Origin of the sequence: Bacillus solitudinis (assembly GCF_002797395.1) — a bacterium.
Lineage (GTDB): Bacteria > Bacillota > Bacilli > Bacillales > Bacillaceae_D > Halalkalibacter_A > Halalkalibacter_A solitudinis.
The window spans coordinates 2,486,211-2,601,553 of the sequence record NZ_KZ454943.1 but is presented as its reverse complement, the minus strand read 5'-3'; the positions used below and the strand labels follow the sequence as shown (position 1 = coordinate 2,601,553).

Sequence of the window (115,343 nt, the reverse complement as noted above, 5' to 3'; positions counted from 1 at the left end):
CTTAAAAAAGGAGATAGATTCCTGTGGTACACACATCTTTACCGAAAATGACCCCCTTTAATGACCCGTGGGAAGCATACGAAGATATTCACACATATGGAGAGTCCCGTTTAACAAATATTGAGTTAACGACTACAACTCTATGTAATATGCGTTGTGAACATTGTGCAGTGGGTTATACACTACAAGTGAAGGATCCCACACCCTTACCTCTTGATATGATTATAAAACGTCTTGATGAGATTCCACACCTTCGTGCATTTAGCATAACCGGTGGGGAACCAATGCTCTCACTTAAGTCAGTTAATAATTATGTGGTCCCGTTGCTTGAGTATGCTCATGGACGTGGAGCAAGGACACAAATTAATTCAAACCTCACACTAGAACTTAATCGATATGAGAAAATTATTCCTTATCTTGATGTTCTCCATATCTCTCATAATTATGGAACTCCTGAAGACTTTGCTGAAATCGGATTTGCGGTAATGGATAGAAAGCCTACTTATGAAAGACGAATACAATTGTTTAAGCAAATGGTTGAAAATGCAAAGGAATTGACAAGTCAGGGAGTAATGATTTCCGCTGAAACGATGATTAATAAACGAACCCTTCCTCATCTTGAACAAATCCATGAGCAAATTATTCAAATGGGCTGTCAGCGACATGAGGTTCATCCTATGTATCCAAGTGACTTTGCAAGCCACATAGAAGTAGCAAGCCTTCCTGAAATCCGAAAGGGAATTCACCGGCTACTTGATAATAGAAATAAAGATGTATGGATGCTTTTTGGTACATTACCTTTTTATCCATGCAGCATGAATGATGAAGATTTATTGCTACAAAGGCGTTTACAATCCGAAAGAAATGTCACTGTTCGAAATGATCCTGATGGTCGTTCACGATTAAACGTTAATATTTTTGATGGTAATATTATTGTGACTGATTTTGGAGATACTCCGCCTTTAGGAAATATTCAAACGACAAAACTCCAAGATGCTTATGATTCTTGGAAGGAAAGTGCCATTGCAAAATCATTGTCTTGCCATTGTGAAAGTGTTAAATGCTTAGGTCCGAATGTTCTTGTTAAAGACATGTACTACCCAGATATTGACTTTTCAAAACGAAAGAGTAATATTTAAGAAGGCGCGCAACAGCCTTTCCTAAGCGATGCGTAGAGCCGCTCTTCATTAATCACTCAAAAAAGTGTACCAGAAGGTTTTATTTTAATCTTCTGGTACACCTTTTTTTTATCTAGGTTGATTAGCTGCAAAAAAGGAAAATGATAAATTGTCTTGAACAGGAATCCAAGCACTAATGCCTTGCTGAGTTACATTTTTCACTTCAAGCTTACGTTTACTACCCTTAAATGTCAGATATACCTCTCCGTAAGTAACCTTTCCTTTCTCATTTGCTGCTGGAACATAACTATGCAAATACCCCAGCTGTTTAGCGGGAATATTGTACGTCTGCCCTTTTTTTGTCCCTTGCCCAATAACCGTTTCAAAGGCTAACGGTAAGTTTGTATACTCTACTGCTTTAATCATCATCATTTTCTTCACGGCTTCACTATTTGGGATTTTTGCCGTTAGACCCCCATTCACCTTTTTTTGTTGTTCCTGGGAATACGTAAGAATTTGGGGAGTTCGTCCACCTCGATTATCTACATAATTCGTATTCACTTTTTTAAATTGCCAATTTACTTCTGTTCCATCTGACTTATAAGCAAGTGGCCATTCGCCCAAATAAATTGAAGCTCGAAATCCAAGTGCCAACTTACTACTATTAATTGTCGACTCGTTTAAAATTCTAATTAAGTCTGGATTTTCAATTTCAACCTCTGTTGAATCTAATAACTCTTGAGCTAGTTGACTTGGTTGTAAGTAAGGTAAGTCCTGAGTGGGATTCGTATAGGTGTTTTCTTTGGAAATGTTTAATACTGAGTCCGGTATTGTAAATTTCTTTTTCTCCTCTTTTTTTCCTCCGTCTTCAGCAAAAGCTGAGAACGACATGCTCATTACCATTAGCATAACTACCACTGCGATCATTCGTTTCAACGAAAATTCCCCCTTGGAAACATTATGGTTATTTATATTTTTCGCTGAAACAAAAAAAATATCCACTACGGTCACAAATAAAGGTTTTAATTAGGACCCTATTGAAATATAGGTAAAACATAGTACCTTTTTCAGTGCCCTCTTTTAATTGATATTGGCTAATGCTGTTTACGACATTCATCGTCTTCATTTGTCGTAGCTATTTCTCCAATTGAGTTCCCTCTTGTCATTTCGTCAACTTTCTCACTAACATTCCGCCAATTTCCGAGGAAATAATATCCCATCGCTACAATACTGCTTATAACAAAACTCGCACCCATTCCTAACGAGATGCCCACTTCCCCAAACCAATTTGAGAAAAGATATGTAAGTGGAAATCTTAAAATCCAAAAAGAAATAATATTAAGTATTAGCACTGGAACCATTGCTCCTGAAGCTCTTACAATACCGTTTAGCACAAAGTTAATTCCTAAAAACGGATAGAAAAAAGCAATTGTTCTTACATAAGTTGTCCCAAATTCCACCGTTGATTGATCTTGTATAAACATTCGAACAAGTGGTTCTGCCCAGATGAATATTAGAGTACTGATGGTTAAGGAAATAGTTATAATTAGAATGATGCCCTGTTTTGCTATATCGTGAACTCGCTGCCAAAGATTAGCACCAATATTCTGACCAGCCATACTGTTTACAGCTGATCCTAAGGTCAAGGCAGGTAGCATAATGAGACTATCTAATCGCTGGACAGCTCCGAAACCTGCTACAACCTCTTCCCCGAACCCTGTGACTACAGACATAATTGCTAAAACCCCAGCTGATATTGCCATCATCGATAATCCAGATGGCAAACCCAACTTCAATAAGACAAGAAAATATTTCTTCTCTGGAAGTTTCGGTATGGTAAATGGGACACCAGCCTTGTAAATAGAAAAAAATAAGCCATAAAAAAACGCTGTTGCTTGAGAAATAATTGTTGCATAAGCTGCACCATTAATCCCTAAATCAAACACACTAATAAAAATCGGGTTCAGGATGATATTTAAAACAACGGCTACCGAAATAAAACGAATTGGTGTTTTACTATCCCCTAATGCACGTAAAACAGTGCCGATAAAATTATAACCAAACAAAAATAGAATTCCAACAAAGTTAATTTGTAAATAGGTTTGCGCTAATGGCAGAATTGTTTCTGGGGTTCCTAACAACTCTAAAATTTTCCCCGAAAATAATAAACCAATGATGCCCAAAGCTATCGCTAAACCACCAAGAACAAATACAAAGGAATTCAAAGAATCCTGTAAACCTTGCTTATCATTAGCCCCCCGACGTTGTGATAAAACCGTAAGTGTAGCTCCATTCACACCAATAATAAACGATAATATCGTAAATATAACGGATCCTGAAATTGCAATAGCTCCCAAACCATTTGGACCTATTAAATTACCTACCCATAAAGAATCAATGAGTTGATAGGAGGTTTGTAATAAATTACTTAAAAATATCGGCCAAGAATATATAACCATTTTTTTAGCGATTTTCCCATCTGTAAAATCAATTTGATTGGCGTACGTTTTCATCTTACTCCTCTTCTTTCTCTAAGAACCTCATCCATTCTAAGCTTAAATCCTCTAATTCCTCTTCTATTCTAACTGAAAATCTTCACGTAGTCATAAAAAAAGAGGTGACCAACACAATGTGGTCACCTCTTCATCACCAAAGCCTTCAAATGTATTAGTATTCAATAGTCAATCTGGGGTAGAAACGATTTTTCTCTTTCAGAAACACCTCATCTCATTCATGTTCATCACATTCTTGAAATTACCTGTGCACTGTCCAATGTAATCACCTCAATAGCCCTATTGCTGTTTGAACATCAAACTCGAAGTTATTGGTGAATGAGAAGTTATTAACTCCTCGCTCATTATTATGGTTAGGTCTTTATAAATATATACCTGTTATTTTACTTTTTTAATTGCTTTACTTCTTCTGCCGCTTCTTTTGTTGCTTTTACAATTTCCTCAGATCTCTCTTTAAGGTGTTTTACAGTGGAAGTAAGCTTTTTAATATCTTCTGTTATGTCTTGAACCACATTCGAAACCTCTCTGGCAGTTGTCTTTACCTGATTGAAAATACCTTGTCTATTCTCTCTTATAAAAGAAACCATTTCAGATGACTGCTGTTTAATGTCTTCTGCTTCCTCAAAGACCTTAGAGCGCCACTCTTTTTTTAGTAACACTACAGATAAGGCTACAACTCCACCAACCCATAAGCCCGTGCAAACGGACTGACATTTTTTCTTCTCCAATTGTAAATCCCCCTTCCCGATATCATACCTTCATTTTACCAATATTCACATAAAAAAAGAAAGAGATGCTAACCGAAGTTACCATCTCAAATCATCTTAATTATATACCTGTATGAGAAAATCATTAGTTTCGTCTTTTTCGAAACCATTATGATTTACTTTTTTTAGTTCATTTAATTCTACTGTTAATTTCTCTATTTTCTTTTGCATAGCATCAATCATTTTCTTTTCTGATACTGTCATCACGAATCTCCTCCTAAAAGATGATTATAAATCTAAAGCACCCACTGAACAACCGCTCAATTTTATTATAAAAATAACATATTTAATTTTTTTATTATTAAAAACATTTTAACAAATTATTCACTTCTTTGTAAACCCTTTAATAGCATATTTATTAAATAAATATTTACCCACAAGTTCACATTTTACCTGTGGGTAAATAAGTCTTTTCTTGTTTATAATCCTGTGTATAAACACATCCCCAACCTGTGGACAATGTTGATAAGTCTGTGTATTACTTTATTTTTAATTGATCAACTTGTGGATAACTATATTTTTTCTGCATATCGTTCTAGCTGTCTCAATAAAATCCCTTCATAGTGGTTCAAATGTAAAGTTTCTTGCAGTAATTGGATGACATATGGGTTAATCACTTGTTGAAGAAGCCCCGATAATGAATTACGTCGTTGTTCAACTATTTCCCTTTGACTCTGTAGACCCTTTTTATAAGATACAGGTTTTCGAAAAACTTCTTGCTCCACTTGAACTTGGTTACTTGTTATATACCTATAAATATTCCTTAATGTATCAAACTGTTGTTTTCTACTTTTTACTATTTGCCTTAATAAATATTGCTCTTGCTCTGTTTCAGAAATAACTAGTAAGTAATCAAGAGTTAGTATATCTTTACTTTCGGTTTGAAGTAAACGCTCTAATGCTTTCACTCTGATTTGACGTTGAATAGAATAATCTTCCCATCTCATTGTTAACACCTCGACCTTCTTCTCCCCTTCGAAAGATTAATATTAAAACTTATCTTCGTTTGAATAGAATGCCTATAGTTAACGCACAGTAAAAGCATGGTTGGAATGGAAATCTTTTCGAAAGGAAGTGCAGAATGGATAATGTACTATTAGCGCGTATGCTTTTCGGGTCATCTATGGCTTTCCATATTATTTTCGCTACATTAGGTGTTGGAATTACTCTAATGATTTTTTTAGCCGAACTTATGCGGGTTATTCGAAAAGATGAAGAGTATGGTCTACTCGCAAAAAGGTGGACGAAGGGGGTTGCGATCCTCCTCGGTGTGGCCATTCCATCAGGAACCATTGTTGGCGTCATGTTAACCTTGCTCTGGCCTGGTTACATGGAGATTGTTGGACAAGTAATTGCCCTCCCTTTCCAAATTGAAATTTTTGCTTTTTTCTTAGAGGCTTTATTTCTGTCTATCTATGTCTACGCTGCAGATCGACTCACCTCTACAATGAGAATTATCAGTGTGTTTTTCGTCGCATTAGGAGCAACAGCTTCTGCAGTTTTAATTACAGACGCACACGCATGGATGAACACGCCAAGAGGGTTTGATTATATTAACGGTCAAGTAAGTAATGTTCGACCATTAGAAGCCGTCTTCAATCCAAGCGTATATGTCACATCAATTCATGTCACTTCAAGCGCCTACTTAACAGGCGCATTCGTGTTAGCTGCTGTGGCTGCTTATAAACTATATCGCGGTGGGCTCGGTGAAAGAGAACTCTCTTATTACCGAAAAGGGTTAATGCTTTCTCTAGCTGTTGCTCTGGTTATGTCCTTATACACCGCGCTTAATGGTCATGACACAGCTGTTATGCTTCATGAAGAAATACCAATTAAACTAGCTGCTGCAGAAGGACTGTTTGAGACACAAAGCAACGCACCTCTAGCTATTATGGGTACCCCTGATCCTGAAGCAGGACGCGTTATCGGCGGGATTGAGATTCCAGGGCTACTTAGCTGGATTGCAACAGGGTCAACCGAGGGCGTTATAAAAGGACTAAACGACTTCCCTCGAGAGGAGTGGCCCCCTTTATACATCCACACCTTATTTAATGTAATGGTCGGCATTGGTAGTGCCCTTTTAGGGATAGCAGCAATTTCATGGGTATTTTGGTATCTTCGAAGAAAACAAAAGGTCCTTTTTCCACAATGGTTACTCGCTATCCTTGTTAGCTCCGGTCCTTTAGCAATGATTGGAGTTGAAACTGGGTGGATTTTTAGTTGTACCGGTAGACAACCTTGGACCATTCACGGGGTACAACTTACATCCGAAGCTGCTACACCTTCAGGAAATCTAGGTATGCTTCTTTTTTTATTTATGAGCTTATACCTTTTCTTACTTGTCCTAACAGGACTTGTGATGCATTTTTATTTCCAACGCAATCCTGTTTCAAAAGAGTTACAAACTTTGTCATAGAAAGGAGAATACATAATGAGTGATGTTTATATTGCAATAACCATTCTATGGGCATTCCTCTTTATTTATGCCGTGGCGGGATCAATTGATTTCGGCGCAGGCTTTTGGGCAATGTATTACAGGAAGCGAACTGATACAAAAGCAGCTAGTGTTGCAAATCGATACCTTTCTCCTTCGTGGGAAATAACTAATGTCTTTTTAGTTTTATTAGTTGTTGCTTTGGTTGGTTTTTTCCCTGGTGCAGCCTCTTCCTTAGGAACTCTTATGCTAGTCCCTTTTTGTCTGGTATTATTTCTTCTAACGATCCGTAGCGCCTTCATGGTTTACTCCTATACGGTTCAAAAATATACAAATATGCTTGTGATAATTTCAGGAGTGACCGGTCTGCTTATTCCGGCGCTACTTGTCAGTATTTTACCGGCTGCCATAGGGGGCTTTATAGAAACTGTTGGGGATAGGCAATACGTGCTTGTTAATCAACTATTTTCAAGTCCAACTTTCTATACACATTTAGGGTTTGGACTTAGTACTGAATTGTTTCTTTCCTCCTTACTATTAAGTGATTATGCACGAGAGGCTAATTCAGAAGAGACTTACTTAGTCTACCGACGCAACGCCATTATTCTCGGACCGATTACGCTATCTTTCGCTGTTGCTGCGATTATGACTTTGATTCCAGAGGCATTCTGGATGTTCGAAAATATGGCAAACGAATGGTTTTTATTCTCCTTATCATTGCTAGCTTTTGCAATTGGATATAGCGCCCTCTGGTGGCCCTCAAAACGATCTGGTGTCGGTCATCCAAGAATTGCTGTGTTGCTCATTGCTCTTCAATTTGGGCTAGCGAGCTTTGCCTACGGTTCTGCTCACATGCCTTACTTTCTTTATCCCGATGTGACACTTTATGATGCTTTTACAAATGAAACAATGTTTCATTCATTATTAATCGGTTACGGTGTAGGCATGGCCATTCTCGTTCCTATCTTCATTTGGTTCTGGCGTCTCTTCATGAAAGACAAGCGCTATTTAAGGCAAGAACCATCCCATTAAACTCACATAAAAGAAGAAGCAAGGAGTTAATCCTAGCTTCTTTTTACGTTAAACCGCTAAATAGCGACTAACCTCTTCTTCTACTAATTCCTCACCCTCATAGACGATGCGGCCTTTGTCAATAATATAAAAATAATCTGCGACACTCTTAGCAAAATCAAAACTTTGTTCAATCAGAAGAATCGAGGTTTCTTTTTTATTCTCCTTAATATCCTTTATTACATTTTGAATATCCGCTACAATATTAGGTTGAATTCCTTCAGTCGGTTCATCAAACAATAAGAACTTCGGGTCCGAGACAAGGGCCCGGGCAATCGCTAACTGCTGCTGTTGCCCCCCACTTAAGTCTCCACCATTTCGATCCTTCATTTCATGTAATACAGGAAAGTAGTCATAAATTGTAGGATCAATTGTTTTTTTCTTATCTTTTCTTGCTTCCAAACCAATTAAAATATTTTCATAAACTGTTAAATGACCAAAAATTTCTCGCCCCTGCGGAACATAACCGAATCCTCTTTTGGCACGAAATGTCGGATTCTTTTTTGTTATATCCTCATTATTATAGATAATTTGACCGTTCTTACTTGATAAAACCCCCATTATCGCTTTCATAAGCGTCGTTTTCCCTACACCATTTCTCCCCATCAGACAGACCACCTGACCCGGCTTTACTTCCATCGATACATCACGAATGACCACACTTTCGTCATATGCAATCTCAACCTGTTTTAATTGCAGCATTTTTGTCCTCTCCCTTACGACCGAGATAGACTTCCATTACTCGTTCATTTGTTTGTACTTCTTCCATCGTCCCCTCACACAACAACTGCCCACCGTGCATCACCGTAACTTTTTCAGAATACTTTCTTACAAAATCCATATCGTGCTCTACAACAATAATTGCACATTTTTGTTTTAATTTCAGAAGAAGTTCGCCTGTCTTTTCTTCCTCTTCTTCAGTCATTCCAGCAATCGGTTCATCAAGCATTAATAAATCAGGTTTTTGCATCATTACCATGCCAATTTCAAGCCATTGCTTCTGCCCGTGAGAGAGAAACCTCGCGTGAGATTCACTCTTTTCAGTCAACCCAATTAAGTTCAGCATTTCAAGAATTTGCTTTTCTTGTTCCGGTGTTGTTTTTGCTTTAAGAACACTAAACCAGCCTTTATCCTGCTTCATTGCCAGCTCAAGATTTTCCCACACAGTTAGGTTTCTAAAGATTGAAGGGGCCTGAAATTTCCTTCCAACTCCTTTTCTAACAATTTGAAATTCCTTAAACTTTGATAAATCATGTTTCTCCTTAAGGGTCACTGCCCCCTTACTATTTTTTGTTTTTCCGCATACAACATCAAGAAATGTAGTTTTCCCTGCACCATTTGGTCCAATCAAAAAATGTAATTCCCCATCGGTAATCTCAAAGGAAAAATCAGTAATTGCATAAAAGGCTCCAAAATTAACTGAAATTTGATTAGCTTGTAGGATGATTGACTTCTCGCTTTGCGACAACTGTACTTTGCTCATTCCCGTCACCCTTTCCCTTAAATTTATCAAGTAAACTCATTAATCCACCAGGTAAAAAGACCACCACAATTACAAACACTCCCCCTAAGAAATAAAGCCAAATATCTGGATAAGACTCACTAAAGAAGGTTTTTGCTAAGTTTGTTAATACCGCACCAATAATAGGCCCTACTAGCGTCCCTCTCCCCCCAATGGCTACCCATAATATCATTTCAATCGAAGGGACAATTCCCATCATCGTTGGAGAGATTATCCCAACTTGCATTACAAACAGCATACCCGCTAGTCCCGCGATACCCGCCGACAATGCAAAGATAAGCACTTTAAACATAGAAGTATCATAGCCTGAGAAACGAAGACGGTTTTCACCATCACGAATCGCAACCAGCGCCTTACCAAAACGACTATTCGTCAAACGGTAACAAAGGAAGAAAACAGCAATTAAAAAGCCAATGGTTATATAATAAATAGCTTTTTGAGTCGCAGGATTTGATAGAGCATAACCAAAAACGGTCGTAAAACCAGTTAAACCGTTTGTTCCACCTGTCACATCCTGTTGACTTACGATTAATGTCACTGTTACAATGACTAACGCTTGAGTCAAAATTGTAAAATATACATCTTTTATACGATTTCGGAAAGTGAAAAATCCTAGAACAGCAGCAAGAAACATTGGTACCATTACACCAGCTAATATCGCAATTAGTGGATTTTTTAGGAGAACCCAGAACCACGGTAATTCAGTGATTCCATTCCACACCATAAAATCCGGAACCCCTGATGATGCCTCCATTTTTAGATAAATAGCCATAATATAGGCACCTATACCAAAAAAGATTCCATGACCTAAGCTTAGTACCCCTGTATAGCCCCAAAGCAAATCAAGACCTATAACAAGAATAGCAAAAGCTAAGTATCTTCCTAATAAATTTATCCGAAAATCTGACAAGAAAAATGGTATTGCAACTAATATGATTATCATAACTAAAAATAGCCATTTTCGATTTATAAGATAATTCGCAACTGAAAATTTCATTTAAATCCTCCTTCCATCCATTAATCAAGTGAACGTGTTCTCATTGAAAACATTCCCGATGGACGCCATTGTAAAAATATAATAATAAGAGCAAAAATTAATACTTTTCCCATTGAAGCATCTGTCCAATACTCAAAAACGGTGTTTAATACACCAATGCCCATTGCACCGGCCACCGTTCCAACCAACATCCCTACCCCACCGACAACGACAACCATAAAGGCATCGACAATGTAATACGTACCAATTGTCGGTCCAATCGGTCCAATTAAAGTTAAAGCCGCACCTGCAACTCCTGCAATACCAGCCCCAATCGCAAATGTCGCCATATCAACTTTCCGCGAAGAAATACCAACACACATAGCCATTTCTCGATTTTGCATAACCGCACGAATTCTTCTTCCATTAGTAGTCTTATATAGATAAATTGCTAGAATACTAAAACATAAAATAACTAGAGCGATAATAAAAATTCTCGTATAAGGAAGAGTCAGTGACATGACCTGCATGCCCCCTTTTAAAAAGCTCGGACTCTCTACCCCAACATTCGGAGCCCCAAAAATTGATCGTGCCGTTTGTTGTAAAATTAATCCAACACCAAATGTGGCAAGTAAGCTATCTAGAGGTCTTCCATATAAATGACGAATAACCACATACTCCAATAACATCCCGATTAATGCCGCAATAATAAAAGCAAACGGAATAGCTAAGATAAAATAAAGATCAAATAGGTGAGGTGGTACATAGTTCGAAAAGATTTGCTGTACAATATACGTTGCATACGCACCAACCATAATGAGCTCACCGTGCGCCATATTGATTACTTTCATTAATCCAAATGTTATTGCCAACCCTAGTGCAATTAGTAATAGAATGGAACCCAAGCTTATTCCATTAAAAGCTTGCATAAACATCCCTTCCATAAAGTTCACATCCTTTGAATAATATAAAGGGAGGAAGAACCCTCCCTTATTCTCAATTTTCGTTACTGAGCTACAGAACTACTAATTCCACTTGCCCATTCATAGCCTTCTAGGAACGGGTCTGGTTTGACCGGATCACCAGAATCCCACACTTCATTAAATTGTCCCTCTGCTGTCACTTCACCAATACGAACCGTCTTATAGATATGTTGATTATCGCCATCAACTTTTACAGGACCACCTGGACCTTCAAATTCAATACCTGCTGCCGCAGCCTTTACAGCATCAACTTCTGTCGTGCCCGCTGCTTCAACAGCTAGCGCCCATAAATGCACCGCAAGATAGGCTGCTTCTATAGGGTCACCCGTCACACGTTCCTCGCCATATACTTCCTTATATTTCGCTACAAACGTTTCATTTTCAGGTGTTTCTGTTGTTTGATAGTAATTCCAGCTTGCATAATGTCCCTCTAATACATCCGCACCAATCCCACGAATCTCTTCTTCTGCAACACTTACAGATAGAACAGTCACATCATCTGACGTAATACCTGCATCAGAAAGTTGTTTAAAGAAGGCAACATTACTATCACCATTTAATGTATTAAAAATAACCTGTGGCTTCGAATCGCGAATTCTCGAAATAACTGTGTTGTAATCTGTATGGCCCATCGGCGTATATTGCTCATCCACTAAAGTCGCGCCATTTTCTTCAAGTTGAGCTTTAATAATTGCATTTGCAAGTCTAGGGAAAACATAATCTGAACCTAGTAAGAAAAACTCTGTTCCTTTATTTTCCAGCAACCAATCAACTGCAGGTACAATTTGTTGGTTTGGTGCAGCACCAGTGTAGAATATATTTGGCGAAGCTTCCATTCCTTCATATTGCACAGGATAGAACAGTAGACCATTATTTTCTTCAAATACTGGTAGCATCGCCTTCCGACTGGCTGATGTCCAACCACCAAAAACCACATCTACTTGATCTTGTTGAAGTAGCTTAGTAGCTCGTTCCGTAAAAGTCGGCCAATCAGAAGCACCGTCCTCAATTATGGGAACAAGTTCTTTTCCTAATACTCCTCCAGCAGCATTAATTTCCTCAATAGCTAGAAGTTCAGCATCTCTTAATGATGTTTCACTCATGGCCATCGTTCCACTTAATGAATGGAGAATACCAACTGCAATTTGTTCACTTTCATCAACTTCAACTTCCTCACCCGATTCAACTTCTACTTGATTCGAATCTTCTGTGGAACCACTTGTTGAATCAGTCACTCCTCCCCCACAAGCCACTAAAGCTAATAAGGACATTCCAACAACACTCATTTTCCAGTTACTTATTAATTTCTTCAAATACGTTACCCCCTGTTTTTTTGTTTCTTCTACATTTCAGAGAATACCAATTTTTTTTTAACATAACAGCATTGGTGTTACAAAACCTCACAAAATACTTCCTTACAAAGTTTGTAAGATAATATTCTTTATAAGTCACATACAGCTCACACCAATGATGTATTTTTAATACAGGTTTTAATTGCCATTTCATTTACCTAGTTAATCTTGACAGGCTCCCTTACCTTATCACGTCATAAAAGTTGACATATGTATTGAGAATTACTAAAGAGAAGTTTATATTAAAGAGAGTTCATTAAATTCTAATAAACTACAAGCTAATATGCACACGAGGTGATAATAGTTGAAACTAAATCCAGTAGAAAAAGAAAAGTTGTTTATATTTATGGCTGGGGAATTAGCCAAACAAAGAAAAGCAAATGGACTAAAACTTAATTACCCTGAGACAGTTGCGATGATTACATGCTTTGTTTTAGAAGGTGCCCGAGCTGGAAAAACAGTGGCAACTCTAATGAAAGAAGGAAAGCACGTGCTTTCATCAGATGATGTCATGGATGGTATTCCTGAAATGCTTGACGATATTCAGGTTGAAGCAACCTTTCCCGATGGAACAAAGTTAGTAACGATACATGACCCAATTCAATAGGAGAGATAGTTATGATACCAGGTGAAATTAAAACACCCAAAGGAGATATTATCCTAAACGAGGGCAGAAAGACAAAGTCTTTACGAGTAGCAAATACAGGAGACCGGCCTATACAAGTAGGTTCCCATTATCACTTTGCAGAAGTTAATCGGGAACTGGCATTTGAGCGTTCCAATGCTTATGGAATGAGACTTAACATTGCTGCTGGGACAGCAGTTAGGTTCGAACCAGGCGAGGAAAAATTGGTGGAACTCGTTGAAGTAGGTGGAAGCAAAGCCATTTATGGTTTAAATGGTCTTACCAATGGAGAACTAGAACAATTACGTACTTTATTTAATCAACGCGTAACAGAGCGACAGTTCAAAGGCGGTGAAAAGGCGAAATGAAACTAACTCGTGCACAATATGCAGCATTGTATGGTCCTACTGTGGGAGATAAAGTTCGTTTAGCGGATACAGACTTATGGCTTGAAGTGGAAAAAGACTTTACAGTATATGGAGATGAGTGTAAATTCGGAGGTGGAAAAGTTCTTCGCGATGGGATGGGACAAAGCGGCATACATACTCGTGATGAAGGTGTACTTGATTTAATTATCACTAATGCGACTATCCTTGATTACACTGGCATCATTAAAGCTGATATCGGAATTAAAGATGGTCGTATTGTCGGGATAGGTAAAGGCGGAAATCCAACAATGATGGACGGAGTCGACGATAATATGATTGTTGGGGCTTCGACAGAAGCTATTGCAGGAGAAGGTCACATTATTACCGCTGGTGGTATTGATGCTCACATCCATTTCATCAGCCCGCAACAAATTGATACTGCGATTTCTTCCGGTTTAACAACGATGATTGGTGGTGGTACCGGTCCCGCAACAGGAACAAAAGCTACAACATGTACACCTGGTTCTTGGAATATAAGTCGCATGCTTGAAGCCGCAGACTCCTTTCCTGTGAATATTGGTTATTTAGGAAAAGGGAATGGCTCTGCTCCTGGACCACTAAGAGAACAAGTTGAAGCCGGCGCTATCGGATTAAAGCTACATGAAGATTGGGGAACAACTCCAGCGGCTATACGAGCTTGTCTTGACGTTGCTGATGAAATGGATGTCCAAGTAGCGATCCATACGGACACATTAAACGAAGCTGGATTTGTTGAAGACACAATTGCGGCAATAGGTGACAGTGTTATCCATACATACCATACAGAAGGCGCAGGTGGAGGTCACGCACCTGATATTATGAAAATTGCAGCATTCCCAAATGTATTGCCTTCGTCAACGAATCCTACTCGCCCTTTTACGATAAATACGATTGATGAACATTTAGACATGCTAATGGTTTGTCACCATCTAGATCCACGTGTTCCTGAAGATGTTGCGTTTGCCGATTCACGTATTCGTCCGGAGACCATTGCGGCAGAGGACATTTTTCATGACTTGGGAATTCTTAGCATTATTTCCTCCGACTCGCAGGCGATGGGTCGAGTTGGTGAGGTTATTACGCGTACTTGGCAAACGGCCGATAAGATGAAGCAACAGTTCGGGGCTTTGAAAGAAGACGCTGAATACGATAATGATAACTTCCGACTTAAACGGTATGTCGCCAAATATACGATAAACCCTGCAATTACTCATGGTATTAGTCATGAGGTCGGGTCAATCGAAGTGGGAAAATTAGCTGATTTAGTGATTTGGGACCCTCGCTTTTTCGGGGTAAAGCCCGAAATAATTCTTAAAGGTGGATTAATTGCTCAATCTCAAATGGGCGATCCTAATGCTTCAATCCCTACCCCACAACCAGTGTTTCAACGCCCGATGTTTGGTAGTTTCGGAAAAGCTCGTCATTCTACTTCGATGACATTTCTCTCACAAGCTGCCTTTGATAAAGGTGTCCACCGGGATTTAGGTCTCCAAAAAATGATAGGGGTTGTAAAGAACTGTCGCAACATTGGAAAATCATCAATGAAGTTAAATGATGCGACTCCTACAATTGAGATTCATCCAGAAACATATGAAGTTAAAGTCGATGGAAATGTCGTTACATGCGAACCACTTGAAGTTGTATCAATGGCACAGCGCTATTTCTTATTTTAAGGAGGATGAACAATGCAATTAAACAAAGTTATCGGTAACATTGAAACGTTTAACGTCGGAAAGTCCACAATAGAGTGGGTTGAACTTGATTGGGAGGAATTAAATAAAAGAATTCTCCGTAAAAGAACTGACTGTAGTCGCGAAATTGCTATCGTGTTAGAGGAACAAGGACTTAAATACGGTGATATTCTATATCATGATGAGGCCACAACAATTGTTGTTCAAACAAAGCTTGAACCTGCCTTTGTGATCAAACCAAAAAACATGAATGAAATGGGAAAAGTGGCTTTTGAGCTTGGTAATCGTCACACTCCTTGTATTGTCGAAAACAACGAAATCATCGTACGTTATGACAAAACTTTAGAAGGTATTTTCAATGAAACGGGGGTTGAGTATGTTGAAACAGAAACACGATTCAACCAAGCCTTCAAATACAAAGGACACCACCATCACCACCACGATGAGCACGAAACAACTTCTTCAGCTCATGCACATAAATGATTCAGCATTTCCGATAGGGGCTTATACGCACTCATTTGGAATGGAAACATATATTCAACAAGACTTGATTCATAACAAAGAAACCCTTTTAAACTTTTGCCGAACGTTTCTCCATGAGAACTTAGCTTTTGGTGATGGTATTTTTGTAAAGGAAGTGTGGCAAACATTAGCTACCTCCTCTCATTTCAAGAGACTGTATGAGTTGGATGCAATTTGCCATTCCTTAAAGCTTGCAAAAGAATCCCGTCAAGGCAGTATCAAAATGGGAAGACAATTCCTCGGAACCGCTGCGCCGCTTTGTTCTTCTTCACTTCTGCACGAATGGAAAGCAGCGGTGAATGATAACCTGACGCATGGTCATCAGGCCGTTTCTTATGGGATTTATACCCATATCCAAGGAATCCCTTTGCAAATTGCCATTAGCAGTTTTCTCTATTCCTCGCTTGCAAATCTTATTCATAATGCAGTTCGAGCTGTCCCTCTAGGACAAACTGCAGGAGTACAAGCAATTGAGGAGATTTTAGAAGACTGTGAGCAAGTAGCCTTAGACATTGAAAATCGAACCATTGATGATATCGCTAACCAAGCGATAGGAATTGAACTTGCTTCCATGGAACATGAATTTTTATTTACAAGACTTTTCATTTCATAATTAAATGTATACAAATAGAAAGGATGTACGCTATGAAACCAGTTAGAATCGGAGTTGCTGGACCTGTTGGTTCCGGAAAAACAGCCCTAATTGAAAGATTAACACGTGTTATGAACGAAAATTATGAACTTGGTGTTATTACAAACGATATTTATACACAAGAAGATGCGCAATATTTAACAAAGCACGGCGTTTTAGAGCCAGAACGCATCATTGGTGTTGAAACAGGAGGATGCCCCCATACCGCTATTCGCGAAGATGCTTCCATGAATTTTGAAGCTATTCACGAGCTGAAAAAACGTTTTGATAACTTAGATATTATTTTTGTGGAAAGTGGCGGCGACAATCTTTCAGCTACATTTAGTCCTGAATTAGTGGATGGTTTCATCTATGTAATCGATGTTGCCGAGGGTCAAGACATTCCTAGAAAAGGCGGTCCGGGTGTGACACGATCGGATTTATTAGTAATCAACAAAATAGATCTTGCTCCTTATGTAGAAGTCGATCTTGATTTAATGAAATCAGATGCAACACGTGCTAGAAAGGAACGTCCCTTCGTATTTGCAAACCAGAAAAAAGGAACGGGCATCGACGAGATTATCAAATGGATTCAAACTCAGCTATTACTTGAAGACTTTGAACCCAGTGAACAACCTCTTTCATGAATAATGTGAAGCATCAAACACTTCAGGGTAAACTTGACCTGGAATTTGTATTAAAAAGAGGGAAAACACGACTGTTACATTGTCATCAAACGCCCCCTCTTCGGGTGAGTCGTGTGCTCTATTTAAACGATGAGGGGGAAGCAACCGTCTATTTAGTTGATACTTCTGGAGGTATGGTTAGTGGAGATAGAAACGCTATTCAAGTGAAAGTGGCTTCCTCCTCCACAGCTCATTTAGTTACTCAATCATCAACAAAAATCTACCCTTCACGTGCAAGTGGAGATTTAACCGAACAGACGATTGATTTAGCTGTCGACGATTTCGCTAGTCTATATTGGCATCCCGAAACAACTATTCCTTTTAAAGATGCACGATTCAAGCAAAAAATTACAGTTTCACTAAAACCTTCGTCAACGTTTTACTTTGCAGATATTCTTTCGCCTGGGCGTGAAAAACATGATGAAATGTTTAAATATGAGATGGTCGATACCTCGATAAAAATCGATTATAATGGGACTTGCATTGCTTACGATAGACAAAAGCTTCAACCCTCTTCGTTTTCGAAAAAGCAACTCGGCTTACTTGATGATTGTTCTTATTTTGGGAGCGCTTGGTTTATTAGTCCAACCCCTATAGATTCGCTCCGTTCCTTGCAAGAACAAATGCCCGTTCTTCCAGGTGTACGATTTTCGGTAACAGAGCTTGATCCTGTCGGACTCCACGCCAGGTGGTTAAGCAAAGATTTATGTCTCGTGAAGGAAAGTATGAGTGCTTTTTATGAACTAATCAACATTGAAGCTTTCTCAAAGAGCCAAAAATAAAATACAATGGTTCGATGCACATTGCTAAAAAATGGTGTCTCAAGGGTTAATAAACCACAGGGACACCATTTTTATATTATTATTATTTACTTAGATGTTGTATATAAGGTGTAATATCAAGCTGCAATCCTTCTGCTAAGCTTTTTCCTAACCCCTCATCTGCACGATAAAAGTTACAAATAGCGAGAAGCTGCGTTTGCTCAGCCACAACTTGAAGGTCATTTGTCAAATTCTTAACAAGTGCATCTTGGGCTTCTTTTGTATAGCTACGATAAATTTTTCCTGCCTGCCCAAAATCATTTGTCTTTTCGACTTTTTGTCTTCCTGCTACTCCTGTGATAGGCATTTGTGGATCCATATATGCACCATCTTCTTTTGGTGTATTCTCATATCTATTAGGCTCATAGTTGATACTACCTGTTTGTTGCTTAAAGGCCATCGCACCATCACGTTGATTATTATTAACTTGTGCAAAGGGGCAATTAATCGGTAATTGCAAGTAATTTGGTCCGACACGATAGCGCTGAGTATCTGAGTACGAGAACAAACGCCCTTGTAATAATTTATCCTCAGAAGGTTCAATTCCTGGTACAACTACTCCTGGGTTAAAACCAACCTGCTCTGTTTCGGCAAACACATTTTCTGGATTTTTATTTAATGTCATTGTTCCAACATGCTGATAAGGAATATCCTCTTCTAACCAATCCTTTGTTGCATCTAACGGATCAAAATCAAAGTTATCCATATCAGCAGGGTCTAGTATTTGAACGAATAAATCCCATTCTGGATAATCCCCTTTATCAATCGCTTCAATTAAATCTCTCGTTGCATGGTTAAAATCATGAGCTTGAATTTCAGCCGCTTCTTCCATTGACAAATTCTTAACTCCTTGCTTAGGCACCCAACGGAATTTAGCGTAAACGGTATTACCAAAGTCATTAATTAACTTTAAAGCATGCACACTCGATCCCCTCATATGGCGGTAATTCGCCGGGATACCTTCATCGGTAAATAAATGAAGAAGCATATTTGTAGATTCCGGTGTTAAAGACATAAAGTCCCAATACCTATCAGGGTCTTGCATATTCGTACTAGGGTCCGGCTTAAGAGAATGTACCATATCAGGGAACTTCATCGCATCACGAATAAAGAATACTGGTAGATTGTTACCTACAACGTCCCAGTTGCCTTCTTCTGTATAGAACTTAATTGCAAATCCGCGCGGATCACGCAATGTCTCAGGAGAATGCTGGCCATGAATAACTGTTGAAAAACGAACAAATACAGGTGTTTCTTTTCCTTCTTGGAATAAGTCCGCTTTCGTAAAACGTTTTAAGCTATTTTTCACTTTAAATACACCATGAGCTCCTGTACCACGCGCATGGACTACACGCTCAGGAATGCGTTCACGGTCAAAATGTGCTAGTTTCTCAATTAGTTGGTAATCTTCTAGAAGTGTCGGCCCCCGTTGACCAGCAGTACGAGAGTTTTGGTTGTCGGAAATTGGAACACCTTGATTTGTAGTTAATCTGTTCATAGTATTAAATCCTCCCTATTTGGTTTTCACTCAAACTATTACTTTATGATTAAGATAACCCCTATTTAAATGTATATTATCTACCTGACTTTTTTAGTTATTAGAATTTGTTTCTTTTTCTAAAACACGATTTACGCGTTTTCTGAGCATTTCCATCCCACTACCACCAGCTTGAAAATGACGGAGCTTGCCTTCAGTATCGAACACATAATAAGCAGGAACATATTTATTCTCAAAAGCATCAGTAAGTTTATGCTCACTATCCACGAAAATCGGTTGAAGAATATCATGACCTTGAGCCATTGCTTCGATAACTGCCATATCCAAATCCTTTTCTGAACGAGGCATATGTACAGCTATCACATTTAGTTCATCTTCATATTCATCACGAAACTCATTAATTTCAGGCATTGCCTCTTTGCAAAGTCCGCAGCTAACAGACCAGAAATGAAACAATGTCGCCTTTCCACTTGCAAGAAGCTCTCCCTTTGTTACTTCTTCATTTAACCATTTCGTTGCTCCATCTAATGCTGGCATTTCTTCACGCAGTCTCATTGGTTTCACCACTCCTATACTATATGTATTTTTCATTACCTCTTTAATAGCTTATTTATAATTATTATTAGTTGATTACGTTTATTATTGTACATAGCAGTAATTTCAAAGTCAATAGTTATTAATAATAATTTTAAATAAACAATTAAAGTAAATAAAAAAAGGGATGTCCCAAAAGACAAGCGCCTCGGGAGATCCCTACTTAAACAAACGTTTATTTATATATCTTTCGTAGTAATTTTATTGCAAATCTTATAGCAGGTCTATCAAATGCAATCGTTTGGTTGAGAATGCTTTTCCGCAGTAAAAATGTCTAAAAGCTCTCTTAGAGCCAGCCCCCAACCCCTCCAAACGGCAACTTCAGTATAAAAATAAAACTGGATTATTAATCCAGCCTTCACCAAAGGATAAACCATCGATAATTTCGCCTTCTACTTTCTAGTTCTCCGAAAAAACCAATAGAGCTAATGGGTTGGTTAATAAACTTTCCCCAAGCTCATGACCTACCTAGTTATTTTTAACACTCCGGTATTTTTAGTATGCTATGTATACATGATAATCATGTGTTATTCATTACTTCCTACCATAGTCAGCCTTGATTTCTCCCCATTTCTCTGTTTGCCATTTCAAGACTGGATTCGAATACGTATTCGTTTGTAGCCATTTTTCTGCCCGATCCATTAATGACCAGATATACGCTGTTTGTTCACTTCTTTCAAGTGTAGATTTTGCCTTCTTTTGCTTTACCCATTTTATAGCAGTTATTGAATCTGAATAAATCGGCTTTTCACTACCTTGCTTCTTCAAGTATGCAAGTCCGTGAACAATTGCTAAAAATTCACCCATGTTATTCGTGCCAATATGGATTTCATCATGCGAAAACAAAATTTCTCCTGTTTTTGTATGGACTCCCTTATATTCAACAATTCCCGGATTTCCACGGCACCCCACATCAACAGAGATACTATCCCATTGCACTTCTTCAATTATTGAATCATTATCAACATTTCTTTTAGTTACTCCATTCTTACGGGGTGATAACATCTTTCCTTCTTCAAAAGCACTCTTTGCTTCCCTTTCTGAAGGAAATGATTTAAACTTCGCTCCGGTAAATCCCTTTACTTGAGCTTCACACTCTGCCCAGGTGGTGAAAATCCCTTTTTTTCGCCCATTCCAAACAACATAATATTTCTTAGCCACACTAGCACCTTCTTCGTATAAGTTTTCTATCTAAAGAGATAGTAACAATGAATCGATTTTTAAACAATAAAGAGGAGGCAAATTACATGACGAGACGTAAACAAACTAATAAAGCACTAACAAATAACCAAACACCGACAGAAAGTATGTTCAATGAACATGTGGCAAGCGAAATGATTGATAACGGTAGTAATAAATCGAATAACAAAAAGAAAAAATAAAAATAGGGATATCTCGAGAAAAGAATTACTTTTGAGATATCCCTTATTATGTATAAATCTCCGAAAACCCTCCCAAAATGATAAAAAGATAGGAGGGACGAGAATGAATATCACCATTAATCGAAAGCGCTCAATTAAAGAACCCGGTGATTTAATTTCGACCAAAACGAATAAGTTGTTTGCAATTATCGAAGACCGTGGTGAGAAGTATCCCTTTCACTTATTATGCCTTGAGAACTTCACTATTATTGAAAGTTATGATTCACTTCCTTCAAATCAGGAAATTGAAGAGGACATTGGTGAAAAACTAGATGGTATCTATCAGCACCGTGATTCTCACATTACATTAAACTAATGCTATGCATCATTTGTTTGAAGCGCTAACTCTCAACTAAAAGAGGGATGATCATAAAAAGGGGTTGTGTCATAAGACCTTATGACACAACCCCTTTACAATGTAGCGAACCATCTCTTTATATACTTTTAGGAATTCACCTTTGGCCATTACTCATTTTGAGAAGATTGCTCTGCTTCAATCTCTAGTCCTTCATACCAATCATCCAGAACCTTTGCATCTAATACTCTTGATTCAATATAAGCAATTTGTTTTTCAAGAAATGAAGATTTCCAATCAAATTGTAAATCTGAAACAATACGTACAACAGTTAATAGCTCTTGCCACGCTACATAACGTTTATACCAAAAAAACTGAGGTTGTTCGGTCATATATGGATACAAGTCATCAAACTCTGTATGTTTACAATCAATGGTTCGCTCAAATTGACGTTTTGCGGCGGCCAGTTGCTCTTCAAAGTACGATTGCATTTTACTTTCTTCCATAAACGTTCCCCTCCTAAAGACAAGCATTTTTATTCGTTTATCTATTTTGTTTCTAAGTATATGATAACACGTCTTGTAATCATTCAAAACGATTATGTTTCAGAAGTTTTTGTTATATTATTTTAATCTAAGTGGCATCTACATATATACAGTCACCAACTATTTAAAATGTATTATGTCTAACATGTCCTACAAATATTGACGTTCGTTTTGTTTCTCGCTATGATGAAAACTATCTATCGTTTGGTATTCAATCTAGAGAGAGAAGGAATGCTAATGCTGACCGTCAAAAAAATATTAAATAATAATGTTGTCGTTGCTTCTCATCCTGAGTACCATGAAGTTGTTCTAATTGGTAAGGGCCTTGGTTTTGGTAAAGCTCCCGGTGAACATATCGCTGGAGAAACAGCAGAAAAATTCTTTGTGTTAAGAGAAGAAAAGGAACAAGAACAGTACAAACAACTGCTGGATTATATTGATGAATCCTTTATAGGTCTCATGAATGATTTAATTGAAAAGGTGGAAACTCGCTTTAATGTTCAGTTACATGAACATATTCATATCGCTTTAACAGATCATTTATATTATGCAGTAAAACGCGTTAAACAAGGACTTGATATAAAAAATCCATTTCTTTCGGAGACTGAGCTTGCTTATCCAAAAGAGTTTGGGGTTGCAACTGAGTTGATTAATGATTTAAATCTATCCCTTAATATCAACATCCCTCTGGGGGAAATTGGTTTTGTCGCTCTTCATATTCATAGTGCATTGACCAGACGCTCTCTGCAAGAAGTAAATCGCCACACCCAACTTATTGGGAAGCTTGTACAAGTCATCGAACAAGGTTTAGAAATTCGTATTGACCGCGAAGACATAAACTATTTGCGACTTGTACGACACCTTCATCATGCAATGGAACGCATTCAGTCTGGCAAATACATCGATAATCAAGATCCCCTAAAAAACATCTTGCGGGCCGAATATCCTATATGCTACAATCTTTCATGGAAACTAATAAAGATTATGCAGCAAGCCTTAAAGAAACCCGTACCAGACGCAGAGGCCGTTTATTTAACATTGCACCTTCAACGTCTATCTAAAAAATAAAATAAGCCATCAATTTCTTACCGTGTTACTGGTGATGCAGGCATGAGAGGAAAGGAAGCGATTGCACTTAATTGGTTGAGTAAGACTTCATCCTAATTTTGTGTTGTCCTCCTTTTCCCTCATGCCTTTTTTGTTGGCATTTTCTTTATTTCCAAAAATCTATTAATAAATATAGGAGGAATGTACGATGTTTAAACAATCTTTCGGAATATTGCAACGTGTCGGGAAAGCTTTAATGCTTCCTGTTGCCCTTTTACCAGCAGCTGGTATTCTTCTAGCATTTGGTGATGCTCTCCAAAACCCAGATATCACAGCAACCATTCCGGCCCTCGAAGCAAGTTGGGTTGTCATGCTTGCAAGCATTATGCAAAGCGCAGGTGATATTGTCTTTGCTAATCTGCCGCTTCTCTTTGCTGTCGGTGTTGCAATTGGCCTCTCTGATGGAGACGGTGTGGCTGGTTTAGCTGCTATAATAGGTTATCTAATTATGAATATTACAATGGGCGTCACTGGCGGCATAACAGCTGATATGGTCAATCCAGAGAATCCTAATTTTCAAATGGTGCTAGGAATTCCTACCTTAGGAACCGGGGTCTTCGGTGGCGTACTCGCCGGATTACTAGGTTCTTATATGTACAAAAAGTTCTTTAATATTGAATTGCCTTCATACCTTGGTTTCTTTGCTGGAAAGCGTTTTGTTCCAATTGCTACTGCATTCTTTGCGTTATTTCTTGGCGTTATCTTACATTTTATTTGGCCAAGCATTCAAATTGGCATGAACAACTTATCCTATGTCATGGTTGAGTCAAATCGGACATTAGCAGCATTTATTTTCGGTGTTGTTGAGCGTGCATTAATTCCATTTGGTCTTCACCATATATTCTATTCACCATTTTGGTTTGAATTTGGTTCTTATACAAATACCGCCGGTCAGGTAGCTCGAGGCGATCAGCAAATCTTTTTTGCACAAATTCGCGACGGAGCTGAGTTGACTGCAGGTACATTCATGACTGGAAAATTCCCATTTATGATGTTCGGATTGCCTGCTGCTGCTCTTGCCATTTATCATTGCGCCAAACCCGCACAAAAGAAAATGGTCGCAGGTATTATGGGTTCCGCTGCGCTTACATCTTTTTTAACAGGGATTACCGAGCCGCTCGAATTTAGTTTTCTATTTGTGGCACCTATTTTATTTGCAATTCATACCATTTTTGCAGGGCTATCTTTTATGATTATGCACTTACTTGACGTTAAAATTGGAATGACTTTTTCAGGTGGTGTCATTGACTTCTTATTATATGGCGTGTTGCCAGGTCGAACAGACTGGTGGCTTGTCATTCCAGTTGGTCTTGTTTTTGCAGCTATTTATTATTTTGGATTCCGATTTGCTATTAAGAGGTTTAACCTCATGACTCCTGGTCGTGAAGATGTCGATGAGTCGAGTGAAACACACAACTCTGGTTCAGTTTCTGATTTACCTTATGATGTATTAAAAGCGCTTGGTGGCAAAGAAAACTTAGCGAACTTAGATGCATGCATCACTCGTCTTCGTGTAAGTGTTCATGATGTTAATCAAGTTGAAAAAGATACATTAAAGAAGCTCGGAGCATCAGGAGTCATGCAAATGGGCAATAACATTCAAGCTATCTTTGGTCCTCGTTCGGACCAAATCAAAACACAAATTCAAGATATTCTTAAAGGACGCACCCCAGTTCAAACTAAAGATAAGGTTACAACAAATCAACCCGTATCAGGTTTAATTGACTTTTCTATTCCAATAGACGGTGAAATTCTTCCATTAAGCAGCGTTCCCGATCAAGTATTTTCTACGAAAATGATGGGAGACGGTTTTGCTATTAACCCAAGTAACGGAATTATCGCTTCACCAATTACAGGAACTGTTGTTAACTTATTTCCAACAAAGCATGCTATCGGGCTTGTTTCAGAAAGCGGGAAAGAAGTTCTCATTCATGTTGGAATTGATACTGTTACCCTTAAAGGGGATGGATTCGAAGCACTTGTTCAACAAGGAGATCAGGTAAAACAAGGACAGGAATTACTTCGTGTTGACTTAGCCTTCATTAAGGAACGCGTCCCTTCAACAATAACACCAATCATTTTTACAAACCTTGCTGAAGGAGAGCATGTTAGAATATTAAAAAGCGGTCCTGTAAAGCTTGGCGATAAACAGGCAATACAGTTAGAAAGTCATTAAGAAACTAGCTCAAGCAATCGAGTAAGCATCTATGCTTACTCGTTTTCTTTTACTCACATACTCCTTTACTCATCTACCTCTTTTCACACACAACAAAATAACTAGTTTTAACAATGCTTTCAACTTTAATAGCGTGTTCGACTCTTAATTTTTAACATCTCTCATAAACTCTCACACTCTTACAAAGAAGATAAGCGAATCGTCTCTATAATTCTCACTTATTGACTGTTACACTTACATCTTAAACGTTTAAAAATAAGGTTGGTGAACATAAATATGTGGACAAATCATGAAATTGGTATTGATTTAGGTACAGCAAATATTATTGTTTATAGTAAAGATAAAGGAATTATATTAAATGAACCATCGGTCGTTGCTATTAATACTGATACCAGAGAGGTACTCGCTGTCGGAATAGAAGCAAAACGAATGATCGGAAAAACCCCCACAAATATTATCGCTATTAGACCTCTTCGCGATGGTGTTATTGCTGACTTTGATGTTACATCGAGTCTCATCAAAGAAGTGATGAAGAAAGCAGCAAAAAAGCTTGGTCTTACTTTTCGTAAACCAAATGTTGTTGTTTGCGCTCCGTCTGGTTCAACATCCGTTGAAAGACGTGCCATCTTAGATGCCGTTCGTAGTTGCGGGGCAAAGCAAGTACATATTATCGAAGAACCAGTTGCTGCAGCAATAGGTTCAAATTTACCTGTCGATGAACCGATCGCTAATGTCATTGTCGATATTGGTGGAGGAACGACCGAAGTCGCTATTATTTCTTTTGGCGGGATCGTCACTTGTAATTCGATTCGTCTCGGTGGTGATAAATTAGATGAGACAATTATTCAATATGTCCGAAAGCATTACAATGTAATAATCGGAGAACGCACAGCGGAACAATTGAAAATTGAAATTGGCTATGCCCCTATCGAACATACTAAAGTCGAGACAGAAGTTAGAGGACGGGACTTAGTCAATGGATTACCTAAAAACATTATATTAACTTCTACCGAAATTCAATCCGCGCTGACCGAATCCCTTCTTCAGCTCTTAGAAGTCATTCGTTCCACACTAGAAAATTGTCCTCCTGAACTTAGTGGTGATATTGTCGATCGTGGAGTGATTGTTACTGGGGGAGGGGCCTTATTAAATGGTATCCAAGAGTGGTTATCAGGTGAAATCTCCGTCCCTGTCCATTTAGCACCAAACCCTTTGGAATCTGTAGCAATCGGTACTGGAAAGTCATTAAATTATATCCATAAATTGCAAAAGATGTCCGTTTAAAAAAGGTGTTTCAAAAAGGTTGAGTATTTTCGTCCTTTTTGAAACACCTACTTTTATATAGGTGCTTACTGATAAAGATGCGGCACACGGCTTTTAAACACTGGAACATTCTCTCTAATTTGTTGAACCTCCGTTAATTCGATTGTCGAAAAGAGTGTTTCTTCAAGTTTGGCACTCCCTTTCACTTGTACGTCCCCCCATGGGCTCGTTACCATTGACCGGCCAGCAAATTCTACTTGATTAAAGTCCCCTACTCGGTTACATGACACCACATAAAACTGGTTTTCAATTGCACGCGCCTGCTGGAGAACCTCCCAATGTGTAGCACGGGCTTCAGGCCATTCTGCAAGGACAAAAAATACCTCAGCCCCTTCTAAAGCAAGCTGACGCGCAAGCTCAGGAAAGCGTAAATCATAACAAATAACAGCGCCCATTTTATGACCATCCAACTCAAACGTGGCAACTTTCTCTTTTCCTCCTGTTAAGTAAAGATGTTCATCTAGCATGGGAACAAGGTGGATTTTATCATATTGATAGACACATAGACCTTCTCTATTAAACACAAGCGTACGGTTGTATATTGATGTACCCTCTATTGTCGCAACCGATCCAGCCACAATGTTAACATTATGCTGCTTTGCTTGTTGACTTAGAAATGATGCAACGTCCACTATCTCATCTTCCATGATATCTTTAAGCTGCGGCAATGTATAAGCCGTCGTCCACATTTCAGGAAGAACCAATATATCTGGATTATACTGTTTACATGTTTCGGTCATCCAGCGCTCGACCTTTTTAAGGTTTTCGTTTGGCTTTCCAGGTACAATGTTCATTTGATAAAGTGCAATCTTCATAATAATCTCCTTATACAGTAACTCGCCCTTTTTTCTTTTTTTTGCTAAGCGACAGTAAACTTCTTCATTTTCTACTTCATCAAAAGCTAAGTATACTATAGAAAAAGCTATGCAACAGCCTTTTAAATAAGCTAGCCAAGCTTGGCTAGCTTATTTTTCAATAAAGTTTTCCCTGACGATAAAGCAAGCCTGCTAGCCGTTCAAGAGAGAGAGAAAAGCATGTAAATCTCATTGTGTTTTCCACAGACGAAAAGTACGCATCGTAAACAGCTTTTAAAGTTTGAATCATTTGCGCAGACATATCTGATAAAATATCTTCTTCTGAATAAAGCTCAGTCACGCGACTTTGCTTCCATTCAAGATATGAGACAATGACCCCTCCTGCATTTGCCAAAATATCAGGAATGACCACTTTTCCATTGTCTTCAAAATACTCGTCAGCTTCACGAGAGATAGGCGCATTCGCCCCCTCAACTAGGATCTTCGCTTTCACCTCTCTCATATTTTCCACGACAAGTTGATTCTCCACCGCCGCTAGTATTAATACATCTGTATCAATCGTTAGTACATCCTTTACTTGCATAATATCGGCTTCGATTCCAGCCTCTGTTAACTGTTCACTATTTGCTGGCAAGTCTCTACCCTTTTTTGTATATGCTGTTAGTTTCCCTATATCTAGTCCGTTTGGATGATACAACGTGGTAAATCGGTCAGAAACAGCTACCACTTGGTGATTGAGCTTCTCATATTGATATGCCTCTGATGCGGCTACACTTCCGACATTACCAAACCCTTGAACTGCAACGCGAATAGGCGTACCTTGCTTCTCTTGCTCAAGTAGTCTATTGACAGTTTCCCATTGCGCCCCGCGGTTGACAATCTCATCTTCTGAATTATTCTGAGCCCACTCCTGAAGCAACCAGGAATAACTTAGAAATGTTCCTTTGCCTGTTGACTCACGTCTTCCTTTAGCCCCACCATTTTCAACACTTTTACCTGTAAATGAACCAAGATATACTTGCCCAGGATGAATCGTTTTATATTCACCTACCATCCAATCAACAATTCTTTCGTTTGTTCCTAGATCTGGCGCTGGAATATCGTGATTCGGACCAATGTCACGTGCAAAACGTTGGACATACTTTTTACTTATTAAGTTCAATTCTTTCTCGGAGAACTTTCTTGGATCAACATGTACCCCACCTTTTGCTCCCCCAAATGGAAGTCGATGAAGTGCGTTTTTCAGAGTCATTAGGATAGCCAGATTTTCTACTTCCTCTTCATTCACAAACTCACTAAAGCGAATACCACCTTTATAAAAGCCACTTATGTTGTTATGTTGCACTCGGTATGCAGGAATTCTCATAAGTCCATTTTTTTCTGTGGATACACGTATGTAGCTTTTAATAATCTTATCCGTTGTTTTCAAAATTTCTTTAGCAGAAGAGCAGACATAATGTCTCTTTTCTTCATCTTCAATTCCCAAAAAGCCTTGACGTTGCGATAAATCTTCCATAACCTCTTCAATTAAGCTTCTCGTTTCCTGACTTTCCATCTTACATCCCTCCCTAGAAAAATGGTTCATATTTTTAGTGATTCCCTATTTGTTGTCAACTAAAACTGGATGTAAATGTTCTCTTAACTTTAGGATAACATGTTTATGATATAGAAATCGAAAAAAGCCCTCAATAAACAACTTTCTATATTATGTAAAAAAACAACGATGGAAAAATCCATCGTTGCTTTTAATTATACTGTTACACTCTTTTTCCATAACCCAATCATCAAAGCAGAAATAACTGCACCAATTAATATAGATAATAAATAAAGTATCCAACTACCCTCTACAAGAAACGCTACGAACAAACCACCATGAGGAGCCGGTAATCCTATGCCAAACATCGCTGTTAACGCACCTGCCACTGCGGATCCAACGATAATTGATGGTATCACTCGACCTGGATCGGCCGCTGCAAAAGGAATTGCACCTTCTGTTATAAAGGATGCCCCAAGAATATAGTTTGTTTTTCCCGCTTCACGTTCCTGTTTAGTGAATTTTTTCTTGAAGACTGTTGTTGCAAGAGCAATACCGAGTGGGGGAACCATTCCCCCTGCCATTACAGCTGCATGTGGTGCCAAATTCCCCGCATCAATCATTGCAATCCCAAATGTAAATGCTGCTTTGTTTATAGGTCCTCCCATATCAACTGCCATCATTCCACCTAAGATAAGTCCGAGAACAACCATATTTGCCGTACCCATTCCACTTAACCAATTTTGCATTCCGATATTCATTGCGGAAAGCGGCCCGATAAGCCAGTACATAATTAGTCCCGTTAGAAGAATGTTTAGAACGGGATAAAAAAGAATTGTTTTAATTCCTTCTAAAGTTTGCGGTAAACCCGTTAGAACTCGTTTAACCCCGAGCGCTAAGTAACCTGCTAGGAAACCTGCAATTAAACCGCCTAAGAAGCCTGCACCACCAGTTGCCGCCATAAAACCACCAACCATACCGGCAGCAAATCCCGGCCGGTCAGCAATACTCATAGCAATAAAACCAGCTAGTACTGGAATCATTAATCCAAATGCATTACCGCCACCAATTGTCATTAATGCTTCAGCAATAGGATTGTAGCTTTCATGCTCTGGATTAAAAGCCTCAATCCCAAACATAAATGAAATGGCAATTAAAATCCCGCCCCCGACAACAAAAGGAAGCATATTTGATACACCATTCATTAAATGTTTGTAAAATCCAGTCCGTTTACCAGCAGAACCTTCTTCTCTCTTTTGACCATCACCATTGTAAACTGGTGCTCTTCCTTCAAGCGCTTGGTCTATTAATTCTTTCGGACGACGGATTCCATCTGTTACACCAACTTGAATAACTGGTTTCCCAGAAAAACGCTCCATTTCAATTTTTGTGTCAGCAGCGACGATAATAGCATCAGCCTTTTGAATTTCATCATCAGTAAGACGATTTTTCACTCCACCAGAACCGTTGGTTTCAACCTTAATCCCAACACCAACTTTTTTGGCTTGTTCCTTTAAAGCATCTGCTGCCATATACGTATGGGCAATTCCAGTTGGACAACCTGTTACAGCAAGAATACGAAGACCGTTGTTTGGCGCCGACAAGTCCGGTTCTGGTTCTTCGCCTTCCTCTAGTTCTTTTCTGTCAATTGCTGCAATGATTTCATCTTCTGTGCGAGCTTCCAGTAATGTTTTTCGGAACGCATCATCCATTAAAAATGTAGATAAACGCGATAACGTCTCCAAATGTTCATTGTTGGCTCCCTCAGATGCCGCAATCATAAAGAATAGATAACTCGGTTGTCCATCTAACGCTTCATAATTAACACCTTTTTGAGAGCGGCCAAAAGCAATTGCCGGGGTTTTTACAGCTGCCGTTTTCGCATGAGGAATAGCAATCCCCTCACCAATTCCTGTTGTGCTCTGCTCTTCTCTTTTTAATATAGCTTCCTTAAATGCACCTCGGTCATTTAAACGACCTGCTTGATTCAACTTATTTACTAACTCATCAATAACAGCTTCTTTTTCCGATGCTTTCAATTGTAAAAGCATTGTATCTCTTTTTAATAAATCAGATATCCTCATCTTCCCTCACCCTTTCACCATTCTTTTATAGTGATTTCATTTACTAACTTTAAAACCTCATCGCGCTGACAAAAATCCGTTGAAAATGCTGTTGCACTTCCCGATGCAACGGCAAATCTAAAGGAATCTGGGAGTGACATACCTTCCAATCTTGCTGCAAGAAACCCTGCAACCGTTGAATCTCCCGCACCCACTGAGTTCCGAACCACCCCTTTAGGTGTATTGGCAAACAATAGTTTACCTTTTGTGCCTAACACTGCTCCGTCCCCAGCAAACGAGACGAGAACATACTCAATACCAGAATCGACAAGCTTCTTTACATAAGGGATGGCTTCATCAGGAGAAGTAAACTCTACATCAAAAAGCTCAGATAGCTCATGATGATTTGGTTTAATAAAAGACGGCTTTGCTTTTACCGCATGCTTTAAAGCTATGCCGCTTGTATCCATAAAGACTTTCACACCTTTTGCAGAAGACATTAACTCATTGTAAATGTCTTCTGACAATGTATTCGGGACACTTCCTGCTAAAACAAGCGTGTCTTCTGATGTGAGTCCCCTAAGTTGCTCCTTTAGTGCAGCTACGTTACTCTCGGTTAAAACTGGAGAAGTTCCATTTAGCTCTGTTTCTGTGTCACTTTTCATCTTTACATTTATTCGAGTGTCGCCGTTCACTTGTATAAAGCTAGTTGTTATCCCTTCTGTCTCAATCGTTTTCTTAACATATTCCCCTGTAAATCCGCCTATGAACCCCAGAGCTTCACTTTGATGGCCGAGTCGCTTCAACACTCTAGATACATTAATACCTTTTCCGCCCGGAGCTTTATCTTCATGTGTTGAACGATTAACATGACCAAGCTGGAATTTGTCTACATGGACAAAATAATCAACAGCAGGATTTAAGGTCACGGTATAAATCATGCTTGAACCACCTCAATTATTGTTTTTGCTGAGAGTTTTCTCAAATATTCTTGATCAACCAGTTGACTTGTAATAACAGTTGCCTCATGGAGGTCAGCAAACTTCGAAAAAGAAGTCTCCCCAAATTTGGTATGATCAGTTAAAATAAAGCTTTCTCTCGAGAACTTAATAGCCAGCTCCTTTATAAATGCTTCTTGTGAATCAGGTGTCGTACAACCATCATCCATACTAATACCATTTGCACCAACAAATGCTTTATCAAAACGAAATGTTTCCAACGTACGAACCGCACTTGGTCCCACAAATGCTCGTGTTCCGGGCTTCACATAGCCCCCAAGTACATGTGTTTCAATTTCTGCTTCAATCAACTCTGAGGTATTCATTAGTCCGTTAGTCACAACAACGATATTTTTCCCCTTTAAGTATGAAATTAATTCAAAAGTGGTCGTTCCTGCATCAAGAAATATACAATCACCTTCCTCAACGAATTCAGCAGCCTTTTGAGCAATTCGTTGTTTTTCATGACTGTTCTTGATTGTTTTCTCAGCCATTGATGGTTCGTCTAATTTCCTCTTTAATAAAGTTGCTCCACCATGTATACGCTTTAATCTTTTCGCTAACTCTAACTCTGTTAAATCACGACGAATAGTAGATTCTGATGCCCCAGTTACTTCAACAATATCTTGAATTTTAATAATTGACCTATCTTTCAAAAGTGAAATTATACGTTCTTGACGTTCAACAGTAAGCAAGAGAAACACCTCTTATTTCTTAATAATAAGTATATAATCACAAATAACCAAAATCAATCAAAATATTTCAATAGTACTTAATTTTTTCTTTTGCTTGGGTATTTTTAACTAAAACGGCAACCCTTTCAAGGTCGCCGTTTGTTATTAATTATTTATTTCTTCGATAAATAATGATAGTTCTTCCCAACGCTCCATCGTCTTCTCAAGAGTTTCACTGACTACTTCCTGTTCATTCATCAACTCTTGAATTTTCCCAAAGTCACTCCCAGCACTTGAAATTTTCTCGTCAAGTTCTTCCTTCTTTAGCTCTAATTCTGTTATTTTATCTTCAATTCCATCCCATTCCACCTGTTCATGATAAGATAGTTTTTTTCTTTGTTCCTTTTTCACAGGTACCTTCGCTATTTTTTCAGTGCTAGCCCATTCCGCTAGCTCTAGTTTTCTTTGCTCCAAATAATCACTGTAATGCCCTTGAAACCGTTTAACCGTTCCATTTCCCTCAAACGTCAGTAAATGGTCCACTACACGGTCTAAGAAATAGCGATCATGTGAAACCGTCACTACTACCCCAGGAAACTGTTCTAGATAATCTTCTAATACAGTTAGCGTTTGTGTATCTAAATCATTGGTAGGTTCATCAAGAAACAATACATTTGGTTCACTCATTAGTACTCTAAGTAAGTATAGTCTGCGTTTTTCTCCACCAGATAAGCGACGGATATATGTCCATTGCATTGACCGAGGAAATAAAAAGCGTTCGAGCATTTGCTCCGCTGTAATAACCTCTTTATCCACTGTATGAACAACTTCAGCAATCTCTTTTATGTACTCTACGACACGTAAGTTTCCATCAATCTCTTCATCCTCTTGTGTATAATAACCAATTTTGACTGTTTCTCCAATTTTTACATTGCCTTCTGAAACTGACATCCGATTAGCAAGAATGTTTAATAGAGTAGTTTTCCCACTCCCATTAGGACCAATGATTCCGAGTCTTTCTCCTGGAACAATTAAATAGCTAAGGTCTTTAAATAATAATTTATCTTCATACCATTTAGACACTTTTTGCAATTCAATAACCTCGTTGCCTAACCGTGTTGTGCCAATCGCAAAATCAAAGTCTCGAACGATTGTTAAAGGTTGATCATCCTTTAACGTTTCAACTCGTTGAATACGTGCTTTTTGTTTTGTGCTTCTTGCCTTTGCACCACGTTGCAACCATGCAAGCTCCCTTCGCAACAAATTTTGCCGCTTACCTTCTTGCAGGGTTTCTTGATCTTCTCGTTCGGCCTTCTTTTCAAGATAGGTTTGATAATTCCCTTCATACTGATAGAGATTCCCACGGTCAAGCTCAAACATTTGATTCGTGATTCGATTTAGAAAGTAACGGTCATGAGTAATGACCATAAGAGACCCTTGATATTGGGCGAGGTAGCCTTCTAGCCAATCAATCGTTTCATTATCTAAATGGTTCGTCGGCTCATCTAATAATAATAGATCTGCAGGTTGAATGAGTGCTTTCGCAATTGCCACCCGCTTCTTTTGACCTCCAGATAATTTCTCAACCTTCGCTGTAAAATCGGTTATTCCTAATTTAGTTAACACAGTTTTCGCAGTTGTACTTGCTTCCCAAGCTGCAACCTCATCCATTTTCTGCTGTACCTGTAAAAGGCTTTTTTGTAATGTTTCGTTCTCAGGATCTTCCTCTAGTTTCAACATAGCTTGCTCATAAGCTCTCATTGTTCGCATCACTAAGGAATCACCAAAGTAAATTTGCTCAAGGACAGTTAGATTTTCCTCTAGTTGTGGTTGCTGAGATAAATATTCGACATGAAAATCATTTGCATGTGATAACTTACCTTTGTCCATTCCCTCAATCTCTGCAAGAACCTTTAATAATGTAGATTTACCTGTTCCATTGATACCGATGACACCGATCCGTTGCTTCTTTGAAATTGTAAACGAAAGATTATTAAAAAGTGTTTTATCTCCGTAGGTTTTCGTCAATTGTTCAACTTGCAATATACTCATCGTAACGTCCGTCCTTTGCACATGATTTCTTAATCTTATTGTATAGCAATCTTACCTTGGATGCACGATGTTCACATGACTAGATGTGGTTTAAGTACTTGATATCGATTTTACATTTTATTACAAACAAAAAGCACCTCAAAAGCTTGAAAAAAAACTCATTATTCCTTAATGGATACAAGTCTTTTCTTCCTTGATTTTAGAGGTGCATTTCAACTAACTATTAAAGACATAAAGTTGATTAGAGGCAAATCAATAGACTTCTTACTTCAGTAGAACTTCTTTAATATCGTCTTCAATTTTTCCAGGCTCCACATTTGGACCATATCGTTCGGTAACTTGACCATTCCGATCAACAAGAAACTTGGTGAAATTCCATTTAATTTTGTTACTTAAAATACCTTTTTGTTCTTTTTTTAAATATTGGTAAAGAGGATGCGCATTTGTACCATTTACAAGCACCTTTTCGAAAAGAGGGAAGGTAACGCCGTAATTTAACTTACAGGTTTTTATCATTTCTTCGTTTCCTAATGGTTCTTGGTTCATGAATTGATTGCACGGAAACCCTAGAACAACAAAACCCTCGTCCTTATAAGTTTGATATAATGTTTCTAGACCTTGAAACTGCGGAGTTAGCCCACATTTTGTTGCCGTATTTACAATAAGGAGTGCCTGTCCCTTATAATCTGATAACGAGACCTCTTCTCCATTAGGTGTTCGTACTGTGTATTCATGAACTGACAACTTTTCCCCCACCTCTCACAACAATGATTATACTCATAACAACCAACTAAGCTAAAAGAAACGAATGATAAACTTTAGTTTTTTCCCCGCCTCGCAAAGTCAACAAAACGGAACTTATCAGGTCGATGTCGTGATTCAGTGTATTGAAATAACATAGCATTTTCTAAATAAACATGACTCCGAACCACAACAATGTTTGAATAGCCATCCAAATCAAGTAACAATTTATCCTCTTTTGTTGGTGTTTCTACCGTAATTTCTTTTTTAGCAAAACTTATCGATAAGCCCAGGTTTTCTTCAAAATACTCATATATTGAATGTTCACACACTTCTCTGGTAAGGGAAGGTACAACCCTTTTCATGACATAATCTTTATCTAAAATAATTCGTTCTTGGTCAATGTCACGTACACGGATAATCTCCCAAACCTCTTCAGGATCAGATAACTCCATTTCTTCAAGAATTCGTATTTGAGACGTGAATTCCTGTAATGAAATAACAGTGGTACTTGATCGTTTCCCTATTTTTTCGGCTAATTCTTTAAAACTAACTAATCCTGAAATCGGAAAATTAATTTTCCTCATATCTAAAACGACTGAACCCTTCCCTTGCATTTTTTGGATATAACCATGCTCCGACAAAAGTTTTAAGGCTTTACGAATTGTTTCTCGTGAAGCTTGATACGTAATTGACAAATCATGCTCTGAGGGAAGGAGATCATTTACATTTAATGTTCCGCCTTGTATCTGTTTTGCTAAATCGTCGTAAATAAGCTTGAATTTATTTTTAGTCATTCCCAATTCACCCACCCTAAGTTTATCACGTTCTAAAAAGATAAACGAGAGACTCAAAAGGCTGAAGCGTCATCTGGCTGCTAATCTGTTGATGCTCCTGATAATTTGACAGAAGAAGAGTGGCGTTCTTTTCTAATAAGTTTTCTGATGGACGATAAGTAGCTTTCTCATCAAAGAAATTATTAATGACTAAGAGCTGTTCATTATTCCACGTACGTAAATAGACAAATAATTGTTCATCATTCTCATCTAATAATTTGTAATCACCATATGTGATTATATCAAAATCTTTTCGTAAATTTATCAGCTTTTTATAATGATAAAATATCGAATCTTTATCTTTTAGTGCTTGCTCTGCATTAATGTCTTGATAATTACGACTCACTCCAATCCAAGGCTCACCTGTAGTAAATCCAGCATGCAACTTATCGTTCCACTGAACTGGTGTACGCGAGTTATCACGTGATTTTCTTTGAATAATATCCATAACCTCTTGCTCTGATAACTGCTTCTCTTTTAACTCTTTATAAGCGTTTAACGTCTCAATATCCCGATACTCTTCGATGGTATCGAACTTAGGGTTTGGCATCCCAAATTCCTCACCTTGATAAATATAAGGTGTTCCTTGCATCATGTGAATGGTCGTTGCTAACATTTTTGCTGATTCTTTATGATAGGTACCATCATTACCGTAGCGTGTGACAACACGAGGTTGGTCATGATTACACCAGAATAACGCGTTCCACCCGCCTCCTTTGTTCATTGCTACCTGCCATGTAGAGAGAATATTCTTTAATCCTAAGAAATCCATTTCTCCAACGGCCCACTTCTCACCATCGGGGTAATCAACTTTCAAATGATGAAAGTTAAAAGTCATGCTTAGTTCATTACGGCCTGGATTTGAGTATTTAATACAGCTGTCAATCGTCGTGGAGGACATTTCACCAACGGTCATACTGTTATACTCTGACAATACTTTCTCATTCATTTCTTGAAGATATTCATGAACACGAGGACCATCTGTATAAAATTTCCTTCCGTCTCCTGGTGGTATTGTCCCATCATCATTTGGGAAACGTTGATCTTTAGAAATTAGGTTTATAACATCAAGTCTAAAGCCATCAATCCCTTTTTCAAACCAAAAGTGCATCATTTTATATACTTCATTACGCAATTTAGGGTTTTCCCAATTCAAATCAGCTTGAGTCACATCAAAAAGATGTAGATAATATTGGCTGGTTCCCTTATCAAACTCCCAAGCTGAACCACCAAATTTCGAAACCCAATTAGTCGGTTCACCTCCGTCAATTGGGTCTTTCCAAATATAATAATCACGGTATTCTTTAGACGACTTTGACTGTTTGAACCACTCATGCTCAGTTGATGTATGATTCACAACTAAGTCCATAATCAATTTCATGTCACGTCTATGTGTTTCATCTAAAAGCTCTTCAAAATCATCCATCGTCCCGTATTCCTCATGAATTGAGTAATAATCACTAATGTCATAGCCGTTGTCCTTTTGGGGCGAGGAATAAACAGGAGTTAACCAGATAACATCTACTCCTAATTCATTTAGATAATCAAGCTTTTCTATTATACCTTGAAGGTCTCCTACACCATTACCCGTTGTATCATTAAAGCTTTTTGGATATATTTGATAGACCGTTGACTTTCTCCACCATTCTTTCATTTTCGCACACTCCTTCAGCTTATTAAGTATTGCCTCAATTTCCCTAAATAAGAAAGACCACTAGCTACAACGGTTAGGCTGTTTGATGCTAATGGTCTTTAATCAAGCGTTTAATTAAAAATTACCCTTCTTAAATTTCGCGTAAAGATAGGTTAAAACAGCAGGTACAACGATAGCAATTACCATACCGACTAAGAACACCAGCCATTTTCCCGCTTCAATTGAAAAAATTCCCGGTAGACCACCAACACCAATAGAATTCGCCATTACCGCATTCATAGTAATCCAAACTGCCCCAATTGCAGAACCTATAATTGCACAAATAAACGGAAAGCGATAGCGTAAGTTTACCCCGAACATTGCTGGCTCCGTTATCCCGAGATACGCAGAAATTGCAGACGTCATGGAAAGACCTTTTACTTTCTCATCCTTTAAAACAAAGTACATTGCAAGTGCAGCTGAGCCTTGTGCAATATTAGATAATGCCAAGATTGGCCATAGGAATGTCCCACCTATACTTCCAATTAATTGTAAATCAACTGCAAGAAATGTATGATGCATACCAGTAATAACAAGTGGTGCATAAATTGCTCCGTACAACAACCCACCAAGTGCTGGTACATTATCGAAAATCCCAACGAACATAGCTGTAATTCCGTTCCCAATTGCAAATGTTATTGGACCAATAATAATAAATGCAAGAAAGCCTGTAATAAGTAAAGCAACTGGCGCAACGATTAATAATTGAAAAGCGTCAGGAATTCGTTTTCTTAGAGCAATTTCAATAGTAGCTAACACATAAGATGCAATAAGAATAGGCAATACTTGGCCTTGATAGCCAACCTTCGCAACGTCTAGGCCAAATAAATTCCAGTAAGGAATTTCACCTGCTTCTTTCGCTTCTCCATATCCCCATGCATTAAGTAAATCTGGGTGAACGAGCATTAACCCTAGTACAATTCCGAGAAGCGGGTTCCCACCGAAACGCTTCACTGCAGACCAACCAATTAATCCTGGTAAAAAGACAAAGGCGGTATTAGCAATTAAATGAATGATGCTTGCAAAATCAGCCCATTGTGGATAAAGCTCAATAACTGGTTGCTCTGCAAAAATACCTGGGGCCGTTAAAATATTATTAATCCCCATTAATAAACCTGCTGTTACAATAGCTGGTAATATTGGAATGAAAATATCTGCTAGAGTTTTAACAGCGCGCTGCAGGGGATTTAAATTTTTCTCTGCCGCAGACTTAGTTTCCTCCTTAGTCGCTTCAGCTAGACCAGCTAATTCAATCAATTCTGCATACACTTTATCTACTGTTCCTTGACCAATAACGACTTGAAATTGTCCATTCGTAGAAAATGAACCTTTGACAACATCAATAGATTCTAAGACACCTTTATCCACTTTACCTTCATCATGTAAAGCTAAACGTAATCGTGTGACACAGTGTGTTGCAGAGGCGATGTTCTCTTTCCCACCTAGTGCATCTAGAATTTGCTTAGCTGACTCCTTAATTGCACTCATCTTATTTTCCCTCCTTGATAAAAAGGTTTTTAATTCTTTTCTTTCAACCTTTTTACTTTTTTACGATATTTCAAACCTGTATATACAATCTGTCTGCGCTTTCATTTTAACTTGTATATACATGATAGTCAACTAATTTCACTCATTGCAAATTTTGTAGGTAGCATTTTAAACAACCTCTTAACATACAAAAAAGGTTCCTCAAAAGGTTATGTTAACCTTTTGGGGAACCTTTTATGATCTCTTTTTCCTTAAGAATATGGTTAGTCCAATTTTCTCGCAAATTGTTAAATAATGCATAAGGGTTAATAGAACTGCCCCCATGTTCATTCCTAATATAATCCCATCCATTTGTAAACTAGGCATAGAACCTAGTACAAACATGAGGATAAACGAAATCGTTGTTGCCCATAAGGAATGTAAGAATGCATCTTTGACCAATCCTAATCCAATTAAGTAGGCTTGCATCGGAATAACAAAATAATGAAATAAAAAATAAGGAACCAATATCTTTAAATACCATGCTGCTGGAGAGTCTTCAAAAAACAGGCTTGTTAAAGGCTCTGAGTACAAATAAAACAAAGCCATAACAGGGAACCCGTATGCGGCTGTAATGAGCATCACTTGTCTAAGTAGTTTTGTAAGTTTATTAATTTCATTCTTAGAGTAAGCTTCCGAAACGGTTGGAATTAACACAATCAGCAACGAATGAGCAATAAAGGCCGGAAAAAAGCCAATTGTAAAGGCAACCCCCGCAAGCTTCCCATATTGGACCATAGCAGTTGTATCGACCATACCCGCTCTAACTAAAGCCTCTTTAATAAGAAATGGCTTTATAGCAAAAGAGGCAGCATGAAAAATTCTTAACCCTGTTGTAGGTAAAGAGACCTCTAGTAACGCCTTGCGTACTTTTTTTCCTTGTAGCTCTGCTCGTGGATTATGTTTTAATACACGCATCTGTATAAGAAAGGTGATCATTAAATAAGCAAGTACCACCATTTCAGTTGCAACTAACGTGCAAAGTGAAATAAATATTGCTAGTTCTGTTTCAAAAGAGAAGAATGTAAAGACTACGATAAGAAGCGCCAATTGTATTGCCCTTCTTAGAAAGTTTGCAATAGCAATCTTCCTCATATTTTGTGCGCCCATAAAATAACCACGTGCCACCGATGAAAATGCAATGGTCGGGATCAATATAATTAACAGCCACTTAACCCACGGATGGTAATTTTCAAACACAGGAATAAGAGGAAAAACAATTAACGCTATCATCATAAAGGCAACTGCACATATTGAGGCAAACCGAAGAGCATGAACCAGCATACTCCGATGATAAATTTCGTCCTTTTCAGCAACAAATTTAGAAATAGAAATAGGAAGTTCTATACTAGCAATAACGACCACAAAAATGATCGTCGGAAGAATTGACATATAAAACCCTAATCCTTCTTCTCCCAACTCTCTAGCTAAGATTATATTAATTAGAAATTCTAAGCACTCTCCTACAAATGCAGCAGCAATTAACAGCAGGGCCCCTCGAAAAAATCGGTTCATATCTTCTCTCCTTCTCCACTTCTCTTATCTATCCATATGAGACAAGTTAAGAAAATATGGGTCAAGTCGAAGAAAAACCCTCCAATTTTTTGAGGCCACTAAAAAAGGGATTTTCGCCATTTTCAGTGACCTCACTTTTTTGGAGGGTTTAAGACTAATTCCACTAAAGTTATTTATGGTTGTTGCTTTTCCGACTTGCCATCCCAACAATCTGCATTTTTAAGTTCCGGTATCATTTCAGATGAAAACATAGGGTTTTTCCCTTGATTTCGTTGTTCAATATAATTTTGGAGGACGGAAAATGCTACCTTTCCAAGAAGGAAGATAACGACTAAGTTAAGAACAGCCATCAATCCCATAAAGAGATCGGCCAAATTCCATACTAACATAATTTCCGCAACCGACCCGAGAACAACCATTAGCATAACAGCAATGCGGTAGATAATAAGCCAAATCGAATTTTCTCTAATGAATTCAATATTCGTCTCGCCATAATAATAGTTTCCTATAATTGAACTAAACGCAAACAAAAGTATTGCAATCGCAACAAAGCTAGATGCCCATTCACCAATATGCTGAGTCAAGGCAGACTGCGTTAAAACAATGCCATTTGATTCCCCCGATTGATATACATCTGTTAGTAAAATCATAAATGCCGTCGCTGAACAGATAATCATGGTATCCACAAACACACCTAAAGATTGAACAAGTCCCTGTTTAGCAGGATGACTTACATTGGCTGTTGCCGCAGCATTTGGCACACTACCCATCCCAGCTTCATTCGAGAAAAGTCCACGGCGTACACCTTGCATAATCGCCACTCCAATTCCCCCGCCAACAACCTCATTAAATCCAAAAGCACTTGAAACGATTAACTGAATAACTGCTGGTATTTGTGTTAAATTGGTTAAAACAACGAAGAAAGCAATGATTAAATAAAGAATAGCCATAATTGGTACAACATACTGAGTAACGGTTGCAATTCTTTTTACTCCCCCGAAAATAATAAGTCCTGCTATAAATGCAATAATAACCCCAACAAGAAGACGGTTGACACCAAATGCATTTTCAAAAGCAAGGGTAATTGTGTTCGCTTGTACAGCGTTAAAAATCAACCCAAAGCATAAAGTAATTAACACAGCAAAGATAATACCCAACCATCTAGCATTTAGAGCTTTTTCCATATAATAGGCAGGACCACCCCGAAATTGGTCACCATCTTTTACTTTGTACACTTGTGCAAGTGTACTCTCAATAAAGGAAGTGGCCATTCCTATAAAGGCTATCACCCACATCCAAAAAACTGCTCCAGGTCCACCTACAGCAATAGCAAGGGCTACTCCAGCAAGGTTCCCTGTGCCTACCCTTGATGCCGTACTAATCGTGAATGCCTGAAAAGCAGAAATACCATTTTTCCCGTCTTTCTTCTCCCCGATTAATCTGAACATTTCTTTAAACAAACGAACCTGAACAAACCCCGTTCTTACGGTGAAATAAACACCTAAAATAAGAAGCAAAGCTATAAGAACATAAGTCCATAACAGTGTATTCCCACCGTCAACAATGCGTTCGATCCACAACATTGTTATCATCCTCTCTACCGTTTACAGTTTTATTATTAGTACCTCTTCTATGTATACCCATAAAACAAAAGTTCAATTACTTAATTTAATATAAAAAGAGCGTAATCAAAAGATTACTTACAAAGTTTGCAATGATTCCATAGGCCGAGCGTGCATTCTTAGTGCCTGTTCAAAAAGGGAAAGGCTTGACACTCTTAACTTTTCGCGTTAAAATCAACAACGGAATTACATAACAACCAAAAACCTTTTAGGTCGTGGACTTTCCTAGAGAGCAATTCCTCTAGTTTCGCCACACAGCTGCTAATAGCAGACTGTGTGGCTTTTTTTATTTTATATATAATGGAGGCAATGATATGAAAAATTGGATGTATGCTGCCCTGGTTTTTTTAGGAGGATGTTGTTTTGGGGTTCTTTCAACCTTTGTTAAATTAGCTTACGGGCAAGGGTTCACCCTCGCAGTAGTTTCAGGTAGTCAGTTTCTATGTGGAACATTGCTACTATGGGTGGTCCTTCCTTTTGTAAAGAAACAATATCTATCTTATCGAGAAATTTTTAAACTAATTGTAAGTGGCATACCAATGGGTTTAACAGGTATTTTATATTATCAATCTTTACAAACTTTAGATGCATCTCTTGCAATTATATTTCTCTTTCAGTTTGTCTGGCTTGGTTCATTACTTGAATATATAATAGACCGTAAGAAACCAAGCGTCACAAAAATATTATCAATTCTTATCCTCATCTTAGGTTCAATCTTTGCGGCTGGTGTGTTCCAAACAACGAATTCATCTCTTTCGGGGATAGGAACCATTTGGGGACTCATGGCGGCCTTATCTTTTTCTATTTTTATTTATACAAGTGGTACCGTGGGAAAACATGTCCCGGCTATCCAAAAGAGTTCATGGTTAGCCGTCGGTGGTTTACTTATTGTTTTCATTATTTTCCCTCCTTTCTTTCTGGTTGACGTGGATACCTTAGTTGGTGTCGCTCCATTCGGAATATTTTTAGGGTTATTTGGTGTTACACTTCCCCCATTTCTCTTTTCTATTGGGATGCCTAGAGTTGGATCTGGACTTGGAACGATTTTATCTTCCTCAGAGCTTCCGGTAGCAATTATCATGTCAGCAGTCATTCTTGCTGAATATATTGCTCCACTACAGTGGTTTGGAGTCATCGTCATATTAGTTGGTATTATTATCGGAAATAAACGACAAGTAAAGCAACAGCCCCACGCATCCTTGTCTTAGTTGGCAGTACGTTGAATTTAGACGCTAAAATCTAAAAATCAATAGTCTTCTAAAAAAAACGAAGAATCGGATTATCAATCCAATTCTTCGTTTTTAAGTAGCTGTTTCAATTTTTTCAACTCCTCAGCAGTCATCACCCTCCAGTCACCTACGGAAATCCCCTTAAGGGTCAAATTCATAATTCTAACGCGCTTAAGCTGGATCACATTATATCCAAAGTATTTTGCCATTCGTCGAATTTGTCTGTTTAAACCTTGTGTTAGAACAATGCGAAAACGATACTCATCGATTCTTTCAATCGAGCACCTTTTTGTTACCTGATTTAAGATTGGTACACCATTTGCCATTCCTTCAATAAATTGATCAGTATACACACGGTCAACTGTGACAATATACTCTTTCTCATGATTGCCTTCCCGCATCATCTCATTAACAATTGAACCATCATTTGTCATGATAATTAAGCCCTCGGATTGCTTATCAAGCCTACCAACAGGGAAGACACGTTCAGGATAGTCTAAAAATGTAATAATATTGTCTTTTATCAGTGGTTGAGCTGTACACGTTATACCCACAGGTTTGTTAAGCAAAAGATAAATATCTCTTTTTTTACGTTTTAATGCCTGACCATCAATGAGAACAATATCCCCATCTAAAACGACACTATTTCGTTCCGCTATGATTCCATTAATCGTAATTCGACCTGATCCAATCATACGTTCAATTTCTCTTCTTGGTAAACAACCATACTCACTAATATATTTTTGAATTCGACTCATAACAATATCGGTAGTGTAATACGGACACAAGTTCCTTCTCCTACTACACTTGCATAGGATACTTTTCCATTTATCGCTTCAATAATCCCAATCGAAACCATTGTACCAATTCCCGTTCCTTTCTCTTTCGTGGTATAAAACAAATTCCCTACCCTTGCTAACTGTTCCTTGGTCATTCCTTGGCCGTCATCTGAAATAATGATATCAACTTTATATTCTTCCCGTTCTATCCAAACGGTTACATTCCCTCCTGGAGGTGTAGCTTCAATTGCATTTTTCACAAAATTTATTATAGCTTGTTGAAACTGATAAGGATCTGTTTCGATTTGTAGCATTGGAAATTTTAAATGCCCTGATAATTGTACACCTTCTTTAAGAGCTAGTGGTGTTAATAAAACAATCGTGTCCTCCATACAGTGTTTTAAATTTACCTTTTCAAGCTTTTTCAACTGAGGCTTAGAGAAATTCAAATAATCAGAAATAATTGATTCTGCACGATTTAATTCAGTTAACACAAGTGACAAGTATTGATACATGCTTTCTTTTTCTTGGTTATTTTTCTCCTTTTGCATTAATTGCAAAAAACCTTTGACGACAGTAAGTGGATTTCTCACCTCATGAGCAATTGAAGCGGCTAATTGACTTACCGTTTGAAGTTTCGCCACTTGTATCATCTCTTGCCGATAGCGCTTTCTTTCCAAAATTGTCTCATGAAGTAAAATAGCAAATACCATGGCTATTATGAGAGAAAATTGATAAGTCATTACTGGAATGATTCCTTCTCCCAGGGTTATTTTCCCCTTTACGTCTAGAATGCCCAAAATAATTCCTATTTGACCAATACCAGCCGAAACGGCTATACCCGTAGCAAATCGCACTCTTTTCCATTTATCCGCTATCATGGCAAACCTTTTCATGATAAGAAATGGAATAAGCGCCGAAATGACTGCAGTTAGGTAACCAATTAAAAGCATATCTCCATTTAGATACGTTCGGGCAATAATTATTACTATGAATACCATCCAGCCTGAACGAGCGTTTCCATAAAGGAAAGCTAAGTATAACGGAATATAACGTAAGTCAAAATACAAACCAAATATAGGAAACGAGTAAAACATACAAAGAAGTGCAGCTCCTCCATTTAAGAAGGTTCTTATAATTATCGACTTCCCGTCAAATAACAGACTATAAATTAGTACTGGAGCCAATACAATTAATATATTTAAAAGGAATGTCTCATCCATAAGGTCTAGCTTTTCCATAAAGCTTTTCTCCTAAAAAAATTGATATTATATCCATTCGACATAGTTTTTAAAAGCCCTTCTTTGTTTTACATTTAGTTCGTTTGCATCTCGTAATAGTACCCTTTACAGTCCAATAGTTCGTGATGAGTACCCCTTTCAATTAACTTTCCGCCTACTAATACAAAGATTTGGTCTGCCTGTCGAATTGTATTTAATCGATGAGCAATGACAAAGCTTGTTCTTCCTTTCATTAAGCGTAGCAGTGCTTCTTGAATCTTAATCTCTGTTACTGTATCTACACTACTTGTCGCCTCATCTAATACTAAAATAGCAGGATTAGCAAGTAATGCTCTCGCAATTGTAAGAAGCTGTTTTTGGCCTTGGCTTATTCCACTGCCATCTTGAAGTAATAATGTATCATAGCCTTTTGAAAGCTTACTAACAAAAGAGTGAGCATTAGCAAACTTTGCCGCCTCTTCGACTTCTTCGTCTGTAGCGTTAAGTCTTCCGTAACGAATATTTTCACGGACAGTTCCCTCAAATAAAAAAGAATCCTGAAGAACAAAGGCCATATGCTGACGAAGGTTTTCACGTTTTAATGTTTTCATATCATATTCGTCAATGAGAATTTGTCCTTCATCAATTTCATAAAATCGTGATAGAAGATTAATAACCGTTGTCTTTCCTGCACCAGTTGGACCAACAAGCGCTATTGTCTCACCTGCGGATACATCAAAACTCAAATCCCTTAGTATTTGCTCCTCTCCATAGGAGAACGATACATGGTCGAACCTCACATTACCTTTTATCGAAGAGAGAGCCCTCGCTTGTTTCTTGTCATTTTCAATAGGTTCATCTAATATATCGAAGACTCGTTCTGCCCCTGCTACTGCTGATAAAAGCGTATTAAATTGATTAGCCAAATCATTTAAAGGCCTTGTGAATTGACGAGAATACTCCGCGAATATAACAATAACCCCTATAGAAATCATTTCATTAAACGCCATTAGGCCACCAATTGCGGCAATTATCGTAAAACTAAGGTTATTTAAAACATTCATTAATTTCGGTATAAAGCCTGAATAAGTTTGCGCCCAAAAACTAGCTCTCCTTAGACGTCCATTTTTAATTAGAAATTCATCAATTACGTGTTGCTCTCGCGAAAAGGTTTTGACGATTCTTTGTCCAGAAATTGTTTCTTCAATAAAACCATTGACGTCACCGACCTGCTTTTGTTGTTCCTTAAAAAAGACTTCCGTTCTTCTCGTAATCCACTTCATGCCAAGTACCATAAGTGGAACAGTGATTAACGTAAGTAAAGTCAACAGCGGACTTAGCCAAAGCATAACGGCTAATATTCCAATAAAAGTGAGTACACTTGATAAGATTTGAATGACTGATGAATTTAGAGTTGCACTTATATTTTCAATGTCATTTGTTACGCGACTCATTAGCTCTCCATGTTGCCTTTTATCAAAAAATGGAATAGGCAGCTTGTGCAAGTGCTTAAATAATTTTGTTCGGATCGTGTACACCGTTTTCTGAGCAATTTTTATCATCGTCACATTTTGTAACCACAATGATGCCGAGTATAAAATATAGATTATTAATAATCCTACTAATACTTCTATTAAACCATTTACTTGTCTCTCAACTAGAAAATCATCTATGGCCATTCCTATTAAAAATGGACCTAATAATCCTAAAAACGAGCTGGCAATTACCATAAACAATACAAAGAACAGTGGCTTTTTATAAACAGCCAAATAGGTCCAAACTCGCTTCAATGTACCTAGCCAATCCTTTGCCCTTTGTCTATTTTCTCCATGTTTCTTAAAGCTTGTCTTTTTTGGCAGCGGTATACGCGCATAACGGAATGGTCTCAAAAGTTCCTCAAGCATGAGGTTTAACCTCCTCCCTAAATTGAGAGTAATACAATTTGCGGTATAAGGATGATTCATTGAGTAGCAATTGATGTTCTCCACTAGCAATTAATTTTCCTTCATCTAACAACAAAATATAGTCTGCCTTTGTAGCTGTTGAAAGCTTTTGTGTAATAATTAACATCGTACAGGAATAATCACTCAAGGCATCTATAAATCTAGCTTCTGTTTTCACATCTAATGCACTAGTACTGTCATCAAGCAGTAGGATCATAGGTTTACGGATTAATGCCCTCGCAATCGAAAGCCGCTGTTTTTGACCTCCCGATAAATTAATACCTTTTTGACCAATCTTCGTATCAAAGGCGTTAGGTAAGCTAGAAATCGTTTCATATATTTGGGCATCCTTTACAGCATTAATAATTTCTTCAGTACTAGAATTATCCTTTCCCCATGCAATGTTTTCCTTTATTGTACCTGAAAAAAGGAGAGCTTCTTGTGGGACGTAACCAATATGAGGTCGCAGTTCACTCTCTTCTATTTCATTTATAGGCTGATCATCAATTAATATTTCTCCCTGTTCTACATCATATAACCTTGGTATTAACTGAAATAACGAAGACTTTCCCGATCCTGTGGCACCAAGAATGGCGACCGTTTGACCTGATTCCACCTTAAAAGATATATTTTCTAGGACAGACTCCTCACTATTTGCGTAGCGAAACGACACATTCCTGAATTCAATCTTTCCACTTTTCAACGTTCGCCTAACTAAGGGCTCTTTAAATATGATAGGATCCTCCATTTCTAGCACCTCGCTAATTCTTTCGGCTGATGCTCTTGCCCGTGAAAAGACAACAATAATCATTGAAAATATAGTGAAAGCAGCCGTAATTCTTGTTGCATAATTGACAATGGCGACTACTTCACCAACCTGTACACCACCTGTTTGAATACTTATATTTCCAAACCATAACACGGCAATAATAGCGACATTCATCAATAAAAGAAGAAGGGGCATAGCGATTTCCATTAACCTTAAAGCAGTTACCGTTCGTTCCATTAATTCTTTATTTCGTAAAGAAAAGCGTTCACCTTCATGCTTTCTTCTAACAAACGCCTTTATTAACCTAATACCAATTAGATTTTCTCGGAGAATATGGTTAACTCCATCCAATTTTTCTTGAACTTGTGAAAAAAAGCCTCTTCCCTTTTTCACTACCCAAATGAGCAATACCATAATAAAAGGAATTGTTAATAAGAAAATCACTCCGATTTTTAGATTGACGGTAAGAATCATTCCTGTCCCTCCTAGTACAACAAGAGGTGCACGAAGCATAATTCGAAGTCCCATAAATATCGTGTTTTGAATTTGTGTGACATCATTTGTCATTCTGGTAATCAATGATGAGGTCGCAAAACGCTCCAAACTTGAAAAGGAAAAGGTTTGTATTTTCTTATATAATGAACTTCGAATATCATAACCAGTACTTTGACTAACGTCTGCTGCATAAAAAGAATTAATAATTCCAGAAATAAAAGCAATAAATGAAAGACCTAACATTAATAGTCCCCATTTTATGACCACATTTAAATCACGTGCAAGAATCCCATCGTCTATAATTTTTGCCAATAACAAAGGCTGAATTAACTCAACAACTAGCTCCAAAAACATTAGAATTAATGCAACCCATATTAAGAATCGATATGGCTTTAGAAAAGAAATAACTTTTTTCATATAATCCTCCATTTGTACATCCAATTACCCGTCTATCGCCTTTTTACTTTATCATAAATCATTTTACACTTTACCTCTAGTTATTACAGTTTAAATTGCAAGGTTCTCCTCTTTTAACAAAATAACCATGATAGGATGAACCTACCATGGTCACATTTACATATAAATTCCAGCTAACATGATTCCTAATGCTTCCTGATATATTTCTTGATACTGAGAGAGTGGTAATGGATTAACTCCTCGACCTAATTCAACAGTGTATGCCGGGCGTCTCCACTCTTGAATAAACCAATCCTTATACCCTGCGTAACTGTCAACATATTGGATAGGCAAATAATTACTTACACGACTAAACTCGTTTACGATTTCTTCGGCTTCTGGCGGCTCTAATCCATCAAACCCCCAATAAATTACTTTTCCTTGGGTGTGGAAGGCTAAAGCTCGTTGGAAATCCCGTCTTCTCGTAAGTTCCGCTATTGCAATCGATTCTGGCTCCGATAAAGGTTCATAACCAGGAAAATCACGAGGTGCTGGCCTACTTGGTTTTCTTAGGGCTTCCTCTTCCCACCTTGCTGGAAATTGGTTATTCAAGTCCACACCACGAATATTTGCTTTCCATCCAGAAAAGTCTTCCCTACCTTGGTTGATTGCTAAAACATCACGACGATACGGCTCCACGGAAGGTGCACCATTGATGACCACATCAACCCCATCAGGGTTAATCATTGGAACAACAGAAAGTTGAACCTCTTGATAGAAGCGATTCAACTCTAGACCTCTAATAGCCGTCCGATTCGTAATTGATCTTACGTAGTCATTCACAAACTCCATGAGAATTGGCGTCGTTATCCATTCATTCGCATGAATGGAACCATTGAAATGAATTCTTTTCGTTCCATATCCAATTCGGATCTCTTCAATTGGTTTCCCCATAACACTGTACCCAATTATTTCCCGCCGAATGAATGGATAGGCTTCTGCGAGCTGCTGTAAGTCACGAGTAAGTCTAGACGAATCATAAATAATCTGACCACCAATAAAGCTAGTCATTATCCTTTGTGGTATCACGATTCGTTGACCAATTTGTAGAAACTGTGGTTGAATTTGCTGATTAGTTAATACTATTTGGTCAAGGGGGACACCCAGTTTTGTTGAAATACCCCATAATGTTTCTCCTGAAGTTATTAAATAAGTAGTTAGAACATATCCAGGAATTTGTACACGTGTACCAATTGCTAGTTGGTTCGGATTTAAAGCTAGATTTGAATCTAATACTAAACGAAAGGGTATTTGAAACAGTTGACTATAATACCATAAACTATCACCCTGCCTGACGGAAACCTCCACTCATATCCCTCCTATCCTTATTAAAAGGTTATGTATTCTCCCGAGGTTTCATGAAAGAAAAAGTACCACTACGCAGAAGAGAGTATCTCTAAAGGTTCTTCACCTTTTAAGATACTCTCTTCTAAGTTAATTTTAATCATATTTTTGAAACCGGGGTTTTATTTCGCTAAACGAATGACATTCCATGAAAGTTTTGATAAGTTAGCTGTTAGCTTTCCAGCATCGACACTTGCATCTCCATTATTATGTGGAACCACATTTGAATGATTGTGTTGATTTGTCGCTTTCACATCGTTATTTTCTAGAACGATATGCTCCACGACTTTGTATCCATCAAAGCTACGAACATCTGCTTCAAGTGAAAGCGAATCTGTTTGATGACGGTTCACCGCAAAAATCGTCACAGTTTCATTCTCCTCATTATAAACAGATACCGTATCAAGATATGGAACATCAGTGAAATCTTTACTATCGTACTTCGGTGAATTAACATTAGCATGTAATGCAACACCGCGACCGAATACAGAAGCATGCATATAAGGGTAAAAGATTGATTGCTTCCACGCTTCGCCGCCTTTTTCCGTCATAATCGGCGCGATTACATTAACTAATTGAGCCAAGCAAGCAACTTTAACTCGGTCTGCACGCTTCAACATTGAAATAAGCATACTCCCTACAAGCAATGCATCCTCAAAGGTATAGATATCCTCAAGCTGTGGCGGTGCGATAGACCAAGGCTCAATTTGCTTATCTGCTTCATTTGAGTGGAACCATACATTCCACTCATCGAATGATAGATTAATTGTTTTCTTACTACGCTTTTTCGCTTTAATATAATCAGCAATCGAAATTACTGAATAAATAAATTGATCCATATCCATTGACTGAGCTAAATAGTTAGCTAGGTCGTTATCACGATTACCATAATACGTATGCAAGGAAATAAACTCAACATGCTCATACGTATGGTCTAAAACAGTTGCTTCCCATTCAGCAAATGTTGGCATATGACGATTTGAGCTTCCGCAAGCAACGAGCTCAATCGAAGGGTCAACCCACTTCATTGCCTTCGCAGTTTCAACTGCAACTCGTCCGTATTCGTCAGCGGTACGATGTCCAATTTGCCAAGGACCATCCATTTCATTCCCTAGACACCAGGTCTTGATTTTATGTGGTTCCTTATGGCCATGAGCAATACGTAAATCACTCCAATATGATCCTGATTTATGGTTACAGTACTCTACAAGATTTCTAGCCGCATCAATCCCGCGTGTTCCTAAATTTACCGCCATGTTCACTTCAGCATTAACCTTTTTTGCCCAGTCCATAAATTCATTTGTTCCAATTTCATTTGTTTCCGTTGTTCTCCAAGCGAGATCGAGTCTTCTCGGTCGTTCAGAAACAGGACCTACTCCATCTTCCCAGTTGTATCCTGAAACAAAGTTGCCACCTGGGTAACGAACTAGTGGTACCTGTAATTCTTTTACTAACTCTATTACATCTGTACGGAAACCTTGCTCATCAGCAGAAGGATGACCAGGCTCATAAATTCCTTCGTAAACCGCTCTCCCTAAATGCTCGATAAATGAACCATAAATACGTTTATCAATTTCACCAATTTTAAATTCCTTATCAATAGTCATAGAAGCTTTAATTGTCATATTTTATCTTCCTTTCTATACGTGTACGAACACGAAGATCTTTGGATTTTCCTATATCAATATTTTATTAGTACTAAGAGTTGCAGATTTTTTTTCAATCCTATTAAAAGAACGAAAAGCCAACCACATTTGAATAATCGATAGTACACTTCCTAAGAAAAATAATGCCCCTGCTGGGTAAGTAAACATTAAGTAGTAAAAAGCCGATTGACTAATAACAATCGCTATTGAAATATGAACATTCACTAAGCCCATTATGAAAGCATTTTTCAAACAAGTAAAGAGTGATACGTGATAATGTACATAGATTGGTAGAAAGTGAGTTGAAGTCAGGACGTATAAAAAGACAATGACGTAAAATGCAGCAACCATAACGATGTTAACGTCCGGACTTGCTTGTAATACAAGATAGTTAAAGTAAAGAACAATGCCAATACTAGAAAACATCCATCCTAGTAAATTTGCAGATAGTAGCTCGGCTTTATAAATCGATAAAAAGGTTGGGAATAGTTTAAATTCAGACTCACCATTTAACCATTTTCGGCAAATTGTCATCATGGCTACAGTCGCAGGAAAGAAACCAATCACGACAAACCCTATGATACTAAAGAGCAACCATAACCCATTTAGATAAGCCATTTTTGTTACCCAGGATAAAATAGAATTCAGTTTGCTCATAAGTCCATTCGTTTGCATGATTTCCCTCCTTACACTATACTTTCCCATTTTGGCGATCCAGGAAATGGACAGCCCTTGTTTTTTAGCTTTGCCCTAAAGGAAACTAAGGCACCTGAATGCATACATGTTGTTCCATACTGCAAAGAAGTGCAGTTTAAGCATAAATCAAGTCGCTCTTTTAAGACATTCTCATTCACAAACTCTGATGAATCTTCTAATAAAGGGTCCGAATAATAGATAACCGGATCAGATGAAATTGACACCCCGCCTGTGCAACCTTTACATTGATGATTGAATGCCAAGAACTTCCCCTCCTTATCTTAATTCAAGAACAACAACGGACATCGCAGGCAATGTAACTGCTAATATATCTCCTTCTAAAGTGAATGTCTGGAAATCTTCAGGTTTAACATTATTTTCTTCCTCAAACGTATTATGGGCATCTAAACTCGTTGCCGTCAGAATCCGTCCAGAAGCCTTTAACCCATCGACGTTAAGACCACGCAGACTTACATTAATACTGGCTTCACTTTTGTGGTCAACATTGCAAAGACTAAGATGTACGGTTCCTTCGGAGTTTTTCGAAGCAGATGCACTTACTTGTGGTAATGCTTCTCCGTTATACTCATACGTATCTGCTTGCACGTCTACTTCTACCTTCGTTGCATCATGATGAACTTTAAACATTTCAAATACGTGATAGGTTGGTGTAAGAATCATCTTTTCGCCTTCTGTTAAAAGCATTGCCTGAAGTACATTAACTGTTTGAGCGATATTTGTCATCTGGACACGAACACAATGATCATGGAAAATATGAAAATGGATACCTGCAACTAATGCATCACGAATTGTATTTTGCTGATATAAGAAGCCTGGGTTCGTTCCGGGTTCCACATCAAACCAAGTTCCCCATTCATCAATTATCATGCCCACTCGTTTTTCTGGGTCATACTTATCCATGATTGTACTATGCTTTTGAATAAGCTCATCCATATGAAATGCTTTCTTCATTGTGATAAACCATTCGTCCTCTGGAAAACCAGTTGCTGCACCTTTCCCTAACCAAAAGTCACCTGGAATCGTATAATAATGGAGACTTAGACCATCCATAAAGCGAGCCGATTCTCTCATTAGAACCTCAGTCCAGTTATAATCATCAACGTTCGCTCCACCAGCAATTTTATAAATTTTATTGCCATCATAATTTCGTACGTACGTTTGATAGCGACGGTAGAGGTCTGAATAATACTCTGGTCGCATGTTCCCCCCACAACCCCAGTTTTCATTACCTACTCCAAAGTATGTTAATGGCCAAGCTTCCTCTCTACCGTTTTCACGGCGTAAATTGGCCATTGGTGATTCACCTTTAAATGTCATATATTCAACCCACTCTGACATTTCCTGAACGGTTCCACTACCAACATTTCCACAAATATAAGGTTCGCACGCTAGTAATTCACATAATTGCATAAATTCATGTGTTCCAAAATGATTGTTCTCGACAACCCCGCCCCAATGAGTGTTTACCATTCTTTTTCTATCTTCTCTTGGACCTATACCATCTTTCCAATGGTATTCATCGGCAAAGCAACCACCAGGCCAACGTAGAACTGGGATATTAATGTTCTTTAGTGCTTCAACAACGTCATTACGAATTCCTTTTGTGTTTGGAATGGGAGAATCTTCTCCTACCCAAATCCCTTCGTAAATACATCTTCCTAAATGCTCTGCAAAATGACCATAAATGTTTTTGTTAATCGTTCCTTTTTCTATATCAGAATTTAATATTGCTTGATGCTTCAAATTCTCACCTCATTTAATATTTTAACCTTTGACCCCACCAACAGTTAAGCCAGAAATAAAGAAACGTTGGAAAAACAAGAACAATATAATAACAGGTAGAACAGTCATAACTGCCCCTGCAATCAAAACGTCATAGTTATTACCATATGGAGTAAGCAATGTAGCTAATCCAATTGGCAACGTAAACATATTATTTGAACGAAGGACAACCAATGGCCATAAGAAGTTGTTCCAGCTTGATAAACCTTGTAAAATTGCCATTGCTGCAAAAGATGGAAGCATTAATGGAGACATGATTTTAAAGAATATCCCATACTCTGTACATCCATCAATACGCGCTGACTCCATTAACTCCTTTGGTAATCCTGCAGCATACTGACGGAAAAAGAAAACAGCAACCGGGGCAACAATTGTTGGTAGAATAACAGCTAGATACGTGTCAATTAAGCCAATTCCAATCATCAAACGATACAGTGGAAGCATTAAAATCTCAAAAGGAACCATTAAAATCAACAATACTAGGATAAAGATAAACTGTCTTCCCTTAAATTCATAAACAGCTAAAGCATATCCAACCATTGAAGAAAAAAACAAGCATAGAACAATTGATAGTATCGAGATAATAATACTATTTACATACCATCCCCAATAATTGCTGGCTTGGGTAAAGATATACAAATAATTGTCAATATTTAGTTGGCTAAAAGGTACTGATAGCGTTATCCCGTTTCTCATTAATTCAGATGAAGGTCTCAGAGAAGAAATAATGAGAGAAAATAACGGGAAAATAGCGAGAAGTGCTATAATAGCAATAATTGCAGTCAAGAACACTGATAGTAATTTTCCTTGTTTCATTATTTATCCCTCCTTCTTCAAAGCCCCGAAAAATTTTAGTTGAATGATGCTAATGATAAAGATAATAGCCATCAACACAACACCAATTGCAGAGCCAAATCCCATATCATTCATTTGGAAACCCTGTTGATAAATATACCCTACTATTGTTAATCCAATATTACCAGGTGAACCATCTTGCCAGAAAACATAAGCCTCTTCATACATTCGGAAACCATTAATAATAGTGATTGTTACGACGTAAATCGTTATGGGCTTTAATAACGGTAGAGTTATATGGAAGAACTTTTGAAAAATACCTGCGCCATCGATATCTGCTGCCTCATATAATTCCTTTGAAATATTGGCTAGACCCGCCATGAAGTAAATAATGTTTACACCCATCCATCTCCATGAACATAATAAAACCATTAAAAACATACCTGTACCTGCACCATAACGCCACTCAACCGGGTCAATTCCAAAGAAACCAATAACTGTATTTGCAAGTGCTGCATCTGACTCCCCAAACATTAATCGAAATACTACACCGGCGACAATCGTTGAAGTCAATGCTGGTATGAATAATCCAGCTCTGAAAATATTTGAAAAACGTATCAACTTTGAATTTAATACAGTAGCTAAAACCATGGGTAATATTGTGAGAATTACCGTTGTCAATATAACGTAGACCGTTGTATTATATAGAGCTTTATAGAAGGTTGGATTTAAAATCCTTTCATAATTGCTCAGACCCACAAATGAAATTTGACCAGGTAAAATACTTTGAAAACTCATAACAACACCGTTAATTAAAGGATATAAAAAAAGTAATAAGAATGAGATAATGAACGGTGAAACAAAGACGTACGGTGCTATTTTCCTCGACGTAAGTAAATCTCTTATTGGACGCTTAGGTACACTATTTTTTTTAGTAGTAACAACTGGTTCCATAGTGATTTACTCCTTTCTATTTCAAATTAATCCCCATATTGAATGGTCATAAGGTACATATCAATTATGTACCTTATCTACCTTCAAAGTTCATCCTTAATTATTACGAACTGCCTCTGCAGCTTGTTTAAGCGCTTCTTCTGGTGTTTGCGATTGAGTTCTTAATACATTATTTAAAACGTTTGTAGTCAACTCTTGCTGTACAAGTGGATTCTTTTCTGTAATGTTAATTGAATCAATTTCATCACGAACCTCGAGTAAAGTATCAAAAATATCTGTACCAAAATATTGGTAATATTTATTATCCTTTTTAATTTCTTCACTTTCCCAAACTGTCCACATTGGTGGATCAAAGCCCATGATTTCCCAAAGTGCAATGTTGCCTTCCTTAGATAACTTTGCGTAAGCAAGGAATTCCTTTGCTAAATCTGGATGTTCTGTTTGGTTAGTAACAGCAGTACCAGTACCACCTGCACCCGCAGAACGGTTACCATCTTCTGTCCACTTAGGCATTGGGCGAATAACCATTTTACCCTCTAGGTCTGGCATATAATCTGTGAATCGTCCCATATACCACATCGGCATAAGAATTGAAGCAGCACCACCGTCATTCATGAAGCCATAATATTCTTCAGCATGGTGCTCCCCACCTGGAGCAATTTGAGCAATTTCGTGTTCATTAACTAAACTATTAATGAACTCAAGCGTTTTGATATTAATTTCACTATCAAGTGTGACTTCACCATCTGCATCAAAGAAGTCTGAACCTTGTTGTCTAATAAGAGGCCAGTAAGACCAGTAGTCTGACGTTTCAAAAGTAACCATCGTAGCTTCTGTGTTTTCAACAACTTTTTTCCCTGCTTCAACATAATCATCCCAGGTTATAATTGAATCAATATTAACTCCTGCAGCATCCATAATCTCTTTATTATAGTAAGCAACTGTTGCCCCTACGTGGGTTGGTAGTCCGTAGTAAGTCCCATCTTTTGAATAAATGTCAAAACGCGATTCAATAAATTCATCCTTAACCGGTTCAACATAGTCATTCATCGGTAGTAATTGAGGTTCCCCTTGGAGATAGTTTGGAAAACGCCCAAGTTCGATATCAACAATATCTGGTGCACCCGTTCCCGATTGTAGGGCTAATAGAAGATTGTTATGCATGTTATCGTAAGGGTACGCTTCCGCCTTCAATTTAATCTGGCGCTCAGGAAATTCTTCATTCCAGCGTGCAACGGCATCCTTAAAAATGTTTATGTGTAACTCTTGGAAAGTCCAAAACGTTAATTCTGTTGCATCTTCATTTTCGCCACCGATTACTTCGGAAGCATCAGCACCCTCTGAATTTCCTCCATTATCACCACCACAAGCCGTTAGCACCATAATCATTAAACTAATAAGAAAAAATAGCAAACTACCTCTTTTCATCATTGCTCCCCCTTACTTTCTAAAATATTAGATTGCAAAACTTCAAACAACATCGCTAACCTACCATCACCTCCTTAAATACGTGTGCGTACACGTTTTTCAGAATAAATTACGGTGTATAACATAGAGTTAGTAATTCGTGTTCGTACACGGTATAATTAAAATATATTTTCGTTTTTTATGACACTATCAAAGACAGCGCTTACAAATGCTCTTTAAAATAATAGCTAAAAAACGAACTTTCGGTCATTTTCTTCTATTAATATCCCCTAAACCGTGTACGTACACGGTAATTAAGAATTAAAAACTCCTTAGCCAATATACAATCTATCAAATTAAGACTGAACATGGAAAGCAGCAACAACGTTTTGATTAAGTTATATACACAGTACCACCCATACAGAAATTCGTCAACAGCATAATTTAAATTCCCCTATTGACATTAAATGGAATCTCCTTTTATAATTTCATAATCTAGCAACGGCGTAGATAAATATTCTCCCTCAACAATTTTATGAATAAGGCTCTCCACTGCTCGTTCACCAATTTCAACAATTGGATATTTAACAGTCGTTAACCTAGGGGTAATATATTTAAGCATATCAATATCATCAAATCCCATCACACCGACTTCGCTCGGTATATCTAAACCTTTGTCCTTTAAAAAATTCATTACCTCCAAAGCATATAAATCTGTCGAACACACAATAGCTGTCTTTTGTACTTTACTAAACGATATGGACTCTAGCTCTTTAATATATTCATTATTTTTGATAATAACCGGGGCGTTACTTAAATTGGTATTTTCAACACCTTCTAAAAACCCTTGGAGACGTTCTTCTTGTGTATAGATATTTCTCTTTCCTAAATAAGCCAACGGAGGACTGATATATATAAGCTGTTTATAATCTTGACTAGCAATATAATCAACTGCTTCTTTCATGGCCTCTCTTTCCTGTATACCCACGTACTCCCAGTTGTCAGAAATATAATTGAAAATTGTCACAATTGGAACACTAAATTTACTTAAATAATCATCAAATTCCTGACCTTTATTTACCGTAAACAAAATAATACCATCAACTTTTCTATTAACTAAATAGTCAATACACTTTATTTCATTTTCAGGGTTTTTATCGGTTAAGGTAATATAGACAAAATACCCTTTTTCTCTTGCTTTTAATTCAATTGCATTCATCAATTGCGCAAAAGAACGATTGTAAAGGTCAAATAAAACTATACCTAAAGTCATCGTCTTCCCCATTACTAAACTTCTAGCCATATAATCAGGCTGATAATTCATTTCGTTTGCTACTTTGAGGATTTTTTTTCTTGTTTTCTCGCTAATCCCTTTTCGATTATTAAGCGCTCTATCCACCGTACCAGCTGAAACACCACATAGATTTGCAATATCCTTAATCGTAAACTTCACTTTTTCTCCCTCCTTTGCATACAACGATTAAAAACAATTTTGTATATAATAAAATATATATTTAGTTTTTAATTATACATATGACCTCGGCCATTGTCTATTTCATTTTCTTTTAATTTTAGAGCTTGCTAGAAAAGTAAATATTATGTACTTCCAATTAAATGAAAGTCCTTTTTTAGGGTTCAAAAAACAATTATAAATTTAAACATTCCACTATTCATTAGAAAAATAAACAGGTGCTCAAAAGGTCGCATTTCTTGACTTATTAAGACACCTGCTGCCAAATATTAAACATTTTTTTCATGGGTTATTTGTTCTTCACATAGTTTCTCCATTGATGAACAGGTTGCCAATTCAATAGTTCTTTCGCCTTTTTATTGCATAGAAGTGTTTCAAATTCTCCTAAATCGTTTGGACGAAAAGCTACGTTGGGAAAGCAAACTTCCATAAGCTGTTTACTTGGTATATCCATGCTTGTATCATCTGCAGATATGTTTAAAGCCACTGCACCAAGACCATCTGTTTCCACAGCTTTCCGAAATGCCACTGCAGCATCTCTTGAATCAATGTAACTCCATAAAATTGTTTTTCTTAATTCAGGATCTTTTACAAAGCTAGAAAATTTCTTATACATTTCTGGAGTGATGACATTTCCTAAGCGCATTGAAACAACTTGCATTCCGGTCCTGCGGTTAATCATTTTGGCTGTTTCCTCATTAACAATTTTTGATAGACCATAACTATCTTCTGGTAACTGAGGATGGGCTTCATCGACGGGCACATAAGTTGGTTCTAAATCTTGTTTTGAGAATACGATTCCATATGAAGATTCACTTGACGAAATAACTGCTTTTTTAATCCCAAGATTCGCAGCCGCTTCTAGGATATTATACGTTGTTAGCACATTATTTCTAAATGTCACTTCATTTGGATGAGAATAAGCAACAGGTATGGCCGCTAGATGGACAACCGCATCAGCACCAGCTAGTACTCCATGTACTTCTCCTAAATCCTCTAAGTTCGTAATTACTGTTTTACATAATGCCTCCTGTGGATGTTTGATATCTGCGTTAACAACTTCGTAACCTCTTTCTACAAACTCACGAACAACACTCGGTCCAAGTAGACCACTACCTCCAGTAACAACTACTTTTTTCATTATCTACACCTCTGCTTCTGTTATTATTTTAAGAAAACTTTTACATTTACTTTTTCAGTACAGTAAGAGGTTATAATTTCTCTCCTTTCTTTACAAGTACTGAAAAATATTTGCTATAATTAATTTTATGTGAGTTAATATACTTTTTATAGTAATTATAAATTTTAGAGGAGGCGCTAAAAGCATGAGTGAAATTAAACAGGTGGCCATTGAATGTTCCATTGAAAAAGCACTAAATATTATTGGAGGAAAATGGTCTTTTTTAATTTTAAGAGAACTTTTTGAAGGAACGAAACGGTTTGGTGAAATACAACGAGCCATCCATAAAATTAGTCCTAAAGCTTTAACTGATACCTTACGACATTTAGAAGAATACGGTGTAATTACTCGAAAAGTCTACGCAACGGTTCCTGTTACAGTTGAGTACGCATTGACAGAGAAAGGGCATGCCTTAAATAAAATATTAAAGGAAATGAAAATTTGGGGTTCTCACTGGACCTAAAGGAAATAGAACATTGCTGAAAGGCCAATGAAAAGGTGAAATCGCACCTTTTCATTGGCCTCTTTTATTTATATTTATAATAGGTCAATGCGAGGGCAAATGCTAGAACAGTTCCCTTTACAATGTCCATGGCGTAGTATGGCACAGACATCATTACCAACCCGTTTGCAAGTATCCCAATGAGTACGGCACCAAAAAATGTACCTATGGCATTAGGTTTCCCTGCACCAAATACTGAAAAGCCAATGAATGCAGCTGCAACAGAATCCATTAAGTAAGGGGCACCTGCACTAATTTCAGCTGTCATAATTCTCGAAGCAAGGACAATCCCTCCTATGGCTGCAAACAAAGCTGAGAGGAGATAGGCAATCACCTTATACTTATTCACTGGAATCCCCGAAAGACGTGCCGCTTCCTGGTTACCTCCTATTACATACATATACCGTCCATGCTTCGTGTAGGTAAGGAAGATATGAACTGCAACGACAACAACAAGCATAATAAGAATAATCCAAGGAACTTGACCAATCTTTTTGAAAAAAGGTGTAATTAATCCCTCTGCAAAGCTCCCATCTGGCATAACCATATTTTGAGAAATTGTTGAACCCCTCGTGTAAGTGAGGGCAATTCCCTGAATAATAAACATCGTCGCTAGTGTTAGTAACATATCAGGTATCTTCACTTTAACAATCATAAATGCGTTAAATGCTCCCACTAATAATGCAGCTATGATTGCAGAAAAAATTGCAATCAATGTATTTTGAGAAAACCAAACAAACATTGAAATAACAACAGCATTAGAAAGTGAAGCAACTGAACCAACCGATAAATCAAAGCCATTGACTGTTAAAGATATCGTTATGCCAATTGCAATAATAGTAACAATAGATATCGAACGAAGGATATTGATTAAATTGTTCGACTGAATAAAGGCCGGGTTGGACAAAGCAAATACAAGAATTAGAACAACAATCGTAACAATCGTTCCGTATTTATAAAGAAAACTAAACCAATCTATACTTTTTTTATTTTGTCTCGCGCTTTCCAGGTTCATCTTATTCCTCCCCTCCTGTTGAATAGTATAAAAGTTGCTCTTCATTGGATTGGTCTGTTTCTAACTCTTTAACAAACTGTCCATCATACATAATGTAAACTCTGTGGGTGATTCCGATAATTTCTGCAAGCTCAGAGGAAGCATATAGCACAGCTTTCCCACGTCTAGCTAACTCTATTATGAGGTCGAAAATATCCTTTTTTGCCCCAACGTCAACACCCTTTGTTGGCTCATCAAAAATATATACCTCAGCGTCGGCAATGAGCCATTTTCCAATTGCAATTTTTTGTTGATTTCCACCTGATAAATGCTGGACAATCGTCTCAGGAGAAGGCGTTTTTATATTAAGTCGATTAATCATTTCGACTGCTTTCTCTTTTTCTGATCTCACGTTGAGAAAACCAAAGGGACTAGTAAATCGGTTCAAACTTGAGGCCGTTAAATTGGTCATAACGGACTCTTCTACTAATACACCCTCTTTGCGTCGCTCCTCAGGAACTAATGCGATGTGGGACTTCACTGCATCATAAGGGGTTTTTAGCTTGAGCCGCTTCCCCTTTAATCTAATTGTTCCTTTGCTTTTTGCTGTGTAGCCGAAAAGCACTTTACATAATTCCGTTTTCCCAGCACCTACTAAACCCGCAATTCCAACTATTTCTCCAGCTTGAACCGTGAAATTTATATCTTTAAGCTTCGTTTTATCAAAGAGTCCTTGAACTTCTAGGACAGGTTTTTCAATATTTGTATGTTTATTTGGAAATTGTTCTTCTAGTTTCTTTCCTAACATTAGCTCTACGACTCTAGTTTGTGTCGTATCTGAAATAGCTTCTCTTGCTACAAATTCTCCGTTTCTCATTACCGTAATCTCATCACAAATTGTAAATAGTTCGGGCAGGCGGTGAGAGATAAAAATAATACCCACATTCTTTTTCTTTAACTCTTTAATTATTCTAAATAGTTCTAATGCTTCTGAATGACTTAATGGTGCAGTTGGTTCATCTAAAATCAAGAATCGACATTCTGTAGAAATAGATCTTGCGATTAAGACCATTTGCTTCTCAGCTAACGTTAATTCGCTGACAAGTGCTTTGGAGGAAACCTTAATATTCATACTATTTAAAATACCCGTTGCCCGTTGGTGAAGTTCTCTCCAATGAATCAAATGTTTGTTTTTCATTTGGTTCACCGTATCATTTAGCATGATATTTTCACCAACCGTTAGTGACGTGATTAATGCTGTATCAACTTCCTGATAGACGATTTGTATTCCTAAGCTTTGTGCGTGCTTTGGAGAACGTATCGTAACAGGTTCTGCGTTCATCAAAATGTCTCCGGTGTAATGTGTATAGGCACCAGAGAGAACCTTCATTAATGTTGACTTCCCGGCACCATTTGCTCCTATTAACGCATGCACCATTCCTGTAGATGCTTTGAAATTAACTTGATTTAGCGCTCTTACACCTGGAAATTCAATTGAAATTTCATTCATCACCAGTTGGGTTTCGGTCACATTCTCTCCCCCCTTCTAACCTATGAAAGAGTAAACACTCTTCTATTTCAAAGAAGAATGTTTACTCTTAACCTTGTTACTTATTTACTATAATGGTCTTTTAAGTTTTTCATCCAATCTTCCTCGAACGCATCAGATTGTCCCCAACCATCAACCGTATCAATTAGATTCACCATGTTTACGGGCTCACTTGCTTGTAGTAAGGCTTCTTGCGAAATTAACGAAGCTTCAAGATTGTATGTGTCTGGAGTCTCTTCTCCTGCGAGCTTCTTAGCTAATAGGCGCATATTAACAGCACCGACAAGCTTCGGATCAACAGCTGCAGTATAGGCCCAAGAACTACCTTCCTCTTGCATCTCTTGTAAATCAGCATTTGAAACATCGATTCCATAAATTTTAATCTCGTCGCGACCTGCTTCTTTTATCGCGCGAGCTGCTCCAATCGCAAACGCATCCCACGTTGCAAAAATCGCATCAATTTCACCCTTTGGGTGCTTATTGAGCATCGCAGCAACAGCATTTTGGGTTTGAACCGATGTATCCGCAGCAGCTACACCAAAGCGTTCTATCTCTTCAATACCAGGGTTATTTGCTAAAGTTTCTGTGTATACATTATTACGTCGAACCATTGGGGGGAACCCATCTACCCAAAGATAAACAACATTTGCTTCACCGTTAAAATCCTCTACTAACTGGTTTAGAGCTAAAGTAGCTAACTCCTCGTCATCTTGAGATGTCAAAGTTACACCTTCAACCTCTGCTAAACCAGGCTCAGAGTCAAATGTGACAACTTCGATATCTTTATCAGCCATTTGCTGAACATAATCAATAGTTGCTGCATCATCACCATGTGAAATGATAATACCGTCATAACTTTCTTCAATTGCTTGAGCCATGGCATCATGAAAAGCCTCAGAAGTACCGTTTGCTGTGAAAATATCTACCTCAAAGCCTAAAGCTTCTCCTTCTTCTTTGGCACCGGCTAAAAATTGAGCTGTATGATCATCCCCACCAATTTTTCGAATTACTTTAACTTTCGTGCTTTCTCCTGTGGTAAAACGCTCAGGTACATTCTCTAGAGAAATCGTTTCCCCCACGTTTTCAGCTGATTCACCTTCACCAGTGCTATCAGTTGTTTCTTCTGCACCACAACCTGTTAGCACAAAACCAAGTGCTAAAACAGGTAATAATGTTCTTCTCCACAACGACTTAATCATCTCTCTAACTCCCCTTTTTCATATTTACTGATAATTCTTTTTTATGAACCTACACAAAAAACCTCTCCATAAGGAGAGGTTTCATCATAGATAAGCCTCTCTCATCTTTCAAAACAGAAACGTTTTGCAGGAATTAGCACCGTTTCCTAATGGAACGGTTGCTGGGCATCGTCGGGCCAGTCCCTCTGCCACTCTTAATAAGAGATTATTTTATTAGAATATCAGTAAAAAACAATAATCTTACTTTAATAGGAATGTGAGTCGCTGTCAATGGATAATATTCCTATACAAATTTTGTCGATTTTAAACTTACTAGTTCATCTCTACTTGGCAAGCAAGCCTATGACCTTCGTTTACTCTATCTTGTAGTTTCTCGCTTTCCTTTTCTGTAATCGCTGATAAAAAGTCTACTCCACTTATAACTTCAACCTCACATCTACCACATGTACCTTTAGTACACTTGTAATCAAGATTTTGCTTCTGTCCGAGTGCTGCTTCAAGTAGACTTTCTCTCGCACCTGTTACATCAACAGAATAGGTCGTTCCGTGCTGTTTGACGACAACCTTGTTCTTAGATTCGTTTTCATTTTCAGTTATTTTATTTGTGTTCAAACGTTCCTTCGCTAGATTTGACTGCTTAAGTAAAGATCCAACTGTAAATCTTCGTTCTGTCACGTCACACACCTCATTTACTTTGATTATTCTTACTATAGTACATAGATTATATTTGTTCAAATTGAAATTTTGAAAATAATTTTTCACGAGATATGTCTGTGGAACCATTCAAATGGCTGCGCTCATTACTTAGAGGGCATTGAAAAAGGAAAAGTCAACCTTTTTCAGTGCCCTCGTTGGAATCTACTTATATGTTTTTATAGCCGGCGGTAGATATGCCATGAACTTCTCGAGTAAACCACTTGGATTTGAGTCACTAAGAGCGATTGCACGATATTGTCTTTGGAGAAATTGCTCACTCACCATATGGTCCAGTAATAAATTAAGAGGATCAAAGTATTGGTTGATATTCAAAAGACCACAAGGCTTCTGGTGATAACCAATTTGACTCCAAGTAAATACTTCAAAAAACTCTTCTAACGTACCGGCGCCACCTGGCATCGTAATAAACCCGTCAGATAACTCAGCCATTTTAGCCTTTCGTTCATGCATTGTTTGTACTGTGTGAAGCTCAGTTAAGTGAAGATGAGCAATTTCACGTTCCGCAAGAAGTTTTGGAATAACGCCTATCACATTCCCGCCCATTTCTAAGACCGTATCAGCAACGGCACCCATAAGCCCAACACTCGATCCTCCATAAACAAGTGTAATGTTCCGTTTTGCTAGCTCTGTTCCCAACTGAATAGCGCCTTCTTTATAAATAGGAGATGCTCCATTACTTGAACCACAAAAAACCGCTATTCTTTCCAATCCATTAAACCTCCAATGCTTTATGTTCCTCTCTCTATTATAATCAGCTATTTAATTATAACAACAGCGGGATTTATATGATTAGAACGGTTTTTATCCTTATAGAACACCTCCTAAGCAATGTACGGAATCGCTAGATTTTCTAAAAGCCTTACGATGAGTGGTTTTCTCATCGTAAGGCAAGTAGTGAACGGATCCATAATCATATCCTTTTATGCTTTTAAGACAAATCCACCTGTATTTGCGAAGCCACTGAAAAAGGTAAAGACGACCTTTTTCAGTCCCCTCGTATTTGGTCTTACTTAAGTTGAATACTTTGACCTCTATCACTACTTTCATAAATCGCATCAATAATTTTTGACACATGCAAAGCCTCGTCAGGTTTGACGACTAATTCTTCTTTCCCTAAACAAGAATTAATAAAGTTCTTAATCTGAGCAACTCCAGGACTGTCTTCACCCGGTAACCAATCAGCTTGACTATTTACTAGCATTCCGTGCTTTGCTTGGTTCATTTCAAAGGGAAAAAGGTCAACTCCCCCTGTATGACCTGAAATACTTACAGTTTCTTTATCCTCTTTAATATTTGCTGACCAGGATGTTTCAAATAATAAAGATGCACCGTTACAAAATCTAATGTAGGCCGTAACATGATCATCGACTTCAAACGTTTCATGGTCAAACGTTCCCCACTGGTTTACTTGATTCTGCATCTTACTTAAATGATTATAAGTCGTCCCACTAACCTCTACTGGCTTTGGATTACCTAATAGCCATAATGATAAGTCCAGAAAATGACAGCCATAATCAATAAGGCTCCCTCCCCCTTGAAGCTCCTTGTTTGTAAACACTCCCCAACCAGGCACCTTTCTACGGCGTAATGCTTGAACACGCGCAACGATGGGTTCACCAATTTCATTTTTTTGTATCATTGTTTTTGCTGCCTGTGAATCTTTCATATACCGGTAGTGATAGGCAATTGAGAGAACTTTCCCAGACTTATTTGCTGCCTCAATCATCGCCTCACATTCTTCAGTATTCATTGCCATCGGTTTTTCACAAAGGACATGAACACCTGCTTCTAATGCAGCAATCGTAATTTCTGCATGAAATTTATTTGGTGTACAAATCGTGACAGCATCAACATGTTCGAATATATCATGGTAGTCAGTAAATACATGTCGAATGCCAAATGTTTCAGCTACCGTTTGTGCCGTGGCTTCATTCACATCACAAATCGCTTCAAGAACAACCTCTTTTGATAGAAGTTGATAAGCTGGAATATGGCGGTCTTGAGCAATTCCGCCACCCCCGATTATTCCCATTTTAATTTTCTCCATAGTTAACACCACTCTTACGTTTTTAATTCTTTACTTTTATTATTTCTAATGGTTTAGCATTTCCATAAACAGGCTTCGGTAACTTAGTAGGCGTAGCCCATTTCACAGCATTTTTAATAACTTGCTGAATATCTTCGTGGTAATAAGTCGGGTATGTCTCATGACCGGGACGGAAATAAAAGATTTTCCCTTTTCCTCGTTGGTAGGTACAACCACTCCTAAAAACTTCTCCCCCTTCAAACCAACTCATAAATATAAGCTGTTCCGGGGCTGGAATGTCAAAATGCTCTCCGTACATTTCTTCTTTTTCGAGTTCGATAAACTCACCAACTCCTTCAGCGATTGGATGACTTGGATCAATAACCCATAATCTTTCCTTTTCATCTGCTTCCCGCCACTTTAAGTCACATGTTGTCCCCATCAAGGTTTTAAAAATTTTCGAAAAATGACCGGAGTGAAGAACGATAAGTCCCATCCCATCAAGAACCTTTTGTTTAACTTTGGCAACAATTTCATCGCTTACCTCATCATGAGCTAAGTGTCCCCACCAAATTAATACATCTGTTTTAGCTAACACGTCATCCGTAAGACCGTGCTCTGCTTCATCTAATGTCGCCGTCTGAACTTGAACGTTCTCTCCCATTAGAAAGCTTGCTAAGGCTCCGTGAATACCTTCTGGATATACCTCTTTAACAAGCGGATTTTTTTGTTCATGACGATTTTCATTCCAAACCGTAACATTTAACATGTAAAAGCCTCCTATGATTTCGTTTTTTTTGCTCGATATTCTTTCGGTGTCATTCCTTCTAGCTTTTTAAAGACTTTAATAAAATATTTATCATTTTGATAACCAACAGAATCAGCAATTTCATAAATTTTTAAATATGGGTTTTCTAATAACTCCTTTGCTTTTTCTATTCGGATTTTCGTTAGGTAATCGGTAATTGTCATTTGGTAATCTGCTTTAAACTTTCGAGAAATGTACTCTCTACTTAAAAAGAAACGTTCTGCAATCTCTTGAAGTTTAATATCTCGTTGGTAGTTATCACGAAGATACTCCTCGATCATTTGGACACTGTTCTTTTCTTTTTTATATTGAACATTAAATACTGTTTGTATTAAATCGTGAAACTCTTTTCTCTTTTCCTCTTTAAATTTTGTAAACGAGAACATACCATCATTATTCCAATAATCAACCCCTTGATATAACGGGTCTTGCTTATTAATTTCGTATTCGTTTAACCAGTGGTCTTTTAATATCGCAAATTGATTTTCCCAAATTTCAAGTTGCTCTATTGATAAATATTTATTTTTATCAAATGTGTTATAAACTCTTTCTAAAATCTCGTCAACTTGCTCGGTACTACCACTTTGAATGGACCATTTAATTTCCTCTGAGTAATCAAACAGGTGAAGAACAGGCAAGGTTTTTAACTGTTTATTTGCTACGACTGTCGTGTTCCATGCGCTCTCTAACAAGTTTATTTTTTTTAGTGATTGAACAGCTGAATCATACACTTCGTAGATTTGTGTTGATGTTTGACCAATTACAATCGTACAATGAACTTTCGTAAATTGATGAATCATAGTCGCGATAGTTTCAACAGCATCTACTATTCCAGCTTCCTTCCAGAAAAGAAGGATTAATTCGTCTTCTTGATTTAAGTTTCGAAAAGCGACCCCGGATTTGCGTTCACTCATCACTTCATTACTAATGTTTAATAAAGAGAAAAAAGCTAAATCAGCATCACCTTGATAACGCTTCTTAATCATCATATTTATTGGTAAAATAGCCAACGTAATCGGAGTAAACGCAACATCTACTTCATATTCTTTATTGATTTGTTCTATAGAACGCTTCGTCCACTTCCCTTTATCTAAAGCACTCGAAAGAAGGTAATCCCAATAAAGCGGACGGACTTCATTAATCACCCGATTCTTTTCAAGCGTTGACAATCGGTTATTCCTCTGCTCCTTCCATTCCTGAACGGCCCTGGCCAAAGTATCATTTAATACACCTGGCTGAATTGGTTTTAGAATGTAATCAAAGCTCCCAAATGCAATCGCGTTTCTCATATAATGAAAATCATCATATCCGCTAACAACAATTGTTTTGCAATTTAGCTTAGAGGAGTGAATCCATTTCAACAAATTTATCCCGTCTCTTCTTGGCATGCTCATATCTGTAAACACAATTTCTGGCTGATGCTCCGTGATGATTTCTATCGCTTCTTCGCCATCAGCTGCTTCATAAATTGTTTCGATCCCAAACCTATCCCATTCTGCTAGCAGGAGTAGACCTTCACGAACATGCTTCTCATCATCAATTATGATTGCCTTCATGCCTGTCAACCTCCACTTCATCAGGTAACCTCAACGTTACAAGAAAGCCACCCTCCTCGAGATTTTCTAGTTCTAACATGGCCTTTTCAGAATAATAAAGTTTTAAGCGGACATAGACATTTTTCAGTCCGATGTTTGTATCTCCCTTCCCGCGGTTATGCTCAGCATTTAGATGGCGATGGATATCCTCAAGCCTTTCCGCGCTTACACCTACTCCATTATCCTCGATTGTAATCACCAATTCATTATTCACTAGCTCACACTGTACTTTGAGCCTTCCAACCCCATCACGGTTTCCAAACCCGTGCTTAAAATAATTCTCTATAATAGGTTGAATAATCATTTTCGGCACACGAATATTCAGCACATCTTGATTAACGATAACAGAGTACTCAAAGTCTTCTCCAAATCTTTGTTTTTGCAACAGCAAATATGACTTTGTATAGTTGATTTCTTTACTCAACGTGACAATTCCTTCATCGGTATTCATACCGTATCTTAATATCTGCGAGAGCTCAGTAATCGATGTGTAAATTTCCGGCACTTTATTTTTAAGTGCAATCGTACCTATTGATTGAAGGGCATTATACAAAAAGTGTGGGTTTATTTGGGATTGAAGTACCTTTAATTGATTGGTTTTATTTTCAATTTCTAGCTTATATTCTCGATTTATCAGCTGATTGATCCTTTCAATCATCTTTTTAAATCTATCACCTAAAATTCCAATTTCATCATTTCCTAACGATTCAAATTGCGCTTGCATATTTCCTTTTTCTACTTGCTTAATATTTTGAACTAATACCCGGATTGGGGACGTTATTTTTACAGAAACTAAAAATGTTGCGAGAATGACAAGTGATAGCCCTATCACGCCAAATATAATATTAATCATTGCAACATCATAGGCACTTTCGTGGAGAGTGGTATAAGGAAGCCTCTTGACCAATATCCAGTCACCTGTAGCTTCATCCGTTTTTTCATACACCATTACCCCTTCAAAATAATTATCGCTCCACTCGATATAGCCTCGTTTCTCTTCTGTTTTTAAAAGTTCATTTATCCATTTATTTTCACCCGCTAAGCCATACTCCCCATTTTGCGAGCTAAAAATAAAATTGCCCTCGGGTGTAAGGATATAAAACTCTTCAATTGACTCGTCGTAAAGAAAATTACTTAACTCCGCTATTTTATCTGGATTCATTTCTAAAGAAATATAGGCTAGTAAATTATCTGAAGGTACATTTATAAACGCTCGGTGTAATGTAAATGAATTCGAACGTTTAACTTCAGGACGTGGATTATACATCGATTCAACATATAGATTGTATGGGCTTTCTTTTGCTTTCAAATAGTACTCTTTATCTGTATCAACGACATTTTCTGTGTAGACAACTGCAGAACGCCTTGAAACTGAGATGAGACGTTGACTACCGATAATCGACATATAGACTCGATTAATACTGTCGTCCGAATAAAGCAAGGTTTGGAGAGCGGTGTTTACAATACCCATTGATACATAATCCGTAGGAAATACCGATATTTTTAAGTAATTCATAAAATCAGGGTTTCGATAAATTGACAGTGTTAAATTATTTAACTCTTTAATATTTGTTTCAATATTTACTTTCCCTTGATAAAGTAAATTCAAGTTTTCTTGAATGGCTTTATCGTTTAACGAATCCTTCGTATAAATATATGTAATTACTATAGAACTCCCAAAAGGAATAACCGTAATAAGTAATAGCAATACGATTAATTTATTCCGAATGCTTTTCTTTATCACATAGAGTCCTCCCCTTCTTCTTATAACACTAAATAAGGTAAGTATAAGATAGAAAGCACATCTACGTATAGATATGCTTTCCATTGAATAGAGAAGAGAGGTCTCAAATGATTACTTACTTAAAATCATTCCAAGTAGCTTGGAAACTATTTAACATTTTTTCGTAATCTGATTGACCAGCTGCATATTCTTGGATTGCTGCCGCGAAATCTTGGCTTGCACCGTCTGGCCACATGAACCACGTCCAAGGAATTGTCTTCTCATCTACAGAATATTCGAGAATGGATTCTCCAAGAGCACCAAGTCCCGCTGGCTCAATATTATCAAATGCAGGAATAAACGCAAATTCTTCTGTCATATAACGTTGACCTGTTTCAGAAGAAACCATCCAATCGAGTAACAACTTCGCTTCTTCTAAATGCTCAGAGTTTTTATGAAGAGCCCAGTTATTTGGAACCCCTACTGGTAAACGATTTGCATCAGCTTCATCATTTATAGGAATCGGTAAGAACGCCATATTAATATCAGGGTTAAGTTCATAAATCATATTCTCAGTCCAGTTTCCTTGCTGGAGCATAGCTGTTTCACCTGTAGCAAACAACGTAACTTGTGTATTGTAGTCAGTTGTTAGTGGATTAGAATTTCCGTATTGTAATTCTGTATCAATTACTTCTTTAAAGCTTTCGAAATGCTTATTTCCAACAAATGTCTCCGTTCCATCCATTAATCCTTGAATAAATGCCGCTGGATCCTCTTGTTGTGCAAACGGAATATTTAACAAATGTTGACCTATGACCCACCATTCTCCATAACCTGCTGCAAATGCCGTTATATCTGCTTCTTCTAACTTTTGAACAGCATCTTTCATTTCGGAAAGTGTCGTAGGAGGTGATGTAATACCAGCTTGCTCGAATAAATCTTTATTATAAATAAATCCATATCCTTCTAAGTTAACTGGCATACCATAAAGCGCCCCGTCATCGTCAGTCATAGGAACTTTACCGATAGGAAGAACATTCTCAACCCATGGCTCATTTGACAAGTCAGCTAAATGCTCTTTCCAAAGCTCTAATTCGTTGAAACCACCATTATTGAAAATATCTGGTCTTTCTCCAGAAGCGAATTTGGCACGCAAGGCAGCACCATAGTCAGCACCACCACCGACTGTTTCAAGATTTACCTTTATTGTAGGATGTTCTGCTTCAAACTCATCAAGCATCGCACGAAGTTGGTCCGCAATTTCCACTTTGAATTGGAAGAAATCAAGTGTCACTACTTCACCAGTATCTGTTGTCCCCTCTGTATCCTCACCTGCGCTACTTTCTGGTGCTGTCTCTTCAGTATTCCCACCACATGCTACAAGAATCCCAACAGCTATCAACATAGATAAGCAAAGAAATAAAATCCGTCTCATAAAGTATTGCCCTCCTTAAAATGTCTCATTTTTATCTTACATATTTTTAACTTTTGCCATTCTAATAGTAGAGCAGCAAAATTTATAACCTTTTTTGCTTACATTCAGGTCTCAATTATTTTATTGAACCCGAAGCAATTCCTTTAATAATATGCTTCTGGAGAAATAGGAAGAAGATAACAATCGGTGTAATTCCCATTACTAAAGCCGCTAAACCCATATCCCATTGTTTTGTATATTGAGCAAAGAAAGAGCTCGTTGCAAGAGGAATTGTACGTAATGAAGCATCTTGTAAAACAAGAAGCGGCAATAGATAATCATTCCAAATCCACAAGGTGTTCAAGATAATGACTGTTACCGTAATTGGCTTTAAAAGCGGGAACACAATTCTCCAAAAGACACCAAACTGGGAACAACCGTCAATTCTTGCAGATTCCTCTATTTCAATGGGCACCGTTTTTACAAACCCATGGTACAGGAATATGGAAAGAGGCACGCCAAAACCGAAATACATCATAACAATCCCAGGGATGCTATTCATAATACCTAAAATCCCACCAAGTTTAACTAAAGGAATCATCACTGTCTGAAATGGAATAACCATTGCAGAAACAAACATGATGAAAAGAATTCCACTAATTTTCCCTGGGCTTCTAACTAATTTCCACGCAGCCATTGAACTAATAATAACAAGGCCAACGATACTGAAAAAGGTAATTAAAAATGAATTCATAAACGCTGAGGGGAAATTTAGAATGTCCCAAACCTTAGCGTAATTTGAAAATAAAATATCACTTGGTAAAGCTGCAGCATCGACTAAAATCTCGGAAAAGCTCTTTACTGAATTGGCTATAACAAAGTAGAAAGGTATCAGGAAAATCAACCCTAAAATAATCCCCATAATTTCTAGAACAAATGTTTTTGATGTGTATCTTGGATTCATTACGCCTGCACCTCCCTCTTCTTCGTGACCATTACTTGCACCGTTGTTACCACAGCTACGATTAAGAAGAATAAAATGGATTTAGCCGAACCTAAACCGTAATTATTGTTTGTAAATGCTTCTGAATAAATGTTAATGGCGACGGATTGTGTGGAGTTAAACGGACCTCCACCAGTTAATGATAAGTTCAAGTCAAATATTTTAAATGCCATTGAAATGGTTAAAAAGAAACATATGGTGAATGCTGGTAAAATTAACGGAATAATAATTTTCGTTAAAGAAGTAAATGCATTAGCGCCATCAATTTTCGCTGCTTCAAGCAATGAGGTATCCACTCCTTGGAGAGCTGCGATATAAATAACCATCATATATCCACTAATTTGCCAAGCAAAAACGATAACAATTGCCCAAAAAGCTGTGTTCGCATCTCCTAGCCAAGCTAGTTGAAAAAACGGAATATTTGTTAAATCACCCACTGCAGAAAACCCTCTCACAAAAATAAATTGCCAGATAAAACCGAGCAACAGTCCTCCAATTACATTTGGAATAAAGAAGACGGTTCTTAAAATGTTTTTTGTCTTTAGTGCAGCGTTTAATAATAATGCCAACCCAAACCCAATGAAGTTACTTATAATAACCGCGGCCACCATGAACTTCGTTGTAAATATAAAGGAATTAAAAAACTTTGGATCGTTTGTGAAAATTCGTTTATAATTTTCAAGCCCTACCCACTCAATAGCTGAACTAACTCCGTTCCATGATGTAAAAGAGTAATACACACCCATGAAAAACGGCACAATTTGTATAATGAGAAATAGAACAAGTGCAGGTCCTACAAATGCAGCATAGGATAGAATTTTACTCCATTTTGCTCTACTTTTTGTAACCGACTTAGTTTTGGAGTTTGGCTTCAACTTCACTTCATAAGTCTTTTCCATTTGAATTCACCGCCCATTTTGTAATCGCTTTCTTAACTTTATTATAAGGAACCATTTAGTTTAAGAATAGTAACTCTATTGACTAAAAAGGTGCACTTTATTGTTGTCAGATCACTTGATTACTTTTTAATAGCGCGTTCATAACAGTAGAAGGGCGATTCCCTCTGGGAACACGCCTTCCTTCGTCCTTCCTACCTCTTTGTTTCATTTATTCTGTAATCTCATTAAAATGCTTCCAAAGACAGGAATTCGCAGCCAAAGGATGCTATCTAAAAACTAAAAAGGTAGCTAGCACAAAGCATTGAAGAACTGACATTATGACACCTTTCGCTACATTGCAAAGAGGTTGTGCCATAAGGTTTAAACCTCCCTTATGACACAACCTCTTTGGGTACTATTCATTTCTTCGCTCGAAAGTTATTTAGTAAACGACACCTTTAAATTGTAGGTCAACATGAGTAAAGGTTTCAGCTTCGATCGCCACTTTCATCTTTTTTGCTTTTATTAAAGCTTCCATCATTCCACTCGCCTCAATCTTATATTCTTTATAGTTACTATTTTGAGGCGTTGAATGACTGAAAAAGATATACTGTTTCATGACATACCTCCTCCGCCGTAGTAAGAAACATGTATTCTATCATTCTCGGTTTTACTTCAATTTATACATTTTAATAGCACATTTTTCTTCTTCCCTATACTTTACTAAAATCAAACCTATAAATTCCATTAATTTGACAGGAAAAATATCATACATTTAATATATGTGTACAGATGCTTCTAATATTCACTTATACATTCTTCGTTAATCCGTGGTTTGTCCACAACAAAATAGAGCCTTAAATGGTCGAATAACGACCGTCTAAGGCTCTTTCAAAATAAGATTCACTAAATAGTACATCCACATTCTTTATTTAACTTTCTTACACGTCTGGCGTTTAATGAGTTTATGTGAAATAATCTCGTTCTTTTCACATTACCTGGTACTTTTATCTGATTAATTAACAACTCTGTGTCCCGCAAACCTAAATTTCTAGCAGTACTCTTATCAGAGATTTTTCATAAGGACTGAGTTTTTTTTCGGGATAATTGCTGAAGCAAATTGACCAAAATGTAATGAACATTTAGTAATAATCCAATATAGGAAAGTTTGGTTTCAAAGTAAAATAGACTCTACGTATGTAGAAACTAAAAGATGCCTTTAAACAGTTCCAGACATCTTTTTTGATTAATTATCAAGCGGGAGTTTAATCATAAATACCGTTCCCGTTTCACATGAGGACACGAGTTTAATTACTCCATGGTGGTTGTCAATTATTCGTTCAACTATTGTAAGCCCTAACCCAGTACCGGACTCTTTCGATGTTAAAAATGGGTCAAAGATTGAAGATTGAAGAACTTCCGGAATTCCTGATCCTGTATCCTCTAAAAAGATTTGGTAAAATCCATCTTTAATCTTGGAATAAATCGAGATACAACCTTTCCCATCCATTGCCTCAACACTATTGCGAATCACATTGTAAAATACTTGTTTCAACTGTTTTTCGTCAATAAATAATGCTACTCTTTCAAGGTTCATCTGAAATTCTATTAGTTCATTAACTGAGGATTGCTCGATTAAAGGTAAAATCTCATTAAAAATATCCTCCAAGTACACCTTTTTTAATATTGGTGCACTGGGTTTTGTTAACATCAGCATTTCTTCAATGATGGAGTTAATCCTCTTCAATTCCATTAAAAGTAATGGTACATAAAATTTCTGTTTATCCTCTTCCGTAAAAGAATGATTCATAATACTCAAAAACCCATCAATAACTGCTAATGGATTACGGATTTCATGAGCTGCTCCCGCTGCTAACTCACCAACAAGGGCTAGCTTTTCTGAGTGATGCATACGTTTTTCTAACTCTTCTGTTTCTGTAATATCTATAAAATAAACAATCCGTCCAATAACTTCTTGCCTTTGATTCATTAATTCAGCCTGCGATATTAATAACGCGTGGGATCCTTCCTTCGATTGAAAAGGCACCTTAAGATTATGGCTAATCTCCTTGGAAGTTAGTACACCCCAAAAAAGTTGATTTTCATTGTTAGAAAGGGAGTCCTTTTTGGCTTTATCATATTCATCCCCTAGTAATTGCTTTGCCGAGTAGTTCAAAGAAACTTCAGCCGTCTTTTCATCAATAGTAATTACTCCAACTGGTAACGAATTAAGAATCTGTTCTCGGTAAATTTTATCATTAAGAATCGTATGAAAAGAATCCTTTAAACGACTAGACATTTGATTAATAGATTGAGTAAGTTGTTGCAATTCAACTTGCTGTGTACCATCAACCTTTAGCCCATACTCGCCTTTAGAGATTCGGTCAACTTTATCTATCATTTTTTGAACAGGCTGTGTCAAATTAGCACTTATCCGATACGCAGCAACTCCAGATATTATCATCGCCCCACTCGTTAATAATACGAGGAGTACAAGCGCCTCAGAAATAATAGAGGAAAAGTGACTAGAATGGCTGTTTAATGAGGAAAACACATTTCCTTCGGCTTTATCTAATTCTTGCTTTATGTCATGTAATTTAGGTAGATAACGCTCCTTCAAGAAATTTTTCGTTGCAGCCAGATCTTCAATTGCTAACAATCCATTTACATTATTCATAACCATAAAATCTAGAAGGTCTATTTCTCGTTTAACATGCTCTAACGAGGCTGGAACCGATGTCAATTCTTGACGTGTGTGTTCTTTAGAATTTTCGAGAAAAGACTCATAATTTTCAATGAAATAACAACAATAGCCATTAGCAATATAGCTTTCTATCATATGCTCTTTATTAGAAAGCTCTTTTTCCCAATAAGAAATCCAAGTTAATTCTGGAATATTATTGTGCTGAATTTCATTACTTACTTGATTTACTTCATCAATCGAGCTAATCAGCACAAATGAATAGCTACTTAATAAAAGTGTCGTTAACAGGAGCATAGCCAATATTTTACTGCGAAACGTCAAATTTTTTAAAAGTCTCATACTCATCCCCGCTAACTCTACATACTAAAATCTCAATTCTCCATTTTGAAACTTCTCTATCTCTATATTTATCATTTCTTTTTCCCGATCAGTAAACATGGGTCCAAAAGGTGCAAGTTGATAGATTCCATCACTTTCTTTTAGCATAACCTTTCCTTTTTTTATTCCATGTTCACTTAAATAATCTCTCATGATTGCTACATACATTTGAGAGACGTCATTAGTTACACTTGTTAAGACATGATCTTTTGCAATATACGACTGATCATCTAAATAACCAATGACATAAATCCCGTATTGTTTAGCCAGTTCGATAACATGGAGATTATAAGCATTACCTTTTGTGTATATGACATCCACACCTTCTTTGAACAACTCTGTTGCTAATTGTATTGCTTTTTTACTGTCATCTCTACTATTAACTACTTTATAGTAAAATGTTGCTTCAGGTATATAATAAGCCAAAGCATTTTCAAACTCTGGATTCTTTTCCCTGGATTCAATGGCATCAAGCACAGCAACCTTTTTCGTTCTCGTTTTTAGTGCAGCTGCTAATGCCGCAAAGTGTTCAATTTCACCTTGTTCAAATGTATAGACTGATTGGTTAGAATACTTTGAAGTCCCGTGAATAGTAACAAAATGAATATTGGTATGGCTGTTTGCTAGCTGAGTAAACACATTAGAGAATTCGCGCCCCTGTCCAATAATCAAATCGGTTTCTTCTTTAACCGCTTTCTCTACCGTTTCCTTCATTAATTCCTCTGTGGCAATTTCACTATACAACGTCACATCAACCTGAAACTGTTCCTCTATTTTTAGTTGACCTTTATATGCCAAACTACCCCAACTTTGGTCAGAAATCACATCGGACGTAATAATCGTCACTTTGACTTTATCAGCTTGAACACTTGTTTTAGAATCATGTAGAATTCCACTGACCTTTAAGCCAACTATACAAATTAAGGCAATGGCAATTATCAGCGTTACAGAAACAATAATCTTTACTTGTTTTGATTCCTGCATGGCAAACTCCCCTTCTTATAACTTCTTTATTTTACTTTAAACAAATAAGGGGGTCTACTATTCAATAGATACTTTTCTACTTAATTCGACAAATTGATGGTTGAAATAAATTACCTTTGACAATTATTACAAAAAAAACTTTTCCTTGATGCTACTTTAGCCTTCAAGATTTTAGAATCACAACGCTTGCACAATTCACCTTCTCTATCATAAACATAACAGTGTTGGTTGTATTGGCCAGTTAATAGGTCACCCTTATATACAGGCATATCCATATAACCTCCGTAAGTAAGCCCCCTTTTTAATATTGCCTGAATACTTCTATACAAGGCTTGTTTCTCCTGAATCGTTAATTCTTGAACTTTTCTCTGCGGTAAGAGACAAGATTGATAACAAATTTCATCAGAATACAAATTTCCAATACCCGAGATAAACTTTTGATTTACCAAAGCTGACTTTAACATCCCCCTTTTTTTCTCAGCTAACTTATAAAATGCATCTAAAGTAAAGGAATCGTCCAATGGCTCTGGACCTAGGTCTCGTAATTTCTCCTCAACTTGATCAAGACTATGCAAATGCAAATATCCTAATCGGAGCCCCATCAAAAACAAAGAGCAATCATCAAATATAAACGTTACTTGTTTCGTTCGTTTTGGTGCATCACCTTCTCCACCTATATACATCACTCCCCCTAGCATTAAATGGAGCAATAATACTTTTCCTGATTCAAGGTTAAATAATAGGTGCTTGGCTTTTCTATCAATTGCAACAATCGTTTGTCCTTCTACGTGTTGTCTGAACTGTTCAACGGTAACATTAAGTGACTTTTCTCTAGTAATTGTTATCTCCTGTATTCTTTTCCCAATTAAATGTTCACTTAAGCGGGTTCGATAGTTTTCCATTTCAGGTAACTCCGGCAAGTATATTCACCCTCTCCAATTAAATACTATAGTGCTTAGTCTTACCAGAAAGGATAGAGAATAACTTATATTCTTTAGCTTTTTATAATAAATTGATGGATCCATAAATGTAAATCCTTATAGGCTTCGTACTAGTTTTAAAAGAGAAAAGACTACCAATATGGCAGTCTTAATTTCATTTTAACTATCTTTTTCTTGGGCCGTCCAAAATTTCGGAATCGGAACCTTTCCCCACTCTATATCTGATGCGAAATAAAAACTTGGGTAAGGAGGCTGGTTATATACTGTATTTTGCCATGCAATAGCTGTTCGGTACTGAGCATCATGCATTAAGGTATAGAGCTTTCTATCTGTAACTTCTGTACTTACGTAAATTCGGATAGCTGAGCTATCTGAGGTTCTAACTAATAATTCCTCTCTCCAATCACCGAAAATATCAGCTACAAGACAGGGATTTCCCTTTGTCCCATTATTTGTTCTTGTTTCATTCGCTGTCAGGAGAGTACCCCTAACCCAATCGGTAATTGTCGTATCATCATTAAAGGTCCCCTCCACAATTTGAGTCATCATGTCACCAGACCACCTAATTGTCATATTGGTCCCTGGAGCTTCCATGCTAATTTGTTCTCCTTTTGCTGTCTTTAAGCCGAAACCATTAGCCCAAGTTTCTAGACCGCGATAAGTAGGATTTACATCTCCAACAATTCCCCGGTCACGATCCTCTTCAGCATATTCGCCGTATATAAACTCTCCTGTAGCAGCATCACGTAACGTATACCCATATGGGGCCCATCGTCCATTTTCATGTATCATGAAAATCTCAAGCCCAGGGCGATCTGGGTCAACATTAGCTACGTGCAAAGTATCCCCGTGGCCAAGCTTAGCTATTTTGCCAGGATTTGCACTTTCCGGAGGCATCACATCGGTTGAACTATATAAAACGCTTCCATCATGATCAATCGTTGCTGATCCATAAATAATTTCTTGCTTTCCATCCCCATCAATATCAGCCACGCTTAATGAGTGTGCGCCCTGATTTGTGATCGAACCATAGTCCTTTGACCTTCCGTCTCTTGGGTGGGGATTGTCATTAAAGGGATTGCTCATCGATGTCCATCCGCTATCTGTACACCAGTATTCTTTAAGGTGATGGCCATCCCAACTATAGGAAATAATCACAGCTCGAGTATAATACCCCCTAGCAAAAATTGCATAAGGTTTCTCACCATCTAGGTAGGCTACACCAGCAAGGAAGCGATCAACGCGGTTTCCTGGTTCAATACGTGGCATTGCGTAATCTCCCCACATTAATCCATCATCAAAGCGACCTGGTTTATAATGAATCGTTTCAAGCTCTTTTCCTGTAGATCCTTCAAAAACCGTTAAAAATTCAGGCCCCTCAAGAATAAAACCTTCAAACGTTCTTAAGTCATTTTTCTTACTCCGATTTGGTGCATAAACATCAATAAAATAGGTTGCGAGTTTTTTGGCATCTTCTAGTAGTAATGGATAGTGGTATTGCTTCTCTATTCCAAAACATTCCTCAAGTGAAGAAGGCCAGTGACCGTTCAGCACTTCCTCATGCTGATGCCAACCCATGAACGTCTGTACGAGATAATGATAATAATCTTCACTACTCATTCGATAATCGTCTGAATGACTATAACCTGCACGACGATCCTTCTCAGGTAATGTAACAAATCTTTCAGTAACCATACTTCCTTCCTTATCAAACAGTAAGGTTCTTGTCCCAGGGGCTGTTTTCATCATGAGCTCTGCTTTTCCATCACCATCAAAATCAAATACCATAAATTGCGTATAATGAGCTCCTGCCCTAATGTTCACGCCAAGATCTATGCGATAAAGAAGTGTTCCCTCAAGTTTGTAGCAATCTAGAAATACATTGCCTGTATATCCTTTTTGAGAAACATCCTTAGAGTTTGATGGATCCCATTTCACAAAAAATTCGTATTCTCCATCACCATCTACATCGCCTACACTCATATCATTAGCGGAATATGTATAGACTTCACCAGAGGGAGTCACTCCATCTGCTGGCTTTTGTAACGGTATATCATAATATCCTTTTTCCCACGGAGTTACGTCGTCACTTCTACTCATTTCTTGTTCATTTACTACCGCAGCTACGGAATATTTGCACGTAGCCTTTCCTGCATCATCTAAATAATTTGTACTGTCTTTAACGGTAGCAATCAGTAAATTATTTCGATAAACGTAAAAATCCGTACCAACTAATCCTGTTTCAGAATAACCGGTCACTTCACTTGCTAGTAACCTCCAGCTAAGATAAACACCTTCAGAGGTTGAAACAGCTACAAGGCCTCTATTTAGATATTCCAATTGCATTTGCAAAACCACCTTATTTAAATATTCCTTATTAGAGCGCTTTCAAAAAGAGAAAAAAACACCTTTCGGACTATTACCATTATATTTTAATTATTTAAACTTTGACAGGGAAATCACTTGAACTGGGTAATTTAAGCTTTTCTTATTTTTTTGAGTCAAGCAGAAAGAGGCTGTGTCATAAGGGGAATTTAACCTTATGACACACCTCTTAGTGATGTGCTTAATCGCTACATCTATGATGATTGGCTTCCTCATCGCAAGGAAAGTAGTGAACGAAAAGGCCGCTGAAAAAGATCGGTTTCATCTTTTTTCAGTGGCCTTTCAGCAATGAGCGGAACCGTCGCTTTGTCTTAAGCCTACTACGAGAAACCCACTCATAGCAGGCGTACAACGTGTGGAGCCATTGCTTCTTCCGCGAATCTGCCTAAAAGGGACTTTTCAGTGGCCTCTGAACGTAAGCCATTTTCATCTCTTGAAATGCTTTTAAGAAAGCCCCTATCTCATTTTTGTTTCAACTAAAATGTCCCCAAAAAACTTCTCGCAGGTCTACCTTAACTATGTAACAACACGACCCTGCTACATTTTATTTTCAGAGTCGAAAGGTTTTAATCGGTAGCCAATTCCATAGACTGTCTTAATAAATTCTTTGTTAAACTTTTCTCTTAATTTAGAAATATGGACATCAAGAGATCTTCTCTCTCTCGAAGAATAAGAATGATGGATGCATTTCACTAAATCATCACGTTTGACAATTTTACCTCTGTATCTATTTAAGTGTAAAACAAGTTGAAATTCCGCTGGAGTTAGGTAAATATCCCGTCCCTTATATAAAACTTTTCGAGATTTGTGATAGAATACCAAATCATTTGTTAACTGGCTTTCTTCTAAAACAAATGTTTTTCTTCGGAGTAAAGACTTCATCCTTGCTGTAAGCTCTCTATAACTAAATGGTTTGATAATGCAGTCATCTGCACCTAGCTCAAGAGCTAATATCTTAGGCCCCTCTTCACTTTTTGAAGCGAGAATAATTAACAAAATATCGGCTTGTGCTTTACGAAAATATCGGCAAATTTCTAAATCGTCTTTATTAGGTATGGCAACATCAATAATAATAAGTTCAGGTCCTTCCTTATGAAAAGCCTCAATAGCTTGCTCACCATTAAGGCCTATTACTACACTGAAACCTAAATCTACCAACCTTCTAAAAATTGGTTTAATCGTTTTTTTGTTTTCATAAACAATTAGAACTTTTTTAGCCATTTTCTTATCACCTAAGATTGCTTATTTGATCTTTTAATCACCATACAAGTCATGCCTTTATCCAATTTTTATTGAGATAAAAAAGGAATAACTTTTTTGATTTTGAAACGTTTAGCCTTTTTAATTATGAGCTTATACTTATATAACCACTTATTTTCCATAAAGGTATTACTTTCCCCTAATATTTCCTGACTATGAATTGGAGGAACTTTAGAATCTTTTTTCACATAGTGATAGGAACCTTCAGCATTTTGCTCGCGGGCCTTTATATTATCTGACAGATAAAGAAGTAACCATTTTTTTACGGTAGTTTTTAAACTAATCTCTAAAACTGGGAATAAAATCTCAATCCTCATATCCATATTACGTGTCATTAAATCAGCTGAAGAAAGATATGTTCCTTCTTCACCATTTTGATAAAAATAGTAAATCCGACTATGTTCTAAAAAACGACCAAGTATACTACGCACGGTAATCGTTTCACTTACTCCCTTTATGCCAGGCCTTAAGCAACAAATCCCTCTCACAATCAAGTCAATTTTCACACCGTTCTTAGAGGCTTCATAAAGTTTATCGATTAATATCTTATCCGATAGCGAATTCATCTTGGCGATAATATGACCATTTCCATACTGTTGATGACATAAAATTTCTCGGTTAATTAACGTAATAAATTCCTCGCGAATCCCATGAGGTGCTACCACAAGATAGTTATAATTAGGTTCGGCGTTATACCCACTAATATAATTAAAAAAGTTCGTAGCATCTACGCCGATCTTTGGATTTGTCGTAATTATACCGATATCAGTATAAAGTTTAGCTGTAGCATCGTTATAGTTGCCCGTACCTAAATGAACAAACCGTTCAATTTTATTGTTCCTTTTCCTAACGATAAGAGTGATTTTGCTATGTGTTTTCAAATGAGTGAATCCGTAAATAACATGGCAGCCTTCTTTCTCAAGCTCCTTTGCCCAACTCACATTATTTTCTTCGTCAAATCTTGCTTTTAGCTCTACCAATACGGTCACTTGCTTTCCATTAATAACCGCTCTCTTTAATGCTTTAATTATTGATGAATCACCACTTACACGGTAAAGGGTTTGTTTTATTGTTAATACATTGGGATCCTCTGCAGCTTTTGCTATTAACTCCACGACGGGTTCAAAAGAGTTATAAGGATGGTGAAGGAGAATATCTTGATCTAATGCCTTTTGGAACAAATTTTCGCCATAAGATATTTGTGGTGGCAATTGAGGAATGAACGGTTTATTAATTAGGTTAGGCTTGAGAGTCTGAATTTCTTTATAGAATGAGAATAAAAAAGTTAAATCCAAAGGACCTTGGACAATATACGTATCATCATTTTGTAACTCTAAACGCTCTTGGATGTATTCTAAAGCTTGGTCATCCTCTACTGGTCCAGCAACCTCAAGACGAATTTCTGCCCCCCACTTACGCTTTTTTAATTCTTTCTCAATCTCAATGAGTAAGTCTGATACCCCATCTTCATGAATCGTTAAATCTGCATTTCTAGTAATCCGGAATGGTAGAACACTTTTTATCAAATACCCTTTAAATAATTTATTGATAAAAAATGCAATAAGATTCTCTAAGAGAACAAATGTGGTCCCTTGTTCTATTTTGACATAGCGCCCCAACACAGCAGGGACTTGCACGAAAGCCATTTTTCTTTGATTCGCCTTATCTGTAAGAACAATTGCTAAATTTAGACTTTTACTAAGTAACTTAGGGAATGGACGGTAAGCATCAATTGCCATCGGGGTTAACACAGGATAAATCTTTTCATCAAAATATGTTTCTAACATACTAATTTGTTTAGGATTTAATTCCTCGACCTGTTGCAACAAAATTCCTTCTTCCCGTAATAAAGGGAGAAGCGTTTCTTGATACGTCTCATATTGTTTTTCAACGAGTTGATGCGTTTTTTTTGATATACAGTCTAACTGTTCTTTTGGGGTTAATCCTGATTTATTATCTGGTTTTTCATACTTTGCCTTAACTTGATCCGTCAAACCCGCTACTCTCACCATAAAAAATTCGTCTAAATTCGCACTAAAAATCGATAAAAACTTTAGACGTTCAAGTAATAGATTACGAGGATCAATCGCTTCTTCTAGTACCCTTTGATTGAACGCTAGCCAACTTAATTCTCTATTATTGTAAAGTTGTTTTTGGTTCATAAGCCTCACCCTTTTTTCAAAAATCTACACTCTTCTAGCTTAACTGACCTTTTTCTCCGGATCATCAATTATATGTAAATGAAATGTTAATCTTTTGTAAAGATATTAAAAATTTTCAAAACATACTTCTTCTGGACATTTTTTATAGGTTAAACATATCGACGGTTTACACTATATGTTTGTTTGTTGATGATGTATTTGTTGATAGTAAAAGTCCTGTAAAATATCATTTGTAATTTTTTTTGATGAACGAGGCACGTGAATCCTAGAAAGTGCTGCTTTCATCATCAGCTGTTTTTCTTCATTACGAATAAGCTTTTTTGTTTCTAGAACAAGCTGAGGCACTCTTTCCCTTCTAATAGCCGCACCTTGACTTTCAAAAAATAAAGCATTCTCCTTTTCTTGCCCCGGAGTAGCTCTCGGTATAATAATCGGTATATTCATAGCCATAGCTTCTGTTAAAATCACACCACCTGGTTTGGTAATAACACAAGACGCTATCTTTAGTAATTCTTGAATATGATTCACGTAACCAAATACCTTGATGTTCTCTTTATCACGGTACGTTGACATTAGAAGGTTATATAGTTCTCGGTTTTTCCCGCAGACAATTGTCAATTGAATAATGGGGTCATCTTTCAATAAATCACAAATATATTTCATTTCTTTTGAAACTCCAAATGCCCCTGCAACAATAAGAACTGTTTTCTTTAACGGATCTAAAGCATATTTTTGTATTAGAAACTGTTCATTTAATGGTTGGTCAAACTTAGTTGAAATTGGGATACCCGAAATAGTTACTTTTTCTTCAGGGATTCCTACATTTACGAGTTCATCTTTTAACTTTGGCGTCGCGATGTAATATTTATTAATTGTTGGATGAACCCATAAATGATGCAAGCAGTAATCGGTGACGACGTTATAAGTTGGAAGAAGGGAGTTCGTTTTATTTTTATGGAAAGGAACAGCGAAGAAAGGAAATGTATTGATAATCAAATTTGGTTGCTCTTGCTCCATGATTTTCTTTAACTTAGAATGACCATAACTGAGTAACTTCAAGTTCTTCCTTTTTGAAATCTCTCTACTACTATAATAAAAAAAGCGATAAATTTGTCTCCCACCTGTTGTATAACTTTTCAAATAAACTTTTCTTGTCCATTCATTAAGGAGTGGACTCGTTTCATAGAATAAATCTTTTACTATTACGTTTTTTATTCCTATATCCGCAAACTCTTGCTCTAAGGAATGGGCAACTTGAAGATGGCCATTCCCATAGTTTGTCGTAAGAATTAACACTTTTGGCAAAATCATCGAGAACACGCTCCCTTATCCATTCTACTTGTAATCATACCAACCAATTTTTAAGGGCTTATTAACGTAATGTTCAACTTTCGTGAATTTATTATTGTTTTCTACTTGAATATAGAAACAAAATTAGTTGAAATATCAATTAGTTTATATTATTGTTAATCAATAGCATATTAATTAACAATATGAATTGTAGAAAAGGAGAAATTAAATTAAGGTACACGCTATTAATTATAGATATCTTTGAAAGCGTTAACTTTACTAGATAAAAGGAGAGAAACTAGATTGAAAACAAACATATTTGGTCACTCAATATTATTAGCAATGCTGTTATTATTGTTTACCGCTTGTAATAACCAGACAAATCTAACTTCAGGAGAACCAAATCAAGAACAGAAAGCTGAGTCGCGACTAAACACAGACCTACATCTTTTTACGAACGCTTCTGTACATGATCCTTCAGTCATTAAAGTGAACAGTTCTTTCTATGTATTTGGCTCTCATTTAGCTGCTGCCAAATCAACAGACTTGATGCAGTGGCAAAAAGTAGCCGATGGGGTAAATGAATCTAATCCACTTTTTGAAAACGTCGTTGAGGAATTGAAAGAGACGTTTGATTGGGCGGAGTCTGATACGTTATGGGCCGCTGACGTCACCCAGCTTGAAGATGGGCGATTTTATATGTACTACACGCTTGTAAGGGTGACTCTCCCCGCTCTGCACTAGGTGTAGCTGTCGCAGATGATATAGAAGGTCCTTATGAGGATTTAGGCATTCTTCTAAAATCCGGTATGTGGGGCCAATCAAGTGAAGATGGAACGACCTATGATGCAACTGTTCATCCTAATGTTGTGGACCCTCACACATTCTTCGATAAAGGTGGAGACTTATGGATGATGTATGGTTCCTATTCGGGTGGAATTTTTATTTTGGCAATGGACCCAGATACCGGCTTCCCTTTCCCTGACCAAGGGTACGGTAAAAGAGTTATGGGCGGTAATCATAGTCGAATTGAAGGACCTTATGTTCTTTACCACCCCGATACCGATTATTACTACATGTACTTGTCTTACGGTGGACTTGATGCTGCAGGTGGGTATAACCAACGCGTAGTGCGTTCGAAAAACCCCGATGGACCTTACTATGATTCACAAGGAAACGATATGATTGAAGTCATGGCCGATCCGAACCTTCCACTCTTTGATGACCGTTCTATTGAGCCATACGGAGTTAAACTGATTGGAAATTTCTTATTTCAAAAAGTATCTGATGAACCACATTCGGGTATGGAGCACGGCTATGTATCCCCAGGACACAACTCAGCTTATTATGATAATGCAACAGGAAAGCAATTTCTTATTTTCCATACTCGCTTTCCCGGAAAAGGCGAGGCTCATGAAATCCGTGTTCACCAAATGTTCATGAACCAAGATGACTGGCCTGTTGTGGCTCCTTATCGATATGCGGGTGAATCACTCGATGACGTTGCCACTGGGGATGTAATTGGTGATTATAGATTTATAAATCATGGCAAAGACATTTCAGCCGATATCAAAGAATCCACTTTAATCCGATTACAAGAAGATAACACTATTACCGGATCAGTTCAGGGTCAGTGGGAAAAAGTAGACGGTAATCGTGTTGAGTTAACAATTGATGGATTAATGTATGATGGTGTATTTATCCGTCAGTGGGACGAAACCTCCAAAAGTGTTGTAATGACATTTACTGCTCTATCAGAAGAAGGAGTAGCTATATGGGGAAGTAATACTAAGGAAGTACTTGTTCAAACAGTTGATTAAATAGAACATTTAAAATCATAAAAAAAGAAGTAGGAACTGAAAAAGATTCCTACTTCTTTTTATTGATCTTAATTACCGAGAATACCCGGAAATACTCTCGACTATACCCAAATAAAAGAAAAAATCAATTTAAATTCGCTCTTTCAAATAATGCAGCATAAGCTTTAGCAGATTTCTTTAAGAGAACTTCTGTAGAGTCTTCTACCCTTTGTTGCAATACCTCCTGAGATACTGAACCAGTGTATCTCACTTTTTCCAAAGGGGGAGGTTGCATGACATCCTTACCAAGGCATCTTACAGAGTTTCCTTATGCTAATACTCCATTTCCTTTTCACGTATCTATGAATCAATTAGCTTTTGGATATCCAGCACACCGCCATGGTTTTTTTGAGTTTTCCTTAGTTATTAAAGGATTTGGCACTGAACTCATTAATGGAAGCAGACATCTAATGAAGCCGGGTACATTTACATTTGTTATGCCTTACCAAGTCCATAAAATTGAAACGGCCCCTAGGGAAACTCTTCAACTGTAATTTCGGACTGGACCTTCTTACTAATAGCCAGCATTCTCGAATGAATCCGTTGCTCTTTGAAGCCGAGGAATTTCTACCATCTTTTGTGCAATTTGAAGAGAAGGAATTTAATCAGATAGAAGGTTTACTTTGTGAAATGTATAGAGAATACTAACAACAATCGATCTGGAAAAAGAACTTCTCGTTGCAAAATTAGTTGAGGTTCTCATTAGATTTGATCGTTCTAGACGGGCCAAAGCTTTGCCTCATAACTCGGAGAAGTGGGATAAGAAGCCAAAAAGACTTCTTATTTGGGATATCATTCAATATATTCATCTCCATTACCATGAAGAGCTATCATTGCCATTTCTGTCTGAAAAATTTAGTATGAGCATCTCTTCTCTAAGTGACCTATTCAAAAACCAAATTGGTCAAACATTTGTTGATTTCCTACATGACTTACGAATTAGGCATGCATGCGGTTTACTCGTTTCAACAGACTTAAACATTTCCGAGATTGCGCTTGAGTCAGGATTCGGTTCCTATAAGACCTTTTCCCGAGTATTCCGCTCAATCAAGAATGCTTCCCCGACAGAATATAGACGGTCATCGAATCATTTACCTCCAGAATGAACTAGCACTATTTAAATCTATCTATATTAACCATTATAATATCCTGTTTAGTATAAGCAGAAAAATAGATTAACTCTTCTTTCTGCTTATACGTAAGTTCTAGCCTATATCAATATCAACTAAGTAATGGAATTTTTTTAATTAAACGTTTAATTGAAGCATTGGCTTCATGTAAAATTACTTTTTTCTCCATTGTTTTAATGACTCGATTTTCCATTACAATCTCCCCATTAATTATTGTAGTTACTACATCAGCCCTAGTGGCAGAGTAGACAATTCTTGAGATAGGGTCAACATCAAAGGATGGGTACGTATGAAAATCATTTAGATTTAAAATAGCTAAATCTGCTTTTTTTCCAACTTCAATACTCCCTATTTGATCTTCCATTCCAATTGCTTTAGCCCCATTAATTGTTGCCATACGAAAAACGGTTTTTGCATCCATGGTTGTTGACCCGTGAGAAGGCTTTTGGATTAATGCTGCTAATCTCATTTCATTAAACATATCCAAGTTATTATTACAGGGAGCGCCATCTGCCCCTAAACTAACTGAAATGCTTTGTTCCAATAAATGAGGGACTTCCGCGATACCAGATGCTAATTTTAAATTAGACCCCGGACAATGGCTAACGTGAACTCCTTTTTCTTTTATAATTGTCTTTTCCTTTTCATTTAGCCAAATACAGTGAGCCAAGATTAATCTTTCGTTCGCTAATCCTAAATAATCTAAATATTCAATGTTTCTCATTCCTGTTTCTCTCTCGACAATTTCAATTTCTCCTTTATTTTCTGAAGCATGCGTATGAACATAGACTTGATAGGATTTAGACAGCCTACTGACTTCTTTTAATAACTCTTCCGTACAAGAAACAACAAAACGAGGTGAGAAGGCATACTTTATCCTGCCGTTATCAAAGTTGTTCCATTTTTCCATAAGGGCAACGCTTTTTTCAATTGATTCTGATGTTTTTTCCTGTAATTGAGGAGGCACTTCTTCGCCTTTATCCATCATAACCTTACCAGATAAAGCCCTTATCCCACTTTTGGCGATAGCTTTAAATGCATAATCTGTATGATGGACAGTTTCCATATCAACAATAGTTGTTGTACCACTTTGGATTAGCTCCCCTATCCCAAGCAACGCTGAATAATAAATAGACTCTTCGTCATGAGCAGCCTCCAGGGGCCATATTCGTTTTTTTAACCAATCCATGAGTTCTAAGTCATCACCTTTTCCACGAAAGATTGTTTGGCATAAGTGAATATGTGTTTGTATAAACCCTGGGATCACTAGCCTTTCCGTTGCATCAATCACTTTTTCATCTCCAGTTTCTTTTAAATCCGTCCCAATAGCTTTAATCTTGTCATTTTCTATTAAAATGTCAGCATTTATTATTTCTTCATCCTTATTCATTGTAATAATCTCTGCATGTTTAATTAATATTCTACTCATTTCAGAACCACTCCCTTTAAAGACATATTTTATAAAGTCATTTGGGGTTTCCTTCAAATTATGTTGCTTCCTTTTATCTTAATACTTGATACGTAAAATCATCACATAATTGGTACAAAAGCTACGAAACAATATTTTATAAATCTGGCTTCAATCTTAAAAAAGAGGGTGCGTCATAAGGTCAGTTTTTGACCTTATGACGCACCCCCTAGCAATATGCGAAGTCGCTACATCTTTTTAAAGACCTTACGATGAGTAGTTTTTTCTTAGCGTAAGACGAGTAGGGACGGAAGTATTGATATATCCTATGATTTTGAGACAACCTCTTTCGAATTGAGATTGTTTAAGACTTCCCATCTTTATGCTCGTTTTTGCAAATTAATGCATAGTTGGCGATATGCGTCTGATTCCGTATTCATCCCTTTGTCTCGATAAACTTTTGATATCCATTGTATGGGTTTGGGTTCATTCGGTTTCAATTCCATCTCCCAGCTAAAACACTCAATTGCTTTATCTAGGTGTTTAAACTCATAGTACAGCTCTCCTAGAGTTTGCATTTGGTCTAAATCATCACTAAGCTTCTTCATGGTATCAATTCTTTTAAAAACCTCTAGTGTTTGATGGTTTTCTTTAAAAGGAGCGAGCCACTCACCAATATAAGTTAAGTCATAGTTTTTCAATAATGAACTTACATATTTATTGAGCAATAGTTCAGCTTTTTCAGGAATTAAGTCAATCAGCGGGCTTAACAATTGATTAAGCCTGTCTGGTTGCAAGGAATGTGCATTTAAATCTAATTGTTGTAGCATGTTTTCAAATGTCTCAATCTGATCATTACTGAGCTTAAAGTCATATTTGTTCATCATAGTAAATATTTCTTCAAGCCTATTTTCTTTAACATATTCATTAAATAAATCTTGTTGCAAAGGAAGGAAATTGGGTAGTTGACAGGATAACTGCTCTAAAATATAGACTGTTTCATTTTCGTTTAAATGCTGTTCAAGTGTTTTTTTAAGAGGGTTATAGTAGTCAGTTGAAGGGGTTAATATTAATTTATACATAAACATAGCTATCAAATCGCTCCATCTGGACTCTAGTTCCAAGTGGGCTATGAGTAGGTTAAACTTTTGCTCATTATCTTTTTGAGAATAAAGTGTTTTCTCTGCAAAAATCAAATCCTTTTCAAACAACTTCTCAGAGCCTTCATTGTAAAGACTAGCATATTTATTAGCCATTGGATCTTTGGCAAGCTGTTTTACCAAACTATGCTTCGGGGCAAAATCCATTAAAATCTGAATAATTCGGTAGCCCAAATACCTCTGTCCGTTCCGACGATATTCGTAGAAAATCGAGATCATTTCTTCAAACAATTGCTTTTTGGGTACAAACGATTCAAAGAAGGTTAGAATATGCGCTTTTTCCTGTGGAGAGTAATTCACTTCGAGCTTTTTTAATAATGGCTTTAAGCTAATAATTTGGCAAGGTTGATTGGAGGTTAGTAATACGTTAATTAACGGATGAGGAGACTCAAAAACCATACCTTTTTTAAAAGCATGCTCGATGAATGAGTTGCGACGAAGTCTTGTTGCTTTTGCAGCTGTGAGGAACTGGGATTTATAAAAAAACAGATAATAAACCTCATTGTTTTCACTAAACGCTTCTATAATTTCACCTTGCAGATAATATGAAGCTCTTTCTGCTTTTAATTGGATATGATTTTGTTGACCATAGAGAAAAAATTGGTCTTGATTCATAATATCTACCTCCTATCGTTTCCTTAACTATAACACAGTTTAGGTAGAAACTTTAATGCCCCTTAATTTCAGAGGAGGATCATTAATCTGAAATCGCGACGAACATATTAAAAAAAGCTTTTCAAAGACCGTGTTACTCACTCGCTGAAGCTAGATGGTGACTTATTAGTGACTAAAAACTTAATTTCCACAACTCTGAGTAGCTATCCATATCTATGTTTGCATGTGCGAAGTCGCAACATCTTTTAAAAGCCTTACGATAAGTGGTTTCTCATCGTAAGGCGAGTAGCGACAGAAGCCATTGTTACGTCTTCGTTCCTGACCAAGGGAACAAGTTTTTATTTTTTTTAGGAAGCTAAGACCTAAAAGTTTGTGACAGCCAAACCAACAACGTGAATCCTTTCCATCTAAAAATCAATCTTTTCCAAATACAAACCACCAGGATCAGCCATACGTCCTGTTTGGTTTCTTTCTTGTGATTTTAAAATTTCTGGTATACTTTCAGCTTTTATTTCACCTAAACCAACATCTATCAATGTACCAACCATTTTTCTAACCATATTATAAAGAAACCCATTCCCTCGTACTTTAATCTCAATGAAGCCTGCATTCTCTTCAATATCGATCGCATAAACTTTCCTCACCATCGACTTTTTCTTAGACTTGGCATTTGAAAAAGCAGTAAAGTCATGTTCTCCTATGAAGTATTGAGATGCTTGCCTCATTTTTGTAATTTCTAACTTTTTCTCAATATGCATACTGTATTTTCGCATGAATGGATTTATATGCTCTTCGTTCCAAATTTTATATAGATACGTTTTGTCTTTTGCGTTATACCTCGCATGAAAACGATCATTAACTAGAGTCACCTCTGTAACGCTTATATCCTGTGGTAAATATCTATTCAAATAATGTTTGACTTCAGACTCTGTTAGATTCTCACTACTTTTAAAATTGGCTATTTGAGCAAAGGCATGCACCCCTGCATCGGTTCGGCTGCACCCGATGATTTCGACTTTATTTTCTACTAGCTCTGATAAAACATTTTCTATTTTTCCTTGAATTGTATTTTCGCCATTTCCTAGCCGCTGCCAGCCCTTATAGCGTCCGCCATCATATTGAATGACCAATTTATAATTATTCATTGAATTCTCCTTGTTTTACACTTTATTGTTTCCTCATTTGATCTTATTATAACATTTCAAGCCAAACGCTGAAGACAGGTGAACCTTTCATCCATTCTACCAAGTACGACCCATTATAAATGGAATTAATGTTGATATGCGATTAATCAACAAAAGTTCATTTAAAAGGTTACCCAAATTTCATTAGTAAGCAATGTTATAATCTATTAAGTTAGACATTATGTTTATAAAAATGAGTCTCAAAAAAGGACTTTTGGGACCTTCTTAACTTCCATACATCTACTGGAGTGATTCTTTTGTCCAATCATGATTTTTTAGAAAACAGTAAATTTAAAAATAAAGAGCAGCTTATTGAAGAATTAATTGAACTATATGCAAAACAGATAACCAATTTCTCCTTTACGTATGTGAAGGATTGGGGCATGGCTGAGGATATTACACAGGATGTTTTTATAAAGGTATACGATAATTTAGATACCTTTCGTCATGAAGGGTCATTAAAGACATGGATTTATCAAATAGCAGCAAATCGAAGTAAAGATATCTTACGAAATAGTTACTTTAAAACAACCATTGTTTCAGACTTGTTAGAATCGCTGATGCCCAAAAAGGGAAACACCTCGCCTGAAGATACGGTGATACAAATAGCTGAAGACAAAACTCTAGCTAAAAATGTATTAGCACTTCCAGTTAAATATAGAGAAGTTATTATTTTATATTACTATCATGAAATGTCTTCAACTGAAATTAGTCAATTTTTACAAGTCAATGTAGGAACCGTAAAGAGCCGGTTACAACGAGGCAGACAACGTTTAAAAGTCACACTAACTAAGGAGTCAGAATATGAGTGACAAGTTTAAAGGGATTAAAAGTGGTTTAGATCACCACGTGTTCAGTAAACATTCTTTAGATGATTCAAAGAAAAAACAAATGGTTGAAGCAGTAAAACAGCATACAATGAACAAAAAAAGAAAGTCTTTTTTTAAGAGTTTTGTTCCATTATCGAGTGCTGTTGCCTTAGTAGCAATTTTATTCATCTCAAGTTTAGCCTATTTTAATCAAGAAATTTCGTATCAATCTCAAGAAATAGCTAAAACAAACATTTGGGTCTCTAATATTACATCAAGCTCTAACGAAACCGGGTATGGACCTGAAAATACAATGGATGGAAATCCGAACACAGTTTGGTCTGGAACCGCCGCTGAGGAATGGATTGAGTATGATTTTGGATTTACACATGTTTTTTATGGGTTACGAATTATTTGGAAAGAGGTATATGAAAATAGCCTCCATACGAAAATAGAAGTATCGAACGATAGGAAGATTTGGACAGAAGTTTGGGAAGGCGCCATAAGTGAAACGGATTTTGAGGGGGAATCCTATTTATTTCTTCCTACAGAAACAAGGTATTTAAGACTAACAACCTTTCAAGATGAGGAAAATGGCCCGATTAGCATCTCATCCATTGAACCGTTACACTCGAAAATCGAACCTATTAAATTAACAGCCAGCTCATATCAGGATGAAAATACCCCTGAGAATACAATCGATGGCGACTTCCTGACAAGATGGTCAGCTAATGGGGAAAATCAATGGATCGCATATGAACTAGAAAAAGAACATACCATTGAACAAGTTGCTATTGCATGGTATGAAGGCGATGTGAGGAAATCAAGTTTTCAAATTGAAATGTCTACGGACGGTTCTGAATGGAACACAGTCTACGTGGGAGAAAGTTCAGGAAACACAACATCCTTTGAAACTTATGAAATTGAACCAACCTCTGCAAATTATCTTAGGATTGTAAACTTTGGAAATACGGTTAATGATTGGAACAGTATAACCCAAACGATGATTAGATAATTTCTTGGTTGAAGAAGCAGAAGCTGATGCATAGTCTGGTAGTTCTCTATTTCACAAAAAAAGTTTAGGGGATATTAATTGGTCCTAATCCTTTTCTTAAAAAAAATAACATAATTTCATTAAAAACATACACTACAAATTCTCCAAATCCTTTCAATACTCAAAAAGGATTGTATGATGAGGGCACTGTAAAAAGGGTACTTTTCCTTTTTCAGTGCCCTCTTAGTAATGCGCGAAACCGTTGCCCGGTTTGAAAAGTCTTGCTATGAGTGGTTTTCTCATAGCAAGGCGCACAACGAGTGAAGCCATTACTGCTTCCTCGAAATGCTTTTAAAGGGTTTTTCAGTGGCCTCACGGTTTTCACCTTTTTTAGTACCCTTTTAAGCAATCAGTGAAGATGTCTCATAGCGGGCGCGCGGAGCCATTGCAACCTTTTCATCCGCTTTTGAGATAGCCTCTTCTATTTAGATTTAGTCTTAAATGTCAATCCCCTTTTTCATGGTCAGAAGCTGCAGAACCGGTCTGCTTTTTACTTTCTTTACTTTTATAAGGTTTCGCTTTGGCTTTTGCCTTCTTAGCACTAGCTTGCCATCTGTTCCATCCTTTTTTGTCTGTTCCCCTACCTGTTCCACCTTTACCCTTTGCTTTACTCAAATAATATCACCTATTTCAATTTTACTTAGTTGCCTACTATGAAGTATAGCATTTGGTAATTCGATATCAAAGTCAATTCCCAATTTAGAATTTTCTCCACTTCCTCTAAACCTGTCTCATTATGTTTACTGAATTCGAATTGACTCCATTATTTTCAATAACAATTTCTAAACTAAAAATACGAGAATATTTCTTTTGTAAAATCTTCAAAATTTTATAAAGGTAGGTTGAAGTTTATGCTTATGGGTAAAGAATAGTGTCTTGTTTAGTAGACAAATTAAAACCACGAGGAGAGGATTCACTTTGAATATCTTACTAACATCAAGTGCAAGACGCATAGACTTTGTCGGTTTTTTTCAGGATGCATTAAGAAAAGCTGATATAAATGGAAAGGTGATTGTTGCCGATCCGGAGGATAACGCACCATCACTCCAAGTAGGAGATGAAAATTATGTGATTCCCCATCAAACAGACTCGCGATATATGAAAGCGATATTTGAGATTTGCAAAAAACATGAAGTGAAATGTCTTGTTCCATTAAATGATTGGGAAGTACCCAAGCTATCTGCTCACAAAGAGGAATTGGAAAACATGGGTGTCTCTGTTTTTATTCCGGACACAAACATTGTCGATAAGGTACGGGATAAAGGAAAATACCGAGAGCTACTGAAGGCATTTGAGGTTAAGGCTCCACTCTCTTACCTAAACATAGAAGATGCTGAAAATGCTTTAAAAAATAACGAAGTGTCCTTTCCATTAATCGTGAAGCCTCGTAATGGCTCTGCGTCTATAGGTATTGAATTTGCCCATAACATTGAAGATATGAAATTGGCTTACAATCATGCCGTTCGTGAAATTAAGGAATCACCCTTAGATGACGCTACTTCCAACGATCCAGAGGATAATGTGATTATCCAAGAAGTAGTCGAAGGTGAAAAATTTAGTGTGGATATGTTTAATGATTTAAACGGTCGTTTTCTCACTTCCCTTATTCGTAAGCAATTGGAAATGCGAGGTGGAGATATCGATAGATGTATTACAGAGAATCCCCCTGAATTACTAGAAATCGCACGGAGAATGGGAGAAAACTTAGGTCATGCTGGTTACATGAATACTGATGTGTATTACGATGGTACCAATTATTATGTTATTGATATAAATCCTCGCTTTGGTGGAGGGTATGCCTTTTCCCATGCGGCAGGAGCGGATATTCCTGCAGCGATTATTGCACTAACTATGGGTAAAGAGGTACATGACGAGTGGTTGATTCAGGATTCAGGGATTGAACTAGCCCGTCATGACACTGTTATTCGCATTGATAAACGAAAAGAACAGTATGCCCTATGATTTTAAAATACAAGATAGTATAAATTGAGGGTGAATAATCTAAAATTACTTTTAGCCACTTAGGAGGGATAAAATGGGTGATCCAATCACCTTATTAGAGGACTTAATAAAAATAGACAGTTCAAGGAAAGAAGGAGCGAACGAAGCTATTGCTTTTTGCGAAAAATGGTTAAAAGACCGAGGCCTCCCAGTGAAAAGGATCGAAAATAATGGTTATTATATGATAGTGTCTGAAATCGGCCAAGGTGATAACACTATCGTCTTAAATGGTCATGTAGATGTCATCGAGGCAACGGATGAACAGTTTCAACCTTATATACTTGATGGAAAGATGTACGGTCGCGGATCGGTGGATATGAAAGCAGGAGTGGCGACGATGATGGAGACGATGGCACAACTAAAGGACAGTCCCCTAGAAACGCGAGTTATGCTTCAACTTGTGCCTGACGAAGAAACAGGTGGAGTTAACGGCACAAAATACTTGACAGAAAAAGGGTACTTAGGTGATTTTATCATTTGTGGTGAACCAACACATTTTGGAATTGCCATCCAATCTAAAGGAGTACTGCAGCTTGATTTTGAGGTCTATGGCAAACCTGCTCACGGAAGTCGACCCTGGGAAGGCCATAATGCAATTAAGAAAGCTTATAATCTCTATGAAGACATTCTTCAGCTTCCGTTTGCAAAAGAGACTGCCCCGCCGATGTATGACAAGCCGTCTATAAATCTCGCTAAAATAAAAGGCGGGACCGTCTACAACAAGGTACCTGAAAAGTGTGAGATGTCTCTTGATATCAGATTTTTACCAGACCAATCACCTGATCAAATTTTCAAACAGATTCAAGGGATTACAGAAGATATAGTTAAAATCCATATTTGCAACGGTCCAGTTAAGACGAAAGAAGATGATCCATATGTCGAAGCACTGGCGAGGTCTATAAAAAGTCAAACTCAACTCGAACAAGTAAATATTTATGGTCAGCACGGTTCGAACGATGGTCAATTTTTCACAAAATACGGTGGTGCCGCGGTGGAGTTTGGACCAGTTGGCTTTGACTGGCATGGTGAGAAAGAAATGGTTTATATTGACTCTGTTAGAGAATACCTAGAAGTTCTCAAAGAATTTGTAGCTTCTATTAATAATAAAACAACTAAGAGATTAGTCAAAACTGAACATCCGTAAAGAAGAAGCCCATCAACTTTAATTGATGGGCTTAATTAGACAACGAGAGATTAGTACCTTTAGGCACACTTATAGTCAGTTATAGAGAAGGATAAACCTAACCTTCCTATCTGGAATTTAACAAAAATATGATTTTAATATCTATATTTAAATCGAATACACATGTACTGTTTCGGATCGTAACAACACTTTTATTTTTAATTAAAACTCTAGTGAGGGAATATTTGTTGTTTGTCTATATTTCTTCGGCGTCATACGAACATGATTTTTGAAACTTCGAATAAAGCTAGAAACTGAAGTGAAGCCTACTTTTTTAGCTAATTTATGGATGGGCATGTCCGTATTAATTAACATTTTCTTTGCCTCATATATTCTTCTTTGTTGTATATATTGATAAATGGTAACGCCAAATTCTTTTTTAAAAAAGTGGCATAAGTAATACTTATTGAAATGTAGTCGATCTGCTAGATTTTCTAAGCACCAATCAGTATCCCAGATGACATTGATTTCTTTTAAAATACGCTCATGCACACCTACATCCTTTGAGGCTTGAAAGTCGGATAAATGAGACTTTGGATCATAAGAAAGTTGAATTTCTCTCCCTAAATATAGAAGTAATTCAAGAAAGTATAATTCCAATGCACTCTTCTGTTCCCATTGGTTATTTTCTTGTTCGCGTAATAAATGATCGACAATATGCTGAAATTGTTCGGCTTTCCATGTAAATAAATGCAGAACGTAATGTGGCAAAGGTAAATCCTCTAAAAATTGCTTGAACTTTGTTAATATCGGGTGATCGAATGAAACAAATTCATCAGTAAACATAATTACGACTCGTTCATAGACAGAGTTAGCACTTAAACTAACTTTATGAAACTCAGTACTTTTAAATAATAATACATGGTGTTTTGTTAAATGATATACTTTCTCCTCAAAAATATATTTTGCTTCCCCTTGCTTTAACCAAACGATTTCATACCCTGAATGAAAATGGAAGTTTGATGCAGTAATGTCGCTTGTTTTATATTGAATTATAAATGTAGGCACTGTTTCATGAATAAGCAATTCATCATTAATATTTTGCATTTAAACACTTCCTCGTTTGTAAAGTACAGATTTTATCTCCTTAATTAAAAGTCGGCAAAACATGTAGTTACTATACTTTCCATAAAGTGTATTGACCAATTAGTTAACATTTTAATACGCGTTCTTTTGAAAAATCTATCGCTTCCTTTTCAGAAAGTATCCTCCTACTATCACTTGACAAAGCGCCTGGTCCTTTACTGCCATACTCATATAATCTTGCATCCATTGGAGAAAAACCGGCCATCTGTGTCCATCCGTTCTGTTTAATATGGGAACCCATTTCACAATTTTTAAATAGTACACTGCCTTGTGCATCTGGGTTTCCACCTGGTTGCCAGGCTCTTCCCAGATAAACGGAGTGGTCAGCCATCTCTTCTGTTTCTTTTACCAACATGCAATTCTCAAATAAAAAGCCATATGGTTGTGTAATTAAAGTGCTTGCAGCTGTTATATAGCCATTATTTGTCTCGCTCCTCCTATCTAATGAAATAATTTTACAATTATCAAAGACAGCCTGACCTCCACCAAAAATAAAATCAACTGCTCCCTCAATAACACATTCCTTAAAGTAATGGGTACCTACATTGGTTAGTAATGTATCTTGTACACTACGAAACCTACAATTTGTTATGCGTGTCCGAGTACTATTACTTGCTGTACAAAAAGCAACTGCCTGCACATTTTTAATCTTTGTTGAATCGTCTTCTTCCTTATTTGTTTCTAAAAAATAATCAAAGGCATTTTCAAACGTTACATTAAAAGCTGTAAAATCCTCTTCATTAACTGTTATACTAGCGCTACCAGAAGTCCCGTATGTGCTTCCATCGGCTTTTTCACTACCATTTGCTACATTATATGTAAGTATTGTTTCGTCTCGATCTTCTCCAATTAAAGTGATCCCTGGTTTGTTTATTTCTACTTTTTCATGATATATCCCTTTTTTAATATAGATAATACACGGTTGATTTGCAGACGGTTCTACACTATCTACTGCACTTTGAATGAACTTAAATGTTTGCTTTCCCTCAACTATTTCTCCATTACATCCAGTAAAAATTTGGTCCACAACTACTGTGGCTTCTTTTATCGAATAACCTTCCATAACATGTTCCTCCTCAATCATTTTAAAATAATGAACGTACCGATTAGTTTCCCTACGGTACGTTCATTGTTTTTATTTAAGATAGAAAACCTATATCATTGTCCTTACTGTAAATTCTGGTATCCTTCGTTATATTCTGCAATAATTTGATCTCCACCTTGTTGCTCCCAGTTAGCTATTGCATCTCGGAAACCATCTTCATCAATATCACCTAGCATATATAGTACAGTCGCATCATCAATAATTTGTTGAAGGAATGACCCTTTTTCCCCGTAAGTTTTTGAATCTAATGGAGCTGTTGGATCATTAATTAAAATATTATTGTTATCTAGCATTTGATTATATTGTTTTTCATACAATTCATTTTTAGGATAAGGCTGTAATGCATCAACCGTTGATTCATCACCAATAACTAAACCTAACAACGGACGAACACTCTGTTGAAACGAGTCTTGAGCTTCCTTGTCTGTTAGTCCTTTCGCTTTACCGTCAACTACTTCATAGTGCTCACCTTCAACACCAAATGTTAACATATTATAAACTTCGGGTTTCATTAGTTCATTAAAAAAGGCTAACACTTCTCTAAGGTCTTTCTCTGTCTTATTAGAAGATTTAGGGAATAAGACTACTGTTCCATACCCAGAACTAGACCATGTACCAGGTTCACCATGAGGTCCTGCGATACGATTCTGTACATCTAACCTTCCATCGGGATTTGATTCTTGTAATTGATCTTGGAAACCGCCGGCACTACATATACAACCAACAACAGAACCTGCCTTACCACTTAATAACATAGCGTTCTGATCTGTTTGACTAGTAACAGGGAAGTCTAGATTAACAAGTCCTTCATCTCTTAATCTTTTAAAGAAATCCATTGTATCAATGTAGCTAGGAAACATAAATTCTGGTAACAATTTCCCATCCTTCTCACCCCAGTTATTTGGGGTGCCAAAATAGGAGCTCACAAACTTAAAGCCACCATAAACTAAGTCTGAACTAACAGCTACTCCAATCGTATCGTCTTTACCATTTCCATCTGGATCTTGCTCTGTAAACGCTTTAAACATTTCATACAGTTCATCTGTGGTTGTTGGAGCGCTTAAACCAAGATTATCTGCCCAATCCTTACGATATTCTAGTCCCCAACGTGACGATGGTCTACCCGAATAAAGTGAGTAAATTTCACCATTTACAGCTGTGTTTTTTAACACATCAGGATCAAGGTTGCTTAAGTATTCATAGTCGTCAAGAAATTGACCAATTTCCCAATACTGATCCTCATTAATGGAATCTTTCATCTGTATAAACGATTCACTATTTTTCACAAACATTGCTTGTGGAAACGTATTAGTTGCAACAACTGAGTTCATTTTCTCATCATAGACTTCATCCATTACCCAAGTAATATCCAACTTTGTATTTGTCATTTCCTCTAATTTCTCAATAATAGACCTATCCGAAGCGACTTGAGCTGTATGGAAGTTTGCCATAATACTAATTTCCCGTGGACCATCTCCTCCATTTTCATTTGCAACTTCACTATTTAGTGAGCTTGAACATGCCACACTCATAAATAGAATTAGGGTAAAAACACAAAAAATAATAGGTTTTTTTGTAAGCGGAACCAATTGATTATTTAACATTACTATCTCCTCCTTAGTTAATGAACTGAATATTTGACAATTTGCTTTTATGGTTTACTTTGGGATAGATTTACTAGCACTAGTTTTTCAAGTTTATTAGTACATTTCCTCCTTCATCATTTTTTTGATAAGCATGTTAATAGCTAGATATTGGTTTATAACATGCAATACATAAGAGTTTTTCACCTAAGCAATATCTAATTTCAAAAATGTAAATATAGTAGAATGTTAATACAATATTTAGGAAAGCGTTTACATAGTAAAAGCTTAACACATAGAACATAGTTTTCCATCGGTTTTTATTGTTTAAAAAATGTGCCCATATTGCTATGGAAAATATTTGGGGTTTCATTATACTTATCCCCCGGAAATTCCAAGTTTACTTTCTGGAAATAGAATAGACACATGGACTTTTCCATGCGTCTACTCAGATCCGTAAATGCAAGTCACTGCATACTAATCCTCCAATATGTAGGATCATCCAATGGGTTTCTCCATTCAAAAAGGACCTACCTCTTGTGAAGATGCTTGTTTTTTTCTTACACTTAAGGGGGATTAAAGAAAATAACCCTGGCTCAATAAAGGGCACTGAAAAAGGTAAAACTCGTACCTTTTTCAGTGCCCTCGTTAATAGTTGCTTAAATCTCTATTCACTAAACCTTCCGTTTTGTTGAGGTTCGCTTCCTGGAATCTGCCCCCTTTTTTACTGTTTAGTTATTAATCTCTTGATAGTGAGCATTATACTCAGCAATCACATCACTACCACCTTGTTTCCTCCAATTATCTACAGCCTGCTCAAAACCTTCTTTGTCAATTTGACCTAAAATATATTTGTAGGTTGCATCAACAATAATTTGTTTAAGTGTCTCTGAACTTTTAACATAAGTATCCGAATCAAGTGTTACGGTCGGGTCGTGAACAAGGTAGTTATTATTATCAACAACTAACTCATCTGCTTTTGTTTTAACATCGTAATGACTATACCCCTCATATCTTCCACTTGTATCCGGTTCACCGATTTCTATCGATAACAATGGTCGTACTTCATTATCAATTGCCGTCCGGTTATCTTCAATTGGTGCAGCACGTCCATCAATCACTTCATAGTGCTCACCTTCAATACCCCAAACAAGTAAGTTCGCAATTTCAGTTGTCATTAAATGATCATAGAACTCTAAAATTTTTCTTAACTCATCTTCTGTTTCAATTGCAGATTTAGGGAATAAGTTAACAGCTCCAAACCCAGGAATTGCCCAAATACCAAATTCTCCGTGTGGGCCTTCAACATAGTTGTGAACATCATATTCTAAATCTGGATTCAACTCACTTGCATCATTATACAGACTTGCAACATCCCCTATTGAACCAACATAAACACCCGCAGTTCCATTTTTAAACATCGCTTGTTGATCCGGTTTACTAGTTACTGGAAAATCCTGGTTCATATAACCATTGCTATGAATCTTTTTCATGTAATCCAGAGTGTCGATATATTCATCAAACATAAACTCTGGTAACAACTCATCGTCTTTGAATCCCCATTCGTTCGGTGTCCCAAACCAAGAAGAAACCGTTTTAAAGGCCCCGTAGATTAAATCACTACGATCTGTTAAACCAATGGTGTCATCTTGACCATTTCCATCGGGGTCATCCTCTGTAAACGCTCTCAACATTTCAAAAAATTCTTCCGTATTTGTCGGCTTTTCAATACCTAAATTATCAGCCCAGTCTTTTCTATATAAATACCCTTGACGTGACAAAGGTCTTCCTTGATAAATCCCGTAAACCTTTCCGTCTACCTTTGTATTTTCAAGTACTTCATCCTTTAGTCTACTTAAATTTTCATACTCAGCTAGATAAGGGCCAATTTCCCAAAATTGATTATCACGAATCGCTTCTTTAAATTGAGCATACATATTAAAACCCATTGGAACGATTTGCGGAAGTGTTCCTGTTGCAAATGCCGTGTTTAATCTGTCTTCATACGTACTATCTGGAACCCATTGAATATCTAAATCCGTGTTCGTTTTTTCTTCAATCATATTTAAAATCTTATCAGATGGCGTTTCAGGAGTGTGAAGCACTGTCATCATCGTAATCTTTGTAGGTTCATTTGATACTTCTTCTGTATTTGTATTATTGGAGTTTCCTTCATTATTTGTTGATGAATTTCCACTTTGGCTACAAGCCGTTATTAGCATTGCTGTACAAGATAAAACACCTAACCACGAAAAAAGTTTTTTGGATTTTTTCATAAGTAACCCCTCCATTAAATTATTTTAATCTCAATTTTCTTAAACCCGAAACCCTTTTTAGTAGGTGTTTCCATATTTCTTAGTTAAAAGAGATTATAATCGCTTTTAACATCCTCCCTTCTTATGAACTTCCAATTTAATTGTAACAGGTAAACCTTTTACATATCCTGCTCTCCTTTATGTTCTTAATTAACATTTAATACTGACTTCCGCACTTTATAGTTTAGAAAGGTTTCATTTACAATTGCTGATAATGATTCGAATGAGTCTTTTTTGGTGAACATTCAAATGGAGATATTATAAGTTTGACGAACTTTGCCTTGCAGTTGATGAGTGCATAAATTCTATAATCATGATCAACTTCAAAAAACTAAGCGGCCTTAGCCCTATTAAAAATAGGACTAAAACCGCTTAGAGCCTTTTTTATCATTTCCCTCGTCTACTAGAGAGGAGGCATGGACAGCCTCTTTTTGTTTCCGTCCTAAGGTAGTTACATTTCCCTACCTTAATATAGATCCTTCCCTACTAATAAGCTTTAGAAGTACTCGCATGCTCCTTAAGCTTTAAATAAAAATAAAGTTTGTACAGATAAGCAGCTGTCTCTCCTTTGGTTAATCTATCATCTGGTTGTATCAGATTTTTGGGCTCATTTCTAAGGAACTGTCCATTTACGTCTGGAAATCCTAAGTAGGCAGCAGCCGAAGTTACAGTATATAAGTCTAATAGTTTCCCTTCAGAAAGTTTTAGCTTCATCGTGTTAACAACCCGTTGCTGTGATATCTTATTCTCTAATTTTTCAAGAGCAGACAAAAACTCTCCTACCGTAATGTCAGCTTCTGGATGAAAAAGACCGTCCTGTTCTCCTGCCATGAAGCCAAATCGGGCCATTAATTCCACTTGATCTCGTGCCCAATAATTCATTGTGTCAGGGAAGACCTCTTTTAAAATGACTTGTGGGTTCAATGTATAGGGACGTATTTCTGGGAGTTTTTCATCAATTTCTTCGATGACCATTCGTGCCATTTGTTTAGCTCCAGCTTCTCGAAAGTGAGTATTGTCATCTAAGCCTTCTAGATAATTTGGATGTTCCCCTGGACGTAATTGCATGAAGAGTGGGTCTGTATTTTTCATGCCAAGTGAGTTATAAAATGCTAGACTTTTTTTATTTAATTCAAGTAGGGTAAGCTTATTTTCTTTCGCCACTTCTTTCATTGCAAGAGTGTAGGTTGGAAAAGAGTCAACAAATATTTCGGTTGCATCATCAAACGTTCTTCTGTTTGTAGAGGTAAGGCATACAGGGATAGCACTACGTTGCTTTGCTCCTTTTATATACTTATTATTTAGATAATCTTTGTATTGTTCGATAGTCACGTACCGTTCTGGTTTTTCACGACTCATATCGTTATGTGCAAATTGTATAAACATGTAATCACCGGGTTTTATATCTACTAACAAGTCATTTAACCTACCTTCCTTGTAAGAAAGCTTTGTACTTCTTCCTCCCATTGCGCGATTTTCAACGCTAATCTCTCGTTTTAAAAAACGAGAAATGACTTGCCCCCATCCTGCCATAGGTGATTGATCAATATCGTATGTTTTCACTGTGGAATCGCTAATTAAAAAAATAACAGGATATTCACTTGCTATACGTTTTGGTAAGAGCGAAATAGACAGCTCACATAATTCTTCAAACGGCACAGGCATATCCAAAAATAAACTGTCTTCAATCGCCGCAAACTTATAACTGACGAAGTAATTATCTTCCTCCTGTTGCCAATCTTTTTTAATTTCTACATCATTTACGAGTAAACATTGTTCATCTGTCATTTGACCTTTTATTTTCAAACAAATGAGATAATCTTCTCCAGCAATAACATCTGCGCGAAAACATACCGACTTAGTGTTTTCTGCAGGAAAACCCATCTCTAAACCATAGCCTCGTTTTGAATTATAAAATGTGTTTACGTTTATGACTGTGTAGTTTTGTTTTTCATTTCCAAAAATATAATGTTGATTCACACCTGTTCCCCTCCTATTTTCTTAAATATTAAAACCATAGCCAATCCTTCATGAAGGCATTTTTATAAGATTTTAACTAAAAAGTATATCGCCTCTTGTTTGGAAACTGACTTCACACTTATGTAGCATCCTTCCTTCTTAACAAATAACAGTTTAATTATACTAGGTAAACTTTTACATATATTACCTTCCTTTATGATCACAATTAACCTTTAATACTTACTTCCACACTTTATAGTTTAGAAAGGTTTCGTTTACATCAAATTAAAGACAGACCACAATATAACGAGAGGCTATTTAACGCAACATAGTATTTTAGCAGAGTATATATCTTTATATATAGTCTTCCCGAAATTGAGTAGGTGACGTTCCAACTTCTTTTTTAAAAACACGACAAAAATGCACATGGTTTGAAAATCCAATTTTTGTTACAATATCCCTTATCTTAATATTCGTTTCAAGAAGTAACCGCCTCGCTTCGTTTATACGTACAACATTTATATACTGAATAATTGTACAGCCAGTAACTTCACGGAATATATGACATAGATAATGTTCACTCAAATGAAACTTATGAGAAAGCTTAGGCAATGACAAACTCCTCCCATAATGTTCATGTATATATTTAATCATTGAGGAAACCATATCACTTTTTGTTCCCGACTTCCCTATAGCTGCAGGAAAGGGTACGCTTTGTTGATTACACAGTCGTTTACTTGCGATCAAAAGTTGAGTAAGTAAAGATTTAACATATAAAGAACTATCCAATTGATCGGTTATATACTCATTTTGAAGACCTTTTAATAATTCAAGAAAAAGTTCTCTCTCATGGAGCGATACTTTAAGAATAGTTGGACCATTTTCAAATAAAAGTTGTAATAAATAATAGGCTTCACTTGGAATACATGACTTTTGAAAATTAAGTACGAAACGTTTGTGTTGAGGCTCATTTATTGCAAATGTTTGATGAAGAACATTTCTATTAATAAAGACTAAACTATTTTCATGAATAATGTAGTGTTTGTTGTCAATTGTGTATTTTCGTTTTCCTTCAATTAAAAAATAGATTTCATAATCATTGTGTAAATGATAAGAAGTCATTCCATCAGATAACCCTTTGTTTTCATAGTGAAGATAAAAGGAACGATCACGATGTGAAACCCTAATGTTTTTAATCAATACAAGGCCCCCCTAATACACACTGAAAATCATTGATTAACATATTATCATAGCAAGCATACAAAGCCTTAACCCAAAGTTAATTTTTCTGCACTAACTTCTTCCATCAAATAGAAGTTACACATCGAGAGTCATTTGCCGTCTCAGAAACCGTTCGCACAAAACATTGTACAAATTAGAGAGAACCAAACCTCATATCTAAAACCCCTTTTTATACAAACAAGGTTAAAAGAGCTCCCAAACATTTGTAAGCGTTAACATATATTTTCTATATTAACAGATTACGAGTAAATAATCTTTGCTTTTCCCTTATAAAGGATAAAAAGTGACTAGATTTAGAAGGTACTGACTTGTATCCACTAGGGTGTAATACCTCTACTTTTCATCAGATTATCTCTACAGTATGGTTCTGCACAAGCTTGTTTTCCTGCTATGCTCACATATCCTAACTTTTAATAAGGCCAGTGTGTTACAATCAAACGTCCTTGCTCGATTTGTATTAAATATACAAAAAAGTAAAACAAATTAAAATAAAGCGATGAAAAAGGGGGTATATCATAAGATTTTGACCTTATGGCACACCCCAAAAATTGTCGAGAAAGGCCTTCGTATTTACGAAGTGTCTTTCTCTATTTAATATAGTTGTGGAATATTAATAAAAAGTATCGCCCTCCACTTGGCCAAGTGAAACATAAAAAGTGAATATAAAATTATATCTTAGTTAATAACGCTACGCACTCCACATGTGTTGTTCCGAGATTGTATTTACCCTATTTTAAGATAGGTGAATCTATTTAACTTAAGTGAATAATAATTTTCAAGTTGAGAACTTTAGTGTAAACCAACTAACACTAATTCATCTTATTGCGTGGTCATTATGTGGTCATGTGGTCATTGGTATGCCAAAAGCTACTGTACTTCCTATCCCCACTAATAACTGCATCATCATAGGCATTAGCTGAACCAAGATATAACCTATCGAGGCATTTTGTATTAATCCTAACCCTCTATCCTTTTGATTAATCATAAATAGTAACGCTCCCCCTGTGAGCATGACTAAAGCAATCGGATACGAGAGAGCTTGAATCATATCCACTAACGGCATAAAGGCTTCAACAATTTTCTCCTTTGCTGCTCCTTTGACATACTCACTTCCAGGTATGCTCATTACAGGTATAGCCTCAGTTGTAGTTGCATAAGCATTATTAATAAACAGTCTGTTGGTGAGACTAATGGCAGTTGCTCCGGTTACTAGCGTGGTTAGAGACGCTTTTAAATGGTGAGCATCTGCTTTTTTATTGAATTTTTTTATAGCGCGTTTGATTTCTCTTTTGTCTGGCCCACTTAAAAACTCCGATATGCTTCCGACTGTTTGAATATTATTGAACATTATTCACCACTCCCTCTATAAAATCATTTTCTATCATCGGTGTCTGGACAATGTGTTTCCTGTCAGTGAGGTACACAGCGCGACCTTTAATGAAGGGTAAATGGTGAGCATCTGTAATTCCTTCGCCTAGTACAACTTCACTCGCTTTATCTGTTTGGAGCTTGAAACACAGCTTTGCATCACAATTTTGTTTAATGTTGTGGTTCAGCACCTCGCTATATGGCGTTTGAGTCGCATAGATAAGGCGATACCCTAAAGCCCCTCCAATACGTGCTATGCGTGATAAAATCACCTCACAACTATTTTTAGTGGCTCTTAATTCCTTATCCTTCTCGATACCAGGTGCAAGCTCAGCTCCTTCATCGATGATGATAAAATGTCTGTTTGGGATTTTCGCTTCTTGTACATTCTCATACCGATTTTCTTTCAAGTGCTCCATGACTTCATCCATCTGCTTGTTAATGGATTGCAAAACCTTAAGCGACTCATCAGCATCACTGGCGATGCTCTGTATCTGAGGGCAATCTTTGTAACGGTTGAAGGTTAGACCGCCTTTTAAGTCGATGAGAGTAAAGAGAACGTTTCTTGGCTGATTCATTAACAACGTCGTAATCACGTTTTTTAGAAAGACGGATTTCCCATACCTCGTTGTTCCAGCCACAACCATGTGCATAATCTTATCAAAGTCGTGTTTGATATAATCGGTACGAGTGGCACCAATAGGAACCTCCCACCTTTTGCAGTTGCTTTCATATAGAAGAAAGTCGGTCAAAGGTTGGTTAAATACCTTCAATGTGAGCAGTTTATCGAACGTCATATAAACCTCCTTCTGTTGTCTTTTGCTTTTCTTGATATCTTGTAGCTGTTTATCATAATCACCTTTAATATCAAACCCTCGTAAGTCTGACAAGGTAAATAAATCCTTGCTACTGTTTAAGCTATCCTCAATGACTTCTCGCTTCTTTTCAAAGTCTTTAAAACCTAAACCCTCCGGGATTCTGTACACATATTCAACGTAAGTTTCTTTTTTGGCTGTTCGAATTAATTTAGGGGTATCCTCTTTCTTGTCATACTTTACATACAGCCCACACTTGCGAAAAATCCTATCTAATTTTTGTTTGTCGCCTATTCCTCGTTTCATACACTCGGCCCCGAACCAAAATGCACCACCTAACAAAGCTTCGATTATCATGTTAATCCCTCTTAAGCATCGGATTTAAGACAGGTTTTGTTTGGTATGATCGCTCCGACCGTTTCTGTTGATGAATATCGTATATACTTGGCTTGGTCGTAGGTGGTATTACTCCTTGTTGGGGCTGTGGTGTATCGGCTTTGCTAGTATCAGGCGCTAATACTTCTTTTCGCTTAATTTCAGCATCCAGTAAGCTCTTAACGAAACGAGAAAACGATTTGTTACCAATCAACTTCAAACGTGCAATGTCATCTGTGTTGGTTCTGTTGAAGCTAATGGAACGTACCCATTTATTGGACATCTCATCACTTCCTTTGTGGTTGTTGATACATGATATTAGCGGTATTGCTTGACCTATAACTTAAATGTCAAAAAAATTGATATTAAAATTATAAAAGGGTTGTCCTAAATGCATAGCGAATTATTTTATAGGGTGATAACATGAAAAGTAGAATAGGTGAGTTACTAGACGAAAGAGGATTAAAGAGTAAATATATAGCAAATAAATTGGAAGTAACACAAGAACAAGTATCGAAGTGGAGGAACGGAAAGTCTTATCCGCGTTTGGAAAAGGCATTCAAATTAGCTAAACTTCTTGGAGTGAAAGTTGATGATTTATATGAGGAAATCGATAGTAGCGATACGACCGACAAAAAGGATATTTGACGGTACTACTTGAGGGTTATTCTAGGTAAAAGCTAATACTATGCTTTACGCTAGTAATAGCTATGTTTTGGGACGAGCGAAATATGCATACTATTTAAAGGAGTGATAGCATGAGTTTGAAATCGACCATCTATAAGATACTTCGCATTTGGAACGATGTGGACGCGGTGAGAAAAGGTCGTGTCGGTAAGAGGATTGGTAGACGTGTTACTGGAAAGGCGACAGGTAAAATGATGAGGAAGTTGTTTAAGTGAGCCTATGTAGGGCTCTTTTTTTCGCAAAAAAAGGCACACTCTCTTGTGCGCCTAAGCATAAATCCTTTTATTAATCGGAAATACCGAAAGAATATTTTCTATCTTAAATGTCCGTCTTTGTTTTCTATTGTGACAATAACAAATGATATGAACTTCATTAAACGTAAGTACGGTCACAGACCTCTGCGAGATTGTACCATCAGCCGCTAAATAAATCATTTGAATAGCTTCTCGACTATTAAGACTCCGATTAAATAAACCTTTCATCTTAGGCTCCCTTCAACACACGTAAAGTGCGCGGCTTTGTATCTTCCCAATCGATGTACCCCTTCTGACGCAACCGAACAAAAATACCATGAGTTGTAGAACTGGACTTATGATTCACAATGGCCCCAATTTCACGAGAGGATGGCGGATAATTGTTTTCGACAATGTACTGGACAATACAATCGAGCACCTTTTGTTGTTTGTGTGTCAATTTCATAAGACGCCTCCTTACAATTTAATTTCATTATATACGAACATACATTCTATTTCAAGTTGTAAAGCGAACAAATATTCGTATATAATAAACAGAAACGAGGTGAAATCATGCGATTAACCGAAGAAGAAAATAGGGTAGTAAGGAATCTTATCTTTTTGGAGTTCACCCGAAAAACTTTAGAACATGATAAGAAACACATAGAATCGTCTGGCGTAAAGATTAAAGACCCTTATATCGAGGCAATGGATAAAGCGATTGTTAAGGTAGGCACTGAGATAAGGGATTTAAAAAGAGCCTTACACAAGGGGCAGATTAAAATACACGAGGAGGGACCACGAGAGACGGAGGGTAGCGCTAAGATTTATGTTTACAAACTTACTAAAAAGGGATATGAGCAGAGAATGGATTTAGCCTCACATGTGATTAAGAATGCGGTGGTGGGGTTGATGCGTAGGTTTTTATGAGAGCTCTAAGAAAGAGAACTGAGGCTTAGAAGAACCTCTAACGGAAAAATCCATATTAACTAAGACTTTTGTTCTATCGATTAAGAGTCTTTTACAAAGGTTCATTCAATATACCCCCATTTTTTACATATTAAGAGATTTTAAAAAGAAATGTTCGGAAAAAATTCTTTATAATATAGTACTTAAGTTATATTTTTTTGTCTTATTTCCATTTAACACTATTAAAAACATAAATATAGGTTAAACTAACTATGGTAATTTTAAACTCGTAAATACATCTACCTAAAAAGAAAACGGCAAACTTACTGAAAAGTAAGGACGCAAAGCTACAGGGACTAATGGGAAACCGATGTCAGCCAGCTGCCTTCAGAATTCAACCATTTCTGAAAGTGCAGCATACTTTCAGAAAGGAAGAAATTTAAATATGAATGAATATGAACTAAATGAGGCATTAAAAAAATTTGAAACCCTTCTTCGTAATACCCCTGACGACCCAAACTCCGTGTATATCTTTAAAAATTTTATTAAGTATTTCATAAGAGTTAAGTCAGGTCGATACTCGTTACCCGCCTCGGAAATTATGGCAATTATTCAACATGAAAAGCCTTTAGTTTTCAGTTTATTAAGAAAACAAGATAGTCCATACCTATACTATTTAACTAATATTAACCTTCAATATAAAGAAGCTAAGAAAAACTTAGATATCATAACAGAACAACTTAAGAACGACACTCGTAAGTAGCTTTATAAACCTACAACTTTTTTTACTTAGTGTTAGCCCTCATCTAAATGGGGGTTTTTTATTGCTACTACAAAAATAACGAAATATGTCTAGTTTTGTTATTTTTCGTCAGGCAAAATTCATTGGTTTAGAATGAATTGTTGCCATAAGACAGAATCATAAAACTCGTCTTAAATAAGGGCTCATTAGGTGGTGACAGTTTCACTAAATTAAGAAGGGGGAATGTTTTTTTTGTTAGTAAAAGGGTTTTCCACTACAATATAGAAAGGAGTAGAGACACTTGTTAGAGAATATTTCCGATGACGATTTGATAAGCGCTTATCAAAAAGCAAAAGAGATGAATTTGGATAGTGATTTCATTGAATTGTTAGAAAATGAACTTCTGAACCGAACAGTTGATATTAATCTCGACTAAACATTTATAGTCAGTTTACTAAGTCTGTTTAATCGGGAAATTTAATTTACATTGTAAGTTAAACTTGGGCGGGAGGGATTAAACTGGATAAAGATTTGGTTTTCGAAAAGTTGCGATTTGATTTTGAGACAAAACTTAAACGAAGTTTAAAAAATACCGAATTAGAACTATTGTTGTGGATGGCAAATAGGGTTGTTGGAAATGTGAGTGTTTAACTTGCATTAAATTACATACTGAG

At 37.1% G+C, this 115,343-nt stretch carries 103 protein-coding genes, 1 pseudogene and 2 riboswitches; of the genes and pseudogenes, 29 read left to right on the top strand and 75 right to left on the bottom strand.

Translation table 11 applies throughout. The features are described from left to right. Window positions 1-47: 47 nt before the first annotated feature. Window positions 48-1,139 carry a radical SAM/CxCxxxxC motif protein YfkAB gene (yfkAB, locus tag CEF19_RS12570; protein WP_100408300.1) on the top strand — a complete coding sequence of 364 codons (1,092 nt, stop codon included), beginning with the start codon at window positions 48-50 and terminating at the stop codon, window positions 1,137-1,139. Between the two features lie 108 nt (window positions 1,140-1,247). Here the strand turns inward: yfkAB and CEF19_RS12565 are convergent, their stop codons facing one another. The 5 genes from CEF19_RS12565 to CEF19_RS12550 all read right to left on the bottom strand — a co-directional run bounded on the left by CEF19_RS12565 (window position 1,248) and on the right by CEF19_RS12550 (window position 5,345). Then, window positions 1,248-2,054 (bottom strand): YfkD famly protein, encoded by an 807-nt coding sequence (locus CEF19_RS12565; protein WP_406565351.1) that lies wholly within the window; start codon window positions 2,052-2,054, stop codon window positions 1,248-1,250. A gap of 158 nt (window positions 2,055-2,212) precedes the next feature. After that, entirely contained in the window at window positions 2,213-3,631 is a 1,419-nt protein-coding gene (locus tag CEF19_RS12560) for an MATE family efflux transporter (RefSeq protein WP_100406372.1), read from the bottom strand. A gap of 383 nt (window positions 3,632-4,014) precedes the next feature. Beyond that, window positions 4,015-4,359, bottom strand: a complete 345-nt coding sequence (locus CEF19_RS12555; protein ID WP_227521979.1) for a coiled-coil domain-containing protein — start codon at window positions 4,357-4,359, stop codon at window positions 4,015-4,017. Between the two features lie 96 nt (window positions 4,360-4,455). Then, the gene (locus CEF19_RS23520) at window positions 4,456-4,602 is read right to left on the bottom strand and encodes a hypothetical protein (RefSeq protein WP_198510281.1); all 147 of its coding nucleotides are present in this window, start codon (window positions 4,600-4,602) and stop codon (window positions 4,456-4,458) included. Window positions 4,603-4,910: 308 nt separating this feature from the next. Next, complete coding sequence (locus CEF19_RS12550) at window positions 4,911-5,345, bottom strand: hypothetical protein (RefSeq protein ID WP_100406370.1); 435 nt, start codon at window positions 5,343-5,345, stop codon at window positions 4,911-4,913. A gap of 134 nt (window positions 5,346-5,479) precedes the next feature. Between CEF19_RS12550 and CEF19_RS12545 the strand changes: the two genes are divergently transcribed. Both CEF19_RS12545 and CEF19_RS12540 read left to right on the top strand, forming a co-directional pair. After that, window positions 5,480-6,814, top strand: a complete 1,335-nt coding sequence (locus tag CEF19_RS12545; protein WP_100406369.1) for a cytochrome ubiquinol oxidase subunit I — start codon at window positions 5,480-5,482, stop codon at window positions 6,812-6,814. 15 nt (window positions 6,815-6,829) lie between these two features. Then, window positions 6,830-7,864: a cytochrome d ubiquinol oxidase subunit II gene (locus CEF19_RS12540; protein ID WP_100406368.1), complete on the top strand. Its 1,035-nt coding sequence runs from the start codon at window positions 6,830-6,832 to the stop codon at window positions 7,862-7,864. A gap of 48 nt (window positions 7,865-7,912) precedes the next feature. Here the strand turns inward: CEF19_RS12540 and urtE are convergent, their stop codons facing one another. From urtE to urtA, 5 genes are all read right to left on the bottom strand, one after another. Continuing rightward, the gene (gene urtE, locus CEF19_RS12535; protein ID WP_100406367.1) at window positions 7,913-8,605 is read right to left on the bottom strand and encodes an urea ABC transporter ATP-binding subunit UrtE; all 693 of its coding nucleotides are present in this window, start codon (window positions 8,603-8,605) and stop codon (window positions 7,913-7,915) included. Continuing rightward, window positions 8,583-9,386: an urea ABC transporter ATP-binding protein UrtD gene (gene urtD, locus CEF19_RS12530; protein WP_100406366.1), complete on the bottom strand. Its 804-nt coding sequence runs from the start codon at window positions 9,384-9,386 to the stop codon at window positions 8,583-8,585. The genes urtE and urtD overlap by 23 nt, the downstream gene beginning before the upstream one ends. Beyond that, entirely contained in the window at window positions 9,334-10,422 is a 1,089-nt protein-coding gene (gene urtC / locus CEF19_RS12525; protein WP_100406365.1) for an urea ABC transporter permease subunit UrtC, read from the bottom strand. The genes urtD and urtC overlap by 53 nt, the downstream gene beginning before the upstream one ends. A gap of 20 nt (window positions 10,423-10,442) precedes the next feature. Continuing rightward, window positions 10,443-11,345, bottom strand: a complete 903-nt coding sequence (gene urtB / locus CEF19_RS12520; RefSeq protein ID WP_100406364.1) for an urea ABC transporter permease subunit UrtB — start codon at window positions 11,343-11,345, stop codon at window positions 10,443-10,445. 62 nt (window positions 11,346-11,407) lie between these two features. Continuing rightward, window positions 11,408-12,670: an urea ABC transporter substrate-binding protein gene (gene urtA, locus CEF19_RS12515; RefSeq protein WP_100408298.1), complete on the bottom strand. Its 1,263-nt coding sequence runs from the start codon at window positions 12,668-12,670 to the stop codon at window positions 11,408-11,410. 370 nt (window positions 12,671-13,040) lie between these two features. Here urtA and ureA point away from each other — a divergent pair, with 370 nt between their 5' ends. From ureA to CEF19_RS12475, 7 genes are all read left to right on the top strand, one after another. Then, window positions 13,041-13,343 carry an urease subunit gamma gene (ureA, locus tag CEF19_RS12505; protein WP_100406362.1) on the top strand — a complete coding sequence of 101 codons (303 nt, stop codon included), beginning with the start codon at window positions 13,041-13,043 and terminating at the stop codon, window positions 13,341-13,343. Window positions 13,344-13,354: 11 nt separating this feature from the next. Continuing rightward, entirely contained in the window at window positions 13,355-13,729 is a 375-nt protein-coding gene (gene ureB / locus CEF19_RS12500) for an urease subunit beta (protein ID WP_100406361.1), read from the top strand. Next, window positions 13,726-15,441, top strand: coding sequence for an urease subunit alpha (gene ureC, locus CEF19_RS12495; protein WP_100406360.1), 1,716 nt, complete (start codon window positions 13,726-13,728; stop codon window positions 15,439-15,441). Before ureB ends, ureC begins: the two co-directional genes overlap by 4 nt. 12 nt (window positions 15,442-15,453) lie before the next feature. After that, window positions 15,454-15,942 (top strand): urease accessory protein UreE, encoded by a 489-nt coding sequence (locus CEF19_RS12490; protein ID WP_100406359.1) that lies wholly within the window; start codon window positions 15,454-15,456, stop codon window positions 15,940-15,942. Beyond that, window positions 15,836-16,594: an urease accessory protein UreF gene (locus tag CEF19_RS12485; protein WP_227521978.1), complete on the top strand. Its 759-nt coding sequence runs from the start codon at window positions 15,836-15,838 to the stop codon at window positions 16,592-16,594. Before CEF19_RS12490 ends, CEF19_RS12485 begins: the two co-directional genes overlap by 107 nt. A gap of 32 nt (window positions 16,595-16,626) precedes the next feature. Next, complete coding sequence (gene ureG / locus CEF19_RS12480) at window positions 16,627-17,259, top strand: urease accessory protein UreG (RefSeq protein ID WP_100406357.1); 633 nt, start codon at window positions 16,627-16,629, stop codon at window positions 17,257-17,259. 113 nt (window positions 17,260-17,372) lie between these two features. Further along, the gene (locus tag CEF19_RS12475) at window positions 17,373-18,080 is read left to right on the top strand and encodes an urease accessory protein UreD (RefSeq protein ID WP_157800957.1); all 708 of its coding nucleotides are present in this window, start codon (window positions 17,373-17,375) and stop codon (window positions 18,078-18,080) included. Between the two features lie 82 nt (window positions 18,081-18,162). On the opposite strand, the gene CEF19_RS12470 is transcribed toward CEF19_RS12475, so the two are convergent. The 3 genes from CEF19_RS12470 to rnhA all read right to left on the bottom strand — a co-directional run bounded on the left by CEF19_RS12470 (window position 18,163) and on the right by rnhA (window position 21,372). Further along, a complete protein-coding gene (locus CEF19_RS12470) occupies window positions 18,163-19,617 on the bottom strand; it encodes a catalase (RefSeq protein WP_100406355.1) in 1,455 nt (484 codons plus the stop codon). A 93-nt stretch (window positions 19,618-19,710) separates the two neighbouring features. After that, window positions 19,711-20,172, bottom strand: a complete 462-nt coding sequence (locus CEF19_RS12465) for a TlpA family protein disulfide reductase (protein ID WP_100406354.1) — start codon at window positions 20,170-20,172, stop codon at window positions 19,711-19,713. A 573-nt stretch (window positions 20,173-20,745) separates the two neighbouring features. Next, window positions 20,746-21,372 (bottom strand): ribonuclease H, encoded by a 627-nt coding sequence (gene rnhA / locus CEF19_RS12460; RefSeq protein ID WP_100406353.1) that lies wholly within the window; start codon window positions 21,370-21,372, stop codon window positions 20,746-20,748. 86 nt (window positions 21,373-21,458) lie between these two features. Between rnhA and CEF19_RS23975 the strand changes: the two genes are divergently transcribed. Further along, window positions 21,459-21,593 (top strand): hypothetical protein, encoded by a 135-nt coding sequence (locus CEF19_RS23975; RefSeq protein ID WP_264755134.1) that lies wholly within the window; start codon window positions 21,459-21,461, stop codon window positions 21,591-21,593. Between the two features lie 103 nt (window positions 21,594-21,696). After that, window positions 21,697-21,948, top strand: a complete 252-nt coding sequence (locus CEF19_RS12455; RefSeq protein WP_100406352.1) for a hypothetical protein — start codon at window positions 21,697-21,699, stop codon at window positions 21,946-21,948. Window positions 21,949-22,097: 149 nt separating this feature from the next. Here CEF19_RS12455 and CEF19_RS12450 read toward each other — a convergent pair whose 3' ends face one another. Continuing rightward, window positions 22,098-22,433: a hypothetical protein gene (locus tag CEF19_RS12450; RefSeq protein ID WP_100406351.1), complete on the bottom strand. Its 336-nt coding sequence runs from the start codon at window positions 22,431-22,433 to the stop codon at window positions 22,098-22,100. Between the two features lie 276 nt (window positions 22,434-22,709). Here CEF19_RS12450 and glcT point away from each other — a divergent pair, with 276 nt between their 5' ends. The 3 genes from glcT (at window position 22,710) to mreBH (ending at window position 27,039) form a co-directional block, all read left to right on the top strand. After that, complete coding sequence (glcT, locus tag CEF19_RS12445; protein ID WP_100406350.1) at window positions 22,710-23,540, top strand: glucose PTS transporter transcription antiterminator GlcT; 831 nt, start codon at window positions 22,710-22,712, stop codon at window positions 23,538-23,540. Between the two features lie 187 nt (window positions 23,541-23,727). Then, window positions 23,728-25,755: a glucose-specific PTS transporter subunit IIBC gene (ptsG, locus tag CEF19_RS12440; protein ID WP_100406349.1), complete on the top strand. Its 2,028-nt coding sequence runs from the start codon at window positions 23,728-23,730 to the stop codon at window positions 25,753-25,755. A gap of 276 nt (window positions 25,756-26,031) precedes the next feature. Then, window positions 26,032-27,039, top strand: a complete 1,008-nt coding sequence (gene mreBH, locus CEF19_RS12435; protein ID WP_100406348.1) for a rod-share determining protein MreBH — start codon at window positions 26,032-26,034, stop codon at window positions 27,037-27,039. Between the two features lie 65 nt (window positions 27,040-27,104). Here mreBH and CEF19_RS12430 read toward each other — a convergent pair whose 3' ends face one another. From CEF19_RS12430 to CEF19_RS12375, 12 genes are all read right to left on the bottom strand, one after another. Continuing rightward, complete coding sequence (locus tag CEF19_RS12430; protein ID WP_100406347.1) at window positions 27,105-27,893, bottom strand: carbon-nitrogen family hydrolase; 789 nt, start codon at window positions 27,891-27,893, stop codon at window positions 27,105-27,107. Window positions 27,894-28,050: 157 nt separating this feature from the next. Further along, entirely contained in the window at window positions 28,051-29,448 is a 1,398-nt protein-coding gene (locus CEF19_RS12425; protein ID WP_100406346.1) for a Glu/Leu/Phe/Val family dehydrogenase, read from the bottom strand. 194 nt (window positions 29,449-29,642) lie between these two features. Then, on the bottom strand, window positions 29,643-31,511 hold the full coding sequence (locus tag CEF19_RS12420; RefSeq protein ID WP_100406345.1) for a PTS fructose transporter subunit IIABC: 1,869 nt from the start codon (window positions 31,509-31,511) through the stop codon (window positions 29,643-29,645). 14 nt (window positions 31,512-31,525) lie between these two features. Continuing rightward, window positions 31,526-32,431 (bottom strand): 1-phosphofructokinase, encoded by a 906-nt coding sequence (pfkB, locus tag CEF19_RS12415; protein ID WP_100406344.1) that lies wholly within the window; start codon window positions 32,429-32,431, stop codon window positions 31,526-31,528. Further along, window positions 32,428-33,183: a DeoR/GlpR family DNA-binding transcription regulator gene (locus CEF19_RS12410; protein ID WP_100406343.1), complete on the bottom strand. Its 756-nt coding sequence runs from the start codon at window positions 33,181-33,183 to the stop codon at window positions 32,428-32,430. Before CEF19_RS12410 ends, pfkB begins: the two co-directional genes overlap by 4 nt. 144 nt (window positions 33,184-33,327) lie before the next feature. Then, entirely contained in the window at window positions 33,328-35,214 is a 1,887-nt protein-coding gene (locus CEF19_RS12405; protein WP_100406342.1) for an ABC-F family ATP-binding cassette domain-containing protein, read from the bottom strand. A gap of 264 nt (window positions 35,215-35,478) precedes the next feature. After that, window positions 35,479-35,958, bottom strand: coding sequence for a glutathione peroxidase (locus CEF19_RS12400; RefSeq protein ID WP_100406341.1), 480 nt, complete (start codon window positions 35,956-35,958; stop codon window positions 35,479-35,481). A 74-nt stretch (window positions 35,959-36,032) separates the two neighbouring features. Beyond that, on the bottom strand, window positions 36,033-36,752 hold the full coding sequence (gene treR, locus CEF19_RS12395) for a trehalose operon repressor (protein ID WP_100406340.1): 720 nt from the start codon (window positions 36,750-36,752) through the stop codon (window positions 36,033-36,035). Between the two features lie 25 nt (window positions 36,753-36,777). Beyond that, window positions 36,778-38,445 (bottom strand): alpha,alpha-phosphotrehalase, encoded by a 1,668-nt coding sequence (treC, locus tag CEF19_RS12390; RefSeq protein ID WP_100406339.1) that lies wholly within the window; start codon window positions 38,443-38,445, stop codon window positions 36,778-36,780. Between the two features lie 114 nt (window positions 38,446-38,559). After that, the gene (gene treP, locus CEF19_RS12385; protein WP_100406338.1) at window positions 38,560-39,972 is read right to left on the bottom strand and encodes a PTS system trehalose-specific EIIBC component; all 1,413 of its coding nucleotides are present in this window, start codon (window positions 39,970-39,972) and stop codon (window positions 38,560-38,562) included. Window positions 39,973-40,206: 234 nt separating this feature from the next. Continuing rightward, window positions 40,207-41,526, bottom strand: a complete 1,320-nt coding sequence (locus CEF19_RS12380) for a polysaccharide biosynthesis protein (RefSeq protein ID WP_100406337.1) — start codon at window positions 41,524-41,526, stop codon at window positions 40,207-40,209. A gap of 173 nt (window positions 41,527-41,699) precedes the next feature. Beyond that, entirely contained in the window at window positions 41,700-43,109 is a 1,410-nt protein-coding gene (locus CEF19_RS12375) for an alanine/glycine:cation symporter family protein (RefSeq protein WP_100406336.1), read from the bottom strand. A gap of 353 nt (window positions 43,110-43,462) precedes the next feature. Between CEF19_RS12375 and CEF19_RS12370 the strand changes: the two genes are divergently transcribed. Beyond that, complete coding sequence (locus CEF19_RS12370; RefSeq protein ID WP_100406335.1) at window positions 43,463-44,356, top strand: EamA family transporter; 894 nt, start codon at window positions 43,463-43,465, stop codon at window positions 44,354-44,356. A gap of 74 nt (window positions 44,357-44,430) precedes the next feature. Here the strand turns inward: CEF19_RS12370 and CEF19_RS12365 are convergent, their stop codons facing one another. The 14 genes from CEF19_RS12365 to CEF19_RS12300 all read right to left on the bottom strand — a co-directional run bounded on the left by CEF19_RS12365 (window position 44,431) and on the right by CEF19_RS12300 (window position 61,296). After that, window positions 44,431-45,135, bottom strand: a complete 705-nt coding sequence (locus CEF19_RS12365; RefSeq protein WP_100406334.1) for a pseudouridine synthase — start codon at window positions 45,133-45,135, stop codon at window positions 44,431-44,433. Continuing rightward, window positions 45,132-46,397, bottom strand: a complete 1,266-nt coding sequence (locus CEF19_RS12360) for an ATP-binding protein (RefSeq protein WP_100406333.1) — start codon at window positions 46,395-46,397, stop codon at window positions 45,132-45,134. The genes CEF19_RS12365 and CEF19_RS12360 overlap by 4 nt, the downstream gene beginning before the upstream one ends. A gap of 74 nt (window positions 46,398-46,471) precedes the next feature. Next, a complete protein-coding gene (locus CEF19_RS12355) occupies window positions 46,472-48,280 on the bottom strand; it encodes an ABC transporter ATP-binding protein (protein ID WP_100406332.1) in 1,809 nt (602 codons plus the stop codon). After that, a complete protein-coding gene (locus CEF19_RS12350; RefSeq protein ID WP_100406331.1) occupies window positions 48,273-50,000 on the bottom strand; it encodes an ABC transporter ATP-binding protein in 1,728 nt (575 codons plus the stop codon). Before CEF19_RS12350 ends, CEF19_RS12355 begins: the two co-directional genes overlap by 8 nt. Window positions 50,001-50,156: 156 nt before the next feature. Next, window positions 50,157-51,347 (bottom strand): M14 family metallopeptidase, encoded by a 1,191-nt coding sequence (locus CEF19_RS12345; protein ID WP_100406330.1) that lies wholly within the window; start codon window positions 51,345-51,347, stop codon window positions 50,157-50,159. A gap of 158 nt (window positions 51,348-51,505) precedes the next feature. After that, window positions 51,506-53,008, bottom strand: a complete 1,503-nt coding sequence (gene arfA, locus CEF19_RS12340) for an arabinosylfuranosidase ArfA (protein WP_100406329.1) — start codon at window positions 53,006-53,008, stop codon at window positions 51,506-51,508. A gap of 51 nt (window positions 53,009-53,059) precedes the next feature. Beyond that, window positions 53,060-53,704 carry a YesL family protein gene (locus CEF19_RS12335; RefSeq protein ID WP_157800956.1) on the bottom strand — a complete coding sequence of 215 codons (645 nt, stop codon included), beginning with the start codon at window positions 53,702-53,704 and terminating at the stop codon, window positions 53,060-53,062. Window positions 53,705-53,715: 11 nt separating this feature from the next. Further along, the gene (locus tag CEF19_RS12330; protein WP_100406327.1) at window positions 53,716-53,988 is read right to left on the bottom strand and encodes a hypothetical protein; all 273 of its coding nucleotides are present in this window, start codon (window positions 53,986-53,988) and stop codon (window positions 53,716-53,718) included. Window positions 53,989-54,001: 13 nt separating this feature from the next. Continuing rightward, window positions 54,002-55,489 carry an alpha-N-arabinofuranosidase gene (locus CEF19_RS12325; protein WP_100406326.1) on the bottom strand — a complete coding sequence of 496 codons (1,488 nt, stop codon included), beginning with the start codon at window positions 55,487-55,489 and terminating at the stop codon, window positions 54,002-54,004. Window positions 55,490-55,510: 21 nt separating this feature from the next. Further along, window positions 55,511-56,347 (bottom strand): carbohydrate ABC transporter permease, encoded by an 837-nt coding sequence (locus tag CEF19_RS12320; protein ID WP_406565388.1) that lies wholly within the window; start codon window positions 56,345-56,347, stop codon window positions 55,511-55,513. Further along, complete coding sequence (locus CEF19_RS12315; RefSeq protein ID WP_100406324.1) at window positions 56,348-57,277, bottom strand: carbohydrate ABC transporter permease; 930 nt, start codon at window positions 57,275-57,277, stop codon at window positions 56,348-56,350. A gap of 96 nt (window positions 57,278-57,373) precedes the next feature. After that, window positions 57,374-58,705 carry an ABC transporter substrate-binding protein gene (locus CEF19_RS12310; protein WP_100406323.1) on the bottom strand — a complete coding sequence of 444 codons (1,332 nt, stop codon included), beginning with the start codon at window positions 58,703-58,705 and terminating at the stop codon, window positions 57,374-57,376. A gap of 442 nt (window positions 58,706-59,147) precedes the next feature. Beyond that, window positions 59,148-60,137 (bottom strand): LacI family DNA-binding transcriptional regulator, encoded by a 990-nt coding sequence (locus CEF19_RS12305; RefSeq protein ID WP_198510280.1) that lies wholly within the window; start codon window positions 60,135-60,137, stop codon window positions 59,148-59,150. 307 nt (window positions 60,138-60,444) lie between these two features. Beyond that, the gene (locus CEF19_RS12300; protein WP_100406321.1) at window positions 60,445-61,296 is read right to left on the bottom strand and encodes an NAD-dependent epimerase/dehydratase family protein; all 852 of its coding nucleotides are present in this window, start codon (window positions 61,294-61,296) and stop codon (window positions 60,445-60,447) included. A 184-nt stretch (window positions 61,297-61,480) separates the two neighbouring features. On the opposite strand from CEF19_RS12300, the gene CEF19_RS12295 reads away from it, so the two are divergent. Then, window positions 61,481-61,798 carry a winged helix-turn-helix transcriptional regulator gene (locus tag CEF19_RS12295; protein ID WP_100406320.1) on the top strand — a complete coding sequence of 106 codons (318 nt, stop codon included), beginning with the start codon at window positions 61,481-61,483 and terminating at the stop codon, window positions 61,796-61,798. Window positions 61,799-61,862: 64 nt separating this feature from the next. On the opposite strand, the gene CEF19_RS12290 is transcribed toward CEF19_RS12295, so the two are convergent. The 20 genes from CEF19_RS12290 to CEF19_RS12200 form a co-directional block, all read right to left on the bottom strand. Continuing rightward, a complete protein-coding gene (locus CEF19_RS12290; RefSeq protein ID WP_100406319.1) occupies window positions 61,863-62,852 on the bottom strand; it encodes an ABC transporter permease in 990 nt (329 codons plus the stop codon). Window position 62,853: 1 nt separating this feature from the next. After that, window positions 62,854-64,341 (bottom strand): sugar ABC transporter ATP-binding protein, encoded by a 1,488-nt coding sequence (locus tag CEF19_RS12285; RefSeq protein WP_100408297.1) that lies wholly within the window; start codon window positions 64,339-64,341, stop codon window positions 62,854-62,856. A 101-nt stretch (window positions 64,342-64,442) separates the two neighbouring features. Then, the gene (locus CEF19_RS12280) at window positions 64,443-65,579 is read right to left on the bottom strand and encodes a sugar ABC transporter substrate-binding protein (RefSeq protein WP_100406318.1); all 1,137 of its coding nucleotides are present in this window, start codon (window positions 65,577-65,579) and stop codon (window positions 64,443-64,445) included. 98 nt (window positions 65,580-65,677) lie between these two features. Continuing rightward, window positions 65,678-65,783, bottom strand: a riboswitch (SAM riboswitch). A 108-nt stretch (window positions 65,784-65,891) separates the two neighbouring features. Then, window positions 65,892-66,254, bottom strand: coding sequence for a 2Fe-2S iron-sulfur cluster-binding protein (locus CEF19_RS12275; RefSeq protein ID WP_157800955.1), 363 nt, complete (start codon window positions 66,252-66,254; stop codon window positions 65,892-65,894). Between the two features lie 183 nt (window positions 66,255-66,437). Further along, window positions 66,438-67,004, bottom strand: a complete 567-nt coding sequence (locus CEF19_RS12270) for an LOG family protein (RefSeq protein WP_100406316.1) — start codon at window positions 67,002-67,004, stop codon at window positions 66,438-66,440. Between the two features lie 298 nt (window positions 67,005-67,302). After that, window positions 67,303-68,343, bottom strand: a complete 1,041-nt coding sequence (locus CEF19_RS12265; protein ID WP_100406315.1) for a Gfo/Idh/MocA family protein — start codon at window positions 68,341-68,343, stop codon at window positions 67,303-67,305. 22 nt (window positions 68,344-68,365) lie between these two features. After that, window positions 68,366-69,091: a ThuA domain-containing protein gene (locus tag CEF19_RS12260; protein WP_100406314.1), complete on the bottom strand. Its 726-nt coding sequence runs from the start codon at window positions 69,089-69,091 to the stop codon at window positions 68,366-68,368. Window positions 69,092-69,102: 11 nt separating this feature from the next. Beyond that, complete coding sequence (locus tag CEF19_RS12255; protein WP_198510279.1) at window positions 69,103-70,686, bottom strand: response regulator transcription factor; 1,584 nt, start codon at window positions 70,684-70,686, stop codon at window positions 69,103-69,105. After that, on the bottom strand, window positions 70,667-72,469 hold the full coding sequence (locus CEF19_RS12250) for a sensor histidine kinase (protein ID WP_100406312.1): 1,803 nt from the start codon (window positions 72,467-72,469) through the stop codon (window positions 70,667-70,669). The genes CEF19_RS12255 and CEF19_RS12250 overlap by 20 nt, the downstream gene beginning before the upstream one ends. Window positions 72,470-72,584: 115 nt before the next feature. Then, window positions 72,585-73,883 carry an ABC transporter substrate-binding protein gene (locus CEF19_RS12245; protein WP_100406311.1) on the bottom strand — a complete coding sequence of 433 codons (1,299 nt, stop codon included), beginning with the start codon at window positions 73,881-73,883 and terminating at the stop codon, window positions 72,585-72,587. Window positions 73,884-73,998: 115 nt separating this feature from the next. Beyond that, entirely contained in the window at window positions 73,999-74,826 is an 828-nt protein-coding gene (locus CEF19_RS12240) for a carbohydrate ABC transporter permease (RefSeq protein ID WP_100406310.1), read from the bottom strand. After that, a complete protein-coding gene (locus CEF19_RS12235) occupies window positions 74,826-75,764 on the bottom strand; it encodes a carbohydrate ABC transporter permease (RefSeq protein WP_100406309.1) in 939 nt (312 codons plus the stop codon). Before CEF19_RS12235 ends, CEF19_RS12240 begins: the two co-directional genes overlap by 1 nt. Before the next feature lie 421 nt (window positions 75,765-76,185). Further along, the gene (locus CEF19_RS23175) at window positions 76,186-76,362 is read right to left on the bottom strand and encodes a hypothetical protein (protein ID WP_157800954.1); all 177 of its coding nucleotides are present in this window, start codon (window positions 76,360-76,362) and stop codon (window positions 76,186-76,188) included. Window positions 76,363-76,989: 627 nt separating this feature from the next. Further along, entirely contained in the window at window positions 76,990-78,786 is a 1,797-nt protein-coding gene (locus tag CEF19_RS12230) for a sensor histidine kinase (protein WP_227521977.1), read from the bottom strand. Window positions 78,787-78,810: 24 nt separating this feature from the next. Continuing rightward, window positions 78,811-79,809, bottom strand: coding sequence for a BMP family ABC transporter substrate-binding protein (locus tag CEF19_RS12225; protein WP_100406307.1), 999 nt, complete (start codon window positions 79,807-79,809; stop codon window positions 78,811-78,813). A gap of 110 nt (window positions 79,810-79,919) precedes the next feature. Then, window positions 79,920-80,729 carry an Fpg/Nei family DNA glycosylase gene (locus tag CEF19_RS12220; protein WP_100406306.1) on the bottom strand — a complete coding sequence of 270 codons (810 nt, stop codon included), beginning with the start codon at window positions 80,727-80,729 and terminating at the stop codon, window positions 79,920-79,922. A gap of 180 nt (window positions 80,730-80,909) precedes the next feature. Next, window positions 80,910-83,096 (bottom strand): rhamnogalacturonan lyase, encoded by a 2,187-nt coding sequence (locus CEF19_RS12215; protein ID WP_100406305.1) that lies wholly within the window; start codon window positions 83,094-83,096, stop codon window positions 80,910-80,912. Window positions 83,097-83,672: 576 nt separating this feature from the next. Further along, on the bottom strand, window positions 83,673-84,356 hold the full coding sequence (locus CEF19_RS12210; protein WP_100406304.1) for a response regulator transcription factor: 684 nt from the start codon (window positions 84,354-84,356) through the stop codon (window positions 83,673-83,675). Between the two features lie 68 nt (window positions 84,357-84,424). Continuing rightward, window positions 84,425-86,557, bottom strand: a complete 2,133-nt coding sequence (locus CEF19_RS12205; RefSeq protein WP_100406303.1) for an RNA degradosome polyphosphate kinase — start codon at window positions 86,555-86,557, stop codon at window positions 84,425-84,427. A gap of 171 nt (window positions 86,558-86,728) precedes the next feature. After that, a complete protein-coding gene (locus CEF19_RS12200) occupies window positions 86,729-87,868 on the bottom strand; it encodes an MGDG synthase family glycosyltransferase (RefSeq protein ID WP_100406302.1) in 1,140 nt (379 codons plus the stop codon). Window positions 87,869-88,189: 321 nt separating this feature from the next. Between CEF19_RS12200 and CEF19_RS12195 the strand changes: the two are divergent. The 3 genes and pseudogenes from CEF19_RS12195 (at window position 88,190) to CEF19_RS12185 (ending at window position 90,812) form a co-directional block, all read left to right on the top strand. Then, window positions 88,190-89,667: pseudogene (locus CEF19_RS12195) on the top strand (glycoside hydrolase family 43 protein). 272 nt (window positions 89,668-89,939) lie between these two features. Then, entirely contained in the window at window positions 89,940-90,200 is a 261-nt protein-coding gene (locus tag CEF19_RS12190; protein WP_100406301.1) for an AraC family ligand binding domain-containing protein, read from the top strand. 240 nt (window positions 90,201-90,440) lie between these two features. Further along, entirely contained in the window at window positions 90,441-90,812 is a 372-nt protein-coding gene (locus tag CEF19_RS12185; protein ID WP_100406300.1) for a helix-turn-helix domain-containing protein, read from the top strand. Window positions 90,813-90,927: 115 nt separating this feature from the next. Here CEF19_RS12185 and CEF19_RS12180 read toward each other — a convergent pair whose 3' ends face one another. The 3 genes from CEF19_RS12180 to truA form a co-directional block, all read right to left on the bottom strand. Continuing rightward, entirely contained in the window at window positions 90,928-92,265 is a 1,338-nt protein-coding gene (locus CEF19_RS12180; RefSeq protein ID WP_100408296.1) for a 5'-deoxyadenosine deaminase, read from the bottom strand. A gap of 359 nt (window positions 92,266-92,624) precedes the next feature. Further along, on the bottom strand, window positions 92,625-94,019 hold the full coding sequence (locus CEF19_RS12175; RefSeq protein WP_100406299.1) for a hypothetical protein: 1,395 nt from the start codon (window positions 94,017-94,019) through the stop codon (window positions 92,625-92,627). A 407-nt stretch (window positions 94,020-94,426) separates the two neighbouring features. Next, on the bottom strand, window positions 94,427-95,164 hold the full coding sequence (gene truA / locus CEF19_RS12170) for a tRNA pseudouridine(38-40) synthase TruA (RefSeq protein ID WP_100406298.1): 738 nt from the start codon (window positions 95,162-95,164) through the stop codon (window positions 94,427-94,429). A 296-nt stretch (window positions 95,165-95,460) separates the two neighbouring features. Between truA and CEF19_RS12165 the strand changes: the two genes are divergently transcribed. After that, on the top strand, window positions 95,461-96,015 hold the full coding sequence (locus CEF19_RS12165; RefSeq protein ID WP_157800953.1) for a sigma-70 family RNA polymerase sigma factor: 555 nt from the start codon (window positions 95,461-95,463) through the stop codon (window positions 96,013-96,015). Further along, complete coding sequence (locus CEF19_RS12160) at window positions 96,008-97,027, top strand: discoidin domain-containing protein (RefSeq protein ID WP_100406296.1); 1,020 nt, start codon at window positions 96,008-96,010, stop codon at window positions 97,025-97,027. The genes CEF19_RS12165 and CEF19_RS12160 overlap by 8 nt, the downstream gene beginning before the upstream one ends. A gap of 483 nt (window positions 97,028-97,510) precedes the next feature. On the opposite strand, the gene CEF19_RS12155 is transcribed toward CEF19_RS12160, so the two are convergent. Beyond that, window positions 97,511-97,681, bottom strand: a complete 171-nt coding sequence (locus CEF19_RS12155; protein ID WP_100406295.1) for a DUF3934 family protein — start codon at window positions 97,679-97,681, stop codon at window positions 97,511-97,513. Window positions 97,682-97,984: 303 nt separating this feature from the next. Here CEF19_RS12155 and CEF19_RS12150 point away from each other — a divergent pair, with 303 nt between their 5' ends. Together CEF19_RS12150 and CEF19_RS12145 are read left to right on the top strand one after the other, a co-directional pair. After that, window positions 97,985-99,028, top strand: a complete 1,044-nt coding sequence (locus CEF19_RS12150; protein WP_100406294.1) for an ATP-grasp domain-containing protein — start codon at window positions 97,985-97,987, stop codon at window positions 99,026-99,028. A 73-nt stretch (window positions 99,029-99,101) separates the two neighbouring features. Continuing rightward, window positions 99,102-100,211, top strand: a complete 1,110-nt coding sequence (locus CEF19_RS12145) for a M20 family metallopeptidase (RefSeq protein WP_100406293.1) — start codon at window positions 99,102-99,104, stop codon at window positions 100,209-100,211. Window positions 100,212-100,412: 201 nt separating this feature from the next. On the opposite strand, the gene CEF19_RS12140 is transcribed toward CEF19_RS12145, so the two are convergent. The 9 genes from CEF19_RS12140 to CEF19_RS12100 form a co-directional block, all read right to left on the bottom strand. After that, on the bottom strand, window positions 100,413-101,297 hold the full coding sequence (locus CEF19_RS12140) for a helix-turn-helix transcriptional regulator (RefSeq protein WP_100406292.1): 885 nt from the start codon (window positions 101,295-101,297) through the stop codon (window positions 100,413-100,415). A gap of 103 nt (window positions 101,298-101,400) precedes the next feature. Then, window positions 101,401-102,399: a pectinesterase family protein gene (locus CEF19_RS12135; protein ID WP_100406291.1), complete on the bottom strand. Its 999-nt coding sequence runs from the start codon at window positions 102,397-102,399 to the stop codon at window positions 101,401-101,403. Between the two features lie 104 nt (window positions 102,400-102,503). Beyond that, window positions 102,504-104,045 carry an extracellular solute-binding protein gene (locus CEF19_RS12130; protein ID WP_100406290.1) on the bottom strand — a complete coding sequence of 514 codons (1,542 nt, stop codon included), beginning with the start codon at window positions 104,043-104,045 and terminating at the stop codon, window positions 102,504-102,506. Between the two features lie 710 nt (window positions 104,046-104,755). Then, entirely contained in the window at window positions 104,756-106,300 is a 1,545-nt protein-coding gene (locus CEF19_RS12125; RefSeq protein ID WP_100406289.1) for an extracellular solute-binding protein, read from the bottom strand. Window positions 106,301-106,825: 525 nt separating this feature from the next. Next, window positions 106,826-108,319 carry a rhamnogalacturonan acetylesterase gene (locus CEF19_RS12120; protein WP_100406288.1) on the bottom strand — a complete coding sequence of 498 codons (1,494 nt, stop codon included), beginning with the start codon at window positions 108,317-108,319 and terminating at the stop codon, window positions 106,826-106,828. A 333-nt stretch (window positions 108,320-108,652) separates the two neighbouring features. Beyond that, entirely contained in the window at window positions 108,653-109,498 is an 846-nt protein-coding gene (locus tag CEF19_RS12115) for an AraC family transcriptional regulator (RefSeq protein ID WP_100406287.1), read from the bottom strand. Window positions 109,499-110,381: 883 nt separating this feature from the next. Further along, window positions 110,382-110,888: a hypothetical protein gene (locus CEF19_RS12110; RefSeq protein WP_100406286.1), complete on the bottom strand. Its 507-nt coding sequence runs from the start codon at window positions 110,886-110,888 to the stop codon at window positions 110,382-110,384. After that, window positions 110,878-112,080: an FtsK/SpoIIIE domain-containing protein gene (locus CEF19_RS12105; protein WP_100406285.1), complete on the bottom strand. Its 1,203-nt coding sequence runs from the start codon at window positions 112,078-112,080 to the stop codon at window positions 110,878-110,880. Before CEF19_RS12105 ends, CEF19_RS12110 begins: the two co-directional genes overlap by 11 nt. Window position 112,081: 1 nt before the next feature. After that, window positions 112,082-112,381 carry a hypothetical protein gene (locus tag CEF19_RS12100; protein WP_100406284.1) on the bottom strand — a complete coding sequence of 100 codons (300 nt, stop codon included), beginning with the start codon at window positions 112,379-112,381 and terminating at the stop codon, window positions 112,082-112,084. 140 nt (window positions 112,382-112,521) lie between these two features. Here CEF19_RS12100 and CEF19_RS12095 point away from each other — a divergent pair, with 140 nt between their 5' ends. Further along, a complete protein-coding gene (locus CEF19_RS12095; protein ID WP_100406283.1) occupies window positions 112,522-112,746 on the top strand; it encodes a helix-turn-helix transcriptional regulator in 225 nt (74 codons plus the stop codon). Window positions 112,747-112,856: 110 nt separating this feature from the next. Continuing rightward, window positions 112,857-113,000, top strand: coding sequence for a hypothetical protein (locus CEF19_RS23515; RefSeq protein WP_198510278.1), 144 nt, complete (start codon window positions 112,857-112,859; stop codon window positions 112,998-113,000). A 51-nt stretch (window positions 113,001-113,051) separates the two neighbouring features. Here CEF19_RS23515 and CEF19_RS12090 read toward each other — a convergent pair whose 3' ends face one another. Beyond that, complete coding sequence (locus CEF19_RS12090; protein WP_100406282.1) at window positions 113,052-113,267, bottom strand: hypothetical protein; 216 nt, start codon at window positions 113,265-113,267, stop codon at window positions 113,052-113,054. Between the two features lies 1 nt (window position 113,268). After that, the gene (locus tag CEF19_RS12085; RefSeq protein ID WP_100406281.1) at window positions 113,269-113,484 is read right to left on the bottom strand and encodes a LexA family protein; all 216 of its coding nucleotides are present in this window, start codon (window positions 113,482-113,484) and stop codon (window positions 113,269-113,271) included. A gap of 107 nt (window positions 113,485-113,591) precedes the next feature. Between CEF19_RS12085 and CEF19_RS12080 the strand changes: the two genes are divergently transcribed. From CEF19_RS12080 to sda, 3 genes are all read left to right on the top strand, one after another. Then, window positions 113,592-113,948 (top strand): YhjD family protein, encoded by a 357-nt coding sequence (locus CEF19_RS12080; RefSeq protein ID WP_100406280.1) that lies wholly within the window; start codon window positions 113,592-113,594, stop codon window positions 113,946-113,948. A gap of 285 nt (window positions 113,949-114,233) precedes the next feature. Further along, a riboswitch (cyclic di-GMP riboswitch) is annotated at window positions 114,234-114,316 on the top strand. A 56-nt stretch (window positions 114,317-114,372) separates the two neighbouring features. Further along, window positions 114,373-114,690, top strand: coding sequence for a hypothetical protein (locus CEF19_RS23170; RefSeq protein ID WP_157800952.1), 318 nt, complete (start codon window positions 114,373-114,375; stop codon window positions 114,688-114,690). 280 nt (window positions 114,691-114,970) lie between these two features. After that, window positions 114,971-115,105 carry a sporulation histidine kinase inhibitor Sda gene (gene sda, locus CEF19_RS12075; protein WP_100406279.1) on the top strand — a complete coding sequence of 45 codons (135 nt, stop codon included), beginning with the start codon at window positions 114,971-114,973 and terminating at the stop codon, window positions 115,103-115,105. Window positions 115,106-115,343: the final 238 nt, after the last annotated feature.

Coding starts and splice junctions, on each gene's coding strand:
- CEF19_RS12285 (WP_100408297.1), bottom strand. CDS start 64,341: ATGAATGAAATTTCAATTGAATTTCCAGGTGTAAGAGCGCTAAATCAA.
- CEF19_RS12105 (WP_100406285.1), bottom strand. CDS start 112,080: ATGATAATCGAAGCTTTGTTAGGTGGTGCATTTTGGTTCGGGGCCGAG.
- ureB (WP_100406361.1), top strand. CDS start 13,355: ATGATACCAGGTGAAATTAAAACACCCAAAGGAGATATTATCCTAAAC.
- treC (WP_100406339.1), bottom strand. CDS start 38,445: ATGAAAGAATGGTGGAGAAAGTCAACGGTCTATCAAATATATCCAAAA.
- CEF19_RS12190 (WP_100406301.1), top strand. CDS start 89,940: ATGACATCCTTACCAAGGCATCTTACAGAGTTTCCTTATGCTAATACT.
- CEF19_RS12080 (WP_100406280.1), top strand. CDS start 113,592: ATGCGATTAACCGAAGAAGAAAATAGGGTAGTAAGGAATCTTATCTTT.
- CEF19_RS12180 (WP_100408296.1), bottom strand. CDS start 92,265: ATGAGTAGAATATTAATTAAACATGCAGAGATTATTACAATGAATAAG.
- CEF19_RS12130 (WP_100406290.1), bottom strand. CDS start 104,045: ATGTTAAATAATCAATTGGTTCCGCTTACAAAAAAACCTATTATTTTT.
- CEF19_RS12430 (WP_100406347.1), bottom strand. CDS start 27,893: ATGAAGATTGCACTTTATCAAATGAACATTGTACCTGGAAAGCCAAAC.
- CEF19_RS12235 (WP_100406309.1), bottom strand. CDS start 75,764: ATGGAAAAGACTTATGAAGTGAAGTTGAAGCCAAACTCCAAAACTAAG.
- CEF19_RS12200 (WP_100406302.1), bottom strand. CDS start 87,868: ATGATTTTGCCAAAAGTGTTAATTCTTACGACAAACTATGGGAATGGC.
- urtB (WP_100406364.1), bottom strand. CDS start 11,345: ATGGAAGGGATGTTTATGCAAGCTTTTAATGGAATAAGCTTGGGTTCC.
- CEF19_RS12245 (WP_100406311.1), bottom strand. CDS start 73,883: ATGAGACGGATTTTATTTCTTTGCTTATCTATGTTGATAGCTGTTGGG.
- CEF19_RS12085 (WP_100406281.1), bottom strand. CDS start 113,484: ATGAAATTGACACACAAACAACAAAAGGTGCTCGATTGTATTGTCCAG.
- CEF19_RS12175 (WP_100406299.1), bottom strand. CDS start 94,019: ATGAATCAAGACCAATTTTTTCTCTATGGTCAACAAAATCATATCCAA.
- CEF19_RS12420 (WP_100406345.1), bottom strand. CDS start 31,511: ATGAGGATATCTGATTTATTAAAAAGAGATACAATGCTTTTACAATTG.
- ureG (WP_100406357.1), top strand. CDS start 16,627: ATGAAACCAGTTAGAATCGGAGTTGCTGGACCTGTTGGTTCCGGAAAA.
- treP (WP_100406338.1), bottom strand. CDS start 39,972: ATGAGTGCAATTAAGGAGTCAGCTAAGCAAATTCTAGATGCACTAGGT.
- CEF19_RS12450 (WP_100406351.1), bottom strand. CDS start 22,433: ATGGAAGAAAGTAAAATGCAATCGTACTTTGAAGAGCAACTGGCCGCC.
- urtC (WP_100406365.1), bottom strand. CDS start 10,422: ATGAAATTTTCAGTTGCGAATTATCTTATAAATCGAAAATGGCTATTT.
- CEF19_RS12490 (WP_100406359.1), top strand. CDS start 15,454: ATGCAATTAAACAAAGTTATCGGTAACATTGAAACGTTTAACGTCGGA.
- CEF19_RS12310 (WP_100406323.1), bottom strand. CDS start 58,705: ATGAAAAGAGGTAGTTTGCTATTTTTTCTTATTAGTTTAATGATTATG.
- CEF19_RS12335 (WP_157800956.1), bottom strand. CDS start 53,704: ATGCAAACGAATGGACTTATGAGCAAACTGAATTCTATTTTATCCTGG.
- CEF19_RS12265 (WP_100406315.1), bottom strand. CDS start 68,343: ATGGAGAAAATTAAAATGGGAATAATCGGGGGTGGCGGAATTGCTCAA.
- CEF19_RS12295 (WP_100406320.1), top strand. CDS start 61,481: ATGAGTGAAATTAAACAGGTGGCCATTGAATGTTCCATTGAAAAAGCA.
- urtA (WP_100408298.1), bottom strand. CDS start 12,670: ATGAGTGTTGTTGGAATGTCCTTATTAGCTTTAGTGGCTTGTGGGGGA.
- CEF19_RS12465 (WP_100406354.1), bottom strand. CDS start 20,172: ATGAGACTGCGTGAAGAAATGCCAGCATTAGATGGAGCAACGAAATGG.
- CEF19_RS12485 (WP_227521978.1), top strand. CDS start 15,836: ATGTTGAAACAGAAACACGATTCAACCAAGCCTTCAAATACAAAGGAC.
- treR (WP_100406340.1), bottom strand. CDS start 36,752: ATGACTAAAAATAAATTCAAGCTTATTTACGACGATTTAGCAAAACAG.
- CEF19_RS12160 (WP_100406296.1), top strand. CDS start 96,008: ATGAGTGACAAGTTTAAAGGGATTAAAAGTGGTTTAGATCACCACGTG.
- CEF19_RS12240 (WP_100406310.1), bottom strand. CDS start 74,826: ATGAATCCAAGATACACATCAAAAACATTTGTTCTAGAAATTATGGGG.
- arfA (WP_100406329.1), bottom strand. CDS start 53,008: ATGACAATTAAAGCTTCTATGACTATTGATAAGGAATTTAAAATTGGT.
- CEF19_RS12090 (WP_100406282.1), bottom strand. CDS start 113,267: ATGAAAGGTTTATTTAATCGGAGTCTTAATAGTCGAGAAGCTATTCAA.
- CEF19_RS23515 (WP_198510278.1), top strand. CDS start 112,857: ATGAGTTTGAAATCGACCATCTATAAGATACTTCGCATTTGGAACGAT.
- CEF19_RS12550 (WP_100406370.1), bottom strand. CDS start 5,345: ATGAGATGGGAAGATTATTCTATTCAACGTCAAATCAGAGTGAAAGCA.
- CEF19_RS12425 (WP_100406346.1), bottom strand. CDS start 29,448: ATGGAAAGTCAGGAAACGAGAAGCTTAATTGAAGAGGTTATGGAAGAT.
- CEF19_RS12350 (WP_100406331.1), bottom strand. CDS start 50,000: ATGAAAAAAGTTATTTCTTTTCTAAAGCCATATCGATTCTTAATATGG.
- CEF19_RS12300 (WP_100406321.1), bottom strand. CDS start 61,296: ATGAAAAAAGTAGTTGTTACTGGAGGTAGTGGTCTACTTGGACCGAGT.
- CEF19_RS12545 (WP_100406369.1), top strand. CDS start 5,480: ATGGATAATGTACTATTAGCGCGTATGCTTTTCGGGTCATCTATGGCT.
- CEF19_RS12255 (WP_198510279.1), bottom strand. CDS start 70,686: ATGAAGGCAATCATAATTGATGATGAGAAGCATGTTCGTGAAGGTCTA.
- CEF19_RS23975 (WP_264755134.1), top strand. CDS start 21,459: ATGACGAGACGTAAACAAACTAATAAAGCACTAACAAATAACCAAACA.
- CEF19_RS12095 (WP_100406283.1), top strand. CDS start 112,522: ATGAAAAGTAGAATAGGTGAGTTACTAGACGAAAGAGGATTAAAGAGT.
- CEF19_RS12365 (WP_100406334.1), bottom strand. CDS start 45,135: ATGAGTCGAATTCAAAAATATATTAGTGAGTATGGTTGTTTACCAAGA.
- CEF19_RS12360 (WP_100406333.1), bottom strand. CDS start 46,397: ATGGAAAAGCTAGACCTTATGGATGAGACATTCCTTTTAAATATATTA.
- CEF19_RS12205 (WP_100406303.1), bottom strand. CDS start 86,557: ATGAACCAAAAACAACTTTACAATAATAGAGAATTAAGTTGGCTAGCG.
- CEF19_RS12290 (WP_100406319.1), bottom strand. CDS start 62,852: ATGAACCTGGAAAGCGCGAGACAAAATAAAAAAAGTATAGATTGGTTT.
- CEF19_RS12370 (WP_100406335.1), top strand. CDS start 43,463: ATGAAAAATTGGATGTATGCTGCCCTGGTTTTTTTAGGAGGATGTTGT.
- CEF19_RS23520 (WP_198510281.1), bottom strand. CDS start 4,602: ATGACAGTATCAGAAAAGAAAATGATTGATGCTATGCAAAAGAAAATA.
- CEF19_RS12380 (WP_100406337.1), bottom strand. CDS start 41,526: ATGAACCGATTTTTTCGAGGGGCCCTGCTGTTAATTGCTGCTGCATTT.
- CEF19_RS12405 (WP_100406342.1), bottom strand. CDS start 35,214: ATGAGTATATTGCAAGTTGAACAATTGACGAAAACCTACGGAGATAAA.
- pfkB (WP_100406344.1), bottom strand. CDS start 32,431: ATGATTTATACCGTGACCTTAAATCCTGCTGTTGATTATTTTGTCCAT.
- CEF19_RS12140 (WP_100406292.1), bottom strand. CDS start 101,297: ATGCAAAATATTAATGATGAATTGCTTATTCATGAAACAGTGCCTACA.
- CEF19_RS12230 (WP_227521977.1), bottom strand. CDS start 78,786: ATGAGACTTTTAAAAAATTTGACGTTTCGCAGTAAAATATTGGCTATG.
- CEF19_RS12355 (WP_100406332.1), bottom strand. CDS start 48,280: ATGCTTGAGGAACTTTTGAGACCATTCCGTTATGCGCGTATACCGCTG.
- CEF19_RS12135 (WP_100406291.1), bottom strand. CDS start 102,399: ATGGAAGGTTATTCGATAAAAGAAGCCACAGTAGTTGTGGACCAAATT.
- CEF19_RS12280 (WP_100406318.1), bottom strand. CDS start 65,579: ATGATTAAGTCGTTGTGGAGAAGAACATTATTACCTGTTTTAGCACTT.
- ptsG (WP_100406349.1), top strand. CDS start 23,728: ATGTTTAAACAATCTTTCGGAATATTGCAACGTGTCGGGAAAGCTTTA.
- ureC (WP_100406360.1), top strand. CDS start 13,726: ATGAAACTAACTCGTGCACAATATGCAGCATTGTATGGTCCTACTGTG.
- CEF19_RS12560 (WP_100406372.1), bottom strand. CDS start 3,631: ATGAAAACGTACGCCAATCAAATTGATTTTACAGATGGGAAAATCGCT.
- CEF19_RS12540 (WP_100406368.1), top strand. CDS start 6,830: ATGAGTGATGTTTATATTGCAATAACCATTCTATGGGCATTCCTCTTT.
- CEF19_RS12455 (WP_100406352.1), top strand. CDS start 21,697: ATGAATATCACCATTAATCGAAAGCGCTCAATTAAAGAACCCGGTGAT.
- yfkAB (WP_100408300.1), top strand. CDS start 48: ATGACCCCCTTTAATGACCCGTGGGAAGCATACGAAGATATTCACACA.
- mreBH (WP_100406348.1), top strand. CDS start 26,032: ATGTGGACAAATCATGAAATTGGTATTGATTTAGGTACAGCAAATATT.
- CEF19_RS12215 (WP_100406305.1), bottom strand. CDS start 83,096: ATGCAATTGGAATATCTAAATAGAGGCCTTGTAGCTGTTTCAACCTCT.
- CEF19_RS12470 (WP_100406355.1), bottom strand. CDS start 19,617: ATGAACAGATTAACTACAAATCAAGGTGTTCCAATTTCCGACAACCAA.
- CEF19_RS12100 (WP_100406284.1), bottom strand. CDS start 112,381: ATGTCCAATAAATGGGTACGTTCCATTAGCTTCAACAGAACCAACACA.
- CEF19_RS12315 (WP_100406324.1), bottom strand. CDS start 57,277: ATGGAACCAGTTGTTACTACTAAAAAAAATAGTGTACCTAAGCGTCCA.
- CEF19_RS12225 (WP_100406307.1), bottom strand. CDS start 79,809: ATGCAGGAATCAAAACAAGTAAAGATTATTGTTTCTGTAACGCTGATA.
- CEF19_RS12110 (WP_100406286.1), bottom strand. CDS start 110,888: ATGTTCAATAATATTCAAACAGTCGGAAGCATATCGGAGTTTTTAAGT.
- CEF19_RS23175 (WP_157800954.1), bottom strand. CDS start 76,362: ATGAAACAGTATATCTTTTTCAGTCATTCAACGCCTCAAAATAGTAAC.
- CEF19_RS12260 (WP_100406314.1), bottom strand. CDS start 69,091: ATGTTAAATGTTACGGTTTGGAATGAAAATCGTCATGAACAAAAAAAT.
- glcT (WP_100406350.1), top strand. CDS start 22,710: ATGCTGACCGTCAAAAAAATATTAAATAATAATGTTGTCGTTGCTTCT.
- urtE (WP_100406367.1), bottom strand. CDS start 8,605: ATGCTGCAATTAAAACAGGTTGAGATTGCATATGACGAAAGTGTGGTC.
- CEF19_RS12375 (WP_100406336.1), bottom strand. CDS start 43,109: ATGTTGTGGATCGAACGCATTGTTGACGGTGGGAATACACTGTTATGG.
- CEF19_RS12125 (WP_100406289.1), bottom strand. CDS start 106,300: ATGAAAAAATCCAAAAAACTTTTTTCGTGGTTAGGTGTTTTATCTTGT.
- CEF19_RS12145 (WP_100406293.1), top strand. CDS start 99,102: ATGGGTGATCCAATCACCTTATTAGAGGACTTAATAAAAATAGACAGT.
- urtD (WP_100406366.1), bottom strand. CDS start 9,386: ATGAGCAAAGTACAGTTGTCGCAAAGCGAGAAGTCAATCATCCTACAA.
- CEF19_RS12210 (WP_100406304.1), bottom strand. CDS start 84,356: ATGGCTAAAAAAGTTCTAATTGTTTATGAAAACAAAAAAACGATTAAA.
- CEF19_RS23170 (WP_157800952.1), top strand. CDS start 114,373: ATGAATGAATATGAACTAAATGAGGCATTAAAAAAATTTGAAACCCTT.
- truA (WP_100406298.1), bottom strand. CDS start 95,164: ATGAATAATTATAAATTGGTCATTCAATATGATGGCGGACGCTATAAG.